Source organism: Alloacidobacterium dinghuense (assembly GCF_014274465.1).
GTDB classification, from domain to species: domain Bacteria; phylum Acidobacteriota; class Terriglobia; order Terriglobales; family Acidobacteriaceae; genus Alloacidobacterium; species Alloacidobacterium dinghuense.
This window is the reverse complement of sequence record NZ_CP060394.1, coordinates 4,205,011-4,320,353: the sequence shown is the minus strand read 5'-3', so window position 1 is coordinate 4,320,353 and position 115,343 is coordinate 4,205,011. Positions and strand designations below refer to the sequence as shown.

The 115,343-nt window shown below is 55.0% G+C and carries 97 protein-coding genes and 1 tRNA gene (2 of these 98 only partly in view); 67 read left to right on the top strand and 31 right to left on the bottom strand.

What is annotated here, in order from left to right:
* The 15 genes from rplF to rplQ all read left to right on the top strand — a co-directional run.
* On the top strand, positions 1-107 hold the end of the coding sequence (gene rplF, locus H7849_RS17810; RefSeq protein ID WP_186741206.1) for a 50S ribosomal protein L6. Its footprint begins 433 nt before the window's first position; only the last 107 of its 540 coding nucleotides appear in the window; its start codon lies off the left edge, out of view; its stop codon occupies positions 105-107.
* Positions 108-243: 136 nt separating this feature from the next.
* Complete coding sequence (gene rplR, locus H7849_RS17805) at positions 244-600, top strand: 50S ribosomal protein L18 (RefSeq protein ID WP_186741204.1); 357 nt, start codon at positions 244-246, stop codon at positions 598-600.
* Between the two features lie 49 nt (positions 601-649).
* Positions 650-1,159: a 30S ribosomal protein S5 gene (gene rpsE, locus H7849_RS17800; RefSeq protein ID WP_222439678.1), complete on the top strand. Its 510-nt coding sequence runs from the start codon at positions 650-652 to the stop codon at positions 1,157-1,159.
* Positions 1,160-1,162: 3 nt separating this feature from the next.
* A complete protein-coding gene (gene rpmD, locus H7849_RS17795; protein ID WP_186741202.1) occupies positions 1,163-1,354 on the top strand; it encodes a 50S ribosomal protein L30 in 192 nt (63 codons plus the stop codon).
* Between the two features lie 104 nt (positions 1,355-1,458).
* On the top strand, positions 1,459-1,899 hold the full coding sequence (gene rplO, locus H7849_RS17790) for a 50S ribosomal protein L15 (RefSeq protein WP_186741201.1): 441 nt from the start codon (positions 1,459-1,461) through the stop codon (positions 1,897-1,899).
* 45 nt (positions 1,900-1,944) lie between these two features.
* Complete coding sequence (gene secY / locus H7849_RS17785) at positions 1,945-3,342, top strand: preprotein translocase subunit SecY (RefSeq protein WP_186741199.1); 1,398 nt, start codon at positions 1,945-1,947, stop codon at positions 3,340-3,342.
* Positions 3,343-4,059 (top strand): adenylate kinase, encoded by a 717-nt coding sequence (locus tag H7849_RS17780; protein ID WP_349627430.1) that lies wholly within the window; start codon positions 3,343-3,345, stop codon positions 4,057-4,059.
* A 7-nt stretch (positions 4,060-4,066) separates the two neighbouring features.
* Positions 4,067-4,819, top strand: coding sequence for a type I methionyl aminopeptidase (map, locus tag H7849_RS17775; protein ID WP_186741197.1), 753 nt, complete (start codon positions 4,067-4,069; stop codon positions 4,817-4,819).
* Positions 4,820-4,890: 71 nt separating this feature from the next.
* Positions 4,891-5,109: a translation initiation factor IF-1 gene (gene infA / locus H7849_RS17770; protein WP_026442745.1), complete on the top strand. Its 219-nt coding sequence runs from the start codon at positions 4,891-4,893 to the stop codon at positions 5,107-5,109.
* Positions 5,110-5,120: 11 nt separating this feature from the next.
* Positions 5,121-5,234 carry a 50S ribosomal protein L36 gene (gene rpmJ, locus H7849_RS17765; protein WP_081823653.1) on the top strand — a complete coding sequence of 38 codons (114 nt, stop codon included), beginning with the start codon at positions 5,121-5,123 and terminating at the stop codon, positions 5,232-5,234.
* 175 nt (positions 5,235-5,409) lie between these two features.
* Positions 5,410-5,796, top strand: a complete 387-nt coding sequence (gene rpsM, locus H7849_RS17760) for a 30S ribosomal protein S13 (RefSeq protein WP_186741195.1) — start codon at positions 5,410-5,412, stop codon at positions 5,794-5,796.
* Positions 5,796-6,218 carry a 30S ribosomal protein S11 gene (gene rpsK, locus H7849_RS17755; RefSeq protein ID WP_186741193.1) on the top strand — a complete coding sequence of 141 codons (423 nt, stop codon included), beginning with the start codon at positions 5,796-5,798 and terminating at the stop codon, positions 6,216-6,218. Before rpsM ends, rpsK begins: the two co-directional genes overlap by 1 nt.
* A 125-nt stretch (positions 6,219-6,343) precedes the next feature.
* Positions 6,344-6,973 (top strand): 30S ribosomal protein S4, encoded by a 630-nt coding sequence (gene rpsD, locus H7849_RS17750; RefSeq protein WP_186741191.1) that lies wholly within the window; start codon positions 6,344-6,346, stop codon positions 6,971-6,973.
* 245 nt (positions 6,974-7,218) lie between these two features.
* Entirely contained in the window at positions 7,219-8,316 is a 1,098-nt protein-coding gene (locus H7849_RS17745) for a DNA-directed RNA polymerase subunit alpha (protein WP_186741189.1), read from the top strand.
* A 69-nt stretch (positions 8,317-8,385) separates the two neighbouring features.
* The gene (gene rplQ / locus H7849_RS17740) at positions 8,386-8,865 is read left to right on the top strand and encodes a 50S ribosomal protein L17 (protein WP_186741187.1); all 480 of its coding nucleotides are present in this window, start codon (positions 8,386-8,388) and stop codon (positions 8,863-8,865) included.
* Positions 8,866-8,928: 63 nt separating this feature from the next.
* Here the strand turns inward: rplQ and H7849_RS17735 are convergent, their stop codons facing one another.
* From H7849_RS17735 to guaB, 3 genes are all read right to left on the bottom strand, one after another.
* Complete coding sequence (locus H7849_RS17735; protein ID WP_186741185.1) at positions 8,929-10,593, bottom strand: carboxypeptidase-like regulatory domain-containing protein; 1,665 nt, start codon at positions 10,591-10,593, stop codon at positions 8,929-8,931.
* Positions 10,590-12,251 carry an MSCRAMM family protein gene (locus H7849_RS17730; protein WP_186741183.1) on the bottom strand — a complete coding sequence of 554 codons (1,662 nt, stop codon included), beginning with the start codon at positions 12,249-12,251 and terminating at the stop codon, positions 10,590-10,592. The genes H7849_RS17735 and H7849_RS17730 overlap by 4 nt, the downstream gene beginning before the upstream one ends.
* Before the next feature lie 446 nt (positions 12,252-12,697).
* Positions 12,698-14,218: an IMP dehydrogenase gene (gene guaB / locus H7849_RS17725; RefSeq protein ID WP_186741181.1), complete on the bottom strand. Its 1,521-nt coding sequence runs from the start codon at positions 14,216-14,218 to the stop codon at positions 12,698-12,700.
* A gap of 248 nt (positions 14,219-14,466) precedes the next feature.
* Between guaB and H7849_RS17720 the strand changes: the two genes are divergently transcribed.
* Positions 14,467-15,114 carry a hypothetical protein gene (locus tag H7849_RS17720; RefSeq protein ID WP_186741179.1) on the top strand — a complete coding sequence of 216 codons (648 nt, stop codon included), beginning with the start codon at positions 14,467-14,469 and terminating at the stop codon, positions 15,112-15,114.
* A 9-nt stretch (positions 15,115-15,123) separates the two neighbouring features.
* Complete coding sequence (locus H7849_RS17715; protein ID WP_186741177.1) at positions 15,124-15,774, top strand: hypothetical protein; 651 nt, start codon at positions 15,124-15,126, stop codon at positions 15,772-15,774.
* Positions 15,775-15,794: 20 nt separating this feature from the next.
* Here the strand turns inward: H7849_RS17715 and H7849_RS17710 are convergent, their stop codons facing one another.
* Both H7849_RS17710 and H7849_RS17705 read right to left on the bottom strand, forming a co-directional pair.
* Positions 15,795-16,286, bottom strand: a complete 492-nt coding sequence (locus H7849_RS17710) for a DinB family protein (RefSeq protein WP_186741175.1) — start codon at positions 16,284-16,286, stop codon at positions 15,795-15,797.
* A gap of 61 nt (positions 16,287-16,347) precedes the next feature.
* On the bottom strand, positions 16,348-17,082 hold the full coding sequence (locus tag H7849_RS17705) for a class II aldolase/adducin family protein (RefSeq protein ID WP_186741173.1): 735 nt from the start codon (positions 17,080-17,082) through the stop codon (positions 16,348-16,350).
* 765 nt (positions 17,083-17,847) lie between these two features.
* On the opposite strand from H7849_RS17705, the gene rimP reads away from it, so the two are divergent.
* From rimP to infB, 3 genes are all read left to right on the top strand, one after another.
* The gene (gene rimP, locus H7849_RS17700) at positions 17,848-18,435 is read left to right on the top strand and encodes a ribosome maturation factor RimP (RefSeq protein ID WP_186741171.1); all 588 of its coding nucleotides are present in this window, start codon (positions 17,848-17,850) and stop codon (positions 18,433-18,435) included.
* A gap of 64 nt (positions 18,436-18,499) precedes the next feature.
* The gene (nusA, locus tag H7849_RS17695; protein WP_186741169.1) at positions 18,500-20,155 is read left to right on the top strand and encodes a transcription termination factor NusA; all 1,656 of its coding nucleotides are present in this window, start codon (positions 18,500-18,502) and stop codon (positions 20,153-20,155) included.
* A gap of 146 nt (positions 20,156-20,301) precedes the next feature.
* Complete coding sequence (gene infB / locus H7849_RS17690) at positions 20,302-23,412, top strand: translation initiation factor IF-2 (protein ID WP_186741167.1); 3,111 nt, start codon at positions 20,302-20,304, stop codon at positions 23,410-23,412.
* A 74-nt stretch (positions 23,413-23,486) separates the two neighbouring features.
* Here infB and H7849_RS17685 read toward each other — a convergent pair whose 3' ends face one another.
* On the bottom strand, positions 23,487-24,434 hold the full coding sequence (locus H7849_RS17685) for a carbohydrate kinase family protein (protein WP_186741165.1): 948 nt from the start codon (positions 24,432-24,434) through the stop codon (positions 23,487-23,489).
* 275 nt (positions 24,435-24,709) lie between these two features.
* Between H7849_RS17685 and H7849_RS17680 the strand changes: the two genes are divergently transcribed.
* The 5 genes from H7849_RS17680 to H7849_RS17660 all read left to right on the top strand — a co-directional run bounded on the left by H7849_RS17680 (position 24,710) and on the right by H7849_RS17660 (position 31,604).
* Positions 24,710-27,673 carry a glycosyl hydrolase family 28-related protein gene (locus tag H7849_RS17680; RefSeq protein WP_186741163.1) on the top strand — a complete coding sequence of 988 codons (2,964 nt, stop codon included), beginning with the start codon at positions 24,710-24,712 and terminating at the stop codon, positions 27,671-27,673.
* Positions 27,674-27,819: 146 nt separating this feature from the next.
* A complete protein-coding gene (locus tag H7849_RS17675) occupies positions 27,820-28,896 on the top strand; it encodes a LacI family DNA-binding transcriptional regulator (protein ID WP_186741161.1) in 1,077 nt (358 codons plus the stop codon).
* A 438-nt stretch (positions 28,897-29,334) separates the two neighbouring features.
* Positions 29,335-30,243: an RNA polymerase sigma-70 factor gene (locus H7849_RS17670; protein ID WP_186741159.1), complete on the top strand. Its 909-nt coding sequence runs from the start codon at positions 29,335-29,337 to the stop codon at positions 30,241-30,243.
* Positions 30,244-30,419: 176 nt separating this feature from the next.
* Complete coding sequence (locus tag H7849_RS17665; protein ID WP_432756554.1) at positions 30,420-30,755, top strand: cupin domain-containing protein; 336 nt, start codon at positions 30,420-30,422, stop codon at positions 30,753-30,755.
* A 102-nt stretch (positions 30,756-30,857) separates the two neighbouring features.
* Entirely contained in the window at positions 30,858-31,604 is a 747-nt protein-coding gene (locus H7849_RS17660) for an SDR family oxidoreductase (RefSeq protein ID WP_186741157.1), read from the top strand.
* 208 nt (positions 31,605-31,812) lie between these two features.
* Here the strand turns inward: H7849_RS17660 and H7849_RS17655 are convergent, their stop codons facing one another.
* A complete protein-coding gene (locus tag H7849_RS17655) occupies positions 31,813-33,237 on the bottom strand; it encodes a glycoside hydrolase family 30 protein (RefSeq protein WP_186741155.1) in 1,425 nt (474 codons plus the stop codon).
* Positions 33,238-33,629: 392 nt separating this feature from the next.
* Between H7849_RS17655 and H7849_RS17650 the strand changes: the two genes are divergently transcribed.
* From H7849_RS17650 to H7849_RS17635, 4 genes are all read left to right on the top strand, one after another.
* Positions 33,630-36,929, top strand: coding sequence for a TonB-dependent receptor (locus H7849_RS17650; RefSeq protein ID WP_186741154.1), 3,300 nt, complete (start codon positions 33,630-33,632; stop codon positions 36,927-36,929).
* 96 nt (positions 36,930-37,025) lie between these two features.
* The gene (locus tag H7849_RS17645) at positions 37,026-38,222 is read left to right on the top strand and encodes a tetratricopeptide repeat protein (RefSeq protein ID WP_186741152.1); all 1,197 of its coding nucleotides are present in this window, start codon (positions 37,026-37,028) and stop codon (positions 38,220-38,222) included.
* Positions 38,200-40,002, top strand: coding sequence for a CRTAC1 family protein (locus H7849_RS17640; RefSeq protein WP_186741150.1), 1,803 nt, complete (start codon positions 38,200-38,202; stop codon positions 40,000-40,002). Before H7849_RS17645 ends, H7849_RS17640 begins: the two co-directional genes overlap by 23 nt.
* A gap of 149 nt (positions 40,003-40,151) precedes the next feature.
* The gene (locus tag H7849_RS17635; RefSeq protein WP_186741148.1) at positions 40,152-40,547 is read left to right on the top strand and encodes a hypothetical protein; all 396 of its coding nucleotides are present in this window, start codon (positions 40,152-40,154) and stop codon (positions 40,545-40,547) included.
* A gap of 26 nt (positions 40,548-40,573) precedes the next feature.
* Here H7849_RS17635 and H7849_RS17630 read toward each other — a convergent pair whose 3' ends face one another.
* From H7849_RS17630 to H7849_RS17610, 5 genes are all read right to left on the bottom strand, one after another.
* Entirely contained in the window at positions 40,574-41,473 is a 900-nt protein-coding gene (locus H7849_RS17630; RefSeq protein ID WP_186741146.1) for an Fpg/Nei family DNA glycosylase, read from the bottom strand.
* Between the two features lie 47 nt (positions 41,474-41,520).
* Positions 41,521-42,588 carry a DNA polymerase IV gene (gene dinB, locus H7849_RS17625; RefSeq protein WP_186741144.1) on the bottom strand — a complete coding sequence of 356 codons (1,068 nt, stop codon included), beginning with the start codon at positions 42,586-42,588 and terminating at the stop codon, positions 41,521-41,523.
* Positions 42,589-42,670: 82 nt separating this feature from the next.
* The gene (locus H7849_RS17620; RefSeq protein WP_186741142.1) at positions 42,671-42,952 is read right to left on the bottom strand and encodes a hypothetical protein; all 282 of its coding nucleotides are present in this window, start codon (positions 42,950-42,952) and stop codon (positions 42,671-42,673) included.
* 209 nt (positions 42,953-43,161) lie between these two features.
* Positions 43,162-45,561: a beta strand repeat-containing protein gene (locus H7849_RS17615; protein ID WP_186741140.1), complete on the bottom strand. Its 2,400-nt coding sequence runs from the start codon at positions 45,559-45,561 to the stop codon at positions 43,162-43,164.
* A gap of 745 nt (positions 45,562-46,306) precedes the next feature.
* Positions 46,307-46,840 carry a helix-turn-helix transcriptional regulator gene (locus H7849_RS17610; RefSeq protein WP_186741139.1) on the bottom strand — a complete coding sequence of 178 codons (534 nt, stop codon included), beginning with the start codon at positions 46,838-46,840 and terminating at the stop codon, positions 46,307-46,309.
* Between the two features lie 434 nt (positions 46,841-47,274).
* On the opposite strand from H7849_RS17610, the gene H7849_RS17605 reads away from it, so the two are divergent.
* The 6 genes from H7849_RS17605 (at position 47,275) to H7849_RS17580 (ending at position 55,364) form a co-directional block, all read left to right on the top strand.
* Positions 47,275-48,216, top strand: a complete 942-nt coding sequence (locus H7849_RS17605; RefSeq protein WP_186741137.1) for a hypothetical protein — start codon at positions 47,275-47,277, stop codon at positions 48,214-48,216.
* A 306-nt stretch (positions 48,217-48,522) separates the two neighbouring features.
* Complete coding sequence (locus H7849_RS17600; RefSeq protein ID WP_186741135.1) at positions 48,523-49,104, top strand: hypothetical protein; 582 nt, start codon at positions 48,523-48,525, stop codon at positions 49,102-49,104.
* A gap of 338 nt (positions 49,105-49,442) precedes the next feature.
* The gene (locus H7849_RS17595; protein ID WP_186741134.1) at positions 49,443-50,024 is read left to right on the top strand and encodes a hypothetical protein; all 582 of its coding nucleotides are present in this window, start codon (positions 49,443-49,445) and stop codon (positions 50,022-50,024) included.
* A 146-nt stretch (positions 50,025-50,170) separates the two neighbouring features.
* Positions 50,171-51,214 carry a thioredoxin domain-containing protein gene (locus H7849_RS17590; protein ID WP_186741132.1) on the top strand — a complete coding sequence of 348 codons (1,044 nt, stop codon included), beginning with the start codon at positions 50,171-50,173 and terminating at the stop codon, positions 51,212-51,214.
* 51 nt (positions 51,215-51,265) lie between these two features.
* Positions 51,266-54,625 carry a beta strand repeat-containing protein gene (locus tag H7849_RS17585; RefSeq protein ID WP_186741130.1) on the top strand — a complete coding sequence of 1,120 codons (3,360 nt, stop codon included), beginning with the start codon at positions 51,266-51,268 and terminating at the stop codon, positions 54,623-54,625.
* Positions 54,626-54,680: 55 nt separating this feature from the next.
* Positions 54,681-55,364 (top strand): tetratricopeptide repeat protein, encoded by a 684-nt coding sequence (locus H7849_RS17580; RefSeq protein ID WP_186741128.1) that lies wholly within the window; start codon positions 54,681-54,683, stop codon positions 55,362-55,364.
* A 45-nt stretch (positions 55,365-55,409) separates the two neighbouring features.
* Here H7849_RS17580 and H7849_RS17575 read toward each other — a convergent pair whose 3' ends face one another.
* Positions 55,410-57,671, bottom strand: a complete 2,262-nt coding sequence (locus tag H7849_RS17575; protein WP_186741126.1) for a Tex family protein — start codon at positions 57,669-57,671, stop codon at positions 55,410-55,412.
* 134 nt (positions 57,672-57,805) lie between these two features.
* Here H7849_RS17575 and H7849_RS17570 point away from each other — a divergent pair, with 134 nt between their 5' ends.
* The 7 genes from H7849_RS17570 (at position 57,806) to H7849_RS17540 (ending at position 63,671) form a co-directional block, all read left to right on the top strand.
* Positions 57,806-58,378, top strand: a complete 573-nt coding sequence (locus tag H7849_RS17570; protein WP_186741124.1) for an RNA polymerase sigma factor — start codon at positions 57,806-57,808, stop codon at positions 58,376-58,378.
* Positions 58,375-59,133 (top strand): hypothetical protein, encoded by a 759-nt coding sequence (locus H7849_RS17565; protein WP_186741122.1) that lies wholly within the window; start codon positions 58,375-58,377, stop codon positions 59,131-59,133. Before H7849_RS17570 ends, H7849_RS17565 begins: the two co-directional genes overlap by 4 nt.
* Positions 59,133-60,374, top strand: a complete 1,242-nt coding sequence (locus tag H7849_RS17560; protein WP_186741120.1) for a HEAT repeat domain-containing protein — start codon at positions 59,133-59,135, stop codon at positions 60,372-60,374. Before H7849_RS17565 ends, H7849_RS17560 begins: the two co-directional genes overlap by 1 nt.
* 11 nt (positions 60,375-60,385) lie before the next feature.
* The gene (locus H7849_RS17555; protein WP_186741118.1) at positions 60,386-61,447 is read left to right on the top strand and encodes a HEAT repeat domain-containing protein; all 1,062 of its coding nucleotides are present in this window, start codon (positions 60,386-60,388) and stop codon (positions 61,445-61,447) included.
* Positions 61,448-61,586: 139 nt separating this feature from the next.
* Positions 61,587-62,132, top strand: a complete 546-nt coding sequence (locus tag H7849_RS17550; protein ID WP_251106337.1) for a DUF4136 domain-containing protein — start codon at positions 61,587-61,589, stop codon at positions 62,130-62,132.
* Positions 62,133-62,171: 39 nt separating this feature from the next.
* Positions 62,172-62,906, top strand: coding sequence for a hypothetical protein (locus tag H7849_RS17545; protein WP_251106336.1), 735 nt, complete (start codon positions 62,172-62,174; stop codon positions 62,904-62,906).
* A 162-nt stretch (positions 62,907-63,068) separates the two neighbouring features.
* The gene (locus H7849_RS17540) at positions 63,069-63,671 is read left to right on the top strand and encodes a hypothetical protein (RefSeq protein ID WP_186741117.1); all 603 of its coding nucleotides are present in this window, start codon (positions 63,069-63,071) and stop codon (positions 63,669-63,671) included.
* Between the two features lie 454 nt (positions 63,672-64,125).
* Here the strand turns inward: H7849_RS17540 and H7849_RS17535 are convergent, their stop codons facing one another.
* Entirely contained in the window at positions 64,126-64,878 is a 753-nt protein-coding gene (locus tag H7849_RS17535) for a hypothetical protein (protein WP_186741115.1), read from the bottom strand.
* A gap of 123 nt (positions 64,879-65,001) precedes the next feature.
* On the opposite strand from H7849_RS17535, the gene H7849_RS17530 reads away from it, so the two are divergent.
* The 4 genes from H7849_RS17530 (at position 65,002) to H7849_RS17515 (ending at position 69,132) form a co-directional block, all read left to right on the top strand.
* On the top strand, positions 65,002-65,346 hold the full coding sequence (locus tag H7849_RS17530; RefSeq protein WP_186741113.1) for a hypothetical protein: 345 nt from the start codon (positions 65,002-65,004) through the stop codon (positions 65,344-65,346).
* 302 nt (positions 65,347-65,648) lie between these two features.
* On the top strand, positions 65,649-67,898 hold the full coding sequence (locus H7849_RS17525) for a sensor histidine kinase (RefSeq protein ID WP_186741111.1): 2,250 nt from the start codon (positions 65,649-65,651) through the stop codon (positions 67,896-67,898).
* On the top strand, positions 67,895-68,536 hold the full coding sequence (locus H7849_RS17520; protein ID WP_186741109.1) for a response regulator: 642 nt from the start codon (positions 67,895-67,897) through the stop codon (positions 68,534-68,536). The genes H7849_RS17525 and H7849_RS17520 overlap by 4 nt, the downstream gene beginning before the upstream one ends.
* 239 nt (positions 68,537-68,775) lie before the next feature.
* The gene (locus H7849_RS17515; protein WP_186741107.1) at positions 68,776-69,132 is read left to right on the top strand and encodes a hypothetical protein; all 357 of its coding nucleotides are present in this window, start codon (positions 68,776-68,778) and stop codon (positions 69,130-69,132) included.
* A 21-nt stretch (positions 69,133-69,153) separates the two neighbouring features.
* Here H7849_RS17515 and H7849_RS17510 read toward each other — a convergent pair whose 3' ends face one another.
* Positions 69,154-70,203 (bottom strand): glucose 1-dehydrogenase, encoded by a 1,050-nt coding sequence (locus H7849_RS17510; RefSeq protein WP_186741105.1) that lies wholly within the window; start codon positions 70,201-70,203, stop codon positions 69,154-69,156.
* A 274-nt stretch (positions 70,204-70,477) separates the two neighbouring features.
* On the opposite strand from H7849_RS17510, the gene H7849_RS17505 reads away from it, so the two are divergent.
* On the top strand, positions 70,478-71,047 hold the full coding sequence (locus H7849_RS17505) for a hypothetical protein (protein WP_186741103.1): 570 nt from the start codon (positions 70,478-70,480) through the stop codon (positions 71,045-71,047).
* Here the strand turns inward: H7849_RS17505 and H7849_RS17500 are convergent.
* From H7849_RS17500 to H7849_RS17490, 3 genes are all read right to left on the bottom strand, one after another.
* Positions 71,044-72,312 (bottom strand): BamA/TamA family outer membrane protein, encoded by a 1,269-nt coding sequence (locus H7849_RS17500; RefSeq protein ID WP_186741102.1) that lies wholly within the window; start codon positions 72,310-72,312, stop codon positions 71,044-71,046. The two genes, H7849_RS17505 and H7849_RS17500, sit on opposite strands and share 4 nt — an antisense overlap.
* Before the next feature lie 233 nt (positions 72,313-72,545).
* A complete protein-coding gene (locus tag H7849_RS17495; RefSeq protein WP_186741100.1) occupies positions 72,546-73,334 on the bottom strand; it encodes an LPXTG cell wall anchor domain-containing protein in 789 nt (262 codons plus the stop codon).
* A gap of 100 nt (positions 73,335-73,434) precedes the next feature.
* Complete coding sequence (locus tag H7849_RS17490) at positions 73,435-74,106, bottom strand: class D sortase (protein ID WP_186741098.1); 672 nt, start codon at positions 74,104-74,106, stop codon at positions 73,435-73,437.
* A gap of 470 nt (positions 74,107-74,576) precedes the next feature.
* On the opposite strand from H7849_RS17490, the gene H7849_RS17485 reads away from it, so the two are divergent.
* The 4 genes from H7849_RS17485 (at position 74,577) to H7849_RS17470 (ending at position 78,648) form a co-directional block, all read left to right on the top strand.
* Entirely contained in the window at positions 74,577-75,425 is an 849-nt protein-coding gene (locus H7849_RS17485) for a hypothetical protein (protein ID WP_186741096.1), read from the top strand.
* A gap of 167 nt (positions 75,426-75,592) precedes the next feature.
* Positions 75,593-75,988 carry a response regulator gene (locus H7849_RS17480; RefSeq protein ID WP_186741094.1) on the top strand — a complete coding sequence of 132 codons (396 nt, stop codon included), beginning with the start codon at positions 75,593-75,595 and terminating at the stop codon, positions 75,986-75,988.
* A 132-nt stretch (positions 75,989-76,120) separates the two neighbouring features.
* Positions 76,121-77,635, top strand: a complete 1,515-nt coding sequence (locus tag H7849_RS17475) for a DUF3300 domain-containing protein (RefSeq protein WP_251106335.1) — start codon at positions 76,121-76,123, stop codon at positions 77,633-77,635.
* 77 nt (positions 77,636-77,712) lie between these two features.
* A complete protein-coding gene (locus H7849_RS17470) occupies positions 77,713-78,648 on the top strand; it encodes a DUF2950 domain-containing protein (RefSeq protein WP_186741092.1) in 936 nt (311 codons plus the stop codon).
* 14 nt (positions 78,649-78,662) lie between these two features.
* Here the strand turns inward: H7849_RS17470 and H7849_RS17465 are convergent, their stop codons facing one another.
* The 6 genes from H7849_RS17465 to H7849_RS27125 form a co-directional block, all read right to left on the bottom strand.
* Positions 78,663-80,897: a GH92 family glycosyl hydrolase gene (locus tag H7849_RS17465; protein ID WP_186741090.1), complete on the bottom strand. Its 2,235-nt coding sequence runs from the start codon at positions 80,895-80,897 to the stop codon at positions 78,663-78,665.
* Positions 80,898-81,209: 312 nt separating this feature from the next.
* Positions 81,210-82,487: a glycoside hydrolase family 18 protein gene (locus H7849_RS17460; RefSeq protein ID WP_186741088.1), complete on the bottom strand. Its 1,278-nt coding sequence runs from the start codon at positions 82,485-82,487 to the stop codon at positions 81,210-81,212.
* Positions 82,488-82,616: 129 nt separating this feature from the next.
* Positions 82,617-84,785 carry a discoidin domain-containing protein gene (locus tag H7849_RS17455; RefSeq protein WP_251106334.1) on the bottom strand — a complete coding sequence of 723 codons (2,169 nt, stop codon included), beginning with the start codon at positions 84,783-84,785 and terminating at the stop codon, positions 82,617-82,619.
* 60 nt (positions 84,786-84,845) lie between these two features.
* The gene (locus H7849_RS17450; protein ID WP_251106333.1) at positions 84,846-87,023 is read right to left on the bottom strand and encodes a discoidin domain-containing protein; all 2,178 of its coding nucleotides are present in this window, start codon (positions 87,021-87,023) and stop codon (positions 84,846-84,848) included.
* A 54-nt stretch (positions 87,024-87,077) separates the two neighbouring features.
* Positions 87,078-90,401: a TonB-dependent receptor gene (locus tag H7849_RS17445; protein WP_186741084.1), complete on the bottom strand. Its 3,324-nt coding sequence runs from the start codon at positions 90,399-90,401 to the stop codon at positions 87,078-87,080.
* Positions 90,402-90,763: 362 nt separating this feature from the next.
* Positions 90,764-90,892 (bottom strand): hypothetical protein, encoded by a 129-nt coding sequence (locus H7849_RS27125; protein WP_285288897.1) that lies wholly within the window; start codon positions 90,890-90,892, stop codon positions 90,764-90,766.
* A 465-nt stretch (positions 90,893-91,357) separates the two neighbouring features.
* On the opposite strand from H7849_RS27125, the gene H7849_RS17440 reads away from it, so the two are divergent.
* The 4 genes from H7849_RS17440 (at position 91,358) to H7849_RS17425 (ending at position 97,025) form a co-directional block, all read left to right on the top strand.
* Positions 91,358-93,079 carry a cytochrome-c peroxidase gene (locus tag H7849_RS17440; RefSeq protein WP_186741083.1) on the top strand — a complete coding sequence of 574 codons (1,722 nt, stop codon included), beginning with the start codon at positions 91,358-91,360 and terminating at the stop codon, positions 93,077-93,079.
* A gap of 151 nt (positions 93,080-93,230) precedes the next feature.
* On the top strand, positions 93,231-93,650 hold the full coding sequence (locus H7849_RS17435; RefSeq protein WP_186741081.1) for a fibronectin type III domain-containing protein: 420 nt from the start codon (positions 93,231-93,233) through the stop codon (positions 93,648-93,650).
* Between the two features lie 495 nt (positions 93,651-94,145).
* Complete coding sequence (gene xth / locus H7849_RS17430; RefSeq protein WP_186741079.1) at positions 94,146-94,910, top strand: exodeoxyribonuclease III; 765 nt, start codon at positions 94,146-94,148, stop codon at positions 94,908-94,910.
* Between the two features lie 1,086 nt (positions 94,911-95,996).
* Entirely contained in the window at positions 95,997-97,025 is a 1,029-nt protein-coding gene (locus H7849_RS17425) for a chemotaxis protein CheB (protein ID WP_186741077.1), read from the top strand.
* An 80-nt stretch (positions 97,026-97,105) separates the two neighbouring features.
* Here H7849_RS17425 and H7849_RS17420 read toward each other — a convergent pair whose 3' ends face one another.
* Entirely contained in the window at positions 97,106-97,540 is a 435-nt protein-coding gene (locus H7849_RS17420) for a response regulator (protein WP_186741075.1), read from the bottom strand.
* A gap of 231 nt (positions 97,541-97,771) precedes the next feature.
* Here H7849_RS17420 and H7849_RS17415 point away from each other — a divergent pair, with 231 nt between their 5' ends.
* Entirely contained in the window at positions 97,772-100,495 is a 2,724-nt protein-coding gene (locus H7849_RS17415; RefSeq protein ID WP_186741073.1) for a chemotaxis protein CheB, read from the top strand.
* Between the two features lie 648 nt (positions 100,496-101,143).
* Here the strand turns inward: H7849_RS17415 and H7849_RS17410 are convergent.
* The 4 genes from H7849_RS17410 to H7849_RS17395 form a co-directional block, all read right to left on the bottom strand.
* Positions 101,144-102,454 (bottom strand): Nramp family divalent metal transporter, encoded by a 1,311-nt coding sequence (locus H7849_RS17410; protein WP_222439677.1) that lies wholly within the window; start codon positions 102,452-102,454, stop codon positions 101,144-101,146.
* A 281-nt stretch (positions 102,455-102,735) separates the two neighbouring features.
* On the bottom strand, positions 102,736-103,005 hold the full coding sequence (locus H7849_RS27580) for an alpha/beta fold hydrolase (RefSeq protein WP_432756501.1): 270 nt from the start codon (positions 103,003-103,005) through the stop codon (positions 102,736-102,738).
* Positions 103,006-103,225: 220 nt separating this feature from the next.
* The gene (locus H7849_RS17400) at positions 103,226-104,050 is read right to left on the bottom strand and encodes an alpha/beta fold hydrolase (protein WP_186741070.1); all 825 of its coding nucleotides are present in this window, start codon (positions 104,048-104,050) and stop codon (positions 103,226-103,228) included.
* Complete coding sequence (locus tag H7849_RS17395; protein ID WP_186741069.1) at positions 104,041-104,784, bottom strand: hypothetical protein; 744 nt, start codon at positions 104,782-104,784, stop codon at positions 104,041-104,043. The genes H7849_RS17400 and H7849_RS17395 overlap by 10 nt, the downstream gene beginning before the upstream one ends.
* A 79-nt stretch (positions 104,785-104,863) precedes the next feature.
* On the opposite strand from H7849_RS17395, the gene H7849_RS17390 reads away from it, so the two are divergent.
* Entirely contained in the window at positions 104,864-105,874 is a 1,011-nt protein-coding gene (locus H7849_RS17390; RefSeq protein WP_186741068.1) for a GlxA family transcriptional regulator, read from the top strand.
* Positions 105,875-106,097: 223 nt separating this feature from the next.
* Here H7849_RS17390 and H7849_RS17385 read toward each other — a convergent pair.
* Positions 106,098-106,173 (bottom strand) — tRNA-Asp (locus H7849_RS17385).
* A gap of 125 nt (positions 106,174-106,298) precedes the next feature.
* Between H7849_RS17385 and H7849_RS27575 the strand changes: the two genes are divergently transcribed.
* Positions 106,299-106,580, top strand: coding sequence for an FtsX-like permease family protein (locus tag H7849_RS27575; RefSeq protein ID WP_432756500.1), 282 nt, complete (start codon positions 106,299-106,301; stop codon positions 106,578-106,580).
* Between the two features lie 219 nt (positions 106,581-106,799).
* Here H7849_RS27575 and H7849_RS17380 read toward each other — a convergent pair whose 3' ends face one another.
* A complete protein-coding gene (locus H7849_RS17380) occupies positions 106,800-108,056 on the bottom strand; it encodes a hypothetical protein (RefSeq protein ID WP_186741067.1) in 1,257 nt (418 codons plus the stop codon).
* Positions 108,057-108,438: 382 nt separating this feature from the next.
* On the opposite strand from H7849_RS17380, the gene H7849_RS17375 reads away from it, so the two are divergent.
* The 9 genes from H7849_RS17375 to H7849_RS17335 all read left to right on the top strand — a co-directional run.
* On the top strand, positions 108,439-109,185 hold the full coding sequence (locus tag H7849_RS17375; protein WP_186741066.1) for a TetR/AcrR family transcriptional regulator: 747 nt from the start codon (positions 108,439-108,441) through the stop codon (positions 109,183-109,185).
* Positions 109,157-109,573, top strand: a complete 417-nt coding sequence (locus tag H7849_RS17370; protein ID WP_186741065.1) for a nuclear transport factor 2 family protein — start codon at positions 109,157-109,159, stop codon at positions 109,571-109,573. Before H7849_RS17375 ends, H7849_RS17370 begins: the two co-directional genes overlap by 29 nt.
* 203 nt (positions 109,574-109,776) lie before the next feature.
* Positions 109,777-110,397 carry a LytR/AlgR family response regulator transcription factor gene (locus tag H7849_RS17365; protein WP_186741064.1) on the top strand — a complete coding sequence of 207 codons (621 nt, stop codon included), beginning with the start codon at positions 109,777-109,779 and terminating at the stop codon, positions 110,395-110,397.
* A gap of 78 nt (positions 110,398-110,475) precedes the next feature.
* Positions 110,476-111,021: a hypothetical protein gene (locus H7849_RS17360; RefSeq protein ID WP_186741063.1), complete on the top strand. Its 546-nt coding sequence runs from the start codon at positions 110,476-110,478 to the stop codon at positions 111,019-111,021.
* Positions 111,022-111,059: 38 nt separating this feature from the next.
* A complete protein-coding gene (locus H7849_RS17355; RefSeq protein ID WP_186741061.1) occupies positions 111,060-111,431 on the top strand; it encodes a hypothetical protein in 372 nt (123 codons plus the stop codon).
* Between the two features lie 92 nt (positions 111,432-111,523).
* Positions 111,524-112,090 carry a hypothetical protein gene (locus H7849_RS17350; protein WP_186741059.1) on the top strand — a complete coding sequence of 189 codons (567 nt, stop codon included), beginning with the start codon at positions 111,524-111,526 and terminating at the stop codon, positions 112,088-112,090.
* Positions 112,087-113,400: a TolC family protein gene (locus H7849_RS17345; protein ID WP_251106332.1), complete on the top strand. Its 1,314-nt coding sequence runs from the start codon at positions 112,087-112,089 to the stop codon at positions 113,398-113,400. The genes H7849_RS17350 and H7849_RS17345 overlap by 4 nt, the downstream gene beginning before the upstream one ends.
* Positions 113,397-115,004 carry an efflux RND transporter periplasmic adaptor subunit gene (locus H7849_RS17340; RefSeq protein WP_186741057.1) on the top strand — a complete coding sequence of 536 codons (1,608 nt, stop codon included), beginning with the start codon at positions 113,397-113,399 and terminating at the stop codon, positions 115,002-115,004. Before H7849_RS17345 ends, H7849_RS17340 begins: the two co-directional genes overlap by 4 nt.
* Positions 115,004-115,343: the 5' end (the start) of an efflux RND transporter permease subunit gene (locus H7849_RS17335; RefSeq protein ID WP_186741055.1), read on the top strand. The gene runs 2,837 nt beyond the window's last position; 340 of the gene's 3,177 nt are visible here — the first part of the coding sequence; its start codon is at positions 115,004-115,006; its stop codon lies off the right edge, out of view. The genes H7849_RS17340 and H7849_RS17335 overlap by 1 nt, the downstream gene beginning before the upstream one ends.

Here is a 115,343-nt window from a genome sequence, read left to right as displayed (position 1 = left end):
CTGCTGATATGCGCTCGTTGCGCAAGCCCGATCCGTACAAGAACAAGGGAGTGCGTTACTCGGACGAGAAGCTGAAGAAGAAGGTTGGCAAGACTGGAGCGAAGTAATCGCGTTTGCGAGGCGTTTGAGCCTCGCGCGATTATCCTGAGGAGCGCAAAGCGCGACGAAGGATCTCGACGCTAGCTGAATCGATAACCGAACGGACCCGCAGGGCGGCTCCGCTGTTAGGAAGGAAGACGAGAAATGATTACGCAGATCAACAGAAACGAAATTCGCCAGCGCATTCACACGCGCATCCGCGAGAAGATGACTGGTACTCCAGAGCGTCCGCGCCTCAATGTCTACCGCTCGCTGAACCACATCTATGCCCAGGTCATCGACGACTCCAAGGGTGTCACCGTGGTTTCCGCGTCGACGAAGGCAGCCAAGCTGAAGACCGGCGGCAACATTGCAGCGGCGAAGGAAATTGGCAAGCTGGTGGCTGAGCGCGCGCAGGAAAAGGGCATCAAGAAGGTTGTCTTTGATCGCGGCGGTTATCTCTATCACGGACGCATCAAGGCCCTGGCCGATGCGGCGCGGGAAGCCGGTCTCGAGTTCTAAAAGTTTTAGGCGCGGCCTAAGGCCTCGCCAGAAGGAAATCAGGAAGCGAATGGCAACACTGAAAAAGAAACTGGATGCCGGACAGTACAACCTGAAGGATCAGGTTGTCGCGATCAACCGCGTGACCAAGGTCGTCAAGGGCGGCAAGAACATGTCCTTTGCCGCGCTGGTCGTCGTGGGCGATCCGGGTGCCGGTGTCGTAGGCTATGGCTCGGGCAAAGCGAAGGAAGTGCCGCAGGCAATCCGCAAGGGCATTGAAGCGGCCAAGAAGAACCTGGTCCGCATCAACCTGACGGAAACAACAATTCCGCACCAGGTACTGGGCCGCTACGGTTCGGGCCACGTGCTGTTGAAGCCGGCTCCGGAAGGTACGGGCGTGATCGCTGGCGGCGCAGTGCGCGCGGTGATGACCTCGGCTGGCGTGCAGAACGTTCTCACCAAGAGCCTCGGCACTGCCAACCCACACAACGTGATCAAGGCGACCTTCGACGCCCTCGTTCAGCTGCGCGATCGCGAGGAAGTGGCAGCGCTCCGCGGCAAGCAGGTACAGGAGTTATAAGTCATGGCCGAAACCAAGGCAAAGATCAAGATTCAGTACTACCGCTCGTTCATTCAGGCTCCCGTGAAGCACAAGAAGGTCGTCAAGGGCCTCGGTTTTACTCGCCTGAACCAGGTTGTCGAGCGTGAGGATACGCCGTCGATTCGTGGCATGGTCAATGCTGTGCCCCATCTTGTACGGATCGTCGAGAACTAGCCGTTCAGGCGAACGCGCCTCACGGCGCATTGAATCTGGCGTAAGCCAGCAATTTAAAAGCGAGTCGGTCAGGGCAAGCCTGCCCGGCGTATAGCGAGGACATCATGAATCTTTCCAATCTCAGAGCGCCGAAGAAGGCGAACAGCAACAAGAAGCGTGTCGGCCGTGGTATGGGCTCCGGCATGGGTAAGACCTCGACCCGTGGACACAAGGGACAGGGTTCCCGCTCGGGTTCGAGCCTGATGCGCGGTTTTGAAGGCGGCCAGATGCCGCTGCACCGCCGTTTGCCGAAGCGCGGCTTCACCAACATCTTCCGCACCGAATACACGGTTCTGAACCTCGACCGCCTGGTGGAACTGGGCGAGACCGAGCTGACCATCGAGTTCTTCGCGGCCAAGGGTCTGATCAAGAAGCACGAGGGCCTGCTCAAGGTTCTGGGCAACGGCGAGCTGACCAAAGCGATCACCGTCCACGCGCACAAGTTCTCGAAGTCCGCTCAGGAAAAAATCGAGAAGGCGGGCGGCAAGGCAATTCTGGTAGCGTAAGGCGAGGGGCCTCGCGAAGAGGCTCGAGTGGGAACCTGAATCTTCATGTTTGAGAAATTCGCCAACATCTTCCGCATCCCTGACCTGCGCAAGCGAGTCCTGTTCACGATGGCGATGCTTGCCGTTTACCGCCTTGGCGCATTCATTCCCACTCCAGGAGTGAATGCCACAGCGCTCGAACATTTCTTCGACTCGCAGGCCGGTAGCTCGCTTGGTCTCGTGAACTTATTCAGCGGCGGCAATTTGCGCCGACTCACCGTTTTCGCTCTGGGGATCATGCCGTACATCACGGCATCCATTATTTTCCAGCTGCTGACGGTGGTCTATGAGCCGCTGGCGCGCCTGCAGAAAGAAGGCGAGTTGGGGCGGCGGAAGATAACGCAGTGGACGCGTTACCTGACCGTTGTGCTGGGCATTGTACAGTCGCTTGCGATTGCTCTGACTCTGTTGCATGGCTCGGGCGACTTGCAACTGGTGCTAAATCCTGGCGCCGGCTTCGTCATTATGACGGTGCTCACGCTGACCACTGGTACGGCATTCATCATGTGGCTGGGCGAGCAGATTACCGATCGCGGCGTCGGCAACGGCATGAGCTTGCTCATCTTCGCCGGTATTGTCGTAGGCCTGCCGCGGGCAATCGGAGAATTAGTTGACACCGCCAAGGCGGAGAAGTTCGGCGCTTTTACGGTTCCGGCGCTGATTCTGCTGGTTGCCGCCATGATTGCCGTCGTGGCCTTCATCGTTTTCGTCGAGCGCAGCGAACGCCGTATCCCGGTGCAGTATGCCAAGCGTATCGTCGGTCGCAGGCTGATGGGCGGTCAATCGACACACCTGCCCCTGAAGGTGAATTCCGGGGGCGTTATGCCGGTCATCTTCGCAGCGTCGGTTTTGTCGGCTCCACTGCTTTTTGCGCAGGCGAATTTCGTTCGCAACAGCGCATTCCTCACACGTGTCTTTGACGCGTTGCATGCCGGCGAGCCATGGTATGAGCTTTTATATATGGTAGCTATCGTCTTCTTCGCATATTTCTACATCTCGATCGTCTTCCGTCCCGATGACATCGCTGACAATATGCGCAAGTACGGCGGTTTTATTCCCGGGATCCGTCCGGGCAAGCGGACATCGGATTTCATCAACGATATCCTGACCCGCATTACGCTGGTGGGCGCGTTGTACCTGATCGTCATTTCGATCATCCCGCAGATTCTCATCAGCGGTATCCACCTGAACCATCTCTGGTTGATTGGGCCGCTTTTTGAACGTCTACCGCTGTGGGTGACCAACGGTCTCGGCTTTAATTTCTACTTCGGTGGAACTTCGCTGCTGATCGTTGTCGGCGTAGCCATGGACACCGTCAACCAGGTGGAATCGCAGCTCATCATGCGCCATTATGAAGGCTTCTCCCCGCGGAGCGGACGCATCCGCGGAAGGCGGGCCTGGTAAGTGTCTGTTGCGGTGATTGAGAAGCGGACGGCGGACGGGAAAACCATGCGCGTCAACCCCGGTCCCATTCTTCTACTCGGAGCACCCGGAGTCGGCAAAGGAACCCAGGCCCAGGCCATCATGGGAGCCTGGGGTATTCCACAGATTTCAACCGGCGATATCCTCCGTTCCAATGTCTCCGGCGGCACGGAACTGGGCAAAAAAGCCAAGGCCATCATGGACCGGGGTGAGTTGGTCTCCGACGATCTGGTCAATGACATGGTCGCCGACCGCCTGCTGCGGCCCGATACCGCCAACGGCTACATTCTGGATGGTTTCCCGCGCACTCTGGGACAGGCAGAGTGGCTGGATTCGTACCTGGCGGCGCCACCGGGCAGCCTTCCGGTCATTGCTGTCAGCATTAAAGTAGGGTATACTCAGTTACTGCGCCGTATTACCGGCAGGCGCACCTGTCCAGTCTGCAAGAGCAGCTATAACATCTACTTGCAGCCGCCGAAGGTCGATGAGAAATGTGATCTCGACGGCACGCCTCTGGCGCGGCGATCAGACGACACGGAAGAAGTTTTTGAAGAGCGGATGCGGACCTATGAGTCGCTGACAGCTCCGGTCGTGGAGCATTACCGTGCTCTGGGACGGTTTGAGGAAGTGGACGGAGAACAGCCGGTGGACGCAGTTGCAGCTGCAGTGATGGCTGCTGTTCTGCGTTTGAGGGGATGACCGGCCGATGGCGATCATGATTAAAACACCGCAAGAAGTTGAGAAGATGCGGCGCAGCGGAACGGTAGTTCGCGAGATTCTGGACTACGTGAGCGGCTTTGTGAAGCCGGGCGCGACGACCATGGATCTGGAGAACGTAGCCGCCGCCAAGATGGAAGAGATGGGCGCGACGCCAGCGTTCAAAGGGTATCGTGGATATCCTGCTGTGCTGTGCACGTCGGTCAATAGCGAAGTGGTGCACGGCATTCCATCTGCGAACCGTGTGTTGCGCGAGGGCGATATCGTCTCGATTGACACCGGTGTGATCATCGATGGGTTTTACGGTGATTCGGCGATCACCGTGCCAGTAGGTGAAAAAATTGCGCCGAAGACGCAGCGCCTTCTGGAAGTCACGAAGGCATCGCTCGAAAACGGCATCCGCGCAGTGAAGCCGGGTGCATTCTTAGGCGATATCGGCGCTGCGGTGCAGGAAGTAGTGGAGGCCGACGGCTTCAGCGTAGTGCGGGAGTTTGTTGGACACGGGATTGGTACACGGCTGCATGAAGATCCGCAGGTGCCGAATTATGGCCGCCGTGGACAGGGTTTGAAGCTGCGCGAAGGCATGGTGCTCTGCATCGAGCCGATGGTGAACTCAGGCAAGCCTGGTGTGCAGGTGCTGAGCGACGGGTGGACTGCGGTGACGGAAGACGGAAGTTTGAGCGCACATTTTGAGCACACGGTAGCGGTTACGGCTGAAGGCGCTGTTGTTCTGACGCAGTGAGCTCTGTGGTTTTGACGCAGTAAGTTTTTGAGGCGAGGCCTGCGGAAGGCAGGCGGAATCGGGATATCTGATTGTCGAAGGAAGACGCGATTGAGGTAATGGCAACGGTCCTTGAGACGTTGCCAAACGCCATGTTTAAAGTCGAGCTTGAGAACAAGCACCAGGTTCTGGCGCACGTCTCAGGCCGCATGCGAAAGAACTTTATTCGCATTCTCCCGGGAGACCGGGTCGCGGTAGAACTCAGCCCATACGATTTGACGCGCGGGCGCATCGTCTATCGTTACAAGTAAGGGAGCAGTCAATGAAGGTTCGTGCATCGGTAAAGAAGATTTGTGACAAGTGCAAGATCATTCACCGCCGTGGTGTGGTGCGCGTGATCTGCGAGAACTCAAAGCATAAGCAGCGCCAGGGTTAAGGCCTAGGCGTCTGATCCAGACAGGCAAGAATCTGAAAGCGGTGGGGCTAGTTAGCCAGGAAAGGCTTGCGATGAACCCCAAGATTCAAACAAAAAGCCTGTCAGAAACGCCGGTCTGAAATCAGACCGGCTTAGCCGCCCCGGAGTTTCTGGGGCAACATAGAGAAGGACAAGCATGGCACGTATTGCTGGCGTCGATCTGCCCCGCAACAAGCAGGCTCGGATCGCGCTCACTTACATCTACGGGATCGGCAACCCGCGTGCGCTGCGCATCCTTGGAGCTGCGAACGTTGATCCGTTCAAGAAGATCCAGGATCTCGGCGAAGACGAGGTAAACCGCATCCGCCAGGTAATCGAGAATGAAGGCGATGTCGAAGGTGACCTTCGCAAAGACGTCTCGATGCACATTAAGCGGCTCATCGACATTCAGTCTTATCGTGGACTGCGTCACCGCCGTGGTCTCCCCACGCGCGGGCAGCGCACACACACCAATGCACGCACCCGTAAGGGGCCGCGTAAGGGCACGGTAGCGAACAAGAAGAAAGCGACGGCGAAGACCTAATGGCAAAAGCACAGCAGGGCGCTGGCGGAAAGGCCGCCACCAAGAACAAGAAGTTCAAGAAGCGCGAGCGCAAGAATGTGCCGTACGGTCTGGTCTACATTCAGGCTTCGTTCAACAACACCATCGTGACGATCACCGACGGTCAGGGCAACACCATCTCGTGGAAGAGTTCGGGCTCGCTCGGCTTCCGTGGCTCGCGTAAGGGCACCCCGTTCGCCGCGCAGCAGGCAGCCATCAACGCCGCCAACCAGGCGCGCGATCACGGTCTGCGCTCGGTTGATGTCCGCGTCGCCGGTCCCGGGTCGGGCCGCGAATCTGCGGTACGTGCGCTGGCAGCGGCTGGCATTGAAGTCCGCTCCATCCGCGACGTTACCCCGATTCCGCACAACGGCTGTCGTCCGCCGAAGCGTCGCAGAGTGTAAGTTGCGTTTCACCGCGTGGGCATTCGCTTATGCAGTGAAACTACGATAAAATAAAAAGGTTTGGACTGGGATGAAGCGCCTGCCTGCGCGTAAACCGGTCGGCCTCTGAAATTAGGAGAAGAGAATTGGCACGTTATACCGGAGCAGTCTGCCGCCTTTGCCGTCGCGAAGGCACCAAGCTTTTTCTGAAGGGCACCAAGTGCTTTTCTGACAAGTGCGCCATTGAGAAGCGTAATTTTGCCCCCGGCCAGCATGGTCGCGACCGCAAGGCGAAGATCGTAGGCTACGGCCTGCAGCTTCGCGAAAAGCAGAAGGCGAAACGCATCTATTTCACCCTCGAAGGTCAGTTCCGCGAGTACTATGAGAAGGCTTCGCGCGCGCAGGGCGTTACCGGCCAGCGCCTCATCCAGCAGCTTGAGTGCCGCCTGGACAACGTTGCCTACCGTCTTGGTTTCGCAACATCGCGCCGTCTGGCTCGCCAAATCGTTCGCCACGGGCATGTGGAAGTGAATGGCCGCAAAGTGAACATCCCTTCGTTCCAGGTGAGCGTGGGCGATGAAATCAAGATCCGTCCGAACAGCCAGAAGCTGACAGTGCTTGAGACCTCGCGTGAGTTCGCCAGCCACCAGCCGGCTCCGGCATGGCTCTCGGTCGATCATGCGAACCTGTCGGGCAAGGTGCTGTCGCTGCCGAAGCGCGAGGACGTGAACCTGCCGGTCAACGAACAGCTGATCGTCGAACTGTACAGCAAGTAATCGCTGAGAACGCAGACTCCCGGAAGCCGTCATTCTGACGACCAACGGGAGGAAGAATCTCAACGGATTTAGAGTTCTTGAGATTCTTCGCTTCGCTCAGAATGACGCGCGACTTTGTAAACGAGTTTTCGAGCAAGGCTCGAAAGATGTACATCGCAGCAATGCGGTGAAAATTCAATCAACGGAGAAAATAACGCAGACGCTGCAAAATGCTTCGCGGCCCTGTGTTGGAGAGCGATAAAGATATGCTTTGGAGAGGATTTCAAAAGCCGAAACGGTTGGCGGTCGATAGCGATTCGCTGACAGAGAAGTATGGGAAGTTTAGCGCTCAGCCCTTTGAGCGCGGCTTCGGAACCACCATTGGCAATGCGCTGCGCCGCACCCTGCTTTCGTCCATCGAAGGCGCTGCTGTCACCGCAGTCAAGATCGAGGGCGTGCTGCACGAGTTCCAGTCCATCACTGGAGTCGTCGAAGACGCAACCGACATCATCCTGAACTTGAAGCAGATTCCCTTCAAGTTAAACGGCGAAGGCCCGAAGGCGCTCTATCTGCGCGCTGAGACGCCGGGAGTCGTGACCTCGGGCATGATCGAAGCCGATGGCGACGTGGAAATTCTCGACAAGGACATCTACATCGCAACCGTCAGCGAAGGCGGCAAGCTGGACATGGAAATGCGCTTGAAGCGCGGCCGTGGCTACATCTCCGCTGACAAGAACTTTGACTCCGATCTCGGCATTGGTTTCATCCCGGTCGATTCGGTTCACTCACCGGTGCGCAAGGTGAACTACACGGTTGAGGCTGCTCGTCTCGGTCAGATTACTGATTACGACAAGCTCACGCTCGAAGTCTGGACCAACGGCACCGTGCTTCCAGCCGATTCGATTGGCCTCGCGGCGAAGCTGCTCAAGGACCACATGAGCATCTTCATCAACTTCGAGGAAGAGATCGAAGCTGAGGCGCAGGCTGAAGAAGGCCGCACGTTGCTGCGGAACGACAATCTGAACCGCTCGGTCGAAGAACTGGAGCTTAGCGTTCGCAGCTACAACTGCCTGAAGAACGCCAATATCCAGACCATCGGCGAGCTGGTGCAGAAGACCGAAGCCGAGATGCTGAAGACCAAGAACTTCGGCCGCAAGTCCCTGAACGAGATCAAGGAAATTCTTGCGCAGATGGGTCTTTCGCTCGGCATGAAGATCGACGAGCACGGTAACGCAGTGCCTGGACCGACGAGCATTCTGCCTTCGGCCACTCTGGCGGCTGCGAGCTTTGGCCGTTACGACGACGACGACGAAGGCCTGGACGAAGCGGACATTCCGCTGCCGACCGAAACTGAAAACTTTTAACAGGGCTCGTATCAGGGCACGGTTTTATAGACTGTGCCCGAGCCCTGAAATCAGATAGAGAGATTTGCCATGCGCCACCGCAATGCAGGATACAAACTCGGACGCAACCCCAGCCACCGCCGCGCTCTGCTGCGCAACCTGGTCACGTCCGTTATTCTTGAAGACCGCGTCGAGACGACCGTCGCCAAGGCGAAAGCCGTTCGTCCGCACGTGGAGAAGTTGATCACCCTGGGTAAGAAGGGCGACCTGCATGCGCGGCGTCAGGCGCTTTCCTTCCTTCAAACCCGTGATGCCGTAACGCGCCTGTTTGACACCGTAGCCCCGCGTTATGGTGACCGAAACGGCGGTTATCTGCGCATCGTGCGCCGTGGTTTCCAGCGCGGTGACGGTGCTGAGAAGGCCTTCATCGAGCTACTCGGAGCCGAGGCGATTCTCGACGAGAAGCGCCAGAAGCGCGCCGAAGCCCGTGCCAAGAAGCGCGAAGAACTGCAGAAGGCGATGGCCGAGGAGCAGGCTCAGGCTGGCGAAGGCGGCGAAGAAAAGGCTTAACCCTTTACGATATTTATGCCGGCTTCTTGCGGCACCGCGCACCTCCTTACGTGAGGTGCGTTTTTATTTTGGCTGAACCTCCACCGGCTCTTTAAGCGCAGTAGTCTTCGAATTTGTCTCCGTCACGGTTACATACTTTCCAAGTGCAAGATAATGCGCAATGACATCGGCTTCAGCCCAGTTGAGCGCCCAGCCATCTTCAATAGCAACGACCGTGTATTTGCCGGGAATCACATCGAGCAGAGCAAAGCTTCCGTCGGAATCGGATTGATCGCGGCGGAACAAGTCGCGATTATTAGCCGGGTCCTCGGGCACAAGAACGATCATCGCTCCGGGTGCTGGCTTTCCGGCTTTTTTAGCGAAGCCTGTTACCTCCAGGTTCGGATCGGGATAGACCGTAGCCGCGATCATCACAGGACCACTTCCAATGGTGATGCGACTTCCCTCAACTTGCGCTCCGTTTACCGCAAGTTTTGACACAAAAAGGTGTTTCCCGTTGCCCCAGGCGTCCGGTCTGTATTTTCCAGGTGGCATGTTGGCCATTTCAAACGTTCCTTCTTCACCTGCAACCGAGCCATTCCTGTTCTTTCCATCAGAAGAGGTCAGAGTCACGACAGTGCTCCGCGGCAATGCCTCTCCAGAGGCCATAGCAACCCTGCCGGAGATGTTCGCTAAAACCTGGCCCGTGCCAGCGTCTATGGATTCGTCTGAAGTGACGTTGACAGCGCTGAGCCGTTCCGAGGGAGAGTTCACGCCTCCACGTAAATGAATCTGATATTCGCCCGGAGCAACGCTGATCTCTGTCAAGCCCGGTGCAATGGCGCGCGTGTTTGTGTCTACGTAGTCCGATGTTCCGAATACCTCTTTTGACAGTGACGGCATCGGCGTGCCCAGATTGGGATCGTCAGACACAGGCGAATGCACCAGCAGATGGAGTGCCGGCAGCGGATGCAACTCAAAATTGATCTGCACCCTTTCGCCGCCCTTCAGCGGGATGGGAGTGGCATCGTCAGGATTTGTCGCCTCAGCATAAAACGAGGTTGCATAGACGAGGTCCAGCGGCGAGTGGGGAATATCCTTAGCGTCCACGGTGTTGGGGCGGCGTGGCATGCCTTCGCCATTCTCCGCGTACCACGGGCGCCCGCTCACCGTTATGAAATAGTCGCCCGGTGCGACGGTGCTGAATTCATAAGCGCCGCTGTCATCGGTCATCGTGTTATCCGCCATCCGTGCCTTTTCACTCCCAGTGTCATGCGTCTGACGAAAGAGGGACACTCGTGCATTCTCTACCGGATCGCCCGAATCCTCAGTAACAATGCCCGAGATGACGGCATCGGGTGCCAACCGCAATACGAGATTCTCCGAGCGCAGACCCTCACCGGTCACAATTGCCGTCGAGTACTGTTCATGCTCGTCATAAGCCGCTGGGATAAATCCGCGCCGCGCTCCCGTCAGCGAGTATTTGGCTGCTGGCAGGCCGTCGAATTCGAAATGACCGTCAGGGCCGGTCTGCACAGACTGCGTTATGGCGGGGGGCTTTACTGTAGCAATCGAGATGTCTGCCCGATTCAGCGGTGCACCGGTGGCCGCATTCACGACGGTTCCCGAAATGCGATAGGGTCCACCACCTTTCTCTTGTGCCCGCAGTTGCGAGCCCCAGATAACGAACAGAGCGCACAGGCTCAATCGGCAAAGCTGCAGCTTGGCTAATACGAGTGGACTTCTCATGGCGCTGCCTCTGCCGGTGTTACATCGATCTGGAGGTTCGTTGTACCGTTCGGCTCCATCGTAATGATCTGTCCCTTGCCGGTGTAGGCTTCCAATGCCTTCGGATTGCGATACTCAAGATCCATTTCGCGGTCGAGCGCAAACGCGTGATATGTGCCGGGCGGAATGTTGGGCAAATAGGATGCCTGGGCGGAGATCATGACACGCTGCATGACAAAGGAAGAGTCAAACTGAGGGAGAAGATAGAGGTACCCATGCGGTTGGTCCTCACCAGCCTCACTCGCTGATCCTGTGGTCTTCAATCGAACGGATAAGGTCGCGGTGTCGTTGCGCAGCACGATGTCTATCGGAGCAGATGCGCCGCCCGGCCCAATCACCAGAGGATCACGCGCGAGGTCGGTTCCGCCTGCAGTGATGGATGCGACATATCCCCCGTTCGCGTAGGGCTGCACCCAGTACTTGCCTGGAAAAACATTTTCAAGCTGCCATGACGAATCGTCGCCCCCCGGTTCATGGCGAAGATTGCCGCCCGTATTGCCCCCGTCGGTTGCGGAGATAAGAACCAAATTGACATCTGCTTGAGGCTCAACCACCTGCCTTCCGTTTTCGATCCGTATGATCTGAGCGTTGCTATTGTTGGTGGGCGCCGTGAATTCTTTGCGGATGGATACCGAAATGGGGCGAACGGGCAAAATGACCGAACCCTCTGCATGGACAGGCGCGTCACGCACCGTTAGTGGCTGGCTCGCATAGCCGGGAGGCGAGTTCGGCGAAAAAGATTGAATGATAGCGCTGTAATTTCCGGCTGGGAGCCAGGCGGAAAGCCCTTGCTGTTGCGGGCCCAAAAATGGCGATGCCGCGTAAGGTCGACCCATTCCGTCAAATATCTGCGCTGAGAGTCCCGGGGCTATCACTCTACCTGGAAGTGAAATGGTTACAGGATAGAAGGGTGTGCGAGTAAGTGCCATTTGCACATTCACCTGTTGCCCTGGATTGATCTTCAACGAGCCGTTGGCATTACTATCGCCCTCTTCGGGATACGAAACCGGGGAGAAGCCCCAGCGAATGGAGACTCGCTCAGACGGAACATCAGATTCGATGGCGCTATCGGTGGTCAGCTTGTACTCGCCGGGTTGCAAACCGCCAAACCGGAACGCTCCTTCGCTGTTTGTCGTTTTCATCGCCACAGGCTGCCAGAGGGCGAGTCCTTCCTGGATGTTGCGACGCATCAGCTGAACAGGAATATTGCCGCCCGGATCGGACGCCGGCAAGGTTATCTGACCCGTGATTGTACCCGCCGGCGTAAGTGCTAACGTATGCTCGTGAATGTCGGGCCCCACATCAACGGGCACGGAGAGATCGCGCGAGAAGTTTGAGCCAAAAAAACCGGGCCGTCGGGCCACTAACGTGGATCCTCCTGCCCGTACGTTTGGAAATTCGAAGCGGCCTTCGTTGTCAGTCAGCTGCGAACTGGACGACTCTTGTCCCGCAATGGTGACCAAAGCACGCGCAATCGGTTCGTGCGTCGTGCTGTTGATAACGGTGCCGCGAACATCGTAGGTTCGCTGTCCGCCGTTGTCCTGGGCCTGAGACCGCAAGCCGTCAGAGAAGAAAAGCAGCATACCGCACAACACAGAAAGAGTCCGCGAGTGAGCCATGGATGTCACTAGGTTTTTGTATCGTGGGTATTCTCTCCGAATCAGTTGAAAAAGCAACTGGTGTCTGAGGCTGGTTGTCAGACGGCACACAAACGAAAAGGATAGGACAGACTGTGCGTGTGTCCGCCATTCGGACAGCTTGCGTACGAACCGACAGAACTCAAGAAGGTGATTGAAGCTGAGCATCAGGGCAGAGGAAGGAGGTGAAAAAGGCTTGATCTTCCTCATTCCTATTGACACCACTGCTATCCTGAAAGTGAAGGCACAAAAGGCATGGCCAAATCGGTCGTGCCTTTTGGTTTGGCTCGTAAATTATTGAAATAGGCGAATTTAGAAAACCGCGGGGGGTAGCAAACAGGGTTTATCTTAAAAAAGCGACGGGCGTGTGAAGGATGACTTTACGCGCCCCAAGAAATCGAACCGAGTGCTACTCGACGTGTCCTAGACTACTCAACGTGATAGTTTGGGGCCTCGCGCGTGATGATGACGTCGTGGACGTGGCTTTCACGCAGGCCAGCATTTGAAATGCGCACGAAACGCGACTTCGTCTGCAGATCTTCAATCGTCTCGCAGCCCAGATACCCCATGCCCGAGCGGAGCCCGCCAACGAGCTGATAGACCATTGCCTCCAGCGGACCACGATGTGGCACGCGTCCTTCGATGCCTTCGGGAACGAACTTTGCCAACCGGTTCTGTCCATTCCGTTCGCGGGCGACTACACCCTCGGTGCTCGGAGCCTCTTCAAGATCTCGGCTGCTCTGGAAGTAGCGCTCGCCGGAGCCTTGAGCCATGGCGGAGAGCGAACCCATGCCACGATAGGCCTTGAACGACCGGCCCTGGTAGAGAATCGTCTCGCCCGGACTCTCATCCACGCCGGCAAAAAGCGAGCCAATCATGACGCTGCTAGCGCCTGCGGCGATTGCCTTGGCTACGTCGCCTGAATACTTGATGCCGCCGTCGGCGATGATCGGGATATTGTGCTCGCGGCCTGCCTTGTAGGCTTCGCTGATGGCAGTGATCTGCGGCATGCCCGCGCCGGTAACCATGCGCGTGGTGCAGATGGATCCGGGACCGATGCCGACCTTGACGCCGTCAGCACCAGCATCAATTAAGGCCTTCGCCCCCTCGTAGGTAGCGATGTTTCCGGCAAGAAGGTCGACGTCGGGAAAACGCTGCTTGACGTCCCTGACAGCTTCAAGAACGCGTGAAGAGTGGCCATGGGCGGAGTCTATGGAAAGAACATCGACTCGATTCTGCACGAGCGCCGCGGCACGCTCCAGATAATCACCCGTGGCCCCGATGGCTGCTCCAACACGCAGTCGCCCCTGATTGTCCTTCGAGGCATTCGGGTATTTTAGTTTCTTCTGGATGTCTTTTACCGTGATCAGGCCCTTCAGCTCGTACTGGTCGTTAACGACAAGCAGTTTCTCCACGCGGTGCTGATGCAGGATCAACTCGGCCTCTTCGAGCGTCGTGCCCACAGGTACCGTGATCAGGTGTTCCTTGGTCATCACGTCGGCGATCGGAATGTCGGTGCGCGTCTCGAATCGCAGGTCGCGGTTGGTGAGAATTCCGACAAGCTTGCCTTCTTTCGTGACAGGCACGCCGGAAATCTTATATTTCCGCATTACTTCGAGAGCATCAGCAATAAGCTGGTCCGGTGTCATCGTTACCGGATCGACGATCATGCCGCTCTCAGAGCGTTTTACCTTATCAACTTCGCCGGCCTGCTGCTCGATAGTGAGATTGCGATGAACGATGCCGATTCCGCCCTGCTGGGCCATAGCAATGGCCAGACGTGACTCCGTCACGGTGTCCATGGCGGCGCTTAAGAGCGGTGTATTCAATAGGATACGGTTGGTAAGCCGGGTCTGCGTGCTAACCAGAGCAGGAACAACTTCACTATATGCAGGTACCAGCAAAACGTCGTCAAACGTTAAGGCTTCGGGGACGGGATGTTCAATCATTATGTTCCGTAGTGCGAAAAGGTGTCTTCGCGGGCTAGAGGCAAGTCAATAACGGCGGCTTCTTTTTATTTCATTAGATTGTAGTGGGGTTCAAAAAGTACCGCAAACTTCTGCGGAACGGAAATCGGGGCACTTTCGTACCGACCTTTAACGCATGGGGGGGCGCCATGGCGCATTCGTATCGTTTCCAATTTAGCCGAAGATTGGCATATGTATCGGCAACGGTCCTTCTTGGAATGTGCACGACAATGCGAGCGGACGACAAGAAGTCCGATAATCTGAGTTGCGATGGCGATCCAGTCGCGGTTTCCGACCGTCAATATCAGCAGCAGGCAGGGGACGTGCTGGAGTCCCGTCATCTTGAGATCGTCCGATTGTTCGCAGGAACCGGCTCGTTAAATGTCAGTGTTTGCAATGCGCAATTGCGCGTGCGTACCAAGCCGGACGCGAAGGATCTGAAGCTTTCGGTTGAGCTTGGAGACAAGGTAGAAAAACCCGCAGCGGATTACATCCACATTCTGCGCGTGGATCCCGAGAGTGCCACGATTCACCTTAAATTTCCTAACAATTCTCACGCGATCGTGACATTGACTCTTCCCATGAACAAAGGTTTGGAAAGTGAATTCAACCTGGGCAGAGGCGATTTGAATTTTGACGCGATAGGCAGCGCCGGCGAGCGGGAAATCAATGTGGGTTATGGCCATGCAAAGCTGCTTGTCGACGGCGACAAGAGCTATGCGGACATGCAGGTGAATATTGGCATGGGTTCGCTCCACGATCACAGGCCGGGTGGCCATGATGGCCATTTCGTTGTGAGCAAAAGCTACAGCGGAAGCGGTGTTGGCTCCCTGGAAGTAAACGTGGGCATGGGAAGTCTCGACATCGCTCAGGAATAGAGAGCGCATATGAAGATATCGACAATATGTACAGCTATTGTTCTAGCCGGAGCGGGCATAGTGCAGGCGCAGGATACTGCCTCGCGGCAAAAGCTAGATTTGCCTAAGCCAAATTGCCTGGTTATGAGCAAGGGTCTTCCGGAAAACGGCACATTGGTAATGGAAGTAAATGTCGGAGAAGTGCGCGTTGTTCGCAGCGATGAGTTGAAGACAATCCGACTCACGATTGAGCCGCACGGATTTTATGACGATGCGACCGTACAGTCATGGATCAAGCGGTTCGGCGTAGCAGGTGACCGCGCTTCGATCGATCTCAAATTGCCAAAGAACGAGGATAACCACCAGGGCGCAAGCGTTACAGTCTCTGTCCCGGCGCAAACGGATCTGAAACTTGAACTGGGTGTTGGCGACCTTTCGGTGAAAGGAATTGAAGGCAACAAGGAACTACACGTAGGCATAGGTGATCTTACGGTGGGTGTAACAGATAGCGCGAAATACAACGACATTCGTACCGGGACAAAGATTGGAGACGCAGAAGATGCGGTTTCCCATCAGCGCTCGGATGGATTTTTTCCCAAGACGCACCACACTTCTGCGCAAGGGATGTACAAACTGCATGCGACCGTGGGTATTGGCGACGTGAACGTTGTGCAGGACTGAACTTTACCCTTTTTTGCCACCTAGATTGTTGACGTGTTCTTGCTGGCGATCCCTTCCAGTTGTTGCAAATGATTCAGGTCGTGCCCAGCCATCGTTTCCACAATCGTTCGGAAAGTCATCGTACCACGCTCAGGATGAGTCACCTGCTTTTCCTGATCCGCTTGAGACCTGCTTCTGATGAGAGCCAGGTTCCAGCGTCGAATAGAAGAAAAGACCGCTAGCGCTGAAGGAGCGTCATAGGCTTCATAGGTGGTCGCCCATTTCTCCTGATCGAAAGGCTGGATTACGTGATTCTCTTCCGCAAGTGCCTGCCTCAGGCGGAAGGCGAATGTTATTTCGCAATCCGCTAGATGACAGAAGATTTCACGAGCGCTCCACTTGCCCGGAGCCGGTGACCTCTCAACACCATCAGGACCGAAGTGGTTGAAGATAGCTCCGAGCTTTGTCGGAGTGCCGGAAATGATCTCCTGTGCATCGCGGCCGCCCAGAACTTTTTCGTAAGGATTAAGCATGAAGCTCCCCAGAACAGAGTTACAACCTTGTAGCACGTTTCCGGACGACGTTTGTGGTTGACTAAATCCGGCAGTTCGAGTGATAGCGCATCCTAGCCTGCTGTAGTTTCCGAATGGCATCCTCTTCAAGGAGTCGCGGACAGCCGAGTTCGTGCGCAGCCAGGCATACCTGGGCGAAGTGCTCCGTGGTTTCGAGCTTCATGAACGCATCCAGCAGGTCTTTTCCATAGGTAACGAGGCCGTGGTTTGCCATCAGAATCGCGTCGTGATCGCGCACATAAGGCGCCAGGCTGGCGCCTACTTCATCCGTCCCGGTGGTCGCGTATGCCGCCAGAGGGATCTTGCCCAGCGTCATGAGAAGCTCCGCGCAAAGCGGCATATCAAGAGCCATGCCACAGGAGGCAAAGGCAGTTGCAATCGGTGGATGCGCGTGCACAACCGCCTGCACGTCCTGACGGGAGTCGTATACGGCAAGATGCATGCCGATTTCGCTGGTAACATTGCGTGAGCCCGAAAGCAGCTTGCCATTGAGGTCGACAATGACCATGTCCGAGGCGCGTAAGAGGTACTTGCTGCAGCCCGTTGGGGTTGCAAGAATACGCTCGCTGTCAAGCCGTGCCGAAAGGTTCCCAGAGGTTCCGGGAGCAAAACCAAGCCGGTACATCCACTTGGAAAAACGCGTAAGCTGGCGGCGCAACTCGCGGTCTGGTCGCTCAATATTGACGACGTTCGCCGCGGGGGCCGGACGAATTGGTGCAGGGGATTCGGTCAGAGTGATTGCGGGCTGCGACGTCATGCGAATGCGACCTCCCTCTGAGGACTGCTGAATCTACCGATGCATTTTCCTAGACGTTCTGTTACGCAAAACGGTCTTTTAAAAGTTGAGCCAATGCCGGTTTGATGCAGGGCATCCACCGGCGCATTTGTTTCAAGCTGAACATAGATAACCCCGACTGCGAGTTCTGGCAAGTTATTTTCGATTCGCTTCACGGATTTCCCCGAAAATTTGCTGAAAGCATGTTCGTTTCGGTACTGAAATAGCCTCTCGAAGAGTGCTATTTATCCAATGAAAAAAGAAACCAGTGTTGCTTTAGCACTGCTGAACGCAGCTTGTCTCGTGGTGAGGCAGAAGCTTGGGAATGGAGTGGACGAGGGTATGCGATGCACGTCCAGCAAATCCCTGTAGTTCGCACGGCAAGTTGCCGGCCAGCCAGAAGGCACCGGCCGCCAAAGTAGACATCAGAAAGAGGATGATTTGAAGCGACTTGAGGGTTGTGTCCGGGGGATCAACCCAAGGGGCAATACACAGGGCGAGAATGCAAGTGAGGCAAAGCAGCGCCAGAACGACTTTTATGGCCCTCGCCATCCTGCCAGAATCGTAGTTGGATTTCCTGGGCTTGGCAACCGTATAACCTCGACAAATCGGTTTGAAATCGAGCTCCAAGAGGAGTATTCTGAAATAGCAGACGAGTTTGTCCGTGCCCTGTCGTGAGTCAGCCGAGGGCTCGGAGGAATGAGTGGGCGAAAGCCCACTTTTCTTTTGCTGCAAACTCATTCATCGATGGCCTTGAATCTGGATCAAATTCGCGCCACCGCGCAGCGGGTTGCCGCTTCGCACGGCCTCGACGTGGTTGAAATTGAGTACCAGAGTGGCAGCAAGCATCGCGTTTTGCGGGTATTTATCGAGAAGAATGCTGAAAAACGCGCGAACCTGGCCGAAGCTGCGAAAGCTGAAGAAACCATGTCCGGATTACCCTCCGGGGTGGAAATCGACCAGCTGGCGGGGATCACACACGAGGATTGCCAGCAGTTCAGCCAGGATTTCGGTACGGTGCTGGACGTCGAGGAATTGGTTCCCGGAGCAGATTACACGTTGGAGGTCTCATCGCCGGGACTCGACCGCAAGCTTTATGGCGAGCAGGATTACCGGCGATTTGCCGGCAGCCTGGTGAAGTTGCAAACCTTTGAGGCGGTTACGAGCAACCGCCACTGGCATGGGAGGCTCACACAAGTGAAAGGGCATTCCATTGTGCTGGATCTTTCAGCGGTGAAACAAAAAGGCAAGAGTAAGAAAAAGGACGCAGCGAACACAACTGTCGAGATCGAGTTCTCGAACATTGAAAGGGCGAATCTTGTTCCGGAATTTTGAGCGAGCTGCAGCAGGTTGCGATAGGGCTCGCGATGGCAATCGCTGAGGTATTGAGAGAGAAAACATGGCAAGTGTGCTGTATCAAAGCATTGAGGCGTTGAGCCGCGACAAGGGAATCGATCCGGGCGTGGTTGTGTCGGCAGTCGAAGACGCAATTGCGCTGGCGACACGCAAGTATTACAAGACACAGGAAAATATGCGCGCCGAACTCGACAAAGAAACAGGCGAAATTCGCGCGTATGTCTACAAGACGGTTGTCGAGGCACCAGAGCAGATCGAAGATCCGGTGAACCAAATCGCTCTCGATCAGGCCCGCGAACTTGCGCCTGAGGTTGAAATAGGCGGTGAGATCCGCTACTACAAGCCGACGGATGTGCTGGGACGCATTGCCGCGCAGATGGCCAAACAGGTCATCTTTCAGAAGGTTCGCGAGGCTGAACGCGATACCGTTTTCCAGGAGTACAACCACCGTGTCGGTGAAGTGATCAACGCGACCGTAAAGCGTTTAGAGCCGCAGGACGTCATCTTCGATCTGGGTAAAGCGGAAGCGCGCATGCCCAAGCGCGAACAGTCACGGCTGGAGCAGTTTTCCGTGGGTGAGCGTATAAGGGTCGTTTTGCAGCGCGTCGATCGCGCCGCCAAGGGGCCCCAGGTGATCGTTTCCCGCGCGGCCCCAGAGCTGGTGCAGAACCTCTTCCAGAGCGAAGTACCTGAAATCTACGACGGTACCGTCATGATCCGCGCGATTGCGCGTGAAGCAGGCGAGCGCACCAAGATCGCAGTCATGTCACGTGACAAAGACGTCGACCCTGTCGGCGCTTGCGTCGGCATGAAAGGTATGCGCGTGCAGTCGATTATTCGCGAGCTGCGCGGCGAGAAAATCGACATTATTGAGTTCAGTGAAGAGATCACCACTTTCGCCGAGAAGGCTTTGCAGCCGGCCAAGGTAAGCCGCGTCAGCATCACAGATCTTGGTGAAAAGCAGCTGGAAGTCATCGTCGACGACACGCAGCTGTCTCTGGCGATTGGCAAGAAAGGGCAGAACGTCCGGCTTGCCGCGAAATTGCTGAGCTGGAAGATCGACATCAAGAGCGAGGAAGAAAAGCGTCAGGAAGTCGAGCAGCAGATGCAGGCGATGTCTGGTGGTCCGGCGACGCCAATCGAGCAGGTTGGCGAACTGGGTGAAGCGATCATCCAGAAGCTGGTCGCCGCAGGCATCACGACTGTTGAGGGGCTGGCTGACATGACTCCTGAGCAATTGGAAGAGATTCCGGGTATCGGCGAGAAGACTTTGGAGAAAATTGGTACGGCGGTTCGCCACTACTTCGGACAGTATGAAGAGGGCGAAGAGCGCCCGTTGCCGACAACTCCCAATCTGGCGGAGGCTGCGCACCTCGCGGACGTGCAGGCTGAAGAAGAGATCGAAGCACTGGAGCAGGATCTCACGCAGGCTGGCGAAGATCGGCCCAGTGAGGACGGCTCTGGACTGATAAGCGACGAAATGGCGGAAGAGCGCCTGGCAGAAGTGACCGAAGAGGGCGCCGCTCTGGCAGATGAAGGGGCCGAAGCTGTTGTTCCGGGACGCGATGACACCAGCGAATTATTGGCCGAGCATCACCCGAATACGCGAGCGGTTCACAGTGATGCTGTTCTCGAGGGAAATATGGACGAGCCCAGAGACGAAATCGGCGAGCACAAGATTGACGAGGATGGCGTGTAAAATGCGCCATCTACAAATGCAAGAGCCTGAGATATGGACGCTAAACGCATCATTTTCAGGTGATAATACAAATATGATTGAATCCCATTGGCATGAGGTTGCTATGAACAGCTGAGCGCTTGGGATGTGAGAAGCAAAAGGGGCGGATGAGCAAAGTTCGAATCAACGATCTGGCACGCGAGCTGGAAGTAAAGAGCAAAGCAATTTTGGACGTACTTACAGATGTCGGCGTGATTGAGAAAAAGACGCACTCCAGTTCACTGGAAGCGGATGAAGCCGAGCGTGTGCGCGCACACTTCAACCGTGGCGGCAAGACGGGCGGTACCTCCGCGGCGGCTCGCGCCGAGGCCGAAGCCAAACCTAAAATCGACTGGTCACGCGTATCGAAGCCTGGTGATGTGCTGAAGGCCATCCAGCAGCGAAAAGAAGAAGAAGCGCTGGCTGCCAGTCGTCCAACACCGCAGCCACCCGTTGCAAAGCCCGCTGCTGCGCCTGTGGTCACCCCGGTTGCAACGAATGTTACGCCCAGGCCACCTGTCTCGCAGCCGGCTCCCGCCGCTCCACCTGAAGCTGCGAAGCCCGCTCCGCGCAGGATTGTCCCACAGCCACGACCTGCCCCGGCTGTAATTGCTCCTCCTCCGCCGCAGACTCCCGCAATCGCCGCCAAGCCACCGGCAGGCCCGGTTGTGGCCAAACCGCCCGTCGCTCCAGCGGTTGAGGCAAGGCCAGTAGTTGCTGCGGTGCCGCCTTCTGTGCCTGTCGCAGCTAAGCCCACAACGCCGCCGCATGTAGCTCTGCCGCAGAGTGCTCCGGTTCCACCTGTAGCACCAGTAGCAGCCGCGTCTTCTACACCTGCGCCCGTCGAGCCACAGGTTCAAGCACCAGTTCCAGCACCGTCCCAGGTTGAGCCAACTGCACCTTCGGCCGCCTCAGCCTCAGCTCCTGTTCGGCGCGTGATTATGCCGCAGACTGGCCCGCGTCCTGTCTACACCGCTCCACCGCCACCTCCACCACCGCCCGTGCAGGCGTCGTCGGCCCCAACGGCACAGACGCAAGGCGGGTTGCAGCGCGGTCGTCCTATATTTGATCGTCGTCCGGGTGGTGCTCCTGGTGGTCAGCGTCCACAGGGCGGTCCTCCGGGACAGTTCCCCGGTGGTCGCCGCCCCATGCATCCGACGCGCACTCAGCCTGGAGGCCCTCCTGGAGCTGCTCGCCCTGGCTTTGGCCAGCGTCCCGGTTTCGGTGCCCGTCCCGGGTTCGGTGGTCCGCGCCCCGGAATGGGTGGCGCTCCCGGCGGTCTTGTACCGCCTCCGGGCGAAGCGCCGCGTCCACAGCGTCCAGGTGGCCCGCAGCGTCGTGGCCGCCAGCAATATCCGAAAACAAAAGAAGGCCCAATGAAGGGCTTTGCTCCGCCGTCGCGTTTCGGTGGTGCGCAGGTTCCTTCGGAACCGTTACCCATTACTCGCACGATTACCGTGACCGAAGGCATCAGCGTTAAGGACTTGGCAGAAAAGCTTGGAGTCCGCGGCAAGGATCTTATCGCGACCCTGCTCATGCGTGGCGTTTTTGTAACTGTTAACCAGTCGCTTGACGCGGAACTAGTGAAGGATGTGGCGCACCAGTTCGGTGCGGACACGCAGTTCATCACGTTCGAGGACCAGATGGCGAACGAAGCCATCGAGAGCATGCTGCAGCAGGAGAACCCGGACGAACTGGAAGTGTCCCGGCCGCCGGTTGTCACCGTCATGGGTCACGTAGACCATGGTAAAACCTCGCTGCTCGATGCGATTCGAGAGACGGATGTCGCCGGTGGCGAAGCTGGCGGCATTACGCAGCATATCGGAGCCTATAAAGTTCGCATCGGTAAGCAAGATTCGCCCGCGTTTGGACGCGAGATCGTTTTCCTCGATACGCCGGGTCACGAAGCGTTCACCCGTATGCGTGCTCGCGGCGCCAAGGTGACAGACATCGTTGTCATCGTGGTGGCTGCCGATGATGGAGTCATGCCGCAGACGCTTGAGGCCATTGACCACGCCAAGGCCGCCAATGTTCCGATCATCGTTGCAGTGAACAAGATCGACAAGCCTGAAGCACAGCCAGATCGTGTGAAGAAACAGCTCGGTGATCGTGGACTCGTTCCAGAAGATTGGGGCGGCTCGACTGTCTTTGTGGATGTCTCTGCGAAGAAGCGGCAAAACCTCGATCTGCTGCTTGAAATGATCTGCCTGGTAGCCGACCTCGGAAACCTCAAGGCAACACCGGGTCGCTCTGCTGTGGGCACCGTCATTGAAGCGAAACTCGACCGCGGACGCGGTGCGGTAGCATCCGTTCTAGTGCAGAACGGTACATTGCGCAATCAGGACAGCTTCATTGTCGGCAATACCTTCGGCAAGATTCGCGCCATGTTCGACGATCGCGGACGCGCTATCGAAGAAGCCGGGCCATCAACGCCCGTCGAAATCCTCGGCCTCGAAGGCATGCCGGATGCCGGCGATACCTTCCTGGTGACCGCTGATCGCGACAAGGCCAAGAGCATTGCGCAGTACCGCAGGATGAAGGAGCGCGAGGCGCAGCTGGCTAAGTCCTCACGCGTGTCGCTTGAAGGGCTGGCTGAGCAGATCAAGCAGGCTGGCGTCAAGGAACTGCCGCTCATCCTTAAGGGTGATGTTACGGGTTCGGTCGAAGTGCTGGCTGATTCGCTGCAGAAAATGTCGACCGAGAAGGTGCGCATCAAGGTCATCCATTCCGGTGTTGGTGCTATCACCGAAAGCGATGTCTTGCTCGCCACCGCATCGAATGCCATCATCATCGGCTTCAATGTACGTCCTGAGCGCAAGGTCGCCGATCTTGCCGAACAGGAAGGCGTAGAAATTCGCCTGCACTCGATTATCTACGAGTTGCAGGATGAGATTCGCAAGGCGATGCTTGGACTGCTGGAGCCGGTTTTCAAGGAGAACTACCTTGGTCGTGCTGAAGTGCTCAACGTCTTCAAGATCCCGAAGGTCGGCACGATTGCTGGTTGCCGCGTGACCGATGGCGTGCTGCGGCGTGATGCGGAAGTGCGGCTAATGCGGGATGGCGAGCAGGTCTTCAAGGGCAAACTGACGTCGCTCAAGCGCTTCAAGGACGATGCTAAGGAAGTTACGAACGGCATGGAATGCGGTGTCGGATTGTCGAACTTTAACGATGTCAAAGTTGGCGATACGATTGAGGCCTTCGTAACCGAGAAGGTTGCCGCGGAGCTTACGGCAAGCTAAATCCATTACCAGCAATAAAAGGCGTGCGGATTATCCGTACGCCTTTTTTCATTCTTGCGACACCAGTTGATGCCTCAGTCTGAGGTCGACACGCAGTACGGAGCGTAATATCGCGAGCCAGTTACCATAAGACTTTCGATCTCCTCGACGCTCTGAATGCCACCTCGGGCACCGGATGCCATACAGTTCAGCGCAGCGGCAGCGCATGCGAAGTCGAGTTGCCGGTCGAGCGGCCAGCCCTGAAGCAGTCCATAGATAAAGCCTGCGTGAAAGATATCTCCTGCCCCTGTTGTGTCCACCACTGGAACACAGTAGGCGGGCGTGTGATGAAATTGTTTGCCATCCCACGCCAAAACACCATCTGGTCCTAATGTTGCGGCGGTGAGACGGCATCCATAGCGACGTTGCATGCGGTGCAACGCTTTCTCCAGATCTACCTCTCCGGTAAGCCTGCAGGGAAAATCTCGGCTCACAATGAGATAGTCAATGTTCTCAAGGAGCTCTTCCACGCCAGGATATAGCTCGTCCAGATCGCCAACGACCGGAATACCCGCAGCCCGTGCCCAACGGGCGGCTACTGTTGCTGCGGCAGTATCGTGCCCATCAACATGGAGAGCCCGTGCGTTCACGATCCATTCGCGATTCAGTTCGTTGGGCTGGAGAACGAGCCGATCATCGCGGCGGCACAACACGGTTCGTTCGCCTGCACCATCTACGAGTATCAGTGACTGTGGGCTTGCTCCTCCTGCAACCGTAATGAGCTGTGTTTCGACGCCCGCGCAGGCGAATGCTTCCCGGTGAAGCCGGGCTGCCTCGTCATCGCCGAGCTTACCCACGTAGCGGGAGTTCATGCCCCACTGCTGGCAGGCCACTACCGTCGTTGCTACCTGGCCGCCCGGAGCTACCGTCGCGGTGCGGTACTCCACCTTGGAACCGAGGGCAGGATAGATAGCGAGGGGGATCAGCGTGTCAGTAGCATTTAGTCCAACGCCGACAAGGTCGACCTTCGACACCTTCGTCATATTTTCACTGTAAATGATCTGTGAACGCATCGTTGATCGGGCCGAGGATAAGGTTCTGGTAAGTTGCCTCTATGGAGAATGATCCTCCTCTTTGCGAATGCTGCCTTCGTTTCATCGAGCGCGCCACTAAGACAATCGTTTGTTTCATGCAATATCACTTGACAGCTCTTTGGTTATTTTGGCCCAATGTGGGCATTCGATTCTCCCCATGGCCGTGCTGGTTCTGGTGAAGAATCCCGTTTAAGACCAGTCAGCACAATACAGGGAATGACACAGTGATAAAGAACATAATTCTCCTTGGGGCCACTCTTGCTGGGCTTGCGCTTCCACTTCAAGGGGCGTCTTATTATCCGCTTCGACTCGACGATTCGAAGGCCGTTTATCTGACAAAGGATCAATTCCGCGTAGCAGGGGACGGCCTGGCAGACGACAGTGAGGCGATTCAGTCCGCCATCGACAAGGCTGAAGATCAACATGGTGAGGGCATCGTCTTTGTCCCTGAGGGCCGGTATCGCATCACGCGCACGATTTACGTGTGGCCGGGCTTGCGACTGATTGGCTACGGCACGAACCGCCCCGTATTTATGCTTCCCGATAACAGCCCGGGTTATCAGCAGGGGATAGCGTACATGTTCTTCTTTACCGGAGGACGGCCCGGTGGAAGCCATTTCAGAGAGCGCCAGCAGAGCGGCCCGCGTCCCGTTATGGAGGGAACGGTTCCTCCAAGTAACAACGTCGTCGATGCGAATCCGGGAACCTTCTATTCAGCGATGAGCAATGTGGACTTCGAGATTGGGAGCGGGAATCCAGCAGCAGTGGGAATCCGGTTTCATGTGGCGCAGCATTGCTACCTGGCGCACATGGACTTTCACATTGGCTCTGGCTTGGCTGCGCTTAAAGATATCGGCAACGAGGCCGAGGATCTGCACTTCTATGGCGGGGACTATGGCATCATCACCCAGAAACCATCGCCGGGCTGGCAGTTTACGCTGCTCGATTCAACATTCGATGGGCAAAGGAAGGCAGCAATCCGCGAGCATGAGGCAGGATTGACGCTGATTCACGACGCCTTCCGCAACGTTCCGGAGGCAATTTCTATCGATCCGAATTACGCTGAGGAGCTGTGGGCGAAAGATGTGCGCTTCGAGAACATCAGCGGACCAGCCATTACCATCAGCAATGTCAACAACCCGCGCACGGAAATCAATCTCGAAAACATTGCATGCCATCATGTTCCCGTCTTTGCGCTGCTGCGGGAAACCGGAGAGCAGACGGCAGGCTCCGGTGAGAGCTACGTGGTGAAAACCTTCTCACATGGATTAACAATGCGCGCGCCCGGCGACGAAGGGGCAATTCGGACGAGTTTCGACGCAGAAGCAGTAAAAGATCTTCCGCAGTTTGGTGCAAATGTAATCGCCGCGCTGCCGCCTGCAAACACCTGGGCAAACCTGCAATCGCTTGGCGCAAAAGGCGATGGAGTAACCGATGATACCGCCGCCGTTCAGAAGGCGATCGCGGACCATCGTATGCTCTATATTCCGATGGGACGCTACGTCGTCAAAGACACATTAGAACTTCGCCCGGATACAGTACTCATCGGGCTGCATCCGAGCATGACGCAGTTTGATCTGCCGGATGGAACGGCTGCCTTTCAGGGGCCCGGATCGCCGAAGGCACTCCTCGAGTCGCCAAAGGGTGGGCAGACCATCGTAACCGGAATTGGCCTCTCAACGGGCGGTATTAACGGCCGCGCAGTGGGCGCAATGTGGATGGCGGGCGCTGATTCTCTCATGGATGATGTGCGTTTTCTCGGCGGCCACGGAACCAATGCTGCCGACGGCACTCGGATGAATCCGTACAACAACACGCACACAGCGGACCCTGATATTCATCGTCGCTGGGACGGTCAATATCCCAGTCTGTGGATCACGAATGGCGGAGGTGGCACCTTTGCAAATATCTGGACACCGAGCACATTCGCACAGGCTGGACTCTACATCTCGAATACGACCACGCCTGGTCGAGTGTACGAGCTATCCAGCGAACACCACGTTCGCAATGAGGTCAAACTGGATCAAGTTGAGAACTGGGAACTGGACGCTATCCAGACAGAAGAAGAGCGGGGCGAAAGCGGCTTTGCGGTTCCACTTGAAATATCGCAATCGCGAAACATCACCATTGCCAACTATCACGGCTATCGAGTAGTGAGCAGCTATCAGCCGTTTCCTTACGCGATCAAGTTGTCGGGCTCGCATGATATTCGGTTTCGAAATATACACGTTGACAGCGACAGCAAGGCTGCATTTGACAACTCTGTCTTTGATGCGACGACTCGTGCGGATGTGCGAGCGTACGAGTTTGCAACGCTAAACGTTCCAGCGAAGTATGAACCACAGAATCAGGATCAAACTGTGTCGACGCTGAAACAGGGTGCGCAACTGGAGAAACTGGCAACCGGGTTCTTCAATATCTCCGGCGCAGCCGTCGATCCGAAGGGGCAACTGTACTTTGTGGACGCGCACTGGCAAAGGATTTACAAGTGGTCGCCAGAAAGCAAAGAGGCGATCGTCGTACGCGACAATCCTCTGGATCCGGTGAACCTCGGCTTCGACAAAGCTGGAAATCTAATCGTGGTGTCTTATGGAGGCACAGGAACCGTGTATTCTTTCCGGCCCGAATCAACTATGGATCAGGTGACACTGTTGCAACCTCAGGCAGCCGCCGACCGTCCAGAGATGAGGCCTCTTTTGCCTGTGGACGTTTGGAGCGTTCGGAGTGTTCCCGGTGACCGGCCATTCCAGTATGTCTCACCCGATCAGACCATCTTCATACCCGCTGGCGAAGACTTTGTGCAGGGGAAACTCTATTACGGGACGAAGATGGCCGATGTGCTGCGGGCATTCAATTTGGCCCAGGCAGCGCCTGGTCACCCCTTTTACATCAGCGACGAATCGGACGAGAGAACATACAAAGGAAATGTAACTGAGAAAGGCACAATTACAGATTTGCAACTCTTTGCTGAACGAGGCGGTGAGAGTGTTACGCAGGACCAGGAGGGAAATGTCTATCTGGCCGCAGGGCAGGTGCTTGTCTACAGCCCGAAAGGTGAATTGCTCGGGCGCATCGATGTGCCTGAGCGTCCGATTGACCTTGTGTTTGGCGGAGCGGATCGAGCTACGCTTTACATCCTGACGCATGCCTCGCTGTATGCTGTGAAAACGAGAGTCCCGGGTTTATGAGCAAGAACCGCGAGACAGTAGGGCTTTCAATGCTGAATGAATGGATCGTTTTGTAGTAGAGGTTGCCGAAATATGAGCTCACTTTTCAGCTCATGGGTCGCGAACCAGAATTTTGACAAGAGGCTTTTTAGGATCGTCGCAATATCATGGGCAAAAAGAAGACCAGTTCTAACTCCTCTGCGGAACCTGTAACGCTCAAGGTCCTTGCAGCCCATCTGAAGCTCGATCCCGCTACTGTTTCGGTTGTGCTGAACAACGTTCCCGGGCGCTCGATTCCTGAGGCAACACGGGAACGCATCCGCTCTGCGGCGCAGAAATTTAACTACCGGCCCAGCTTCGTTGCGCGCTCTTTGCGCAATCGCCGCACGATGACGATCGGCATTCTCGTTCCAGTGCTTGCCGATGGTTATCACACGGAAGTGATGAGTGGCATCGGCGATCATTTGCTCGAGGAAAACTATTTCTATTTCATTGCACATCACCGGCACCGCACCGATCTGATCGAGCAATATCCGCATATGCTCGTAAGCCGCGGTGCGGAGGGCATCATTGCGATTGATACCCACCTTGATCACAAGCTTGCTGTACCGGCGGTTGCTGTGGCTGGGCATCGGAGGATCAAGAGCGTTACCAATGTCGTGCTGGACCACAATACGGCGGCGGAGATGACTCTTCGACACTTGTACGATCTAGGACATCGCGATATTGCATTCATGCGCGGGCAACCATACAGCTCCGACTCAGAGGTCCGATGGCAGGGGATCGTGAAGGTTGCCTCCGATCTAGGGTTGGCGATTCGGCCCGAGCTGACCATTCAGCTCACAAAAGACCTGACGACGCCAGAGCTGGGATACCCGGTTGTTCAGCAACTTCTGGCGCATCACCGCCGCTTTACAGCCATTGTCTGCTTCAACGACATGGCTGCCATCGGCGCGATCCGCGCGCTGCACGACGCACAGCTTCGGGTCCCGCAAGACATTTCCGTCATCGGATTCGATGACGTTCCCCAGGCAGCTTTCCAGACACCAAGCCTGACCACTATCCGCCAGCCCCTGCACGAGATGGGGAAACTCGCTGCACAGCTTCTGCTGGAACGTTTGCGTGAGCCAGCTGTGATTCCGCAGGAGGTTGCGGTCAAGCCGCGCCTCATTGTTCGTGAAACCACTTGCGCCCCGCGGCAGACCAACCCGGCTCGAACGCGAAGAGAAGCTGTCCGGCTCTAGGGCACCCATACTTTTTGTAAATTCTTCCAAATACAAGTACTTAGAAGGTTGCAGGTTCTCAGCAATCCTCGCTGTATTGACCGGCCCTGAGGGGCTTTCTATCTCGTGAATCACCCGGGGGCGATCGATGCTGAACCCTCCCCCGGTATTTTGTAAATTCGTCCAAACAAGGAATTTACGAACGTCTGCTCGCTTGATCCAGGCTCGATCGGGGCTTGCCTGATCCAGGCGATACATCTCCCTCGCATGGTCTCCATGCTGAAGAGTCGATTCGCAAAATAGAAAAGCCCGCTTCGTAGCGGGTGGCCTTTTCTTTGTCCTCTATTTCTATTTTACCGGAATCAATCCATCTTTCCGCCAATGCTCGTTGCAACGAGTATTAATTCTCTTATTGGGATTCCCGCTTTGGAACTGGACCCTGTCCCATAGAATGGGACGATGGATCCGCAGCGTTCGGACGATATCGACGAACTCAATCAGGCTACTGTCGCGTTCCTCGGCGTGCGTCCACGGCTGTTCGGCATCGCCTACCGGATGCTGGGAACTGCCGCCGAAGCGGAGGACATTGTGCAGGAGGTCTGGCTGCGCTGGCAATCCACTGACCGGAGTGTCGTCCGAGATGCGACGGCATTACTTGTAACAACGACGGTGCGGCTGGCGATCAATCTCGCGCAGTCCGCCCGCTCTCGTCACGAAACATACATCGGCCCCTGGCTCCCAGAGCCCGTAGACACCGCAGCCGATCCTACCCTTGGAGCAGAGCGCGGTGAAGCATTGGAATTGGCGGTTCTGATTCTGCTTGAAAAACTATTGCCGAATGAGCGTGCCGCCTACGTTCTTCGCGAGGCTTTTGATTACTCCTATAGCGATATCGCGGACATCCTTCAGCTCACCGAGTCGAATACACGTCAGCTGGTCACTCGCGCACGCAAACACATCACTGACGAGCGGAGAGCTCAGGTAAGCTCCTCCGAACATCGCCGCCTTCTTGAAGCCTTCCTCGCTGCGGCGCAAAAGGCAGATATATCTGCGCTCAAAGAGATCTTTACCGAGGACATTGTTTCCATTACCGATGGTGGCGGAATTTTAGGAGCGGCGCGTATTCCTGTTCTCGGGCGTGAGCGTGTAGCGAAATTCATCGCTACCTTCTCTTCCCGTTTCTGGGCGGACTGGACTGTTACACGAGTGCAGGTGAACGGGCAACCAGCCGCGCTTATAAGAAACAAGGGAATCGCCTATGCGCTTGTTGCGATAGATGTTTCACCGCAGGGCATCGGCCAAATCCTGTGGGTTATGAGTCCGGCAAAGCTTGCGGTGATCTCGCAGGCATCGAGCCAGTCTTTATAGTCGCATCGGAAAAAAATTAGGCTACATTCCGAGATGGCATGTCACAAAACACTCCTCTGCCAGGTCCTTGCTAGTACATAAGCCCGCTCTGCATCAGCAGTTGACTCGGGCAACGAGAAAGGAGCTATCCATTGAAAACAATCTTGATGCTGCTGTGCCTCATCTCCGGCCCGCTCATGGCGCAGGAGGCAAAGGTCACTCCGCTGATGTCGAAGGATTTGAAGGACTTCCCTGGCAAAGAAGGCCTGATGATCACAGTCGAATATCCGCCTGGCGCTTCGGATCCCATTCATCGGCACAATGCTCACGCGTTTGTCTACGTACTCGATGGAACCGTCGTGATGCAGGTAAAAGGCGGAGAACCTGTCACCCTGACACCTGGACAGACCTTTTACGAAGGACCCAACGACGTTCACATTGTTGGCCGCAATGCCAGCAATACCAAACCGGCCAAATTTATCGTCTTCCTGGTCAAAGACAAAAATGCGCCTGTTCTGATTCCGGTGAAGTAGCTTCGACGGCTTACCGGTAACCCACTTAGAACTTCAATCACTCTTTCCGAGGAATTGGATTTTGCAACGTGCTCATGGCGGGCACGGCGAAAGGATTTAGTCATGAAAATCGTAGTCATCGGCGGTAGTGGACTCATTGGATCAAAACTCGTCCCCAAGCTTCGTGAACAAGGGCACGAAGCGATAGCAGCGTCCCCGAATTCGGGCGTCAACACGCTCACCGGCGAAGGACTGGCAGAAGCGCTGAAGGGTGCATCGGTTGTCGTGGACGTATCCAATGCTCCGGCCTGGGAAGACGCGGCTGTGATGAATTTCTTTGAGACATCAACCCGTAACCTCCTCGCCGCTGAAGCAGCTGCAGATGTGAAACATCATGTTGCGTTGTCGGTCGTAGGAACGGAACGTCTGCTTGAAAGCGGCTACTTCCGGGCAAAGATGGCTCAGGAGAAGCTCATCCAAGCATCATCGATCCCTCATTCGATCGTCCGCGCGACGCAGTTCTTTGAATTCGTCAAGGGCATCGCCGATTTCTCCACCAAGGGCAACGAGGTGCACCTGCCGTCTGTACTTATCCAACCTATGGCCGCTGACGATGTCGCCAGTGCAGTAGGCCGCGTCGCGACAGGTTCACCAGTGAATGGCATCGTAGAAGTAGGGGGGCCGGAGCAGTTCCGCCTCGATGAACTTATCCGGCATGGTCTGACCGCATACAAGGATGCGCGAAAAGTTGTCGCTGATCCGCAGGCGACTTACTACGGCATCAAGGTGACCGAACGCGCACTCGTTCCCGAAGGCAATGCAAGCCTCGGGAAGACACGATTCGACGAATGGCTTGCCCAACCTGCTTAGATTTAGAGAAATAAATCACCGAATCCGTGGCCCCCGGGCCAGCTTTGCTGGCTGGGGGCAGGGGCTTCTCCACGCCGCTGGTAAACCTTCACATCAGTGGTTCGCCGAATGCCTGACGATGCTCAGTGGAAAGAGAGTCGATCGATTGACCAGTTTGCTTTCGGCCAATTGAGCTGATCGCGAAATTGGCGAAGGTTAAGCGCTCCAGCTACCAGACCAGTGTCGTGACGGAATCCGGTGGAAGGGAAACGGTCAGCGATTGGTCGCGATGCGCGCATTGCACAGTTTCCTCGCGGCCGGTGTTGGTAAGGATCAGGACGTGGCTGCCATCCGGATTCTGGAGTGCGACGTGATCGATCTTATCGAGATCTCCCGAGGACGCAATGACGGATGCGCCGCGCTGGATCACCTTGGAATAGTGGGCGAAGGCCCAGTATTGCCCGCTGCGCGTGAGTTCGCGTGTCCTCGAGTTGATCGTTAGCAAGCCGCCGCAGGAAAAGGGACCGATGTTGGGCTTGCCATTCTCGTCGAGCACCAGGTTCCAGCTCACGATGCACTTCGCCCAGTTGCGGAGGATTCCCGTGAATGTGCTGGACCAGTTGGCCCAGTCGGTGGCGTAGTCGGGCGCTTTGAAATCCGGCCCGCCTTCGGTCCAATAAGCATTCTTCTCGGGAAACGTATCGTGCACGCGCGTCATGGACGAGGGCGGCCCGTAGTATCCGTGCCAGGCCACGCCATCGACATATTTGTAGACGTCGGGATCGCTGAGCTCATCGACAACGCGACCCCACAGGTTGTAGTTGTGATCGAGGATCCAGATCTTCGTGTCGAGCGAGGCCTTTTGGAGTGCCGGGCCCAGGTAGCTCTTCACAAAATCCATCTCGTATTCCTGGCCCCAGAGCGCCTGGGGCATACGGCCGTCCTGATCGGTATCCACTTCGTTTTGAACGGTAACCGCGTTGATTTTGACGCCGTCAACAGAGTACCCCTGAAGGAACTTTACGAAGTACTGTGCATAAGCAGCAAAATAGTGCTTACGCATGGAACCACCGAGCAGGGAGTTACCTGCTTTCATCCAGGCGGGCGGACTCCAGGGAGAGGAGAAGTAAAACAGCTCGGGGTTTGTCTGGCGGGCCTCCTTCAGCAGCGGGAGGATGTACTTGCGGTCGTGGTCGATGCTGAAGTGGGTGAGTTCAGGGTCTGGCGACTCGGAGTCGTCATAGCTGTACGCATTGAGCGAATAGTCACTGGAGCCAATGGTCGTGCGTGCAACGGAGAAGCTCAGGCCTGAAGGGCCAAAGCACTCATCGAGCAATGCTTTCCGCTTTTCGGCGTCAAGTTGCTCAAGCAGGTAACAGGAGGCATCCGTGAGCGCCGCACCAAAACCGAGCACCTGTTGATAGCGCTGCTCAGGGTCGAGACGGATGCTCATGGGAGAAGTCGGAACGCCTGTTTGCCAGGCGGGCGCCTCGATCGGAACACACCGTTGCGCTCCCGACGTGCGCCAGGCTTTGACGTGAGTTCCGCCTGAGGGCGCATCGACCACGGTCCATGCAGTAAGCGGACGGGAGGCGCTCGAGGAGGCCGCGACAGCTGCGAGTTTCAGGAAGGTGCGGCGGGTTGTTTTATTCATGATGCTTCAATCGGCTGAGACGACCCATCCTCGCATATCTGAAGTACTAAGGCAAAGGTTTGTCTAGGAGTGACACGGAGAAGAATTCGCTTGACAACCGTATTTGCGAATTGTTTTCATCGACAACGCTTCGTACTTTAGGAGCTTTCTTGCGTCCTTAAACAAACGGTTGTCTTTGCTTTGTGAAAGGAAGCGTGGCAGTTGCTTTGAATGCGGCAAATCATCTCCGCCCGGAAAGAGGTAAGGACAACTGCACTCCTGCCTCACCGAACGGAAACAGTTGCGAATCGCAAGTCGCATAAGAATGGGGTTCAGTATTTACCCAGAAGCGCCTAGTCTTCAGCGAAGCTGAGACGAGGCAAAAGCAGATGGACTTTTTTCAGGAGGCAAGTATGTGCAAGTTGATTCGCAGCAGCCTCGTCATTGCCTTGACACTTTCGGGCATAGCGGGCTTTGCGCAAAACACAAATTCAGGCGATATTCGCGGTGTCGTGACAGACGCCACAGGCGCTGTTGTTCCGGGCGCTACAGTCAAGGTCGAAGACGTCGACAAAGGGATATCCCATGTTTATACAACCGATGGCGCTGGCCTGTACGATACGGGCTCCATCGTTCCGGACCACTATCTGATCACCGTTACAGCAGCGGGTTTTCAGACCTATGTTCGCGGCCCCATCACACTTGGCGTAGAGACGGTCGCCGTCAACGCGTCGCTGGCTGTAGGTGCGGCAACACAGGAAGTGGTCGTCAAGACCGATGTACCGCTCTTGAAGACTGAAACCGGCGCGCAAACAAACACGCTTGAGTCGACCCAGCTCCTTCAGTTGCCGCAAGTGGGCGCGGACTGGCAGAACTTCGTGCAATTGCTTCCCGGCGCTTCGAGCGTGAATTACCGGACAGGCCAGACAGCGTCGATCAACGGCAACCTGCCCTATAACACCGTGCTGGCGGATGGCGCGACGACCACCCTCCCGATGAGCCAGAACGCCGACGTGATGGTGCTGGAGACGGTCGCTGAAGTGAAGATCGACACGTCGGCATTCTCGGCGCAGTACGGTATCGGTGGCGCGACCTTCAACCAGATCAGTAAAGGCGGCACGAACCGGTTCCACGGTGCGGGCTATGAGTTTTTCCAGAACAATGCGTTGAATGCCGCCAATTATGCTTTCGGCGCGAAGACCACGGTTGGGCTCGTCCGTTACAACAATTTCGGCTTCTCGGTTGGCGGTCCAATCCTGAAGGACAAGATATTCTTCTACTTCAACTACGACAAGACGATTAATCCTGGAAGCGCGAACACCGGATTTGAGAATGTGCCAACGGCAGCACTGCTCAGTGGCGACTTCACGGGCTTTCCCACCATCTACGATCCGACGACGCAGACGGTCGACGCGAAAGGCGTTGCCCATCGCACATCCTTCGCAGACGAATACCACAACGGCAATAAGATTCCCGCGAACATGATTGATCCGGTCGCGGCTGCTATTTCGAAGTACTATCCGGCGCCAAATACAGGCTCGGGCATCACCAACAACTTCTTCTATAACGTACCCAGTTCAAACCCATTCACAAAGTATTTCGGACGGCTCGATTGGCAGATCAATCCGAACAACCACATTATTATTTCCGAGACGAACAGCGATAACCCGGCCCAGTATCACAATCAGGGAATCTGCCCCATTAACTGCCAAAGTGGTGACGTCAGCCGCGACAATGCGCAGGTCTCCTGGGTGTGGACGATCAGCCCAAACCTTATCAATGAAGCCCGCATGGGTTTCACAGACCAGCTGAACTTCTTCGAACCGTACTCCCTCAACCAGGGCTTTCCCGCCAAGCTGGGCTGGCAGTTCGCCAAGGCCGATATTTTCCCGGACATCCAGATTTCAGGAAACGGCAATTTCTATGAATTACAACCGAACACGAATTCTGTGTACAAGGAATTCGTGTTCGATCCTTCGGATGTGGTCACGATGATCCGTGGCCGGCACGTGCTGCACTTCGGAGGCGAGTTCCTGATCAATCGAGCGGACTCCACCGCATGGGGCAACACCAATGGAGGTCAGATGGGCTATACCGGCGTGTATACAAACTCCACCAACGGAGATACGACGACCGGCATGGGTTTTGCAGACTTCCTGCTGGGCCAAACCAACTACTGGAATGCAAAAGTGACGCCGGAATGGGGCGGCCGACTGAAGAGCCCGCAGATCTTTGTCCAGGACGATATCAAGCTGCGTCCGAACCTGACGATCAATGCAGGCCTGCGCTGGCAGGGCATGACCGGCTGGCACGAAGTGAAGGGCAACATGGCCTCCTTCGACCCAAGGGTTATCAATCCCGCGAACAACTCACTGGGTGCCATGTGGTATGGCACAACGAAGGCGAACGGACGTGACAGCCTGCAGGCGCCGAGTTGGGGCACCTTTCTGCCTCGTTTCGGATTCTCCTACTCCTATAGACCCAAGACTGTGCTTCGAGGCGGTATCGGACTGTATGGCTATACCTGGAGCGACGATACCTATGGCGCGGGCATGGGAGGAGCCTTTGGGTCCAACGGCAATCTTTCGGATAGTACAACCGGCACCTACCCAGTCGTGCTTCTCTCCTCGAATGGAAGCACAGCCTATCAACCGTCTGGGAAAAGCGTGAATTCGGCTTATCTTACTTCCCCGACGACTCCGGACGCCTACAATAACACGGCCCCTCCTGCGTATCAGCAATATCACACACCGGTCCCAAAGATCCTGGAGTGGAACGTTGAGATACAGCAAGAATTGACTTCCACGATGGTCGCGACGGTGGCCTATGTCGGCAGCCACGGTCATAATCTGCTCTTCCCGGTGGACATCAATCAGGTGCCTGAAGCCAGCCTGGGACCAAACGATCAGGGCTTACGGCCCTATCCATTGTTCCTGGGAATTAACAGTGGTTCTGGAGCGGGTGGAACGAACAACGCCCGCTCAAACTACAACTCGCTGCAGACCACAGTTCAGCAGCGTCTCACACGGGGTCTCGATTTCCAAGCAAGCTATGTGTGGTCGCACATGCTGGATACCATTGACTCCTCCGGTTGGGGCAGCAGCGCGGGGAATCTCTATTATCAGAGGTCCTACAATCCTGATGCGAACTATGGCGCATCGAACTTCGATGTCCGCAATTCCTTCAAGACGGCGATACTCTATGATCTGCCAATTGGTAGAGGGCGCCAATTCCTGAACCATAGCGCGCTCCTGGATGCGTTGGTTGGAGGATGGCAGGTTTCGCCAACCTTCGTCCTGACTTCCGGCAGTCCGTTTACCGTGAACATGTCTACGGACAATTCTTTCTCGCTGGCAGGTAACAGCCAGCAGTATCCAAACCAGGTTGGAAGTCCAATCTCTACTCACCAGGACCTCAATCATTGGTTCAATACTGCTTCGTACGTGCAGCCGGCTGCTGCCACATTCGGCAACACGCAAAGAAATAACATGTACGGCCCGAGCTTCTTCCTGTTCAATGCTGCACTTGGTAAGACCTTCCATATTCCCTGGGAGAGTATGGGCGTCGAGATTCGCGCGTCGGCAAACAACGTGATCAATCATCCCAGTTTTGCTACGCCCAATGCGACGATCAACAGCGGAAACGAAGGCACGATTACCGGCCTCACGGTCTACGGCCGCACCATGCAACTCTACGGACGTATCTTCTTCTAACCTTTACTCTTTACAACCGGAAAGGACGGCGCTTACCACGCCGTCCTTTTCGTATCTGCATGTACCGACGGCAATGGCTCGGTATGATGGAATGTCATGTCTTTAAAATCCATGTTGCTTGCACTGTTCTTCTTGCCATCGGCTTCTCTTGCCTTGCTCGGGCAAACAGCAGCGAGCAACCAAGCCGAAATCGAGCAGCATCAGCGGCTTGCACGGCAATATCTGCAGGAACAACGGCCCGACCTGGCGATTCCTGAGCTACAGACTCTTGTTGCGTTAGACCCTCAAAACACGGACACTCAGGCGAATCTCGGCGTGCTGCTCTTTTTTCGTGGAGACTACCAGGGGGCAGTTCCTCATCTGCGTACCGCGATCAGCACACGGCCCGAACTATGGAAGATTCAGGGACTGTTGGGACTGGCCGAAGGCCGATCAGGTGATAGCGAATCAAGCCGAAAAGACCTCGAAGCAGTGTTTCCCCATCTCACGGAAGATAAATTCAAAACCGAAGTCGGGCGTGCGCTGATCGACAATTACACATCGACGGGCGATCTTGAAAAGGCGGCTACGGTAGCATCCACACTGCTGGCCTCGCAGCCTACCGACACATCTCTGCTTTACATTTCGTATCGGCTTTATAACGATCTTGCAGACAAGGCAATGCTTACGCTTGCGCTTGCCGCTCCGAATAGCGCGCAGATGCATCAAGTCATGGCGCGTGAACTGGCAAGGCACGGGGACGAAGCTCCTGCTATCGCCAACTATCGCGAGGCCATCAAGATAGATCCGAAGCTTCCGGGGGTGCACTTCGAACTTGGGAATCTTCTCTACAATTCAACCGACGAAAAGCTGCAGGCAGAAGCGGAGACAGAATTCAAGGCGGCTCTCGCGGCAAACCCTAACGACGAGAAGTCACAATTGATGCTCGGAATGATCGCTGCCAAACACGGAGATTCCAAGGCGGCTTATGACGACTACTCACGAGCGTTACAGTTGCAACCAGACGATGCGGACGCAGCGCTTGAACTCGCCAAGGTTCTCGTGACGATGAACCAGAGTGAGAAGGCGCAAGAGTTATTAGAGCGCGCAATTCAAATCGATCCTTCGAATTCGGTCGCACACTATCGTCTCGCTACGCTTTATCGCCGCCAAGGAAAAACTGAAGAGGCCGACAAAGAGATAGCCGAATACAAAAAATACAAAGAGATGAAAGACAAACTGCAAAAAGTTTTTCACGACATGCGAGTCGAGTCAGGCCAGAAAAACTCCGATGACGCTGATCTGCCGAAGTAAGCACGGAAGCTTTTCTGCAGTGGTCATTTTCCTGGCTCTGTTGTTGGCGCCGCGTCTCTATATATTTCCGCAGCAGACTCAATCGGCTTCACATCAATCGGCTGCCACATCCGTCGCAACTCATGCAGAATTCCCTCAACTCATCGACATTACGGCTGCAACAGGTATTCACTTCAATCATCTCTCTACGCCCGAGGCGCGGTATGTCGTCGAGTCTATGAGTGGAGGCGTTGCGCTGATTGACTATGACGGTGATGGCTATCCCGATATCTACTTCACGAATGCGCAGAGCGTGGAGATGGCGCTCGCCGGCAAGAAGGCGAAGAGCGCGCTTTATCACAACAATCACGATGGTACCTTTACCGACGTGACAGACAAAAGCGGAGTTGGTTATCCGTGTTGGGCGATGGGTGTGGCAGTCGGCGACTACAACAATGATGGATTGCCTGACTTGCTGGTCACGTGCTTTGGTGGCGTAGTGCTGTACCGAAACAACGGTGACGGCACCTTCACCGATGTAACCAAGCAGGCCGGTTTAGGCAATGACACCGCCTGGGCCACAGGAGCTGCGTTTGGCGATTATGACGGCGACGGTTTTGCAGATCTATTTGTTGCGCACTATGTCGACTTTCATCTCGACGATCTGCCGACATTCGGCTCGCGACTAACCTGCAAGTATCACAATGTTCCCGTGCAATGCGGCCCCAGAGGCCTGAAAGGATTTCGTGACAATCTTTATCACAACAATGGTGATGGCACTTTCAGTGAAGTCTCAAAGCAAGCTGGAGTGGACGACCCACAAGGTTTCTTTGGGCTCACGGCAGTGTGGTCTGACCTAAATGGTGACGGTCGTCCCGATCTCTTTGTCGCCAACGACGGCGAGCCCAATTATCTGTATCGCAATGATGGGAACGGCCACTTCACCAACGTGGCCTATCAGGCTGGAGTGGCCGTCAATCAAGATGGCGCCGAGCAGGCGAATATGGGAGTAGCGCTTGGCGACTATCTTCACACCGGGCGCTTCTCGATCGGAATCACTCACTTTTCCGAGGAGTACGCGGCTCTCTATCGCAACGATGGCGATCTTAACTTTACGGATGTTTCTTACGCGTCGGGAATTGCGCAGAGCACGACTCCACACGTCGGATGGGGAGATGCATTTTTCGATTTGGACAACGACGGTTGGCCGGATTTCTTCATGGTGAATGGCCACGTCTATCCCCAAGTTGGCGCGGCTGGAATAGGCACAAAATATCGCGAGCCAAAATTGCTGTTTCTGAATCAGCGCAACGGCACTTTCAAGAACATAAGCCAGGAGGCAGGCGCAGCGATTCAGATTCCGCAAGTGAGTCGAGGGCTTGCGGTGGGCGATCTTTTCAATGATGGGCATATCGAACTCGTAGTTGAAAACCTTGAAGGTGAACCGATGATTCTTCGGCCTGACGGCGGTCCGCAGAATCACTGGGTCAGTCTTGCCCTGCAGGGGACAAAAAGCAACCGTCTTGCACTGAATGCGCGCGTGCGCGTCACGGCTGGCGAACTTGTCGAGGAAGATGAAGTGCGCAGCGGAGGCAGCTACTTGTCTCAGAATGATTTGCGTCTGCACTTTGGTCTGGGCAAGCACGAGAGCATCGATCGAGTCGAGATATTCTGGCCATCGGGAGCAAAAGACGTGCTCACGCAATTACCAGTCAACCGCTTTTATACGGTGCAAGAGGGGCATGGAGTCGTGAACTCCCAACCGGCGGCGAGGCCACTTTCTTTCGCACCTCACCCTTAATCCAATGTCTCCAGCATGGTTTTCTAGTTCACAATAGATTGGACTGTATCTCGGCTGTAATATTCGCGAAGAAATGCCACAATATCGAAAGCGCAGTAGTTGCGTTTTGCGGCAAGTAGGAGGGCCATGAGGTGCGAAGCAGAAATGCAATGATAAAGCGATTAGGCAGTGCAATCGCCGCATTGCTTCTGCTGGCTCCTTCGACAATCTTGCTAACATCACATGCGCAGCAAGAAGCGCAACAGAGTAGCCAGTCCGAACCTGCATCTTCGCAACAGGCAACGACTCCGGATGAGAAAGCCAACGACTCCTCTGACTCGAAGCCAGCCACAGACCATGCGACATCACCGGAAGATGCGCGCCAGGCTCAATTTGCCGCGGACTCGCAGAAGCTATATCAGCTTGCCCAGGAACTAAAGGCCGAGGTAGATAAGAGCAACAAGAATACTTTATCCATCGCTGTCACCAAAAAGGCCGAAGCGATTGAGAAGCTCGCAAAGAGTTTGAAAGAGCGAATGCGTACGCCTCCCGCCGTCACGAGGTAGCATGCAGCATCTAAGACCGAAAACGATCAGCGTCGCTTGAGCGCTTCCAACTCGTCCAGTGTACGCGGCCAATCCGATCCCAGCAGACGCGACAAGCTACGATCAGCGAGGACCTTTCCGCCGGTCTGGCAATTTGCGCAATAATTTGTTTCGTTATCGGCATAACGAATGCGCTGAATTTTTTGGCCGCATCGCGGGCATGGTTCTCCATAGCGTCCGTGCACTGCCATGTCCTTGCGAAATGCTGTGACCTTTTCCGGAAATCCAGACTTCGCCTCATTGCTGAGCCGGTCTATCCAGAGTTGCAAAGTATTGCGGGTAGCTGTGAACAGCAGCTCCCATTCCTGAGGTTGCAGCTTGTGCGTGAGAGTAATGGGTGACAACTGCGCCGCATACAGAATCTCGTCGGAATAGGCGTTGCCGATCCCGCTGAGGATACGCGGATCAGTAAGAGCGCGTTTGAGGGTGCGGTTCTCCGCGGTGAGCGCTATGCGGAACGAATCGAGATTGCTTGAGAAAATTTCAATACCTCCAGGATCGACCGAACGCAATTCCTCTTCATTCGCAAAGACGTGCAAGGATGCTCGTCGCTTTGTGCCCGCTTCAGTCAGCACCAGGGAACCATTGGGAAAATCAAACGCTGCCAGACTATTCCGCCCGGCCAGTTTCGCGCCTGCTGCTTTCCAGTGCAGTCGGCCGGCAATCATCAGGTGGAACACGAGCCACAAATCATTGTCGAATTTCATGGCAATGCGCTTGCCGATACGGCGTAACTCTGCCACGACATGGCCTTCAACATCGGAAATGGGCGGCCGTGCCGTACGCAGTAGAAAGGCGCTGTTGATTCGGACATGCTCAAGCGGCTGTCCGGCGATGCGAGATTCCAGTGCGCTGATGTAGGCGGCTATGTCGGGCAACTCCGGCATGGCTATCAGATTGCACGGAGGCTCGTGATTATGCAACCCGGTTGAAGTTATTCGAAGAGCACTGGCTGCGCAGGAGTTTCTCTGTGGTCGCAGAAATTACTCAGGCCCACGCCGACAAGGCGGAAACGTCGCTCCGGTCCCAGCTCCACTCGTCCTCTCAGCGACAACGCAATTTCTGTTAACTCTTCACAAGAAGACGGAGGAGAAGCCGGTGTATGGCTGCGGGTCAGAATGTTAAATTCCGTTGTTTTCAGCTTGAGAACCACTGTATGTGCGATGCGAGACTCTTTGCTGGTAGCCATCCAGACCTTCTCAGCGAGTCGGCGGATCATCGGCTCTGTATGCTCTAACAGTACGTCATGCTCGAAAGTATCCTCCGCGGAGATGGACTTCGTTGGCCTGTCAGGAACAACCGGGCTGTGGTCTATGCCGCGGCCAAGCTCGTGCAGCCGGATTCCATAGCGCCCAAAACGGCTCTCAAGAACTGCCAACTCCAGACTGCGCAGGTCTCCCACGGTCCTAATGCCGATTTCCTCCAACCTCCTTTCAGTGACCTTTCCCACGCCTGGAATGCGGCCGACAGGCAGCGGCGGCAGAAAGGTGTCGATATCTTCGGGCTGGATTACGAAAAGACCATCGGGCTTGCGCCAATCGGACGCAATCTTTGCCAGAAACTTGTTGGGGGCAACGCCCGCAGAAGCGGTCAGATGCAACTCTTCGCGAATCTGTTCCCGGATGGTTCGCGCTACGCGGGTAGCTGTCGACAGGTTGCTCTTGTTTTCGGTCACATCGAGATAGGCCTCGTCGAGCGACAGAGGCTCGATCAGATCGGTGTGGCGTGCAAAAATCTCGCGTACGCTGCGCGAGACGGCGCGATATCGAGGAAAATCAGGCGGGATGAAGACGGCGACGGGGCACAAACGCTCTGCACGAACACTCGGCATGGCTGAACGCACGCCGAAACTTCGTGCTTCATAAGAAGCTGCGCAGACTACAGACCGATTACCCTTCCATGCGACTACGACCGGTTTGCCGCGCAGGAGCGGATCGTCCCGTTGTTCCACCGAGGCATAAAACGCGTCCATGTCGATATGGACGATCTTGCGCACTGTCATCTGGCAACATCATATGCTCGGTGTTCAGAGAGACCAAGATGGGCACAAAAAGCTTTGTGCTCTGGGTCCGGAAAGCGCGGCATCACTTCGCCACCGGTCCGGGCACTCCTTTCGGCCTGCGCAAAAGTGTCATCGATATGTATGCGCCGATCCAGGAACCGGTAGCTGCAAAAACAACGTAAACCCAATTCTTGGTGTAACTGATGACGGCAAACGCCGAGAGCAGATACCATACGCTGCTCCATGTTGCAGCGGGCACGCGCCGATGCGATGATACTGCCGCATTGAACAAAACATATACCGCGTCCGTAGCGGCAGTGGATAGCAAGACGCCGAGTGCCAACCAGGGGTCTACGTGTGGCATGGTTTCATCTCCTCGATCGAGCTTCCTGTGACGATGAATCGATTCTCGTCAATTCCCTCATTTTTGTCGTTGAGATATTTCCCGGTCAGAAACAAGGATGGAATCGTCGGAGGAGATCGATGGAATACCGGACGCTTCTTTCTGAGATCCCCGACGCTGATGGGAGGATTTCACCAGCGCCGGGTTACGAGGTGCGGAGGTGAGGAACCCTAGTCACCTGTGCCGCAGCTACATATGCCTTGCCCGCTGCCAAGCGTTTGGACGAATGAGCATTGGGCCTGCAGCGAGGACGAGAGCGTTGCATTCAATGGCGAGGCCGAGAAGGTATCTTCTGTGCTTACAGTTTGACCTGTACTCGACTTAAGCAAGTGGGTAGACCATGCAATCTGCGCACCTGTAGGCGTCATCGCGCTGGCGTTGCATGAGAGATTCGAGGCATAGTCCGCAGAGACAACCATAACCGTTCCAGATTTCGATTGCACTCCGGTAAGCGGATTGTTCAGCAAGTTATTGTTGAGCGAGAGAGTTCTGAGTCCATTCTGTGAGACTAGGCAACCGCAACACTCGCTCAGCTGTTGATCGTTGTCGAAGACATAAATCATGGCGCACAAATCCTGCCCGGTTATGGCTGGATTGGTGATGCGCAGGGTCGTGTCGACGCCGCTGGTAGCGTCGAAATAGCCAACAATTGCGAGAGGTTGCACGGTGATCGTCGCCGATGCTTGGACACCGTTCAGCGATGCAGTTACTACTGCGGATCCCACCTGCAGGCCGGTTATCATGCCGCCGGGCGTGATAACCGCGATATCGGGTCTGTCGACACTCCATGTGATCTGCGAGGTCACATCCTGAGAACTACCATCCGTGAAGGACCCAAGAGAGGAAAGCTGTAAATTGCTTCCAAGTGGCACTGTCGGCGCAGCCGGCGAAATACCGATCGACGTGAGTTCTGCTGCGGCTACGTTCAGTCCCGTTGCGCCGGTCACCGCGCCAGAGGACGCGAGCACATTCGTTGCCCCCTGCGCTTTAGCAGTCGCCAGGCCCGCATTGCTCACTCCAACAACATCAGGCGATGCACTTACCCATTGAACGGCGCCTGTTAGATTCTGGGTACTGCTATCCGTGTAGACACCGGTGGCGTTGAGTTGCTGTGTACTCCCAAGCGGCAACGAAGACCGAGAGCTGCTTACCTGAATGGACACAAGCGCCGCAGATGACACGGCGACTTTGCCAGAACCTGACTTGCCAGCGGACGTAGCGGTGACCGCCGCGTTTCCGACCGCCTTCGTTGAGACGGCGCCAGCGGAACTCACAGCGACGATTCCAGCGGGCGAGCTGGTCCAAGTAGCAGTGCTCGTCAGATCGGCTGTACTTCCGTCTGTATAGGTCCCAGTGGCGCCGAGTTGCCCGTTTGTTCCTAACGGAAGCGCTGCGCTCGGACTATGAACGGCGATAGAAACAAGAGTTGCTGATGTGACCGTAAGCTTATTGGACCCGCTGATTCCCGACGCAGTAGCGGTGATCGTGGCAGTTCCTGCGGCCTTGGACGCGGCCAGGCCGTTTGGTGCAACATTTACGATTCCCGCAGGCAGGCCCGTCCAACTCGCTGTGCTCGTGATGTCACTCGTACTCCCATCTGTATAGGTGCCCGTTGCAGTAAACTGCGCGTTCACCCCAAGAGGCACAGTAGCGCTTGTACCCTGAACGGCGATCGAAACAAGTGCCGCGGGCGATACCGTAAATGAGCCTGTGCCAGTCACTCCGGCCGATACAGCGGTAACCGTAACGTTCCCCACGGCGTGGGTAGCAGCAAGTCCGTTGGTTCCGATGGCGACAATTCCGGACGGCGTACTTGTCCAAGTCACCTGATTTGTAATGTCAACTTTGCTTCCATCGGTGTAAACACCCTGTGCGGTGAACTGCTCCTTGGTGCCTAGCGGAGTAGCAGCGGCCGCACTCCCTACAACAATTGCGCTGAGTGCTGCCGGCGAGACAGCTAGTTGATTCGAAGCAGTAATGCTGCCGACCGACGCAGTCACGGTGGTATTCCCAACAGCCTTTGACGTGGCAAGCCCAGCAGTGTTCACTGTGGCCACCGCCGGCTGAGCGCTACTCCAGTCTGCGACTGATGTTAAGTCCTGTGTTGTCTTATCACTAAAGGTTCCTATAGCGGTAAGCTGGGCGGCCTGACCTAAGACGACCGAAGCAGACGGCGGGGTAATCGTCAGCGTTTCGAGCGCGGCCTTGGCTACAACGAGGGAGGCGGTCGATGAGTGACCGTTCCAACTTGCAGTCATGTTGATGGTTCCAGGAGTCACCGAGGTCGCGAGTCCGCTCGGACTGACGGTTGCAATGCCGGTATTCGAGCTTTGCCATGAAACCGAACTGGTCAGGTCCTGAGTTTGGCCGTTATTCATATAGCCGGTAGCCCGGAATTGAACTGTCTGGCCTAGGGAGACGGACGCAGTGTGAGGAATAATTGCGATGATTTCTGATTGCTGCGTGTCGCTCCCGCCTCCGCATGCCGAGATCAACAGTCCGGTTAGAAAGAACATTGTGCAGGCAGAAAGTCGTGACAGAAAAGCAGTTGCATGGCTCTGAACAGACATAGGCACCAAACCTATCCCCCTTACTGATTGACTAGCTATCTATAGCTAGCCGTGAAGACTACGCGTAGTTAGTCCTATTGGTCTAGTCGCATACGGTACGCAGTGAATGTAACTCGCGATTTGTACTTTGCAATCCCCATTGAGGTCTACATAGTACGTAGCACTACTTGCGTGTTAACCTTGCTGGCTTAATCCAAATGGCCTATACGCATCAGCTAGCAAGAGGGAATAGGTTTAAGGGGGTAATTACTGGGGAGAACGAATGAGAATAGCACTAAGGCTTTAGTTGAGAAAAGAAATTACTGCGGAATTTTGAGAAACAATTTATTGCAGAAAATTATAGTAGGAATGAGAGTTCAGATAAGTAGCCGTCTGACTGGAGCTTCTGCTTTCTAGTCCAGCGTACGTGCATAAGCGTGGGGATCTTCATCGCGGAATCGCCAATAGGAATCTCGCAGCGCACGACGGACGACTTTTGCAGTGGACGCTGTGTGACTACGCAAACGCTGTCCTCGTTGATTGTGCGTATGCGTACTGGCAGAGTGGAGGGTTTTGCCGTTGCCTCAGTTCCGAGCTGCGGGAGCGGCCGAACCAGCATCTCCATGTAGCCAAGAGGCTGGGGTTGATGGCGTCGATCTTGTGCCGTTGTCACTTTCACGTTGACAAATGATCGCGCTGAAAGACGCCTTCAGTAAATTCTTCATATGGATTAGTTCGCGGTGGTTACCATAGATAAATTTATGGTTTAGGGCATCGGACCTACGAATTTGCCAACGATTCCCGACCGTGTCGATACATCCATCTTGACCATCACCAGGCGAAGAAATGCTTTGACCGTATTGGGGCTAATGTTCATCCGAGCAGCGATCTCCTTACTCGTCAGGCCTTCGAGGAGAAGCGCTACGGTTTCGCATTCGCGAGCGGTCAGGTCAAACTGACGCGACAGATCGCCCAGAGCCGCAACACCGGACAGGTGCCGCTCCAGCAGCAAAGCAACATCGAAAGGCATCTTGCGTTCGCCTACGCCCCCACTATCAACATGAAAGGCGCGACAGGTATAAAGGCGTTGACCGGACTTGTATTCCCGAACGAACTCAGGTTCGCCGGAAACGTGCCGATTGAGAAGGCTTGAACGGATCTTGTCGGAGAGAAAGAGCGGAACCTGCTTAACACGGTCCGGCTTCATCGGAAAACAGAGAATCTGAACTGCCTCAGAATTATAAGCGACGGGGTGGAGCTTCGCATCAAGCAGAATAAACCCCGGAGTCGAAACCGTCATGCCACGCACGACCCCTCCTTAAATCAGTTATTTGCGCACGCCCACTGGAGATGTCCAGCGGATAAACAACTTGTTGAGCGAAGTGGGGGGTGTGCAAGATGGCAGAACAATCACTTTTGCTCTTTGTAAGACTTCAAGCGTCTTGACTACGACATGAGCATTACACCGTCACAAAGTCTGTCCTGAGAGCAGACAATTGTCAAGAGTTAAGTATTGCGTCCTTTGGGCATACCCATTAGCATTAGCTTCCCCCATATTTCGCCTAGTTCACCGGACTAAGCCAAATGAATGATTGCCGCCTGATTCCTACCTATGATGAAATCTAGGCCGCAGTAGAGGAGGGCCCTGTGCAACACGCTAACTCAACTTTAATAAACAACCATGATTGCACGCCACTTATAACTAGTGCTTTCGGATTAAGCCACAAAAGTGTCATGGCAGCCGTTACGTTCTTAGCGCTTGGTACGTTCGCTTCAGCTCCTCAATATAGCCACGCAAGTGGCTTCGCGCCGCAACAGCAGTCTACTGCAGCCTCGGCCGAGGCATCCGCGAATGGCGCGATCTGCAATGGTGAGCCGAGTACAGCGAAGCGGAGTGTTCAATCGTCCTCTGAAGAAGCTGGCGAGCCCTCCATCAAAGACCACCTGAAACTCTCGACGAAAACTTCTTCTGACGAGAATGTCGATGCACAGGGACAATTCTGCAAGCGTGAACACAAGGAAGATTCTTCGCGAGAAGCTTCAACCGAGAATGCGACGCCCAAAGCGGCTGGCGAAGTAGTGCGGAAACCCGCACCGCAGCCAATCGCAATACTTTCCGGTGGAAAGCTAACGATAAAGGCTCAGGGTGAGGACCTTTCCACGGTCATGAATGCCGTGAAAGCAGCGACGGGGATCACGATCGAAGCGCCGAACCAGCCCGAGAATGAGCGAATGTATCTCGACATCGGGCCGGCGCCAGTGCGGGACGCGTTGGTGGCACTCCTTGAAGGTTCCAATTACAACTACTTGATTCAGAGCTCGTCAGAAAATCCGCAGATGGCAAAGCGACTGGTCCTCACCCTGAGAACATCTCAGGCCACGACTACAGTTGCGTCAGCTCAGCTTCATAGCGAAACTGAGGAGCCATCACTCTATGGTGGGCAGGGTGTTCAGCAAGACGAGCAGCAAGCGGCGACTGCTCCTGAGCCGCAAGCGCCACTGCCGGTTCAACCAACCGCGATTCCTTCCTCGGTTCCAACAGGGATCAACGTGCAGCAAATGGCCGCAGAGTCTCACCGTTCAGTGGGAGAGGTGTTGAACGACCTCCAAAAGCAGCAGGAGCAGTTGCTGGATAGTCAGGCTGCAGCCCAGCAGCAGTCGCAACCACAGCAGTAACTGTCACGCAAGGTAAACTAGCTTCCTGGCGAAGAGCGACCTACGCGCAAACCCGTATCAGCGATCGGCCAGGAACAGGCTCTTCTACTTATAAGCCCCCAAAGATTGCTACAAGCTGACAGCTAACGCAGGGCGTTTGAGGTTGTCGCTTGAACAGGCTTAGTCCAGCAGGCTAGTTTGCGAGGAATAAGAGATTGGGCTAGACCCCCTAGGTAGTTGTAAACGCCACAGAGATAGATAAAGTCTTGCATCAGCGCTGGCAGCTGTCGTTCCCCGCAGCCGATCGGCGCCCAGGAGGAATTACGAATGAAACTTACGTTCTGTAAAACTCTGTTCCTGGCCCTGGTAGTCGTTGGCCTGGTTTCGATCGGCGCTGGCGTTGCCTCGGCTCAGGACGTTTACAAAGTCAACTACTTCTCAAACAATGCGGCTCCGGCTCCCGATGCCACCGTTCGCATTGACAACCCCGGACTGACATACGGAAACCTCTGCGCCATGATTTACGTGTTTGACGCTGACCAGCAGCTCACAGAGTGCTGCGGATGCGTTGAAACACACAATGGCCTGCGGACGCTTTCCGTTCGTTCCAACCTGACTTCCAACCCGCTGACCGGTAAGGTGTCAACAAATGGTGTCATCAAGGTTGTGTCTGCGGCAGTGAACAACTCGCCGTGCGATCCGACTGCAAACGTATCCCCCAAGGCAAACCTGCGCGCCTGGGTGACTCATATCCAGAATCCTGTGGGCGCAGCCTTTCCGATTACTGAAACCGAGTCCTCCGACTCTACCCTGGGTGCAACCGAACTTGCCAACCTGCAAGCTCAGTGCGCATTCGTGAACATCCTGGGCAGCGGACAAGGTATCTGCAGCTGCGGTACTGGGGACTAAGTTGTCGTAGTAACGAGCAAAGGCACGTTTCCCGGTCTGGGGACGTGTCTAAGGACGAAGAATACTTCGCTGGATCTGCGTGCGTGCCAGCAAAAGGGCGCACGCAATGCAATGCCCCCAAGTAGACCAACACTCCCCCACATATTGTTTCAGGATGACAGGAAAAATATGTTTATAACCTTCAGAGTATTAGTCCAGAGGGTTAGTTTGCCGGGAATAGAACATTGGGCTAAGTCCACTAGGTAATTGTAATTAGTCGAAAGATGGTTAGAGTTTTGGCCAAGCGCTGGGGAGCTGATTTTTCCCCGCAGCCGATCGGCGCCCAGGAGGAATTACGAATGAAACTTACGTTCTGTAAGACTCTGTTCTTGGCCCTGGTGGTCGTTGGCCTGGTTTCGATCGGCGCTGGCGTTGCCTCGGCTCAGGACGTCTACAAAGTCAACTACTTCTCGAACAATGCGGCTCCGGCTCCCGATGCCACTGTCCGTATTGACAACCCCGGACTGACGTACGGAAACCTCTGCGCCATGATTTACGTGTTTGATGCTGACCAGCAGCTCACAGAGTGCTGCGGATGCGTTGAGACACACAATGGTCTGCGGACGCTTTCCGTTCGCCGCGACCTGACTTCCAACCCGCTGACCGGTAAGGTGTCAACAAATGGTGTCATCAAGGTTGTGTCTGCGGCAGTGAACAACTCGCCGTGCGATCCGACTGCAAACGTATCCCCCAAGGCAAACCTGCGCGCCTGGGTGACTCATATCCAGAATCCTGTGGGCGCAGCCTTTCCGATTACTGAAACCGAGTCCTCCGACTCTACCCTGGGTGCAACCGAACTTGCCAACCTGCAGGCTCAGTGCGCATTCGTGAACATCCTGGGCAGCGGACAAGGTATCTGCAGCTGCGGTACTGGGGACTAATGTCGCAATGGAAACAGAGGTACGTATCGCGATTCGATCACGTGCCCAAATGACAGAATATTCTGCTTGTGCGCCAGGGATGTCGAGAAACAAACCTGGCGCACTTTATAAACCTTGCTCTCGTGAGACAGAAAAGGAAATCCGCGATGAATAGTAGATTACGTTGCGCCTGCTTGCTGGTTGTGGGCTTGAGTCTGAGCGCTGTAGCGAACCTGTGGGGACAGAGTGACCCGGATCCAAAAGGAGTGGTCGCCAAAGTGAGCGGTGACAACCTGACGTATGCAGATTTGCAACGCAGTGAAGGCGGCAAGCTTCTGCAGGCGAAGTACCAGTATTACCTGAATGAGCGGAAGGCACTGGAGGAACTGATTGATAACCAGTTGCTGGCGGATGAGGCAAAGAGGAGAAACATTTCGCTTGATCAGCTGTTGAACGCCGAAGTTTACAAGGACGTGAAGGATCCAACCGAGGATCAGCTCGAGGTGTACTACGAAGGCCTTGATACACAGGAACCATACGCTTCAGTTCGGGATGAAGTATTGCAGCATATCCGCGAATTGCGCCGCGCCAAGGCGCGCGCTGCGTTTGTCGACAATTTACGCAAGCAGGCGAATATCAACATCCTGCTCACGCCTCCCGTCGCCGATGTGGACATCGCGAAGGCCTATGCTAAAGGCTCGCCGGATGCACAGGTGACTCTGGTTGAGTTTGCGGACTACGAATGCCCCTACTGCCAGAAGGTCAATCCCCAAATCCAGCAGATGAAAAAGGAATATGGCGACAAGCTGACCATCGTGTACAAGGACTTCCCTCTGCCCATGCACCATACGTCAGAAAAGGCCGCGGAAGCAGCCCGTTGCGCCGGCGAGCAGGGGAAATTCTGGGAGTACCACGACGTTCTGTTTTACAGCAAGCAGACAGACGTAGCGGCTCTCAAAGAGCATGCACAAGTTCTTAGACTGGATACGGATCGCTTCGATGCGTGCTTGGACAACGGAACAGAAGCAGCCGCAGTAAAGAAGGATCTGGAAGAAGCGAAGGGCCTGGGATTAACGGGCACTCCCAGCTTCTTTGTGAATGGCCATTTCTTTAGCGGAGTGGTTGACTTGGGCACTCTCAAAGACATGGTGAACCAGCAACTGAATCTTGCTGCGACCACGCACGCAAAGCAGCAGGTTTCACAGAAATAATCGCGTAACCATCTGTCGGTATCCGCCAGAAAGGGACCATTGGGGGAATTTATGAAGCGGGTTTATAGGCCAATTGGGATCATACTCTTCGTACTCTCCCTCCTCAGTCTGGCGGGTCAGGCTAAAGCGGCAGTGGTTGTCTCGCCGAGTTCAGTCCAGGTGAAGCCTGGCGCCCAGGTACAGTTCAGCGCGACTGGAGCCACGATCGTAGTATGGGGTCTTTCGGGTGCTGGCTGCAGTGGCATCAGCTGCGGGCAAATCGACTCAAGTGGTCTCTACACGGCTCCTGCCGCCGCACCAAACCCGCCAACGGTTACGGTGACGGCGACCTCCATTCTTGACGGCACTATGGGGACCGCGACTGTTACGATCGGGTCCGCGACTACGGTTGCCGTTTCGATCTCTCCCACTAGCGCCACGCTTTCTGTTAAGGGACAGCAGCAATTCAAGGCAACCGTTACAGGAAGTTCTAACACTGCGGTGAATTGGACGGTGTCGGGCATCGGCTGCGTATCCGGATCGTGCGGGACGATCACCTCTGCCGGCCTTTACACGGCGCCTGCAATAATTCCGAATCCAGCTCTGGCTTCGGTGACGGCAACGTCCGTTGCTGATACTACGAAGTCCGCTTCGGCCACCGTGGTAATCGAAGCCGCTTCTTCCATTTCAGTTGCCGTCTCTCCCACTACTGCACAAGTGCCGGCCGGAGGTCAGCAGCAGTTCACGGCAACAGTGAGCGGTACCACCAACACAGCGGTCACCTGGAGTTTAACAGGGTGCAGCGGTGCCGCATGCGGCTCGATATCGAACTTCGGCTTATACACCGCACCCGCAACCGTACCCGCGTCACCAACTGTCACCGTCGTCGCGACCTCGGCCGCAGCACCTAGCCAGTCAGGTTCGGCACACGTAACCATAGTCGCCGCTTCAGTACTTACGATCTCGCCAAGCAATCCTCAGGTAAAGCCTGGCGCTCAGATACAGTTCAGCGCGACCGGTCCGCAAAGTGGGGTTGTTCTCTGGAGTGTGACAGGAAATGGATGCTTCGGCATCACCTGCGGGCAAATCAGCTCAACCGGCCTTTACACGGCTCCCACGACCGCACCGAGTCCCAATACTGTAGTCGTCACCGCGACATCGCTCTCGAATGCCACCATAAAGGGCTCGACGACTGTAACCATTTCAGCACCTTCCTCGGTGAGCGTAAGCCTCACGCCCACTACGGCACAAGTGAACGTAAGTGCCCAACAGCAATTTAAGGCCACGGTTACAGGATCGACCAACACAGCAGTCACATGGAGTGTCACCGGGCTTGGTTGCACCGGCTCGACATGCGGAACTATCAGTACAGCCGGTCTCTATACCGCTCCTTCAACTGTTCCGAATCCTTCGTTTGTGACGGTTACCGCGACATCATCCGCTGACTCTACAAAATCCGCCAGCGCCACCGTCATCATCATGCAGCAAATTTCGGTAGCGGTGACTCCGAATCCGGTGCAGGTTGCGGAAAATGCGAGCCAGCAATTCACCGCGAAAGTGACGGGTGCGGCGAATACAGCGGTGACGTGGACCCTTCACGGCTCCGGTTGCTCTGGATCAGCCTGCGGCACCATCACTGCCAGCGGCTTATACACAGCACCCGCCAGCGTTCCCAATCCGGCCCAAGTTACGGTAACGGCTACATCGGTTGCCGATGGAATAACAACGGGGACAGCAACGGTAACTGTTATTGTGCCTGTAATAGTTACAGTTTCTCCCACAAATGCAATTGTTGCGGTTAGCACGACGCAGCAATTCCGCTCCAGTGTCGCCGGCTCATCCAACACCGCGGTTACGTGGAGTGTGAGCGGAACAGGCTGCTCCGGCAGCACTTGCGGCACGATCAGCACGGCGGGTCTTTACACAGCCCCTGCGAGTTTGCCAAGCCCGGCGACGGTCACGGTAAAAGCCACGTCGCAAGCAAATACATCCGCTTCCGCATCCGCTACGGTGACGCTGGTTTCCACCAACAACTCGAAGCTTGATGGCCAGTACGCCTTCTTCTTCACCGGCTTCGATAGCAACGGCGTCTACCAGGCTGCCGGTTCATTCACCGCAAATGGTCAGGGCCGGATTACAACCGGCACCGAAGACGTGAACAACGTTGCTGCGCCAGCAACGGACCTTGCGATCACAGGTACATACACGGTAAGCAGCGACAACCGGGGCACGATGACGATCAACAGTCCGCTCGGAGCGTTCACCTATAAATTTGCGCTCAACCTGTTAGGTAATAAGGGGCGTTTTGTCAGCTTCGATCAGTCAGGTGTCCGGGGTTCAGGTGTCATCCTGAAGCAGGATCCGACCGCCTTCGATCCTTCTGTTCTGGCGAACGGATATGTGATGGGTCTGTCCGGTTCCGACATGGGCGGCGCTCGCGTCGGAGCTCTCGGCCTCATGTTCCCGGATGGCATCGGCTTCATCGCAGGCAGCACGCTCGATGTGAATGATGGCGGCTCCGTCTCTCCAACCTTCGCCTCCTTCAATGGTATCTACACTGTGGATTCCACGGGTCGCGGCACAGCCACTCTGCTGATTCCAGGTTTCGGCGGCGGAACTGTCGACTTCGCGCTCTACGTTGTCTCTGCGAACGAATTTCTGATGGTCTCTGTCGATCCGATATTCCAGAACGGAGTGATCATCGGCGGACCAGCGGTGCTGCAGAACGGCGCTCCCTTCACTTCATCCTCGTTCAAAGGTGGTTCCATCTTTAATCTCAGTGGCACAAATGGAAGCGCGCCAGAAGACATGGTTGGACGGCTCCAATTCGATGGCACTGTCAATGTGGGTGTCACCTTCGATCAGAACAATGGCGGCAACATCACCGTGGGGGGTTCAATGACCGGGGCATATGACCTTGAGTTGAATGGCCGTGGCACATTGAACCTGAATAGTCCGAGTACCGGACCCATCATCTGGTACGTGTACGCCACAGGTCCGAATCAGGGCTTTGTCATGGATGCATCAACGGCAGCTGCAAGTGTCGGCCAGATGGATCCGGTGACGATTGTGCCACCATTCTCCAACTCCGACGCTCTTGGAACATACCTGCTCGGTTCCGGAGAGCCAATTGTGCAGGCAGTGCCGCTGTACTCGGGCGAGAGCAGCTTTGATGGAAGCAGCAACGTCCGGGGGCAGGGCACGCTAGCTGGTGCAGAGGATATAAGCAAGAGTTCGGCGTTGAGCCCCAATCAAACTCTTGCCGGAACTTACTCCGTCTCAGCGGTCTCCAACAACGGAAGAGGAAGTATCTTGTTGACGTCTCCCAGCGCGGCAACAATCGCGCTCTGGGTGATCAGTCCATCTGAAATGGTTGGACTGGACGTCGATGCAACAGTGACGCAGCCTACAATCCTGCACTTTGAGCAGTAAACAAGCGGCCTGCGTCAATTGTGCAACGAGGCTATCAACAAGAGGGGATCGCGTTATGAAGCAATGGATTTCAGTGGTATTGCTAGCTGTAAGTGCGCCGCTGGCGTTTGGCGTAGCAGGTCAGGACAACATCGAGGCAACCAAGCAGAAGGCGCTTGCCGGAGATCCGGCTGCTCAAGTGCAGGTTGGCATGTCGTACGCGTTTGCTACGCCGCGAAATATCAAGGAAGCGGTCAAGTGGATGCAGATGGCGGCAAACCAAGGCTACGCCGATGGCGAATATCGTCTCGGCGGATTGCTCGACGTAGCCGTAAACCCGCAGAATCCAACCGAAGCAGTGAAGTGGTACACGCTAGCTGCCAAGCAAGGCCATAAGGACGCCGAGTTCAGGCTTGCCCAGATGTATGATCGCGGACGCGGAACGACGAAGGATTCTGCAGAGGCCGCGAAGTGGTATGCCAAGGCCGGAGAGCAGGGGCGCGCCGACGCACAATTCAGGCTCGGTGAAATGTACGAGCAGGGGGATGGCGTTAAACAGGACTATGCTGCAGCAATGAACTGGTACATGGAAGCGGCTAAGCAGAACCGTCCCGAGGCAGAATACAAAGTCGGCTATTTATTTGAGAAAGGCCAGGGTGTTACGAAAAACACTCAGCAGGCGATTGCCTGGTACGAGAAGGCCGACAAACTTGGGTATCCCGATGCGCATGATGCACTGAAGGCCCTTGAAGACCAATAGCCGGAACGTAGGTTCCGGCTATTCCTGACATCCCACACCCAGTTCCTAATGCACTCTCCACTTCGTGGAGAGCGCTGCGAGTTTGTCATTCAGAGTGGGTTGTGATTTTGCTGGTTGCTTTGCTTTTGGTGCGGGCTGCCTGCCAGGTTCCATCAACGCCTTCATCGAAAGCGAAATGCGTCTCGTCTTCTCCTCCACGCTCAGTACCTTTACTTTCACGATCTGTCCGGCCTTAACGGCTTCCGATGGTTCTTTAATGAACCGATTCGACAGTTCGCTGATATGCACGAGGCCATCCTGATGCACGCCAATATCAACGAAGGCGCCGAATTTCGTCACATTGGTCACTATGCCTTCGAGCACCATTCCGACTTGCAGGTCTGAGATTTCCCTCACGCCCTCATGAAAATTGGGGGCGACGAACTTGTCGCGTGGATCGCGGCCGGGCTTGCGCAGTTCATCGAGAATGTCGTTCAGCGTAAAAGCACCTGCTTTGAGCTGCGTGCGGTCAACCTTCTCAAGCAGTTCAGGACTGCGGATTATTTCGCCAATCGGCGTTTGCAATGATTGTGCGATCTGCTCGACGACGGGATAGGACTCAGGATGCACAGCTGTCATATCGAGCGGATTGTCTCCATTGCGAATGCGAAGAAATCCAGCCGCTTGCTCAAAGGTCTTTGGACCGACGCCTGAAACTTCAAGTATTTCTGCGCGGGAGCGAAACCGTCCATTCTCATTGCGATGATTGACGATATTGATCGCCGTGCGCTCGGTCACTCCAGCAACATAGCGCAGCAGTGTCCACGATGAAGTATTGAGATCCACGCCAACGCGATTCACGCAGCTTTCGATTACGTTTTCAAGAGACTCTTGCAAGCGCCGCTGGTCGACATCATGCTGATACTGACCGACACCGATCGATTTCGGATCGACTTTAACCAACTCCGAAAGTGGATCCTGAAGACGCCGAGCAATGGAGATGGCTCCGCGCACGGTGAGATCGAGATCAGGAAATTCCTGCCGGGCAATGTCAGAAGCAGAATAGACGCTTGCGCCTGACTCGCTGACCGTGACTGAAAAGATTTCGTGAAGCTGCTTTTCCCGCAGAAAATCCCTTACGAATGAATCCGTTTCCCGTGAAGCTGTTCCATTACCAATAGCGATTGCGCGCACGTTGTGTTGACGCAGAAGGTTCTCCAGCTTTTGATTCGATTCCGCAATGCCGTGCTTCGAGGTATGTGGATAGATCACGTCATGCGCCAGCATCTTTCCCGTCTCATCGACAACGGCAATTTTGCAACCCGTGCGCAAGCCAGGATCAATACCGAGAACGGAGATCGGTCCTGCAGGTGGCGCCAGCAGTAAGTGATAAAGGTTGTCGCGAAAAACCTGGATCGCCTCAACATCAGAGCGTTGTTTCAGCTCAAGGCGAATCTCCGCCTGAATCGAGGAGTTGAGCAATCGCTGCCATGCGTCCTCGCAGGCCAGTTCCAGTTGCCTGGTCCAATCGCCCGCCTGACGAAGGACATGCGACTGTATGACGGCAAGAGGTCGCTGCGTCTCAAGCTCAATAAGAAAGTAAAGTACGTTCTCGCTTTCGCCGCGACGAATAGCCAGCATCCGATGAGAGGGAATCGTTTTCACTGGTTCTTTGTATTCGTAATACATCTTGAACTTTTCATGCTCGTCGCTGGCGTCGAGAGACTTGCGGCTGATCACTACGCCCTCATCGAACATCAGCTGCCGGAGAGCTTTGCGCAGATCTGCAACTTCGCTGATCCACTCGGCAACGATATGCCGCGCCCCTTCAAGTGCATCCTCAACCGTTGTCACTCCGAATTCTGCGTTCACAAACATTGGAGCCATGCTGTCAAGTGTCTGCGCGCCGGGTTGCTGCGCCCACAGATATTGCGCCAATCGCTCCAGCCCTTTTTCTCGCGCTATCGTCGCCTTTGTCCGTCGTTTAGGTTTGTAGGGAAGGTAAAGATCTTCGAGCTCACTCTTGTCGAGGATGGCTTCGATGCGCGCCTTTAACTCATCGGTCAACTTGCCCTGTTCTGAGATGGAAGACAAAATCGTTGTGCGTCGATCCTCCAGCTCGCGAAAGTAGGCGAGCTTTTCTTCGATGTTGCGAATCTGCACCTCGTCAAGGTTCCCAGTAGCCTCTTTGCGATAGCGGGCAATAAAGGGAACCGTTCCGCCCTCATCGAGCAGCTCAATCACGGAAGCAAGACCGCGAACGGGAAGGTTAAGAGTTTGAGCAATATGAAGAAGAATTTCAGGCGAAAGAGATTTTGCGTTGCTCATGGGACTGTCTAAGTTCATGCTAAATGGCCGAGGTGAGGAAATTCGGACATCCACAGAATGGCCTGCGCTTCTTCCACGAGCTGTCCCGAAAAAATTTCCTAACCGCATGCCCACAATCCTGTCTAATGCGCTGAATGGGGAATGACGACTACGCGCTCATCCGGACCGTTCTAGCCGGAGACAAGGACGCATATGGCCAGCTCGTGGCACGCCACAGTCAAAGTGTATTTCGTGTCGCCTTCCGCATTACGGAAAACGAGGCCGACGCCGAAGAGGTTGTGCAGGAAGCATTCCTCCGAGGCTATCGCGGCCTCGAAGGTTTCGATGCCCGATCCAACTTTCGTACTTGGCTCTACAGGATTGCTATGAACTGCGCACTCGATGTCTTGAACAAACATAGGAACCAGGCGGTGATGCCCATTACCGAGGAATACGACGGTGAGCAGGCAGCCATTCAACTCCAGGACCGCACCGCCGGACCCGACCGGCTTCTGCTCAGCCAGGAGATCGAGGCGCGTAGACAAGCCGCCATGGAAAAACTGACGCCGACCGAGCGCGTCGCCTTCGTTCTTCGCCACATGGAAGACCGCTCAACAGAAGAGATTGCAATCGCACTCGGAATCGCGCCGAACGCAGCAAAGCAGGCCGTGTTTCGCGCAGTACAAAAAATGCGGCAGTCGCTCGCGCCGCTTTGGGTGAAGTCATGAAGCACTTGACAGAAGAAGAGATGATCGAGCACTACTACTCGGAGGATTCCCATAAGGTTGATGCCGAGATACATCTTCAGGCCTGCAAGCAATGTGCCCAGGCTTATGAAGAGCTGGGAAAACTGCTCGGAAGTATTCGCGTGCCGGAGCCGCCGCCGAGAAGTTCAGAATACGGAGCCCAAGTCTGGCAATCCATCCAAGGAGCACTGCGGCCTTATCAGCCTAAACGGAAGCGCAGATTCTTACTCTGGCCTCAACTTGCATATGCAGCAGCCTGCCTGGTGTTTCTGGCTGGAGCATTTTGGGCGGGACGAATGTGGGAGCATGCTCACACCAAAACACTGCAAGCAGGCAATCCGCAACAGGCAAAAGAGCGTGTTGTACTCTTTGTTCTCGACAATCACCTCGACCGGTCAGAGCGTCTCCTTGTTCAGCTGAACCATGCTGGCGCCGAAGGGGAGAATGTTGATTTACCGTTGCAGGCTGAGGCCCGGCAGCTGCTCACCGACAATCGGTTATATCGGCAGAGCGTCGCTCAAACCGATGATCCTCTTCTCGCTGCCGCGCTTGATCATCTTGAGCGCGTGCTTCTTGAGGTCGCCAATTCACCTGACGATTTGAGCAACACAGACATCGCGCGGATTCAACAGGAAATGAACACGCAAGGCCTGCTCTTCCAGATCCGTGTTCTACGCACAAAGGTTTCCGAACAAAAAACAAATGCTCAAGCTTCCCAGAAAGGAGCAAATATTTAATGAGAACAACCCATTGGTTTTGGTCTGTCGCACTTTGCGGCGCCTTGTTACTGCCGGTTCCAGGTGCCTCGGCGCTCATCTTTCAGCCCTCTGAAGGCGATGCAGCGCAGGCGAACGCGCGTGAGGATCAGCTTTACGCCGACGCGACCCGCGCCATCAATGAGAGCCGCTGGTCGGATGCGGAGTCGCTGCTCAACCAAGTAGTTGATCAACATGGCCGTCGCGCCGATGGTGCTCTCTACTGGAAGGCCTACGCGGAGAACAAGGAGGGCAATTCTTCTGATGCCCTGAAGACGTGCTCTGATCTTCGCCTGTCGTTTCCAAAGAGTAATTGGCTCAAGGAATGCAATGCGCTCGAAATCGAAATCCGCGGCAAGAGTGGCAGCCCTGTCCAGCCGCAAGCGGAGCAGGATGAAGATCTTAAGTTGCTCGCCCTGAACTCGCTGATGCAAAGTGGAGATGCGAATGCTCTGCCAATCCTTCAGCACATCCTGGAAGGGCAACAGTCTGAGCGCCTGAAAGAGCGCGCCCTCTTTGTGCTTGCACAGGATCAGTCGAAGCAGGCACAGGATTTGCTTGGGCAGATCATTCGCGGCGAAAAGGATCCTAACCTGCAGGTCAAGGCCATTAATCTGCTCGCGGTCACCAAGGGAAATAAAGCTGCTGACACGCTTGCAGATATTTACGCTCGGTCAACCAACGAGTCTGTCAAGAGAGCTGTTCTGAATTCCTACCTCGTGATGAATGCGCCCGACAAGTTAGTACAGGTGGCGCAGCACGAATCCGATCCCGAACTGGCGCGGCATGCTATTTCAGAACTCGGCGCTCTCGGCGCTGTCTCCCAGCTATCGACCCTGTATCAGGCGACCAGTAGCAAAGACGTCAAGGCGGCGGTGATCAACGCATTTGTTCCCGCCGGCGCCAAAGGAGCCGAGGCACTGAGCGCAATCGCTTCGTCTGAACAGGATCCTGAGCTTCGCCGCAAGGCGATCCGGAATCTGGGAGTCGTCGGCGGCTCTTCCTCGGTTCCAACATTAATGTCGATCTATTCCAAAAGCACAGATGAAGAATCGAAGAAGGCTGTGCTCGACGCGTTGTTCGTTGCCGGGGACGCACACGATCTTGTCGCGCTCGCACGCTCTGAGAAAGATCCTTCCGCAAAGCGAGATATCGTCGGAAAGCTCGCGGTGATGCACAACAAGGAAGCGACCGACTACATGATTGAAGTTCTCAACAAATAAGGAGCCAGGTTATGAAGAGGCATCTACTTGCAATCGTCATCTGCGCATCCACGCTTGCACTTCTGGCGCAGCAACCGAAGGTCACCAACACTCAGTTCACGGTCGAACCGCTAGGAGGGAAACTCACCGTTGCGGTGGACCGATTTCGCCAATCAAGTGAGCAACTCTGGCTGGGATATGAAGTGGCGGCTCTTCCACAATCGCATCTATCTACGTGTTCAAACTGGTCAGATACATCACAGATGGACGATGGATGTTGCGGTGAATATCGACTGGAAGAGAATGACCACAGCATGAGCAGTGGCGACCGCGCGCCGGTTCCACAGAACATCTATATTCTTTTTCGCTTGGATCACGGTCAAATTATCAGGGTCAGGCCAGTTATGGCCGGATGCCATCTCGATGCGGGCGGTGTTCCATTCACGTGGTTAACCGGAGTCAATCCGGATGAGAGCGTCGCATTTCTTGCTCAACTCGCGACGCAGTCATCGCAATCGGATCACTCCAAAATTATCGATGGCGCACTCCTGTCGATCAGCTATCACGAGACGCCGGAAGCCACGCATGCTCTCTCTCAAATCGCATTATCGACTGCGTCTATGCATGTGCGTGAGCAGGCAGCGTTCTGGCTGGGAGTGCAACGCGGGCACGAAGGCTTCGTAGCCTTGCAAGCTCTGGAAAAGCAAACTACCGAAACAGCATTTCGAGAGAAGCTGCCATTTGACTTCTCGCAAAACTCCGATCCCGAAGCGCAAGATGAATTGTTGCGGATGGCGAAATCCGACGCCAACCCTAAGGTGCGAGAACAGGCTCTCTTCTGGTTGGCTCAGAAGGCCGGCAAGAAAGCAAGCGCCGCAATCACCGATGCGATTCAGAATGACCCTGAGACGGATGTAAAGAAGAAGGCTGTCTTTGCCCTCAGCCAATTGCCAAAGGATGAAGGCGTACCACAGCTCATTCATGTAGCAGATACAAACCCGAATCCCGTGATCCGCAAAGAGGCCTTCTTCTGGCTGGGACAATCCCAGGATGCCCGCGCCCTGGCATATTTGGAGCAGGTGCTGAAGCGATAAACACTCTTCCTGGACGCCCCGCCCTCCAATTTCTTTTGCCTAGGCCACCGTTGGCGGAAGCGACAGGCTCCACCTGTCATCTATGCCAGTTCCCTCTTTCCCAAAATGCTCGTATTTTTACCTCGGATAGGAGGTAGAAATGCGGCTAAGACAAGGTATGACGGTTTTTTCAACGGCGCTCGCCGTTGCTCTCCTGATGCTCACTGCAGGGAGCGTTGCCGCGCAGGATGTCAAATACAACGCCATGCCGGGAACGGACTTTTCGAAATTTCACACCTATAAGTGGGTGGTAGTCCCAAACGCGAAGTATCCGAACCAGATTGTGGATGCACAAATCAAGGATGCCATCAACTCTCAGCTGTCGGCCAAAGGCCTAACCTCGACGGATAGTGACAAGGCTGACCTCTATGTCGCCTATCAGGTGTCAGTAGCTCAGCAACAGCAGTGGAACGCGTACGGCATGGGCGGCGGATTGCGGTGGGGAGGCGGGATGGCAACTGCGACAAGCTCAACCATTGATGTTGGGACTCTCGTTTTGGATATGTATGATCCGACCACGAAACAGCTTGTTTGGACCGGAAGTGCGACCAAGACACTCAATCCCAGCTCAAACCAAGAGAAGAACCAGAAGAATCTAAACAATGCCATGGCGAAATTATTGAAGAATTATCCCCCTAAACAGTAGCAGGACGAAGCCCGAGATAAATCGTGGAAGGAACGTGATATGAGCAAAAAAAGATCCCAGGGGATCAGCTTCTCACTGATCCTGTGTTGTCTAGCCATTGGCTCAGTACTGACTCGTTCGATGGGCGCTCAGAATCCTGAGATGCAGCAGCGGGTTGCCGATCTAAAAGAGGCCATGGCAAAGAATAAGCAGGCGCTTGCGCAATACAGCTGGAATGAGACTGTCACTATCAGCCTGAAAGGCGAGCAGAAGAAGCAGGAACACTTCCAGGTGCGCCTGGGTCCCGACGGTAAACCGCAAAAGACCTCGCTTGATCCCCCAGCCCAGCCCGCCGCGCAAAGTGGAGGAAGAGGAGGGCGGCTCAAAGAACACGTAGTCGCAAAAAAGAAGGAAGAATACGAAGACTACGCCAACCAAATCAAGGCGTTGATCCAGCAATATGTCCCACCGGATAAGGATGCGATTGAACAAGCCCGGCAGAAGGGCAACATTGCTTTGAGCCCAGAGGCAGGCACGCCGGGACAATACAAGCTGGTGATCTCTAATTACCTCAAGCAGGGCGACAACATGACTCTGGTTGTGGACAAGGCACAGAAGAGTATTGTGAGCTTATCCATTGCGAGCTACTTAAGTGACCCCAAGGATGCGGTCAACGTGACGGTTCAATTCAGCGCTATCCCCGACGGACCGAATCATGTGTCGGCGGAGACCATCGATGGCGTCAGCAAACAGTTGACGATCGCGATCCAGAACAGCAACTACCAGAAGGTTTAATCGACTCCAGTGTCGACTTATCCGGACAGTAGATACTCGAGTTGCGCTCATTCCCCCTTTGCTAACTGACACTTGTGCCAGTTGATGTGCGTCTGGTGACGATATACGGTTTGGCTCCTCGGGACCCAAGGCCACGAATTGGATATCTAAGGAGCGAAAAGTATGTATATACGAAGAATATCTACAAAATTCGTCGCGATAAGCGCAGTGGTGCTGACCGTCATGCTGGCTGGGAGCAGGCCGGCATTTTCAAGAGACAAGTATGAAACGATCGACGCCACGGCGTTCGGCACGGGCACGCAACTGGGCCAGAATATCGGCGTAACATTGAATATCTACGAATTCTCAACACCTGCAGACAGAACAAATCTGGTGCAGGCTTTCGAGAAGGGCCAAAACCAGGGACTGGTTACTGCGCTCCAGAAGATGCGAGCCGTAGGGCACATCGAGATCACTGGCACGTTGGGCTTTGATTGCGCCTACATTGCGATGACTCCGACACCGAACGGCCGACGGATCGTCTTTGCCACCAATCGACAGATCAGGTTTGGTGAGGCCTGGACGGATAGCCAAACGATGTCGTACGACCTCACTGCCGGCGTACTAGAGCTTAACGATCAGGATAAGAGCAAGAGCACAGGGCTTCTCTACCCATTGGCGCAACTGATTCTTGACAAAGAAGGCAAGCTGCAATTGGACCTCAATCAGAATCCCTGGAAACTGCAGGACATTATCGATTGGAAAGGCACGGCTGGGGTCAACTAACCCGCGCCTGCCTGCGGCTACCCTTTCATCCGGACTTAGGAAACAAGGGTTCAACAGCTTTCAATAGCCGGGGTAGTTTTGACTATCCAAGCGAGGTACGTTATGAGGTTCCTTCGACATTTTGCTATCCGATGCACTTTGCTCGCGATAGCGCTTGTCCTGTTCGCCGAGGCAACCAAGGCGCAGGATAAAAAAAGTGAGTATGCCTGCTCGGAGCCGAATCCCGCATCGGTTTGCACTGCCAGCAATACATGCGGATCGGCTTCAGAGCCCTGCTCTGTTGATGTCAAGCGCACTGCGGACTCCGCTTCGGCGACTCCCAGCATCCAGGACGCAAAGGGAAACTCAACCTTCTGCGTGAAGGCGGGTACGGCGGTGGTCTGGAAGAGCGACACGAGGCATCAGGGCTTTATCGTTGACATGGGGCCGAAGACACCGTTCTCGACTGACGACATTATCGGTGGCTCGGACAAGTCCGTGACTCTGGTGGCCAAGACTCCGGGCTGCTACAAGTACTCCGTTGGAGCTTGTCTTTCTGGTGCGATTTACGGGATGTGCGGAAACAGCACGGCGGAGCTTGTTGTGGTCGAGTAGCGATTTGATGACTCGGATCTGCGACGGCAAGGACTTTTGGGAGCAGGAAGGTCTTTGTTTGCTCGGCTGACTCGGGGGCATCTACTGTTTCTGCATTCAGCCTGGCCTCTTCTGCTTTTCGGGCGCTCAGTTCTTCGGCTTGACGGAGAAGGATTTCGCCGAGGCTGGGTGGGCGTTTTCTGGCGGCGGCTTCTTCCGGTTCGGGGCTCTGTTTTTCCGGTCCGATGAGGGTGCCGTCTGCGTGTTCGTGGGCTTCGCGAACCGTCTGCTCGATCGGTGCTGCTTCTTTCGCGGCCATGGCGGCGCGGTGGCGGTTGTTTTGCGAGGCCACCTGCAGGCCATAGATGAGGATGCGGGCGCGGCGGGAGTCGATGCGGTTGGCGGCTAATGCCAGGACGACGTCGGAGATGGCGAGCTGGATGGCGTCGGCGTCTTCGAGTGGCGAGAGGTTGAGGGTGGTCTCTTTGGGTTCGGTGTAGGGCTCGTAGGGCTGGTTCGCGGGCGATGGGCGGCGGCGGGTCTTGTGGTGGAAGTAGCAGAAGTCCTCGGCCTTGAGGGCGGGTGACTGGCATTTGCGTCCGCTGGTGAAGATGTGTCGGCACTCGTTGTACATTGGGTTTGGTCCCCCCTATATTTTTCGTAAATTCTTCTTTTTGCTGCTGGTTAGGGTGCGTTCTGCGCGGTCTTTTTTACCCGATTCCTGAGAGCGTGTTTATTGGGGCGATGGTGTCATCCCATGTCTTTTCAAGACATGGGGCACCCGGATTTCTGGATTGAGGCCGGTGAATCCAGCAATGTGCGTCTCGCACACGTCGTTCAGATTCTTTCTCCCGTTGGTCGTCAGAATGACGGCTTAATTAGAGTTGCTGTTTTCACAGCGGGAAGACGTGAGATTGAGGTTCCCCAAAAACACGAAAGCCCGCCGGGTCTCGGCGGGCTTTTTTCTCTCTATATCCAGTTTAGCAATTTTGACGGTAATAGTACGCCAGTTTGGCTTCGCTTTTTTCGCTTTGGAATGTGCCGGTTAGAAGATTTCTGTGCCGGAGGGGGCTTGACAAGAATTTCAGGGGATCAGGATTGAACGCAAATTGATCAGAAAACAAGGGCTTTGTTATCGAAGTCTGGCAATCCTAAGGTGTTTTGTCACTCGTTACGCGCACCCTTTTAGCGACAAAATGTAACAAGGGCGACAGGAAACTACTACCAGCCCGCACCCGCGAAGCGCTACAATCCTGTTGCATTCCATTCGGCAGTTCTTTAGCTATGGCAGTTCTGTAGAGTATTCAGGCTAATCCAGACTGGCCCGGGCCCCGAACGAATAAAAAACAAGAGCTGGTCTGGCGCAGCGATTGCGGCAACCCCACTTGATCTGAGCAAGAGGCTATGGGGACCATTCGAGGCAAAACGCTGTTCGATACCTTTCGGGAGTTTGGCGTTCGAGCACCCTGCACGTGTGCCTGGGTTGCTGCCCTTGGCATTCTGTTCTGGGTGGTCATGGGTGCTTGTGCGCCGGCGCAGACAAACGCCAAAAATGTGCTGGTCGTCTTCAGCACCTTTGAGCGCGACCCTTTACCGCTGCAATTGATTGAATCCTCGGCGCGGGCTCGTGTTCAGGGCCCGGTTAACTTTTCTGTCGCATATTTGGATTACCGGCGCTTGGACGATAACTTCTATCGCGAAAGCCTGGCGGAGACCTTTCGCCGTGAGTTCAGGGACGTGAAACCGGACGTTCTGATTGCGGCTTCAATTGAGGCGATTCACTTCGTTATGCAATACCGTAACAAGATGTTCCCCGGAGTGCCCATTGTCTTCTTCGGAGTCAGTGCGAGCGAACTGGAAGGGCAGACGATGTTGCCCGATGAGACTGGGGTGACCGCTTCTCCTGCTATTCGACAGACAATCGATCTTGCGCTTCGCCTTGATCCAGATACAAAAGCGGTGGTCATCATATCGGACATACCGAGCAAGAATGAAAAGTACTGGGTGGGCGTCACGCATTCCGAGCTTCTTCGTCATCAGGACAAGGTGAAGGAGATCGATATTATCGGCCCTCCAAGCCGGGAGATGCTTGAGAAGATTGCCGCCCTTCCTCCCCATACAGTAGCCCTCTTCCAACTCGCGCCGGCAAATTCCACTGAGCCAACGATCGGAGCTTATGACGTGCTGTCTGCGACGGCACGACGCATGCCCACCTATTCTGCCTGGGACACTCTTTGTTTGAACTATGGGTGCATTGGCGGCGCCTACCGCGATTGGAAGAAGGACGATCTGTTGACGGGAGACATCGCAGGGAGATTGCTGGCAGGCGAGCGGGCAGAAAACATTCCGCCCGTAGACACGACTAATTCTCAAATCCAGGTGGACTGGCGTGCGCTTCAGCGCTGGCATATCCCGGAGTCGGCGCTGCCGGCGGGTAGTGTGGTCCTGTATCGGGAACCTACGTTTTGGGAACAACATCGACAGGTTCTGATTGTCGTTATCGTATTGATCGCCGTTCTGGCGCTTCTGATTGTTGGGCTGCTGTGGCAGCGAGCGCGCAAGCGGAAGGCGGAAGCGGTGCTGCGGGAGAGCGAGGAACGCTTCCGCGTGATGGCCGATAGTACGCCATCGCTGGTCTGGATGTGCGACCCGCGTGGCAAGATCACATATCTGAATGAACGGCGTATGGCGTTTACCGGCCCGGATCTCAAGGCGGGCTATGGCGACTCGTGGGCTGCGTATGTTCATCCGGATGATGTGAAGGGCATTCTCGACAGGCTCGCGCAGGCGCTCAAAGACCGGCAACCGTTTTCGATGGAATACCGGCTGCGGCGCAGCGATGGAGTCCATCGGCGGATGTTTGACGTTGTCTCGCCAAGAATGAATGGGGATGGATCGTTTGCCGGGTTTATCGGTTCGGCCATCGATGTAACGGACCAGAAGCTGGCTCAGCAGGCACTGGAAAAGGTGAGCGGTCAACTGATTGAGGCGCAGGAGAACGAGCGCAGCCGCATTGCCAGAGATCTGCATGACGATATTTGCCAGAGGCTGGCGCTGCTCTCGATGGAGATTGAGCAGGCGAATCGCAGTCCGAACGGGCCGGCGAAGAGCCTGGAGGAGATTCGGAAACACTGTTCTGAAATTGCAGGCGATGTTCAATCGCTATCCCATGAACTGCACTCATCGAAACTCGATTATCTCGGCGTGGTAGCTGCGATCAGGGGCTTCTGCAGCGAGTTTTCCAAACAGCACAAGGTGAGCATTGCGTTTACGGACAGCAATGTGCCCGGGCATCTGTCCAAAGATGTTTCCTTATGCCTCTTCCGCGTTACTCAAGAAGCGTTGCACAATGCGGTGAAATATAGCGGGACGAAGCAGTTCACAGTAAGGATCAGCGGGACTGCCGACGAGGTGCAGCTTGAGGTTCGCGATGCGGGCACCGGCTTCGACGTGGCAGAAGCGAAGAAGAGCCGAGGATTGGGACTTGTGAGCATGCAGGAACGGGTGCATCTGGTGCACGGCAGGCTCTCTGTCGAGTCGCAGATTGGGATGGGTACAAAAGTTCTTGTTGTAGTGCCCTTTGGCGTTGAGAATGGATCGGCCGCAGAAGGCGACCTATCGGAAGAGATTGCAGGAGTGACAGGGCTGCTATGAGGCGAACAACCATTTTGCTGGCGGATGACCACATGATGTTTTGTGCCGGGATGCAGAAACTGCTTGAGCCTGTATTTGAGGTGATTGGTTGTGTTCAGGATGGCCGCGCTTTGATCAAAACAGCCGTGGAGAAGAACCCCGATCTCGTGCTGGTGGACGTGGGAATGCCTTTGCTGAATGGGCTCGATGCCGGGCGAGAGCTGAAGAAGCTGATGCCTCGGGTAAAACTCATCTTCCTTACGATGAATCCCGATGCGGAAATTGCGAGCGAGGCATTTCGGATCGGAGCCTCCGGTTACCTGCTGAAGAATTCACCGGGTGAGGAACTTCTGCAGGCCGTCCATAACGTAATCCGCGGAACTTCCTATGTCACGCCGCAAATAAGGCATGCGATGGAGGAGATGTTCGTTCGCGATCCGATGTCGCTCAATCGCCCCAAGGCGCTGACCGACCGACAGCGGGAAGTGCTGCAGATGCTTGCGGAGGGCCAATCGATGAAGGAGATCGCCTACATTCTCCAGATATCGCGCAGGACCGTGCGTTTTCATAAGTACAAGATCATGGAGGAATTGGGAATCAAAACAAATTCGGAGCTGGTGCAATACGCCATCAAGCACTCGGTCATTTCTCCGCCATAAATGAGTAAGTCTCCAGCAAAGAAGTTAGATCGTGATCTAGCAGCAAGCCGCTTGATCCTTTCATACCTCTTACCATCTTCAGATTTAGAGCATTCCAAAAAAAATCAGCTGCGACTTCCCCTTCCTTGCCCTGGCGCCATGAGGTGTGCGTCGGCACTTTTCAACTCGCCTCATTTGTGATGAACTAGCAAACAATGAAAACAGTTCCCGTAAGGGGCAGTACGAAAAGGAGAATGCCGATGAAGTTACGATTGAGCTATCACACAGCACTGCTGGTTGCCATCGCTGTTGTTCTCACTCTTGGCTGGGCGCAGACACAGACAATGTCCGCACAGGATGACGTCTTTCATATTGTGAAGGGCGTGGTCAAGCATGTCGACAAGGATACAAAGACGATGGTGGTTAAGGCCGGCGACGGCACAGAACATACGATCAAGTGGACCGACAAGACTACCGTGGAAGGCGGCAAGGATATCGGCGATGGCATTAAGGAAGGCAGCAAAGTTTCGGTGAAGTACACCGAAAAGGCCGGCGAGAAGACCGCCGTCGGAGTGAAGGACGCCGGCAAGGCTACTGCAAAGGCAGTCAATAATTAGATTAAGCTTCCTGCGATTTGTTCAGGCCTCCGCGAACTGAACGATGACTTTAATGTCTTCTGAAGTTCGCGTCAAGGCCTTGGCAAAGTCTGCCGGACGTTCGCATCGTGTTACGAGTTGCGCGAGCCATGAGCGGTCGGCGCGCGCCAGCGCCTCGCCAGCCTTGTACCAATGCCGCTTATTGGCGTTCACGCTTCCCACGACGACATTGTTGCGCAGTACCACATGAGCTGCCACATCGGCGATGTGCATCTGGCCAATGACGCCGCCACCACCAACACCAGTAAGGCAGATGACTCCACCCGACGCAACCGCTCCGATCGTGTCTTTTATGACTTTCCCGACGCCGGTGCACTCGATGATGACATCCGGCTCGAAGCCGAGGTCCGCAATTGTGCCGGTGTGATAGGTTGCTCCGAGTGCGCGAACCAGTTGGGGCTTCGGACCTGAATCCGCAATGTCGATCACGTGGACGTCGAGTCCGCGCTGTTTGCCGAGCAGCGCCGCCAAGAGACCGATTGGCCCTGCACCTGTTATCAACACCGTCCTTGGTTCCCAGAAGGACCGCTGCCCGACGGCGACGACCTGTTCCCACGCCTTCGCCACCACCGTCGTAGGTTCGAGTAACACACCGAGCAGCCCGAGAGAGCGGTCAACCTTCATTGCAAAATGGGGCTCGATCCGCCAGCGCTCCGACATGAAGCCGTTGATCTCTTTAATGCCACGTTCCGTGTATTGGCCGTTGCGACACATGTCCCACTCACCCACCGCGCAGTTCGGACAGGGCACGGGATCAGGGCGGCGTACGATGCCGACTACATGATCGCCCTTCTTCAGCGCGGTGGACGTGCCTGGATCGACGACTCGACCAAGCGACTCATGACCGAGCACCAGTCTTTCTTTGCCGGGAGGAGCCCAGCCATATTTTCCTTCGACGATCTCGACATCGGTTCCGCACACTCCAACAGCTAAGGCTTCTACGAGGACGGCGCCCTCGCGCTCATCTGGTTCGGGAATATCCTCAAGCTGGGCGCTTCCGGGAGTCATCGGTCTAACGGTAATCGCCTTCATTTTGCCATCCTTTTATTCGTCCCGGTTTTCGCAGGACAGCCGAATCCGCGCAAAACGTTGAATGCCAGTGAGCTGCTGCCTTTATGGGCGAGAGTTCATGCAGAGATGCTGGACTCAGTACTCGCAACGAGCAACTGTCAAACGTGACAGCATGACGGCAGAGGAGTATAGGTGGCGGTGTGATGGATCGATCGCTTTACAACGCGAGAGGTCGCTTTTTATTGACTTGCAATCTTCCTTGGATACACTCTGAACTTAGTCGAGGAATTCTGACATGGTGGATGTAAGCCTTCAAATTCCGCGTCAGCGCGACTTGAAAGAGAGAGCCTCTGAAGAATTCAAGCGCTTCATCGTAATCTTCCTTTACCTGTGGGTCGTGTTTGGGCTGCTTTCGATCCACAAGAGTCTTGTCCTGTCACAGCGACATTTGGATTACGAAGAGCACACTTTTGCAATTATCAACGCGTTCGTTTTCGCCAAGGTCCTCTTGACCGGTGAACATCTTCACTTCGGTACTCGGTTTAGTGGCAAGCCGCTCATCTACCCGATCCTCCATAAGTGCTTCGTCTTCACGGTTTTACTCATCTCCTTTCACATCGTAGAAAGTGTGGTGGTGGGAGTCTGGCATGGAGATACCATTCGAAACAGCATTCCACCGATGCTTGGGTGGAACCCCAGGGGGCTGCTTGGAGTGGGTATCATGTGCTTCGTGTTGCTGTTGCCGTTCTTTGGATTCAGAGAGATTGCACGAGTGATGGGCCACAGGGAGATGCGGGCTCTCCTATTTGGTCGAGGGGATCACGGCAGCGAATCAGACGGGCCAACGGTCGCAAGACCGAGCTAGAAAGCTTCGCCCACGCCCACGCCCCATGTGAAATTGTCTTTACCCCAGGCGAAATCTGTTCGCAGATTGACGTGATACTTCTTGCTCAACATGTAGCGAATACCTGTTCCGCCTGCGGGGAGCAGATGGTTCGCTCGAAAGAACTGATCTGAGCCCGGAGCGACTGCGCCAACACCGCCAAAGCCAACCAGGCCGAACTTCCATGGCAGAACCAGCCGATATTCGAGCTGGGTGGCAAACATATAGTGATCCAGATACCGACCGGCGGTGTAGCCGCGAAGCTCATTGCTCGCACCATAGATGCAGTTGCCATAGAACGGCGGCGTGCCGCCTGTGCCGCACCAATAGAGGTTGTAGGCGAGGACCTGCTTGTCGGGGAGGCTCAGATATTTGTTGAAGGTGAACTTGTAGGACTGAAAGGAATATTTGCTGCCGAGATCCTGCGCGAAGAAGTCGCCAGTGAAGTCGATCACACTGCCCTTTAAGGGATAAAAGCGATTTGGACGCGAATCACGCCACACTTCCATGCCCAACGCGCGGAGATCTGTATGCAAGCCGATGTCTGGCGGGATCGGTGGAATTTTTTCGGAGGTTGGCTTGAGCGTGATAAACGAGCTTCCGGTGGTGAAGCGCCCACCGACATAAAAATCCCAAGGGATTCTGCGGAGGAGCTTGATGAAGAATATCTGGCCAGATTGCTCCAAGGGCAATTTGAGACCCGCATTTCCATTCACGAATCCCTCGCCGTATAGGTTGTACTCGAGGTTTCCGTGCGCGTAGACGGACTCAAGCTCATAGCGCGCTTTGTCGAGATAGAGATCCGCACCTATGCCGAAGCCACGGCTGCCATCGTTGGTGATCAAGCCACCTGCGCCAATAACCGATGGTTCTATTCCCCGGTCCTTTGCCGGAATGGGGGTAATGTAGCCGAGAATGGGTATGATTCCAGCTCCCAGCGCAGGGCTCACAAGCGGCAGCGGAGCGATGACGAATGATCCGGCATGATCGGACTTTTTTTCCTTTTTCTTTTTCTCCTTTTTCGTTTCTTCGTTCGTTTCAGATTTCTCTTCTGCTTTTGTTTCAGTTGAGGGGGTGGATGAGGATTGTCGGGTGGAATCTTGCGGAGCCTGCGATTCCTTGCTGGAGGGTTGATTGGTCGGCAGATTGGCCCCGGCGGAGGCCAAGTTCACAAAGCAAAGGCATGTTCCCATGCAGAGAAGGAGAATGACGGCCCGAAGTGTCCGAAAATCTCCTGAGGCTTTCATTTCGCTCCCCGCAATCGCAAAGCTCAGAGGTGTAATTCTTCTGAAGCGTCATGGTCTTCGATAGAGGTCCCTGTTAACGGGCCCGGCTGAGTGATCAACGACTGGCAAAGGGGTGGGTCACGGGCTGATATGCTCGGTCGCTTTGCCACAGATAACGCCGGTGGGAAAAAAGGGCCTGCCTTACTTTGCCTCTGTTCAAAGACGTGAAAGCAGGCCCGGTCGCCATGCAAAAACTAAACGTCTTTACGAAACAGTCTCAGTCCAAGCCCCGACAATAGGGTCAAGACTCCGAGGAGACCGAAGAGAGGCAATTCAGTTCCCGTCTTGGGCAACGTTGCCGGCGCAGCCTCCGCGACGGCAGGAGCCGGCGCGGCTGGCGTGACCGGCTCAGCTACAACTATGAGGATGGGAACATCTGCCGGTGGTGGCGGAGGAGGCGGTGGCATTGTGCCCGTCAGCTTCGCTTGTTGCGTCACTACGGTCTGCGGCTCTTCGACAACCTGAGTTGCGGAGACGGTCATTCCCTTCTTCAACCCCCATGCATCCGTCTGTTGCCCGTTTACATCGAATTTCTGACCTTTGGGAATTTTGAATTGTTGGTTCTTTCCGTCTGCCATGGTCAGGATCACTGAGTTCGGGGGCTGCACGTAGAACACCGTGCCCGTCACGCTCTTCGTCGTGGTAACAACCTTGGGTGTTGTGGTTGTAGTGATCGTTTTATGGAGGGTCATGCCCACTTTCAGGTCGTGGATGCCAAGCTCCTTCCCATCCACCTCGACACGGGCGCTCTCCGGCACGTTGTTGAAATGCCGGAGCGTGCCGTCCGCCATCTTTACCACCAGGTCGTTCCCGCTGACGTAGACGACCTGCGCACTTTCAACCTTCACTGCCTTGGAGGCTGTTCCAGCTGTGGTATTGGTTTCGGTTTGCACTTGTGCGTTTGCGCTTGCGGCAAAGGTCAGGCAAACGGCCCCCACCGTGAGCACAAAGCACCGCGACGTCCATGTATTTTTTCGGTTCATTGTGTACTCTCCTTTTTTGGCTTTCGGAACTATGGAGCCGGAGCCCGTAGCGCCGCATGTTTAAACATCTGTTTGTGTTGCATCCGTATTTGTTTGTCCTTCAAAACTCTGCATCTTCACTCCTGGGCTGTGCCTCTGCATCTGGCCCTAGAAGCGATGCCTGAACGATGTATCGTTGAGGAGCGCTGCCGATGAAGTAAAAGGGATAGCAAGTAACGAGGGTCACAGAAGAACGCGAGCGCGGAGCCAGCACTGAGACATCGGTGGGATTGACGATGGTGATCTGATCAATCACATAGGTGGTGGTCTCCTTCTGTGTCAGGATCTCGATCTTGTCTCCGGTTACGACATCCTTTAGTTCTCGAAAGAAACCATCTCGATGCCCAGCGATCCCGATATTGCCGTTCTCTCCTGGCGCCGTCGTGCCCGCGATGTGTCCCACTGCCCGGTTCAGGGTGAGATCATCGGTTCCCTCCAGAACCGGGACCTCCAGATGAATCCTGGGAATACGGAGAAGCGCGACGGCAGGTTGAAAATGAGAAGCCAAACTTTCCTGATACGCACGAATGCGTTTTTCTGACCAAAGACTGAAATCGGGCGATTTATTTGCGGAAGCTCCACCATTCAATTCCTGCGCCAGCAATTGCTGACTCTTGAATTTCTCGATCTCCATTCGCGAAAGAACGAATCCGTGAATACGGGCTAAGGCATAGATGAAGAGGATCAGTGCACCGAACGTAATCAACAGGCGTTCAAGCGTCTTCTTCTTCATCGTCGTTTTACCTACATCCGCGGGATCAGCGTGGACCCCGAAGTGCTGTGGGCATGAAGCCTGAAGCTCTTCGGATGTGAAAACTGTATGTTCGCGAAGGCACTGGCGAAACTGTCACTACTGACAGTCCTTCCCAAATCTATGGTTCCAGCTATGGCGTGGCAGATGAGACAGGACTTAAATGAGAATTTCTCGATCGCACCTGTCTGAAGTGACAGTTATCGCCGGCCCAATTCCGTAGTGAAGTAGCTAACTGTTCGCCGATCGATGCGACGTGCACCCGCACGGAACGCGCGGTTGATCTGCTACCGGAGCTAATGACCTCCCTCAAGTGCCGGACCGGAAAAGCAGACCACCGCAGAACGATTGGCCGAACGCGCAGAAGAGGAGCGTACCAAATTTGCGCGCTCCTCCTTCTGTGCGGACAAGGAGTCTCTTGTGCTGAGATCCAACTCCCTGCGAGGCGCGAAATGACACGAGCCAGTCGGGAAGGACGAGTGAAATCAGGCTTGAGGGTGTTGACTCTTCTGCTGCTCGTTACAACAGGTTCAGCTTTCTTACATGCTCAAAGCGACGAAGAGTTCGATTCCTATAAAGCTCGCATCAGCGCCTTCTTGTTCTACTCAAACCCTTCGGGGAATATTCAGGGAAGCAGTGATGCTAATGCCGTCGACCTTAACAAGGATTTGGGGTTCAACAGCTACTCAACCTTTAGCGGAAAAGTGGACTGGAAGTTTACCCACAAGAATCATTTCTACCTTGTAGGAGCCAACTACAATCACTCGAAGGAGAAGGTTCTCGCGAGAACCATCGAATTTCAGGGCCAGACCTTCAACGCGGGTGCAACCGTAGACGCGGAGCTCAATGCTCCTGAGATTGCGCCGGGCTATCAATACGACATCATTCGGCGCAAGCGCGGACATCTCGGAATTGGCGTTCAGATTGATCTATTCAATGTCTCGTCGAGCATCAGCGCGGCAGCCCATGTAACAGGTGAGGGTGTACAACAGGCCGCGGTTACGGCCAAGGCGTCGCTGTTGGCTCCGATTCCGGTCGCAGGTCCTGACTTTCGCTTCTATCTGACGGATTCACCTCGTCTCTTCGTGGAGGGACAGGTGAATGGCATGTATTTCTTCGGCTACGGAAACTTCGTATCTACTGCTGATGGTATTGGCTTCACGATCTCAAAGCACTTAAGCCTCGACGCGGGATATCAGCTGGGATCGCGACTGGTGGTGAAAAACAGTCCCAGTAGTAACCGGGTCGGTCTCCGTTTAACTCAGAGTGGCGCAATTGTCGGAATTGAAGCTTCGTTTTAGTGACCGGATGCTTCGCACTGATCTTCGTCGTTGGTTGAGTGGCTCCGTTCGCAGCTCCGGTTCGGGATGGCTTTGCGCCACATTGACGCCTGAAGGCTCTTACTACTGTCCACACTGACAGTAGCGGGGCCCGCTGCTCACGACAAGAATGCTCATTGTGTGGTGTTATGGGTAAGATTCGAGTGTTGCTTGCGGATGATCATGAGGCGATTCTGGATCGGGTTCGCGCGGTGCTCGGCGAGGAATTTGACATCGTAGGCACAGTGAACAACGGCCGAGACGCTCTGGGGGAAGTGCGACGTCTCGATCCCGATGTACTCGTTCTGGACATATCCATGCCCGGTCTCAACGGACTACAAACCGCCAACGAACTGAAATTGGCCCAGAACCGAACTAAAGTCGTGTTTCTAACTGTTCATGAAGACCCGGATTTCGTTGCCGCCGCATTCTCCGCCGGCGCTTCCGCTTACGTTGTTAAATCAGACGTTACCACTGATCTAGTTCCGGCCATTCGTGACGTCCTGGACGGACACAAATATATTTCGCAGTCGATATCTTCATAGTTTCCAACCTATCCCACGAAAGCTGTTCGGTACTGTCACATCTGCCAGTAGAAACGCATACCTCAGTTCGATAGCTTAAATGACGCCTCGCAAAGCTGCGATTGCTTTGCTGCTGAATCGAGAAGTCGAGCGATGGGTACTTCCTTGTTGCAACAGAGGATGCGAAGGAGCGATGCCGATGCTCCATCCTTCAGTGCGTACATCGAGGGCAAGATGAAGATGATCCTGGTTAAGTTGAAAAAGACTTTGGTCTATCTGCTGGCTTGCCTTCTGGTCTTCGCGACTATTCCGAAGGACGATGCGTGGTCGCAGGAACCCCCACCGCCGCCAGCGCAAAACGGGGGTTCTTCATCGTACTCGGGGCAAGGCGCGCCTCTATCGGCGAATGACCTGCAGCAATTAGTTGCGCCGATTGCGCTGTATCCGGACGCTCTGGTTGCGCAGATTCTTGGCGCCGCGACTTTTCCGGATCAGGTTGCATACGCTGACGACTGGCTTCAGCAAAATAAGAATCTCACCGGCTCGGCTCTCATGCAGGCCGTGGATGGCCAGCCGTGGGATCCCAGTGTGAAGGCACTTACGCAGTTTCCCTCGGTGATGGACAACCTGGCGAAGAACCTCAGCTGGACTTCCTCACTGGGTGAGGCATATCACAATCAGGCGGCGGATGTGATGACGGCGGTTCAGACTCTGCGTGCCCAGGCAAAGGCTGCGGGCAATCTGAATTCGGGCTCACAGATTACGGTTGTGCAGCAGTCGCCGCAAACGATCGTGATTCAGCCGACCAATCCGCAGGTGGTATACGTTCCGCAATATAATCCCACGGTCGTCTACGGCACTCCCTATGCGACACCGGGTTACAGCACGGCGGCCGTGGTGACGACCGGACTGCTTGCCTTTGGGGCGGGCATCGCGCTGGGTGCGGCGATGAATAACAGTTGCTGCGGGTGGGGCTATAGCTCCTGGAACTGTAACTGGCACGGTGGCGCCGTGGTTTACGGGGGCGGCGCGTACTACGGCAACAATGCATGGCACGGCGGCTATTACGGCTCAAGCGCGACTGCTTATGGCCCGAACGGCGTCGCGCGAGCAGGCAATGCCTACAATCCATCCACCGGAACGTATGCGCGAGGCGGATCCGTTTCAACGCCCTACGGAAAGACGGCAGCCGGCCAGGCGTACAACCCAAACACCGGCGCCTACGCCGCAACCCACCAAACTTCCAACGCCTACGGGAACTATGGGAGCTCGGTTTACTCAAAGAACGGCAATACCGCGTACACCCAGCATCAGACCACTGCTCAAGGCTCGGTGGGAACAGTACAAACTTCCAACGGTGGCAAGGGAATAGCAGGGTCGAACGCGAACGGCAACTATGCTGCGGGCCAAACTGCAAACGGCAACAAGTATGCGACTGCGAACGGCAACGCTTACAGGAACACGGGAAGCGGCTGGCAGAAAGACTCGAACGGAAGCTGGAACAACGTCGAGAAGCCTAGTTCGAGTTCAGCGAATGGCTGGGGACAGCGAGAAGGCGGCGGATCGTCGGCCTGGGGTGGAGGCGGAGGTGGATGGCAAGCCCGGTCTGAGAGTGCTCGCGGCGCGGAAAGCCGTGGCGGCGGTGGGGGATGGGGCGGTCGCAGGTAGTTCACTGCGGGATGAATGGGTAACTTCTGTAAGCGGCGTTGATGAGGAGCCTTGCCGCTGTACTTCCGGAGGATGCGATGTCGCTTAAACACTGCAGGGTCTCGCTCAAGGCATGGTTACTGCTCCTGACGCTTGTCCTTCCGCTGACCGCTTGCAAATCGAACAAACCATCGATCAGCACCTTTGCCACGCCCGACGACGCGGGCAATGCGCTCGTGGCAGCGGCAAAGTCGGGCGACCAAAGCGCGCTGCCGGCGATTTTAGGTCCGGACTCGAAAGAGGTCGTCTCCTCTGGCGATGCAGTGCAGGACAAGAACACCGCCGCAGCTTTTGTGAGGGAATATGATGTGATGCACCGCTGGCGCAAGATGCCGGATGGCTCGCAGATTCTTCTAGTCGGCTACGATAATTTCCCGTTCCCAATCCCGCTGAAGAAAAACGCCAGCGGCCAGTGGTTCTTCGATACAGCGGCTGGAAAAGAAGAGATTCTCAATCGCCGTGTTGGCCGGAATGAGTTGGCGGTCATCGACGTTTGTGAAGCGGCGGCGAATGCTCAGGCTGAGTACTTCTCACAACTTCATGATGGCGCGACAAGGAAACAATACGCTGAGAAGTTCATCAGCGATCCTGGCAAGCATAACGGCTTGTACTGGGAATCTCCGGAAGGTCAGCCCAAGAGCCCGCTCGGACCGCTGGCAGCGTTTGCAAGCGCCGAAGGATATAGTGTCAAGTCCAATGCGCACACACCTTTCCATGGTTACTACTTCCGCATGCTGAAGGGGCAAACCGGCGATACTCCGGGGGGTGCGAAAGAGTATGTGATCAACGGGCAAATGACTAATGGATTTGCATTCGTTGCCTATCCGGCAGAATACGGTAACTCGGGCGTGATGACCTTCATGATCAACCAGGATGGCGTGCTGTTGCAAAAGGATCTGGGGAACACAACGACGGCAACCGCAACCGCAATGACGGAGTTCAGCCCCGATAAAAGCTGGGTAATTGTGGATTGAGTTGCAAGCGCGCACTAATTAACAGAAATGAGGGAAGGCCTCCACTTACTCCCCCATTCCGACGGCTTCGGCCCCATGACGAAGTGCAGGGTACTTCCAGCCTGGATCTGCTCCCACGTGATGACCGGAATGTCGAGTGGGTTTCCGTTCAGGCTCGCTGATTGAATATAGACATTCTCCGCTGAGTTGTTGCTTGCCTCCACGCGGAAGGTATTTCCATTCGCCAGTGTGAGTGAGAGCTGCGCGTACATCGGGCTTCCGATCATGTATTCTCCGCTCGCGGGATTCACCGGATAAAAGCCCATCGCGGTAAAGAGAAGCCACGCCGACATCTGGCCGCAATCGTCATCTCCATCGAGACCGCCTGGGCTTGCGTCATATTCTTTTGCGGCAATCTTGCGCACCATCGCCTGCGTCTTCCACGGCTGCCCGCCAAAGTCGTACAGATAGCCGTAGTGGTGGCTCGGCTCGTTGTTGTGCACGTTATGACCACCACTGAAGTGCTGATCCAGCTTTGCGTCATAGTTTTCCGCTCCGCCCATTAACTGGATCAATCCTGCCTGGTCGTGCAGTGGCGACCACGTATAGACCCAGGCGTCGCCTTCGGTCCATCCGGAAACAGACCGATTCTCGTTGTCGTCCCTGCCGCCACCGATGGGCGCCCACTTGCCGTCCGACGTCTTGCCGTTCATAAGTCCAAGTGCGGGGTTGTAGAGGTTGCGGTCGTTCAAAGATCGCTTGAGGAAGAAACGGTAATCCTTCGTTCGTCCGAGGGCTTTCGCAATCTGCGCGACGCACCAATCGTCGTAGCTGTCCTCCAGTGTTCGCGAGGAGGCTTCGTCAGTCTTGTCCGTTGGAATATAGCCAAGCTGCGTGTAGTAGGTGAGTCCGGCACGAGCTTCGTAGGGAGTATGCTCTTCGCGGTCCAGCCATCGGCGCGTGGTGTCTCCGTCCGGCGGTGTCATCGCGTCCTTATAGACTGCCTGCCATGCGACCTGCTGATCGAAACCGTGGAAGCCTTTTCTGAAGGCTTCGGCAACGAGCGAGTCAGCATGCGTTGCAATCATGATGTTGGTGTAGCTCGGATTGGGCCACTTCGGCATCCAGCCGCCTTCCTTGAAATTCTGGAGAAGGGCGGTGATCATGCCGTCGATGCGCTCTGGAGCCAGGAGTGTCAGCATGCTGTTCTCGGCGCGGAAGGTGTCCCAGATGGAGTACGCGGTATAGCTCTCTCCGGCGTGGATGGTGTCGTCAAAGGCGCTGTAGTAGTGGCCGTATTCAGAGAAGGCGCGCGGATACAACAGCGCGTGATATATGGCCGTGTAAAGCAACGTCCTGTTCTCATCAGTCGCTCCGCTGAGCTGAAGCCGCGATAACTTGTCGTTCCACGCAGCGCGAAGATTTTGCTGCACGGATTGAAAATTCCATTCAGGTATTTCGCGCTGTAGATTTGCGCGTGCCTGCTCGATGCTGATGAATGACGTACCTACGCGCACCTGAATGGTCTGCCCGGGTTTGAACTCCGCGTACGCCCCGCGGCTTGATTCAGCTTTGGCATCGTCCATGCCATACGTCTTCATGTCTACTGGAGCCTGCTGGAACTGGACCACGAAGTAGCCCTTGAAGTTCGGCAGCGCGAAGGGTCCCAGGTGCGCATCCATGCGATGCGGGTTATAGCCTGTAATCTCGCGCGCTTCAGGATTTGCCGATGCCATTCCCGCAATTCCGGGTCGCGACGCTTCGATGATGACGCGGGCTTCTGCGCTCGTAGGAAACGTGAAGCGGAAAATTGAGCAGCGCTCGGTAGCGGTCATCTCCGCATCGATCTTGCCGTCTGCGCCAGCATCGAGCGAGACACGATAGTAGTCCGGCCGCGCCGTCTCAGATGCGTGGTTGTAAGGAAGCTTGTGCGATTCCGGCGTGGTGCGTAGTTCGCCGACTTGCGGAATCACCGTTACATAGCCGTAATCGCCCATCCAGATTGCGGGCTGGTGGGTGCCGATGAATCCCGAGATCGTCGTGTCATCGTAGTTGTATGACACGACGCTGATCTTGTTCTGTCGCGTCTGCGGCGTCCAATCCGTCATGCCGAACGGCGTCGTCACAAAAGGCATGGTGCCGCCGTATCCGATGGCGCTGCGCTGCGTGCCGATTAACGGATTCACGTACGACACCGCATCCTTTGAGGCGGCCAGGCTTGAGAGCGATCCGAATGTGAGCATGGCAAGGGCGATTGCAAAGCGGGTCATTACCGGGAATTGTATCTTGCGCGCCGTGCTCTACCGCATTGCCTGATTTCATTGTCAGCCTTCCAGGAGTCCGAAACCCTTTGTTTTCGAGATCGTCCAATGAGCAGCCTCTCACGGCAAACACCTGATCTCGATGAGCCAATCTTTCTGCATCCTCGTACGTTGCCACGGTCGTATAGATGAGTGAAGGCAGGAGATCACCTGGACACTCAAGAACATTCCTTCCGCGCGCTCATGCTGGAGCACCCGGATCAAGTCATCCGACGATCTGCCTCAAAGCGCTGTACAGCGATTTGAGGCAGTGGCGCGGGATTAATTGAGGCCGGCGGCCATAGTTTTCACGATGGTGCCGTTGGCGTCGTCGTCCTTGAGAGCCCAGACAAATGCGCCGCCGAGGCCCCCACGAACGCGCGTGCGGACGTACGCAGTTTTGAGCCACACGGTGACAGGGTCATCGTAGGACCAGAAGGTTTGCGTGCCGGGATCATAGAGCCACACGGCGATTCGGCGGTAATCGTAGTGGCGCGTGTAGCCGGTCAGGCCGGTGAGCGTGAGATAGGTGATCACGCCGGGCGTTTGCAGGTAATCGGACGAAGGAAACGGAGCTGGACCGGTGGAGGTTTGATACAGGCCATGGCCGGTGCTCGGAACTCCAGTCCAACCGCGCGCATAGGTGGGAATGCCGAGGACGAGCTTTTCTCCGGGGACGCCAGCCTGAAGATAGGAGCGAATCGTGTAGTCGATGTAAAAATTCTCGGAGGAGTCGGGATCCTGCTTGTCGTCGAAGAGGGGAGACGCGTGATTGGTCGAAGTCTCCCATGTGCCGTGGAAGTCATAGCCCTGCACATTGAAAAAGTCCAGCTGGCGGGCGACTTCGGCCAGTTGGATGTTAGAGAAATTCTGCTGGCCGGCGGGTCCGAACATGGTCAGCAGATAATGCTTGTGGTTGGCCTTTCCCAAGGCGTCGAGCTGCTTGCGAAATTCCTGGAGCAGCAGCGTTGCGTTTACCGTGTCAGCGGCACTGGGAAATTCCCAATCAATATCGATGCCGTCGAAAACTCCTGCTGCAGAAATTCCGGTCGCGAGATTGCCCTTGACGAAGAGGTCGATGCAGTTGGAGACCATGGCCTGACGGCCTGCCGCGGTACTCGCAGCGGCCGAAAAACCGTCGGCTCCGGCGAGCGAGATCAGCACTTTCAGATTCGGATGCAGTTGCTTGAGCTGCTGCAGCGCGGCGAAATTCCCGTACAGCGGCCCGGTGTAGGTCGCGCCGCTGACGCTTGGAAGAGACGGGTCCTGATAATCAGCCCAGCTATCCGCAATGGCGCAGCCGGTGGGCGTGGCGTCGCCGAAAGCGTACGTCAAATGCGTGAGCCTATCTGCAACGCCATTGGCCTGTAAATTGGCAATGTTGTAACCGGCGAAATAAATGCTCCACTCTTCGAAGTAGCCGCCGACCACTTTGGATTGATTATCGTGGCGCGGCTCATTGGCGAGACTGGGGCGCGCAAGAAAGAAGGGAACAAGCAGACTGGCGAGGACGAAGGTGAAGGCGCGGTTCGGAAGACACACAGAAACACGGGTCGACATAGGAATCACCTGGACGTAGAGGATGTGAGACTGGCGCAGGAATATTAACCTATAGAGCGGCTTTGGCAACAGACAATTCTTTGCGATTCCAGCAGAAACTGATGCGACACGCTCAGGATCCTGGTTGATTCACTTTGCGGAACTGCTTATCCGGCCGCGTAGAACGGTCATGGATGCTGGCGGAAGTACAAAGCTACGGGCGCCGTCCGGCAGAGTAGACTTATCCGCCGGTCCGTCAGGATCTGCGTAACCATCTCTCATCGCTGAATGCCAGCGGTACTGTTCCTTGCCAAATGTGATTCTGGTAACTGGTCCCACATAGGAATTGTCTGTGCTGGTGTCTGCATCGTGAAAGGCGATTTTTACCGAGTGGGGGTTGTCGTAGTCTTTGTTGATTACCATAAGCGACCATTGCCCGTCGGGACGCTGCACTGCATACGCCGTGACCAGAGTCCGTCCCATGGAATCCTTGATATCGCTTGCGGCGTGAAAGAGACGATGCTCGCCATCTCCCGGTTCAGCCCATTCCTGTGTCAGCATCTGCGTCGCAAAAAACTGCGAGGTGCGTTGCTTGATCAGGTAGTTATGGTCGGTTGTAAACATGTGATACGTGCCCCAGCTATTCCAGCATGCCGGATGAGGCGTAGAGTAAGGCAGCGCGTGATGGTAGTACGATGCTTTTCCACCTGCAGTGAGAAAGGCAGGGAAGGTTTCGCCAAGCCACAGCGCTCCAAACACGTCGACTGCCGCATCGCCGCCTGGAGCATTTGTCTCGGTATTAAACATGGGAACGTTTGCGGGTAATCCGTCATCCCGCCAGACCTGAACGATATGTGTGAGGACTTCGGGCTCCTTAAAGAGATTGCTCCATGGACCCTGGCAAGTTCCATCGTAGTAAGGGTAATGCTCATACGACATGAACGACAGATCAGAAAGGCGGTTGTGAGCCTTCAGATAATCGAGGAAACGCGTGAACCACGAGGTTTTGCCTTGCGCATCAGGCCAGAATTTGATGTCTTCGCTGACGCCTTCAAAAACCGGGCCTCCTAACTTGAGATCCGGATCGATCTTGTGCAAAGCCGTGGCCCATTGCAGATACAAGGTTGCGTAGTCCTCAGGCGCCATATACTGACCGTCCGGCTCTTCTCCCATTTCTATGTATGAGATGGGATAGCCGCGTTTCTCAAGGTAAGTAATTTGTGCCGCAGCGTCCTCGGGAGTGCCATAGAGCAAGGCCACCGGAACCATCGCAGGCTGCCCGCGCGTAATACCGCTTGTGAAGAAGAGATCGAAGCCCACCTGATCGCCGGATTCCATGCGGTCGGGAATTACATACAGGTCAGAAGGCTGGTGCCAGGGATCAATCGATGAACTAAAGGTAAAGGTCTGGTCCTGACCCGGAGTGTGATGCAGGATGTCGTGAAATTCACCGTTCGTCTGCGTTCCGAGATAGATCTCTTTGATTGCGTATCCAACACAGTTTCGTGGATCAGACTTTCCGTGAGTATCACAGGTGTTGGAAGATTCCGTCATCAGCACGCGCACATATCTAGTTGCTAACGGAGTTGGAGAAACCTGAAGTGTAACCGTCCCACCCTTTCCATCCGAGACGACTCCGGACGGAAAGTCTTTCCACTCGCCGTCTTCCGGATCGTCCATAGCATCGCCTTTTCCGAGCCAGTATTGCACCCGATAGTTGCGTGCGTACGGTTCTGCCCAGGCGATGCGTATATTCGTAACGATCTCTTCCGCCTGTAGCCGGACGACCACCCACTGCGGATGAAGGCTGTCATCCTCTCCGGTGAATGCCTTTGTAAGATATGGATTGCTCTTCCAGTAGGTGTTGAGATCGCCATCATCCAGCCGCGAATAGCCGTCGAACTCCGATCCGTTGTTGCGCGTCACCCCGCGATGCGGAAGATTGTAACCGTAAGAGTGACGAATTGATTCATTTGTCGGCTTCGCATCTCCAACAAAATAACCTTGACCCGACGAGTCGCTCCAGGTCCCTTTCGGATTCCAATGCCAAGCCTGAACAAATAGTTCGGTGTTCTGACGATAGGTGACTGGTCCCCAGCCCGCTTCAAGAATTTGTTTTATCTGGTCGGGCCGGAAAAAGATGTCTGTCGTATTGCTGGGGATACGATCTACGGTTGTACCCAGCGCGCGGAGCGGACTGAATGTGTTTGCCACGTGACTGGGAGTAGCGTCGACGGTGATAGTTTGTCCCTCGGCTCCAGCCCCTGACATTGCAGACAGCAAAATAAGAAAGGATGTGATCAGTAGCTTTTGCGACATCGTTGAATATTTCCTGGCCAATAATTTCTTTGAAAGGCAGGTTTTTGGGGCAACGTGCATCTATTTCACACCGGCACTGATGTTGCCGCGGAGAATTGTGAGTGAGGACTTAGGCAGCTGGTAAAGTGTATCCGCGCCACCATTCAAAGCAGACTTCAGGGGAGGACCATCAGGATCTTCATGCCCCATCGGGCCACCTGGGCGCCACTGATATTGGGACTCTCCGAGAGTGGTCTGGTTGACTGCGCCAGAAAAGAAGCTATCTTGCCCGGCTTCTGCATTTGCAAATTTCAACTTCACGGCGTGATCGTGATCGCGATCTCTGTTCACAAGCATGACGGACCAGCTTCCATCCGGTCGCTTGATTGGGTAGGCAGTGACAAGTGTGTTTCCGGAGTCATCTGTTATATCACTCGATGCCTTGAACAGTTGGTGCACTGTATCTACGGGTTGTGCCCACTCCTGCGTAATCATTTGTGTCGCGAAATATTGCGCCGGATATCCCACAACTTGATAGCTATCGTTCACTGTGAGAATAGGGCCGGGATGGCCGGGCGTTGGGATGTAGTGAAAATAGTAAGTGCCGCTGGCTCCCGCCGTCATCATTGAGCCGACGTAGTCTGCAAGCCAGAGAGCCTGCTTGATGTCCGCACCTTTTTCGTAGTTCTCCATATTGCCTTCGGTCATGAAGAACGGGATGTCAGGCGGCAAACCATCGTTTTTCCAGACCTGAACAATGTGACTCACAAATCCCGGCTCTCGATACAGGTCGTCCCACGAATGGTTTGGCGGATAGTGCTCGAAGGAAAAGAATGTGAAGTCGCTCAAACGGTCGTGAGCCTTCAGGTAGTCCAGGAAACGGCCAAGAAAAGAAGCGTTGCCATTCGCGTCCGGCCATACCTCTACATCGCCAAGTGTTCCTTCGAATGATGGTCCTCCCAGCTTAGCGGTCGGGACCAGGCGGTGAATCGCAGTCGCGAATTGTATATAGAGCGCCCCGTAATCTTCGGGGAGCATGCGCTGTCCATCCGGCTCTTCTCCCATCTCGATTCGCGATATCGGATAGTGCCGTTTGTCGAGATAGGCGATTTCATTCGCAGCATCCTCGGGAGTTCCATACAGCATTGCGATCGGAACAATCGTTGGCAGGCCACGAGTGATTCCACTCTTGAAGAAGAAATCGAATCCGACCTGATCACCCTTCGTCACGTCGAGATCGGAGGTGGAATGCCAAGGATCAACCGAGGAAACCCAGGTGATTGTTTGTTTCCGGCTGGGTAGATGATTGATTGCATCGGTAAACTTTCCATCCGGTGAGAGAGTGCCGGCATAGAGCTCATTGATTGCGTACCCGACGCAGTTTCGCTTGTCATTGGAATCATGCGCGTTGCATGTATTGGATGATCTGGTCATCCAGATGCGGAGATATTGAACAGGAATCTTCCAATCAACAAGCTTCAACGTTGTCGTTCCGCCCGTTGCGTTGGTAACAGATCCCTTGGGAAAGGTTTGCCATGTGCCCTTGGTGGTTCCGTGATAGAACGGCTCCAGCTCCCCCGTCCAGAACTGGACCTTGTAATCCAGCGCAAAGGGGGCAGCCCAGGCAATCTGAATGGCGTCGATGTCTGTCTTCTTGCCCAGATCGATCAGCACCCATTGCGGGTGCAGTGCATCGTCTTCCCCGGTGAAAGAGCTCGTCAGATATGGATTACTTTTCCAGAAACTTTTCGGATCGCCATCTGTAAGCCGAGACCATCCATCGCCATCGCCCACTGTGTCACCTCGACGAGGAAGCGGATAAGACCATGAATGATGAATCGTTTCGGTTGGCTCAGCACTGCCGGTGAAGTAGCCATCTTGCTGAGAGGGGTTACTCCAGGCACCATCAGGATTCCAGTGCCAGGCTTCCATCTGCAGTTCAGTGTTCTGCCGATAGGTGACGGGTTGCCATCCTGCTGAGAGAATCGCAGCGAGCACCGGGCCAGACAGTAACTGGTCGGTGTTTCTCTCCACTTCTTCTTTCGTGATGTCGCGGCGATTCATCTCTGGAGCACCTTCGCCTGCTCGTAGTCTGTCCACCCCCGCACCCAGTGCGCGTACAGGGCTGAATGAATTGGCGACATGCGATGGCGAGGCGTCAACTACGATTTCCTGCGCCTCCGCCATACAAGCGGAGGCGCATAGGACAAACATCGCAGCATACATTCCAGTGAGGTGAAAGTTTGTCCTATGGTCCACGCCATCTCCTCAACGATGCAGTGCTCGGCTTTATTGACAGCTGCGGATCATGCATTAGAAAGATATGCGCGCATTGAGTTGCATCGTTCGTCCGTTCACAGTAAGCGACGTGATGTTGGTGGGCGAGCCAAAGAATGGGTTCGCGTTAGTAGAACCATCTCCTCCTGAAACGAGGCCTAAATTCGGTTGGCCAAAGCTCGGATGGTTGAAGGCATTGACGGTATCGGCGCGGATTGAGAGCTCAACTCCTTCGTGAAGGATGAACTTCTTGCCGGCTGAGAGATTGACCACATTGATTCCAGGACCATAGAGGCTGTTCCTTCTCATGTTGCCGAAGGTGCCAGGCGCCGGGAGAGTGAATGCGGATGGATCGAACCACTGATCGATGGTTTGATGACGGGGAATGGGATTTCCAATTTGATTCGGATACCAGTCTCCCGCCTGGGAGAACGAATTGTTGCTGCCGCTTATTGTCGGCGTGAATGGTAAGCCGGATTGAAAAACCATTGTGCCCGAAGTCTGCCAGCCACCGATCACCGCATCAAGCAGGCGGCTCTTATTCAGGAACATCTTTCCCCTGCCGAAGGGAAGTTCATACACGATTCTTCCCTTGAAAGCATTGCGAGCATCGAAATTGGAAGAGCCGTAGCTGGCCGACGGATTGTAGGATCGCTGTACAGTCTGCGTTCCCGCAGCACCGCCATATCCCGAAGAGTCCTGATCGTCGAGGAAATGAGACCACACGTAGTTGAACTCGAAGCTTAGTCCTGAAGTGAAGCGCTTCTCGATAGAGAGCTGCAACGAGTTGTAGTTGGAAATGGCGTTGTACGTGTCGCCGGTGATGCTTTGATAGATCGGGTACGGTAATGCGGAGGGGCTGTCATTTGGTCCCAGCTGGCTCTCAGGCACCTGGTTGATATCGACCGGGAAGCTGAGGTTGTGGGCGTGGCTGGCAACGTATGCCGCCTCGGCCACCATATTCGTGCCCAACTCATGCTGAATCGCCAGGTTCCACTGGTAAATGGTGGGAACGGGCGTGTGGTACTTGTTATAAACCACGCTCTGCCCATTGAGGGCTGCGGGATCGGTCGTAGGTCCGATGTAAGGAAGGCCCGATCCATCTGAAGAAAGAGTTACGACCGGTGAAATTCCATTGGTCTGATCGGTGGCGTTCCCCTGGAACTGGATGGCCGTTCCCATGCCTGTGCCATAGACATCCAGACCCCAGCGATAAGCGAACATACCGAATCCACCTCGAATCGTCGTGTCCGGTTTGGGTAGCCAGGAAAACCCCAGGCGAGGCAAGACAGTTCCATATGAGCTGGCTTGCAGGCGGTCGCGGCCATTTGCATGGGTCGAAGCGTACCATATCGCACCGTTGGTGTCGGTTTCAGGGTTGGTGACCGTGGGGTCAAACGCGCTTATGTTGTTCTTGACTTCCTTCCATCCCGTTTGAATCTGATAACGCAAGCCAAGGTTCAGAGTTAAATTGGGGCGTATCTTGAAGTCGTCCTGAATGAAGAACTGCGGGTTCTTCGATCGTGGTCCATATTCCGGCGCTACGAACGCACTCCAACTCTGCGCCTGGCCTAAAAGAAAATCAGCATATCCAATGCCGGTGGTGTTATCCCCTACAGTGGATTGCGTGTAAGAGCCGTTATAGGTAAAGGTTCCCGCATTGATGTTGCCCCAAGTCGTTGTGTCGGTTCTGTAAACCAGTACCTCACCTCCAAAGTGAAGGATGTGGCGGCCACGGATCATGGTGACGACATCGGAGAAATCGAAGACCATCTCCTTTTGTACGGCATTGACAGCGGGAGCAAGGGTAAAGCAGCAGTTTCCCGTTATGCTGCTACTTGGGAACTGATCAGCTTTGGCAAATTGCCATCCCAGCTTTGCGGGGAAGCCCTGGTTCAAGGTGGAATCGACATAGTAGTTGAGCTGATCCGTGAAGCCTACTCTGGCCTCGTTCACCGTCTTCGGGCTGATGTTCCACACATCGGTGATTTGCGAGTTATTGCTGTCCGTGTCGACGTTGTCGCAGCCAATAGGGCAGGTGTCTTGGTTATTCTGAACGGCTGGACTGTCTCGCTGAGTATCGGAGATGGTGAGTCTGTTGGTGGGCGTAATATCCCAATCCAGCCGGCCAAAGTATTTCGTAAACGGGGTTGAATTCTTTGCGTTGTAGTAATAGTTGTTTATGACTGCGCCTTGAGCGACGTTGCCGGGAACATTGGCCTTCGGGTAGTAGCCTTGTATTGCCTTGGCAACCGGATCGATCAAGTTCGCTGGTATCTTGTTCCCGTTACCATACTCATCGGCGAAGGATTGCCGCGTTACCACAGGGCCATTCGGGGTCTGCGTTACAACCTGCGTGGTCGGGTCATAGATTGTCGGCTGTCCGGTAAAATCGCCGGCCAGTTCGGCGTCTGTTGGGACCGTAAGAAATCCATTGCTTGAACCCGAGGTGTGCAACTTCTCAAAGTTGAAGTAGAAGAACATCTTTTTCTTGATAATCGGTCCGCCGATCGATCCGCCAAAGTTGTTATAGCGAAGAAACGGAACGGTTACCGGATTGCCAAAGCCATAACTCTTGGCATTCAAAGCGTCGTTTTGGAAATACTCGTACACTGCGCCGTGAAAGCGATCTGTGCCGCCCTTGCTGATCTGGTTGAAGACATAGCCGCCAATACCGTATTGCGCGGAAAAGCTGGACGTGCTGACCTGAACTTCGGCTACCGTCTCAAAGGTGGATACATCCGAGTTGCTGCTCGATGGCAGCGTGGTGACTGATCCGTCAGCGAGCATGGCGTTATATGGGAGGTTGCCATTTACCGCCACAAATTGGCCTGGGTTAGCGGAACCGAACACACCGGAAGGAGAGCCCGAAGTGCCGGGAAGCAAAATGGTGAAGTTCTCCCAATCTGTTCCTACATTCGGCAACTGTGCCATGGACTTCGCTTCCAACGTGGTCTGCTGTGTCCCGGATTCGGTGTTGAGGAGGGGAACGTTGGTGGTGACCACAATTTGCTGTGTTGTAGAACCAATCCTCAGCTGGGCATTCACCCCAGTAAACCCAACCTCGACCGTGACGGGGCCACGAACAAGCTGCTCGAATCCCTGTTTCGTAAAGGTGATTTGGTAGCGTCCGGTCACAACCGAAGAGGTGTCATAGAGGCCGTCGCGGTTCGTGACATAGTCTTTCGATACTCCGGTATCAACGTTCAGTACGTTCACCGTGACGCCGGGAACCAATGCGCCGGTCTGGTCGGTTACAGACCCACGAATGTCACCGGAGTTGGTGCTCTGTGCATAGCTAATACCTGCCGCTATGCACACGACGAAACAAGATAGCCTGAAGAGACTCGCTTTGCTCATTGATGACCTCCCAAATAGGTAGTACGCCGGAGGCGGTAGTTTTCGGTAGACGCCTCTCGTTGCTCCCGGACTAAAAAAAATCCAGCAATTGTGACACCCGCTCAACGGTCGAACGTGGAAGTTGCGGTAAGGAACTGGTACGCCGTTATCTGCTCCGTTATCTGCGCCCGTTATCTGCTCAAGGAGTGAATTTCACTCACATTGAATCGATTCAATACGGATGGTTGTTGATAGCACAGTCGCCAATAGCAGTGGAAGAAAAAAATTATCTTAAAATTCATCCGGCTGCAAAAACAGCCACACCAACCGCAAAGATCAGGTCCAGGCAGAGTCAGGAAAGCGCTTTCGTTTCAATTCCTCTCTCACTGATCAGGTGGCAACGAAAGCGTGCGGTTGGGGTTGCGTGGAGACGTGTGAAGACGGCTGCCGTTTTCAACGCGCAGGGTGTCTGCGGCAATCTTGTCTACGTAGCTGACCGCGTCTTGATTCATAGGTCCTAAGGAGCGGCCATCTCGGGGCGCCGTCAGGCGTTTGTTCCGCCGTCAAGTTGGCACCGGTGATATATGCTGCCTCCGGACTGGCCACGAATGCGACCAGGGCTGCCACTTCGTCCACATGGCCCGTAGCGATTCAGCGCCGTATTGGCAAACTGTGGTGCTGCCCAATCGCCTGAGGCAGGATTGAGGTCCGTGTCAATCGGGCCAGGAACTTTTGTGAAATGAAAAAGATTTGACGAGCAGCACGTTGACAGTTCTTCTCGGGCAGGGCCATCATAATCGGCGTTCGACTTTGCAAGGCTCACATTTCCCCGGAAAGCGGCCCCGTTTTGCTCTAACCTGTTCGGGTAAATAAGAAGCTACAGAACGTCCAACATTACGATCTCGCCCCCGGGTGATTCATCGCCCTGCCCGAACCTCATCCCACGGAGGTTATTCATGAGGCAATTAAGAAGATTGATGGCACTGGCCGCGGCCTGTGTAACGATCGCGGTCGCCATGTTCATCTCCAGTCACATTGTCCACGGACAAAGTGCCCCAACGGTCTACAACCCGTACCCGCCTGGGATCCTCCCGGCCGATTTGAATTCCGAGATAGCTCGAGTTCAACGGGAGATTAAAGGCATTGAAAGTCACTATCTCGCAGCGTGGCATGCATTACCGCCTCCGAATCTTCAAGGAAACCCGCCGACACTTCAGGACAGCGGTTATGCGGCAGTGCGCATACTCGGCGGCCTGCTGAATTACGACTTGAATATCTCTCCATTCAAGAATATTGCCTGCTCGTCCTGCCACATGCCGTACGCCGGTTTCAGCGGCCCGATACCGTCGGTCAATCTGACGATGATCGCGTATCCGGGAACAGTTCATTTCCGGGCCGGCAAGCGGACGGCGCAGCGATATACATATTCATCCAGGTTCCCAGTGCTCGAGTACAACTCCACCCAGGCTGCCTTTTTCGGCGGAAACTTCTGGGATGCACGCTCGACTGGATACAAGCTGCAGAGTGCTGACGCCGAGCAGGCACAGCATCCTCCGGTCGATACGCAGGAAATGGGCTTCCCTGATACAGCATGCATAGCGTTCCGGCTCTCCACGGCGGAATACCTGCCGCTGTTTGAGACGGTATGGGGAGACTCTTTTGATATCGCCTGGCCGTCCGACACTGCGACGATCTGCGCGACCCCTGGGGGAGCGGCGACGTTCGGAGGAAGCGCCACGCCAATCCAGTTGTCTGCAGGCGACCGCACCAAGGCCAACAATATCTACGATCACTGGGGGCAATCCATCTCCTTCCTCGAAAGCTCAGACGATGTCAGTCCTTTCACATCGAAATTCGATGCCTATCTGGCCGGCAAGTACACGCTCACTGCTGACGAAAAGGCAGGTTACAACCTGTTCCGGGGTAAAGCGAATTGCAACTCATGCCATCTGGACGGCAGGTCAACTGCTCCCAGTCCGACGGCCCCAAGCGCCAGGGACACCGGCACGGCGGCGAGTACCGCGCCCGTGTTCACATGCTTTGGCTACGCCAATCTCGGCCTCCCTAAGAATCCGAGGGATGCCTTCTATTACCAGACAACACCGGATAGTTTTGGCTTCACCGCGAATCCGGCAGGCTTCACCTACACAGATTTTGGATTGGGAACTTTTTTGAGAAGCGGTTTCGGAGCCGCTCCTAACCCGAACTCGGCCTGGCGACAATTTGCTGCAAGTTCCGACGGCCAGATGCAGACGTCAACGGCACGCGACGTAGCCTTGGCGCCACCCCAGTGCCCCACCACCGAAGCTCCAGGGCCCTACTTCCAAAAGGAGTTTTTCCACAACGGCTATATCAAGAGCCTGAAGCAACTCGTCCATTTCTACAACACCCGGGATAAGTATCGGATGGCGGTTGAAAGCGGCGAGTGCCCGGCAGGAACGGTCGAAAGGGTGACTTGCTGGCCGGCGGCCGAGGTTCCGCAAAACCAGGATATGACCATCGGTGATCTAGGTTTGACGGATACGGAGGAAAACCAGATCGTCGCCTTCCTCCAAACACTCAGCGATGGCTTCACAAAACCCTATCCCTTCGTTGGGACTTACACGGGTGCTTGCATGACTGGTGGTACTGCCGCCACTCAGGGTAACTCGACGCTGATTCCAGCGTCTGTGCTACGACAGTTGGCTAAACAGCAATAGGTAAGGCAGAGCGCAACACGGCAGAGTGCAACACGTAAGACGAGGGCGCATAGGCAACCGACAGGTTGTCTATGCGCCCCGAATACGCTTCGACAAAAATCCAGGGAGCAGTTCCTGTGTCTGACCTATGAAACGTCTCTTCGGAAATAGAGTGCTTCTCATACTCGCAGCTGGCCTGCCCTTATCGTGGCCGGCTGCCGCCCAGACGTCGTCTTACACACCCAAAGACATTCTGCCACCGGCAAAAAGAGCAGTGAAGGTGCAGATTAAGGAAGGACCAGCCCTCGAATCGTTCAGGAATGATGAGGCCATCATCCGGTGGACCAGCACCAATCCTGGCGGCACTGACGAGCACTTCGGTGTCGTGCACTACGGTACCGATCCTGAGCACCTGACCGAGATGGCAAAATCTCACATCCGGCTGAACCAGAACCATCCCGATACAGTGTTCCGCGTTCGAGTGGAAGGCTTGAAACCTGGAACAAAGTATTACTACACGGTTGACTCGATGCAAGCCACCGGCGAGAGCGATGGGGTGAAGAGCTCGGTGAAGCACTTCATGACCCCCTAGGGAAACCTCACGGGACGCAAGCGCCGGATATGCCGAGTGATCTGCGAGGCAGCCCCAGCAATGACGCGCGACTATTCTTCATAACGCGATTCAGTCGCTTCTTCGCCCATAGAGCATTATCCGTTGTTCTCATCTTCTACTTGACGGGCATCGGGCTCAGCGAATCACGGATAGGAGCGCTCCTCACCCTGACTCTTCTTGTGGACATCGTCATCTCCCTGATTCTTACTACGCAGGCAGACCGAATTGGCCGACGCCGAATGCTCGTCATCGGGTCAATTCTTATGGTCGGCGCCCGGCGTTGCCTTCATACGTAGCTTCTTATTTCTAGTAGCTTCTTATTGCTGTGACAGGCTGATCAACTGACGCAAGGTGATAAGCCAAAGCGCAAAACAAGTCCGGTGACAGCGGGCAGGTTGGGATGTTTGGATAATCAAAGCGGGAAATCAAAACAGGGTTAACGGAGTGCGCATATATGCGCGCCAACGGAGTTTCATGATTATTGCCAGTTGGAATGTCAATTCCATTCGTGCTCGCGTCGAACAGGTCACCGCATGGCTTCAGACTAACAATCCCGATGTCTTATTGCTGCAGGAACTCAAGGGTACGGAATTCCCGGCAGACCAATTTAGAGCGCTCGGGTATGAAAGCGCTACGGTGACTCAAAAGACCTACAACGGCGTTGCCGTCCTGTCGCGACACCCCCTTCAGATCATCAGCACGACGCTGATGGGCGATGAAGCGGATAGCCATGCGCGTTTTCTTGCAGTGATCGTGAAGGACATTCGTATCGCGAACATCTACCTGCCGAATGGCAATCCAGTAGGAAGTGAAAAGTTCGCTTACAAGCTGGCGTGGATGGACCGTCTGGGCAGGCAATTGGCGCTCTGGCTACAAAGCGATACTCCCACTCTGGTGGGTGGTGATTTCAACGTCATCCCGGAAGACATTGACTGCCACAAACCCGCTTCGTGGATTCACGATGCGCTATTTCAACCAGAGCCTCGGGAGTGGTATCGCGCTTACCTCGGTCTTGGCTACATCGATGCTTTCCGCACCTTGCATCCTGGGCAAGGTGGCCAGTTCACATTCTGGGACTATTTCCGGCAAGCCTTCGAGCACAATCGCGGAATCCGCATTGATCATTTCCTGTTATCGCCGCAACTTTCCTCAAAGTTGCGGAGCTGCGAAATAGATAAAGGTCCGCGCGCACAAGCGAAGCCGTCTGATCACACGCCAATCATTCTCCAATTGGGCTAAGAGAGAGCTGTCGTTACAGCTTTCCAGCACGTCTAAAAACCTTCTGAAGCCACATTTGGCTCACTTGCCGCATCTCACAGACCTACAAATCCGAAGTCCCACCCGCGATGCTATCGACTTCCGCCCGCACGAAGCTGGGTATCTGGAACTGATATCTCGTCTCACATCATCTCCTGGTCTCCGCTTATGCATCGACCGAGTATTCGAGACACAATGGCCTGCTCGTGAAGAACGTCCTTGCTGTCTGGCATGAGGCCGATGCGGCGATAAGCAGGCTAGCGTTCATTGAGGCGGACGTCGGTATGACCTTCGCCGGGGCAGCGATTCAAGCGCAAAGCACGGGAGAGTGCCTCCATTATCGGCGATTGTCACGCCAAGCATATGACAGCGCCAGCCGGTTGATAGAGAGGATACGATTGACCGAACCAGAAGCAAAAGTCTTCTCCGCTAGGATTGGGCGGTTGAAACTAGCCCTCATAAACTTGGGGGATCCTCTGATGCATAAACAGCTATCAGCCGATCAAGACAAACTTAGAGATTACTCCGTCTTCGATTCGGTTGCATGACACTGTCTCGCAAGAATGAGTTCGTTGCAGCTCTCCACAAGAGTCTCCAAAGCGATTGTGGTTTCTTCCAGCAGTAAGGAATGAGTAGAGCGGAGACGCTGGGATGCTGCTATGAGCTGATTCAAGGGAGGACGTGATGGAACAAGGTCTGGTTCAGGAGTTTTTCCTGTGCCATTTCTTTTCGACCAGCGAGATTCCAGCCACGCATCCAGGTCGCGGCGATGAGCAATGACCGCACTTTTGTGATCGACACCAGTGGGCCTACGGACGGGTAGACCCAAGTCCTGCTCCCAACGCTGTACGGTACGCACCCCCTTGCCCAGGTATTGGGCAATTTCTTTCCAACAGGTGAGGGGTGACAAATCCTCCGGATTTAGCTCGCTTTTCACTGGGCGAACTCTTTTCACTGGGCGAACTGTTGACCTCGCCGTACTCGCTGATTTGTATTTCATTATATTTCAACTCCCGGCGCCACATAAAATCTTTTCCGCTCATCTGACTCACTGGGCAGGAGAAAGTCATGGCGAACCGCGACTTGGTAGTGATCGGCGCGTCGGCAGGCGGAATTGAGGCTTTGCAGCAACTTCTCGGCACCCTCCCGGCTGATTTAGATGCAGCTGTTTTAATTGTGTTGCACACCTCAAACCACGCCGGCAGCCTGCTTCCACAAATCATGCAGCACGCCAGCAAACTGCCGGTCATTCATCCGGAAGACCGGACTCGCATTGAAAAAGGGATGATTTATATTGCTCCTCCAGACCGCCACATGATTGTTGAAGGCAGTCTGCTGAGGGTCATTCAGGGGCCGCGTGAGAACCTTCATCGGCCGGCTATCGATCCTCTATTCCGCTCCGCCGCATCGTCCTTTGGACGGAGGGTTATCGGCGTCGTCCTGACTGGTTCCCTGGACGATGGAACTGCGGGATTGATGGTCATCCGCGCTCGTGGCGGCGAAGCCATTGTGCAGGATCCGGAGAGTGCCATGTTTTCATCGATGCCGCGATGTGCGTTGGAGCAGGTTCCCGACGCTCAGGTATTGTCACTTCCCGAAATTCCGGTTGAGCTGCTGCGCCTTACGCGCGAAATCATACCGGAAGAGACAGCCGCTGATCGTGTGCAGGATATTCAACCAATCCAGGAGACTAAAATTGCGGAGTTCGATATGTCTGAAATCGAGAATGACGGTCGTCCCGGCCATCCCTCCGCCTTTGCGTGCCCCGATTGCGGGGGCGTGCTTTGGGAAATCGAAAACAGCGGCTTTTTGCGCTTTCGTTGCCGGGTCGGTCATGCCTTCACGGCCCGCCATCTGGGAGCGGAACAGCGTCACGCCGTAGAGACAGCCCTTTGGTCCGCTCTTCGAGCATTGGAGGAGAGTGCTTCGCTGTATCGCCGCATGGCGGATCGCGCCACGGGTGATAACCATGACGAAACAGCCGAACAGTTCGAGGAACGCGCCTCCGATATCACGGAAAATGCAAGAGTCTTGAGAGACTTCCTGATTCGCGTCAATGAGGCCAACGAAGAGAGGTTTGCCATGGAGGAGTCCTGACTCTCCGTGGAAATCCCGTCAAAACCGAGTCGCAATCCTTCGACAGTTATTGAAGGAAGAGGGTAGGGTGGGATCCGAGGTTAGAATTCCGGGTTCGCTGTGGGAAATAGTTCTCGAACCAATGTTTGACGAGGCTGTCTGATAGCACAGTCCGGCAGAAGCTCTTGCATCGTTCTCAGCAAATCCTCAGGGTTGGTTGAGCCCTTTATCAGCACCGCGTCGACGCTTTTTTTCGCGCTTTCTGGAATTTGCGGGTCACCTGTGAGCATCACAAGCACGAGGCCTGGCACACATACTCGAAGATCCCGCGCCACATCTTCACCTGTAACTGTTTCACCAAGATGACAGTCGATCAGGGCGAGATCGAATGGTTCATGCGTTGCGGCAGCAAGGCAGGATTGCGCGTCGAGCACTGTGACGACCTCGCAGCCGAACTGCTCCAGCAGCATCTTGCGAACGAGAAGATTTGCCGGTTGGTCGTCGAGGCAAAGTATCCGAGGCTGCCTTCCGGCCATGCGGTTCCTCTCCACTGTTATGAGATGCGGAACGATGGGCTCGAAATAGGCCGCCGCTGTTCTCCAGGCGACCTGACCCTTCAATTTGCCGTGATGTTCAATCGTTCCGTTCTTCTTTCGAATGAGGTCTATAATCTCATTTCTTGCATCTAGTCAGAGAGCGGGACGCAAATATTTCCTGGCCGAAAACGCTAAGAGTTTTTAAAACAACTGCATGATGCCCCGATTCTTATGACTCCATCGAAGAGAAACAACACGGCGAGTAAGCGCGGTGCGCCCTTGCGCCCGAAGCGAGCCCGGGAAGCTGAGGCGCCGGAAGAACCGTATCGCAAGAGCACCTTTCCCATTGTAGGCATAGGCGCATCCGCCGGCGGCCTTGAGGCTTTTACCAGCCTGCTGAAGGCGCTCTCGCCCGACCTGGGGATGGCCTTTATTTTTGTGCCGCATCTCGACCCCTCCCGCGAGAGCGCCTTTACCCAGATCCTGGCCCGCGCCACGTCAATGCCGGTCCTTACTGCAAGCGATGGTCTGGCAGTGGAGGCGAATCATATCTATGTGATTCCTCCTAATCGTGATCTCAGAATCTCCGACGCAACATTGCACGTTGATAGCCGCGGAGAACCACGATCCTTTAACACGACGATCGATATATTTTTTCGCTCTCTTGCAGCCGATCAGGGCAGCAACGCGATTGGGGTAATTCTGTCGGGAACGGCCTCAGATGGAACATTGGGCTTGACTGCCATCAAGGGAGAAGGCGGCATTACCTTCGCCCAGGACGCCGGCACAGCAAAGTACGACGGGATGCCGGCAAGCGCCATTGCTGCGGAATGTGTGGATTTTGTGTTGCCGCCTGAAGGTATCGCCATGGAGTTAGCCCGCATACGTCAACATCCGTATGTCGCAGGCGCGCACATGGAGCACGTGGATGCCGGCGACAAAGGGCTGGATACCTATTTGTCACAAGTATTTCGGCTGTTGCGTAGAGCCACTAAGGTCGATTTCTCCGAATACAAGCCGCCGACGATCGGCCGCCGCATTCAGCGTCGGATGGCCTTGCACAAGATCGAAAAGATAAGCGAATATCTGACTTTATTGCATCGTGATCGCATTGAGTTAACTGCCCTCTATCAGGATCTTCTGATTAACGTCACCAGCTTCTTCCGTAACCCTGAAGCATTTGACATTCTCAAGCAAGTTGTCTATCCGGCAGTGCTCCAGGCCCGAAACTCTACTCCTGCCCCTATTCGGATCTGGGTGCCTGGATGCTCGACTGGTGAAGAAACATATTCTCACGCCATGTCGCTTGTCGAATTTCTGGGCGAAGAGCGGACAGAAGTTCCAATACAAATATTTGGTACGGATCTCAGTGAGAGCGCGATTCAACGCGCACGGGCAGGAGTTTATAAAGAAAGCATTGAAGCCGACGTAAATCCCATGCGGCTTCGGCGCTTCTTCCATAAATCTGACGGCGGATACCAGATTAGTAAGACAATCCGCGATCTTTGCATATTCTCCACGCAGAATGTATTCAGCGATCCTCCGTTCTCAAGAATGGATCTGGTAAGTTGTCGCAATGTGATGATCTATCTGAGTCAGACACTACAAAAAAGGGTGATTCCGATCTTCCATTACGCTCTAAATCCGACTGGATTTCTTATGATCGGCAGTACAGAAGGTCTTTTGGGCGCAGGTTCCGAGCTGTTCGAAATGGCTGACAAAAAGCAGAAAATCTATCGTAAGAAAATGGTATCTACCCCAGTCACGTTTGGTTTCTCGATTGGCCAATCAGAAAGTAAGATTGGAGGAGCCGAGAACCAACCGCCGCCTGCAAAAGTGCCTGACACTTCCAAAGCTCCGATTGAATTGCAGCGGGAAGCGGATCGTTTACTGCTGGCCAGATATACCCCTCCCGCTGTTGTGATCAACGATCAGCTTGAAATTTTGCAGAGCCGCGGACGGACCGGATCTTTCCTGGAATTGCCTACCGGAAAAGCGAGTCTAAACCTGCTGAAGATGGCCCGACCGGGACTTCTATTTGAACTGCAAAACGCTGTTGAAGAAGCACGAAAAAGTGGAGTCGAGGCAAAACGTCAGAATGTAACTACCGAGTCCAATGGAAGTGCGAAGCAGATCACGGTGCGGGTTATACCCTTCAAGGCTCCGATTCAGGACCGCCAAAGCTTCCTGGTGGTTTTCGAACATGCATCTCCCGAAACGCAACAATTGACAGCTACGGAAACGAGAACGCTAACGGAAACTGAGCAGTCAGAAAGAGACAAGCAAACCGCGCAGCTGAAACAGGAGCTGGCCGCGACCAAGGAATATTTGCAATCCATAATCGAGACGCAGGAAGCAACGAACGAGGAACTGCAGTCGGCAAACGAAGAGGTTCAATCAGGAAATGAAGAGCTGCAAAGCACCAATGAAGAATTGCAGACCTCGAAGGAGGAATTGGAGTCTGCTAACGAAGAATTGCACACGGTCAACGAGGAGATGCAGCACCGGAATGAACTGCTCGCCCAACTCAATAACGATCTGACTAACCTCCTAAATAGTGTCAACTTACCGATGGTCATGGTGGGAGCCGACCTAAGCGTTCGCCGGTTTACACCTCAGGCGACAGCAACCCTCGGATTGATGACGAGCGACGTGGGCAGACCCATACCTCGCCTTAAGCTGAAAATTGACGTTGCCAACCTGGAGCAGATGATGCTCGATGTTATTCAGGAAGTTCAACCTCGGCAATATGAGGTGCAAGATCAAGAGGGCCGTTGGTGCAGTCTGCGCATTACGCCATACAGAACCCTGGACAACCGCGTCGATGGTGTCGTTTTGAGCGTCGTCGACAAAACCGCTTTCAATGATCTCCCTCATGCTGATCCATCAAAAACCGTGAGGCAGTCGCCAACAAACAAAACCTCCCGTGTACGCAAACCAAAGAAAAGTACTTAAGATTCTTAGCGAAATAAACGCTGCTTTTGGAGTCAGATGAAGGCCGTTCGACAACCATTCGCCATTTGTATGCGTTCTCGCTCTCTTAGGAGTAGGCGTTACGTTTCGGTTTGGTCTCAGCGAGGCTGCTCCGAAGCGCATCCATGATGTTGACAACTTCTTGGCGGGGAGCCTCCCGGCTCTTCTTTAGGCAGAGGCTTGCCCTTGCGTTTCTCGTCGACCAGCTGTTGTTCTCTCAGTCGTCGGCTTGCTTCTCAATCGCAAAACATCTTCGGGGCTGCACCTGTGCATCCGCTCCTCATCTGCGAGATCGTCTTTAGACCTCGCTGAACAAATGGTGCGATAGCAGAGCGGGCAGATTGAATCGATCGTGCCATCCTCGTTCAGGCGGTAGGCAAATTGGGTCTGTGCGAAACGTTCGTCCCCGCTCATGAATCTAAAGATCATGCTTGGATTCTTCGCAGATTCACGGCGCTGAACAAGCGCCATTTGACGCCAAACTGCGAGTTCGCTTTGCTCGCGACCCATCAGTTGACAGCATAGCAAGTGAATCCGTTCTCACCGCCGTTTACAGCCAGTTCCAGAAAAAGTTGTGATTGCCAATACCGGGGCGCATCATGGAACCCATTGGAGAAGTCGAAGATGAGTTCAGCCAAGGGATATCAACAGGGCGAGGGCCGCAACGCTCATAATCAGCGCGCACATCCACCCCAATGCTCGCGTGCCAAAGGAATTGACACGATTTCCCATCACCCTTCGATCGCTGGTCAGCAACACGACCATGATCACTAGAGGTGGAGCGAGCAAGCCATTTAATACGGCGGACCAGAACAGCATTTTCACGGCATTGAGTTTGGCAAAATTAAATGTGAGCCCAAGAAATATAGCGATCGCAATCACGGCATAGAATTTGCGAGCCAACGGAGGCTTTAAATTGAGGGAGGCTGATCTCCACTTTGATCCTTCCGCGATCGCATACGCCGAGGAGCCCGCCAGAACTGGCACGGCTAGCATGCCGGTGCCAATGATGCCCAAGGTGAACAGCCAATAGGCTCCTTTGCCCGCGAGTGGACGGAGCGCCTCGGCCGCTTGCTTTGCCGTCTCGATATTCTTTGTGCCATTTGCGTGCAGGGTTGCGGCGGTCGTCAGGATTAAAAAATACATGATCAGGTTGGAAAGCGACATTCCCGTGATCACGTCTCTTCTTGCAATCCGAAGTTCTTTATTCGTCGAACCGCGCCTCTGGGCAACGGTCATTTTGCCATGGTCGCGATCCTCCTCAACCTCCTGCGCTGCCTGCCAGAAAAATAGGTATGGCGAAATCGTTGTTCCCAGGATGCCCACTAAAATAGCGATGTAATTCTTGTTCCACTCCATATGTGGAATAAAAGTCGCTCGGGCCACAGCGGCCCAATCAGGGCGAGCCAGGAATGCAGTAATCACATAAGCAAACAGCACAAGAGTGAGCCACTTGAAGATCTGGGCCATTCGCCGGTAAGAAGTCCAAAATAAAAGACCAGTAATGACTACTGCTAAAAACGGAGTCCAGAAATATGAACGGATGCCGGTAACCATCTGCATTGCATCGGCCATACCGCCGAGGTCGGCACCGATGTTGAAGACATTCGCGACAACAACGAGGGTGCAGGCAAACCACAAAATCCAGCGCGGATAATGAGTGCGTATCACGCTCGCGAGTCCGCATCCTGTCACCATGCCCAGTCGAGCACACATCAGCTGGACGGCAGCCATCAGGGGAAAAGACAAGAGAGCTGTCCACAGTGTTGCATATCCGTAGGACGCGCCCGCGACAGAGTAGGTCGAGATGCCGGACGGGTCATCATCCGCAGCGCCGGTGATTAACCCCGGACCGAGTTCTCCCAAAAATCGTTGCAGGCCATGAGGTAGCTTAACTGGCAATTTGGATTGCAACGGCGTATCAGGCGGTGGTTGGTGCACAGGCCATCGTACCTTAGACAAAGCCTGGGGCAATTGCATGGAACGAGGACGACCGAACGCCGCGAGCCTCACGAATCAGAGCTCAATGAGTGCTAAGGCCTGTGGCTGTTGAAAGCTCGTTTTCTAAGACAACAACCGCAAATTCGCAGGATGTCACCGAGCGTAACCGGAGCTTCGATATAAAGCAGTCCGGCGACTTCATTGGGGTGGTCTGCCGTTCCTATCAGAGCCGGCAAGGCGCCCATATCGTGCGCTGCATTACTACGAGGTGGTTATTGAGTTTACGGACGGTACGACATTCTCGTGCGCGATGGAACAGCGATCAACGATGAAATCCGTCCTTTTCCGTGGCGGCGTCGGCACGCCGGAGATATTCCTCCCGCTGAGTGTCCGACGAGAGTTGCATTTTTCAGGTCCAACGTTTCGAAGAGTGCCGCGAGATCGTCGGCATATGTATCCATCTCATGGCCGTCCCACGGCTGGCTTGAACATCCATGACCGCGGCGGTCGTGAGCAATCACACGATATCCGCGTTGTCTGAAGAACAACAATTGCGCGTCACAATCGTCGGCGCTGAGTGGCCAGCCATGACAAAATGCGATTGTCTGCCCAGGACCACCCAGTCCTAATAAATCTGGGTCCCATCCTTGGTCGTGATTGTCGGCATGAGGAAACTCATTTAAGTATTGCCACGGTCAAACCATTTTGCACAACCGATATGCGGAAGAAAGGCTGTGGAGGGCTTCGAGGAGCATCTCCACAGCTTGTCCCCTACTTCTTGATGAAAGCCAGCAGGTCTGCATTGATCTGCTCTGCATTTGTTGTTGGCATACCATGTGGGAAGCCAGGATAGAACTTCGTCTCGGCATTCTTCAGCAACTTCGCTGACAGTGGACCGGCGTCGGCGAATGGCACAATTTGATCGTCTTCGCCGTGCATCACCAGCACGGGCACGGTGATCCTCTTGAGATCATCAGTGAAATCGGTCTGAGAGAAGGCGACGATGCCGTCATAATGCGCCTTCGCGCCGCCCATCATTCCTTGGCGCCACCAATTCTCGATGACCGCCTCGGAGGGTTTAGCGCCCGGCCGATTGTAGCCATAGAAGGGGCCCGACGCGACGTCGCGATAGAATTGCGAGCGGTTTGCTGCGAGCTGCGCCTGGAATCCGTCGAAAACCTCCTTGGGAAGGCCCCCCGGATTGGCCGCGGTCTTCACCATCAACGGCGGCACCGCACTGATCAGCACAGCCTTCGCCACGCGGCTCTCTCCATGCCGTCCAAGATAGTGCGCGACCTCGCCGCCACCGGTTGAATGACCAACATGAATGGCATCCTTCAGGTCGAGATGTGCCGTCAATGCCGCAAGATCGTCCGCATAATGATCCATGTCATGCCCCTCGGCCACCTGCGTCGACCGTCCATGGCCCCGGCGATCATGGGCAATGACGCGATAGCCGTGGTTGAGGAAGAACATCATCTGCGCGTCCCAGTCATCGCCCGAGAGTGGCCAGCCGTGGCTGAACACGATCGGCTGCCCCCTGCCCCAGTCTTTGAAAAAAATTTGTGTACCATCTTTCACAGTAATCATGTCCATGGGATTCTCCTTTGAGTGTTGGTCCGTGAATACGGGATTGAGGATTGAGGTGTGAGGATATCGAGAACATCATCCCCATTCGTCTCCGGAGCTAAGCCTTCAGGAAGATATCCGAAGCCCTTTTGCCCATTCCAGACGCAGACTTCTGGATTCGACCCTATCCATAGAGAGCCCGAGTCGCTTAGCGCCAGAGACTCCCCGTAAGTACAGTCAATTCCTTCGGTCTTACCAAAGCATTTGAATGTGTCTCCACTTAACCGGCAGAGAGGTCCGGCGTTATCCCTCTGTCGGGTGCGCGTGACCCAGATATTGCCGCTCTTGTCTTCCAGCATGGCGTTAATGCGTCCAACACGCTCGCGGATCACGTTGAACCGATTGTTCTTCAGTCGAGTGAAACTATTTCCCCCGATCAGTAGGCTCCCGTCTTTTGTGCCCAGCAGCGAAACGACGCCAAGACCGGCAATGAATTTACCCCGAGGATCATGCAGGCTAGTAAATCTCACACCGTCGAAGCGGACCAATCCTGAACTGGCGCCGATCCACAAATAACCGTCAGCCGTTTGCGCAATCGGACCTGGTGTACCGTCGAATGCGGCATCCTGGATGCGCCAGGCGGTGTGCCCGTATTGCGTCAACTTTGGCGTGAAATCTTGCGCGCTCGCGCGGGAGACCGTGCTCAACAGGAGAACATTGAGCAAAAACACGCCCCGCAAGTCGCAGTAAGCATTCAGCATCCATCGCACCCAAAACGCTGTAGCATGCTTATATCAATCCCCATGGGACAAAGGCCAGAGGTTGGATTTGACATTATCAGTGGCAAAACCGACACCAAACCCAGGCCCGCGCGGCGGCGAGATTGGAATATTGGTCTATCCGAACTCACAGGCCGCCGCAGTTCACGGATTGACAGACCTGTTCTGCGTGGCGAACTCCGTCCACCATGCACAAGGAGGAACGTCTGTAGGAGAAATTGTCGTGAGCCACTGGAAACTGAGTGAAGTTTCGGGCCGCATTGTGCGTACCTACACGACGTGTTCGGGACGCAGCCAGAAGCTTGCTGCCATCATTCTTCCGCCGAGCATTGGGGTTCCCGAAACCAGCAACCCGTCTCGAGAACGCCTTTGCCGCTGGCTGAAAGCAAGACATGCACAAGGAACAGCACTCTGCTCGGTTTGCGCGGGCGCTTTTCTTCTGGCGGAAACCGGTTTGCTAAATGAGAGAACTGCCACGACTCACTGGTCTCACGCACAGGAATTGGAACGCCGGTTCCCAAAAATCAAGATAGAGATAGAGAAACTGCTCATTGACCATGGGGGCGTTTTCACTGCGGGTGGCGTGATGGCCTGGATCGATCTCGGCTTACGATGGATCCAGAAACTGATGAGCCCAACTGTGATGTTGGCGGCGGCGCGATTCTTCGTGGTCGACCCGCCACGAACTGATCAGCGTCTATATACCGCCTTCTCTCCCAACCTCTTGCACGGTGACGCTCAAATTTTGCAACTCCAGCATTGGATCCACAGCAAGTACTCCGAGGAACTAACTGTTGCGGCTTTGGCGAGGTTGGCCGCAATCGGTGAGCGTACGTTCTTGCGCAGGTTTTATCGGGCGACGGGCCTGAAGCCAAGCGAGTACTTTCAACAGGTTCGCGTTACCAAGGCCCAGGAGGCACTCGAATTTTCACTTCACACCGTTGAAGAAATCACCTCCATGGTCGGATACCACGACATCAGCGCATTCCGGCAGGTGTTCAAGAAAGTGGTAGGACTCACTCCGGCAGAATATCGAGTTCGCTTTGGGCTTGGAGGTAAGCATCGCGGATAGATATAAGGATCTCGCTCGCTTCACTCCTCGCGAAGGAGTACCGGAGGATCAATAGATAGTGGCGGCGATGAGTCATCGTCGGGGTGGGACGCGTGTCATTCGCCGCACCGCGTCCTAGTTCAAACCGGTGCAATCAACCGACAATTTGCATCGTTGGGATGAGTGCATAACCGCGCCGAGTCACTCATGGAAGCTGGGTCGAAATCGAAAGTTGGACTTCTGACGGGAGCGACGGGACTCGAATCCGCGGCCGCCTGCGTGACAGGCAGGCGCGCTCTAACCAGCTGAACTACGCCCCCGCATGAATCGATTACCTCGTTACCGTTAATTCCTTTCCCTGCCTATCGATTCCCATGACTTCCCGAGAATTCCGTGACAGCCAAAGGTCGTAATTTACAGAAACAAGTGTCAGGTTTTCGGCGTTATGAGCTACTCAGTAGGACAGAGGAGGCAGGAAATGGCGGTACGTGTCGCTTTAGGAGTCCAACGGAGTCGCGTAATAGGGCTGGTCGTCAGACAGGATATGTCAGTTGCTGCTTTGGGATTGGCTGCTGGACTCTTAGGCGCATTCGGCCTGACTAGGTTCGTTTCAAGCTTTCTCTATGATGTGAAGCCCACTGACATCCAAACCGGTAGTTACGCGGGACGAGGAAGCCAGCTGGAGTCGATTTATGAGATAGGTTCTAATCTGACGATCAAGGCATGAAGGCAGCACGCCAATTCGGGATAGTCATTCTGCTTCCTCCACGATCCAGACAAACTGAAGAGATACGAATACACTGGCATCGGCGGTGCGATCATTGAAGACCCGTGAGGCGTGTCGTTTATCACGCCTCACGGGTTCGTGTTCCTAACCGTGCAATTGTCGCATCTGAAGTATCAAATCGAACAGGCATCGCGCACATACTCAGGGGAACGAATCCTGTTATCGGTCGAATTGGCCGGGTCTGAATCTCGGCAAAAGCTGTTTGCCAACATTTGCGGGCAGCTTCGGTTGCGTGGTCACGACATCCGCAACCGACTTGTCTATGCTTTCATCTACGGGGGTTGCCAGAAAGGCGTGGGTCTCGCCCGTATGAGGCCCGCTGAGCACCGTTGCCATGCCTGAGATTTGTCCGCGCTCGTTGATCTGGTTAGCCATGGTTGGGGAGAGGTTGGAACTTGCAGGAAATAGCGTGCCAAGGTCGGTCATCACGCCGTCCTGCCAGATGAAGGCATGGGACCAGTTAAAATTGGCATCCTGGGTGCTTCCCACCACTTGACCCTTGTTGTTGATGCCGCTGGCTATGGCGGTAAAATCTCCCGGCAGAGTCCGGAGGTTTGTGAGTACGCCGTTCTGCCAAAGCGCGGCATAGTAGGTTGAGTTGTCGGGGCTGCCGACCAGCCCAACAATTAGGCCCCGGTCGTTAATGCCGAAGGCGGTGGCGCCTGTTCCGAGGTCGGGAAGCGGGGAGGCCTTGCCGTTTTCCCATAGCACGGCGTGCAGCGCTGCGGTGCAGGTTCCCGAGTAACCCACGACTTGGCCTCGATCGTTGATGGCGTCCGCGGCCCCGTCTGGATCGCTACCCACTGTAGGAAGAGGTCGGGGTTGGCCTTTTTCCCATAACACCGGGAGCGCAATCCGATTATTAGTTGTGTTAGCGGGGCATGTGGAGTCCAGGATACCGTTTTCCGCAAATCCTATGATTTGTCCGCGGTTATTCATGGCGCTGGCCTGCGCGTTATTTCCGCCGAGCGTCGGGAGAGCACTCATGTGGAAATATTGCCAAAGAAACGGACGACACGTAAGGTGTGTGCCGAAGCCGCAAACGTCTTCCCCGTCCGGATCTGGAACAGATGTTTCGGAGTAACCGACTGCCTCCCCTCGATCGTTGATCTCGCCGCCAAAGGGGTTGTCCCAACTGTTCGGTCCTCCGAGAGTGCCGAGGTCGAGCTTGAATTCGTCGATGGTTATCGCCACCCGCCCCTTTACAAGCTTCCCAGACGCGTCCAAGACCCCGTACTGGGTCTCCGTCCACCCCTGATTATTGACGCCCATGGCACAACCAAAATACCCATTGTGGAGAGTGCCCAAATCGGTAACTCTATAACTCGCTTGAGCGACTGCATTGCCGGCGCAAGCCAGCACAATTGTCGTAACACACGGTATCCGGAAATTGCACAACTGTCTTAGTGTGTTCATGTCTCCTCTTTTCTCCATATGAAAGTCGCCGTGGCGAGATGACTGGCGATTTACGTCACGTATCACCCGACGCTCCAGCAGTGCAGAGCGGAATCGGCGCACAACTCCACAAATTCCTGCCGAGTGACAGCTAACGGAGCATGTGGCGTTCCACGTTCATAACGATTACGTGACACAACAGGCCCAACATTTCAGATATCGAAGCAGAGTGGCAGACTAACAACTTCTTGGGACGGGCCCAAAGCGCCTAGAACGACTGTTTCTCCAACTTTTCATACACACACTGGCGAGAGATTACAAAATTCGAGAACACTGAGCCGCCAGGAGTCAGTCGGATCATTTTTATTGACTATAAAAATGATTAACATACATACTAGTTCGTATGTTAGCTGATCGCGAGAAGAAGCGAAGGACCCGTGATCCGGAGCGAACACGGGAACGCCTGCTGCAGGCTGCTTTTCGTGAGGTCCACAGATCAGGCTTCCAGAGTGCCAGCATCGATGCAATTCTCGCCGCCGCCAAGGTCACCAAGGGAGCGCTCTATTACCACTTCGACAGCAAGGAAACCCTGGGATATGCCGTCATCGAAGAGAAGGTCGCAAAACTTACGCACGACAGGTGGTTGCGTCCTATGCGTAGCGAGGGAGAATCCATCGACATTTTGATCGGCGTTGTCCGGCGGATACCAGATCGGACCCAAGATGTTCGCGCCGGTTGTCCGCTGCTCCTTTTGGCACAGGAGATGTCTCCGTTGGACGAGCAATTCCGCAAGCGACTGGAGAGGATATTCCTTGACTGGCAGCAAGGTGTTGCAACGCTTTTGCGGAAAGGGCAGTCCCAAGGAACAGTTCGCCGTGACCTGAATCCAGGCGAGGCTGCCAGCTTTCTGGTGGCGATGGTCGAGGGCTACGCCACATTAGCGAAGAATGCTCAAGATGCGAAGGTGTGGAAAGCGGGGATCAGAAATATCGTGGGCTGGCTGCGGTCCCTGCGCGCCGGGCAACCGCAAACGAGGTTGAAAAGGAGAACGAACTATGAAAAGGGTCGCAGTGTCGCGCAGGAATCTGCTCACAACGGGAGCCTGCGCGCTGGTGGGCGCCGTGAGCCTGTCGGGACCGGCAAAAGTTAGCGCATTGGGAGACCAGAACTTAACGAACGAGGAGGTAGTTCGGAATTGGTACGCAGCCTGGAAGAAAAAAGACTGGGGCCCAGTAGATAGCTTGCTCGCCGACAACTTCACCTTTACAAGCGCGGCCGGCGACGACCACATCAACAAGAGCACTTTCAAAGCGCGATGCTGGGAAACACAGATCGATTTCATTGGACATTTTGACCTGGAGCGAATCACCACTGGCGCGGACGATGCTTTTGTGAAGTATCTTTGCCACACCAAGGACGGTAAGTCGTTTCGGAACGTGGAGTATCTCCGAATCAAGAACGGAGAGTTGCAATCCATTGAGTGTTATTTCGGCGCGCAATCGAGCTTTCCGTCAGCAGTGAGCGCTGGGCAGAAGTAACTATGGGCTGGAAGGTAAGGCCTAGGGTGCCGATCTGCCGAAATCACCAACCAATCGACGCGTTTATTGTTCCCGTGGGTAGATGGTCAGACGGATTCAGTGCCCCGGTTATGTAGGACCATTTTCACGTAGAAGCAGCGCACTCGTCAGTCTCGCTTCTGGTAGCACGAAGTGGAAACGAGTCGGCAGAGGGAGGTTCCATCGTGAACGCCCGCAAGAGTCAGAACAAGAAGACCATTGCACGTGAGATGTTTGTCCAACTAACTCACGCTAATGCAGAGGCTTCGGCTAGCTCACCGCAGGGCAATACGACTTGCTCCACCAAGAGCAAACGGGAATACACTCTCGAATCGACAGCAGGGGATGGGTTCTACGAAACTATAAATACTCCATCGCTTCCGGTAGCCCGAGTTGATGATGCCAACCTTATCCGAGCCTTGCAGCAATTGGAGGTTCTAGCAAAACGACAGGCGCCACGAATCGCGTGCAAGGCAAAGGGAAGAATCTTATTCCTGGATTTAGCTGAGATCGTGGCAGTACAAGCCGAAGGCAATTACGTTTCGTTGCAACACCGGCCCAATCCCTATTTGCTGCGGGAATCTCTCTCGTCTATCGCGGAAAAGCTCAAGCCCTACGGCTTTATTCGTATTCACCGCTCGGTCGTCGTAAATATTTCCGCCGTGGAGGAGATCCAACCTTTACCGACCGGAGAGTACAGGCTGCGGGTAAAAAATGGGAAGAACTACTTGGTAACGCGCCTATACAAGGACAACCTCAGAGATCTGGCTCAACTGTGGGTAGGCTCAGAGCGCTTTCCCGGCTAAGCTCTGAGTGTGCGCCACTTCGTTAACTTCATCTCTGAGCGGCCAGATCAATTCGCACAACTTACTATGGATACATCTATGCGTCTGCCCATGCTCGCTGGAATGTATCTGTTACTGTTTGGGTATCTGTCTGCTTTCGGCCAGTCTTCCAGTCAAGCGCCCAGCCAGTGGCAAGACGCCGGGGAAGATAAAGATCCGAAGGTCATCCTTGAACTTGGGGCAGCTACAAACTGGAACTTCGGCGGCGGCGCAGCTACGTTCGCGCCGAATCTTGCCGCAGAGATTACGCCTATCGAGAATTGGCTAGAGATTGAGGCCGGTATCTCACCTTTCTACACCCGGAAATCCACAGAGTGGGACACGGATCTGCTCTTCAAGAAGCCATGGACCTTATCGCGCAAGGCGGAGTTTATGTTTGGCGCCGGTCCTCAATGGGTTCACCTCTCACAAAATGGAAAAACGACCGATTCGATCGCTGGTGAGGTGGCAGGAGACTTTATGTTTTGGCCAACTGGCAAGCACCGCTTCGGTTGGTTCCTCGAACCGGCTTACGACTACAGCTTTGCGGGTGGCCACCAGCAGTCCATCGGCATGAGCGCCGGTTTGTTGATTGGTTTTTTTTGAATCGAATGTCCCATTTAGCCTATCCTAGTGAAAAGGGCATGAAGGCAGCGCGCCAATTCGGGATCATCATTCTGCTTCTGGTATCGTATCTGACGCCAGCGATGGCCTGCATGGTGTCCGATGTGCAGATGAATGCCGAGGAACGTGCCTGCTGCCTGGCGAAGAAGAACCACTGCGAGCAGATGGGGATGCCCGCCTCGCATGGCTGCTGCCAGAAAACGCCCAAGAGTGCTCAAGACAATGCGCTCGATACAAAGGCTGTCACTTATCATCTGGTTGCGCTTGCCGTAGATTGGCTTTCCGCAACCGACTCGCTAATCGCGAATCCTGTTGCCACAGGATTGGTGGAGCACGCCGACGCCTCGCCTCCACAACCGCCGCTCAGTTTTATCTCCGTTCTAAGAATCTAGTTTTCACCTTTCTCGCTCTGCTTTCGCCGAGCGCAGACGTACGTGTCTGCGCGCTGGCGATGTTTTGAACAGCAATCGAGATTGGAGTCCGTATGCACGTGGTCTCATTTGTGACCGCCACGCTCGTGCTCGCCGGTGCGCCTTCCGCTTCTGGGCAGCTTACAGCCGCGAACACACTAACACCTTTGTCTCAAACCTCAATTGAAGGTACCCCTCTTCCTCCCGCAACCACCATGAACGCGCCCGCTGTCCTGCGAGTTGCGACCACTGCCTACGAAGTGGATCCCGACACCATCGCAGGTGTTGCTGTTCAGACGATTTCAGTTCAGCCTTCATCGTCCGAGCTTTCTCAGATGAGCAAGAGAGAAGTGAAAACGCTGATCAGAAGTGCAAAAACATCTGACGATCACAGGGAAATCGCAAGCTATTTTGCGCGACAAGCTCAGATCTTCGCGAAGGAAAGCAACGAATACCAGGTCCAGAGTGACCTCATCGCTGCAAATCCGGCGAAGTACAAGACAAATTATCCTTCCGCCTATGACCAGAGCCGATTTTGGGAACAATATTTTGCGACGAAATCAAGAGAAGCTGCGACCGCAGCAAACTTGCATGAGCAACTCGCGCGGTCTCTAGCGGAAAAGGAGACGGAAGTCAGATGAATCGGCACCGTGCAATTGCGCGCTACTTTGAACGTTGGGGCCATCCGATGAAGTCTCTCTCTACGCTGACGATCACGCTCGTGCTGGCAGTTGCCTCGCCTGTTTTGGCACAGGAGGCGGCAGTAAGTTCGCCAACACCTCTTACTCAGCTCTTGGCCGAAGCTGAGGCAAGCAATCCGCAGATTTCAGCTTCCGATCATGAGGCGCGAGCCGCGCGGCAGATGGCGCCGCAGGTGACCACGTTGCCTGATCCGAAACTCACCTACCAGCAGTTCAGTGTCGGCAGCCCGAAACCTTTTGCCGGATATACCAACAGCGACTTTGCGTACATCGGCATCGGCGCTTCGCAGGAACTACCCTATCCGGGAAAACTCAGGCTGCGTGGACAGGTCGCTGATCGCGACGCTAACACAAAAGAGGCTGAAATCGATGTGATCGAAGTCGGCATCGCCGATGCGGTGAAGGCCGACTACCTTCAGCTTGCTTATCTGCAACAGACCCTTGGCATCCTGCACCAGAACGAGGCCGTTCTCGACCAACTTATTCAGGATGCGACTGCCCATTATCAAGTTGGCCAGGGAATGCAGCAGGACATACTCGAAGCGCAGGTGAACCGCACGAAGATTGTGCGCGAGATCACCATGCACCATCAGCAGATGGGGCAGCTACAGGCGCATCTCAAGGGGCTGTTGAACCGCGATCAGACATCACCTGACATCGTTACTGAAGATCTGAACGAAACTCCGCTGAAACTCCGCTCTGATGAACTGCTGGCACTGATCAAGAACAACAATCCTCAGATTCAAGTGGATGCGAGTGCTATTCAGAAGCAAGATGCGCAAGTCGCATCCGCGAAGCGTGAGGGCAAGCCCGACTTTGAGGTCGGCTACATGTACCAGAACACCGACCGCAAGTATCGGGACTATTACGAATTCACCTTTAATGTTCGCTTTCCGCGCAAGAAGCGCGTCAACGCGGAGATCGCGGAAGCGCAGGAAGAACTTATCGCGTCGCGGCAGACGCTCGATGCGCATTTGGCGCAGCAGCTCTCCCAGGTTCAGCAGGACTATGTGCAGGCGACGCGGGATGAAGACCTTTTGAAAGAGTATCGCGAAGGCCTGGTTCCCCAGTCCGATGCGGCGTATCAAGCCACTCTCAGCGCCTACGCATCGAGTAAAGAACAGTTCACGCATGTGCTCTTGTACTTCACTGATCTCCTCAACCTGAAGCTCGAATATGCGCAGACGCTTCTCGATCATGAGACTGCGCTGGCCCACCTCGAATCTCTGACAGGAGCGACACTGCGATGAACAAGTATATTTTGAGAACCTCTCTCGTCTGGATGACCGTCCTGGCAGTTCTCGCAGGGATATGGACTTATCGATCTCACTGGAAGAAACAGCCTCAAATGATGAAGACGAATATGCCGATGTCAGGCGATGTGCAGCCTGTAGCTGCAGGGCCAGCTTCCGACATGGAGAAGTCTGCGTCATCGATGCCGGTCATGTCCATGCCGGAGTCGAAGGATGCCGCCCTGGTTCCCGTGCAGCTTACACCGGAGAGAATGCAGAGCATCGGTGTGAAAACGGGCACAGTCGAATACAAGCAACTAAGCGACGATATTCGCGCGACAGGCACCGTAGATATAGACGAACGGCTTCTCTCGTATGTGCAGGTACGTTTTCCCGGCTATATCCGGAAGGTCTTTGCCAATGCAACGTATCAGTATGTGCGCAAGGGCGAACCGTTGTTCACCGTGTACAGCCCCGATCTGGTAGCGACACAGCAGGAATATCTCCTCGCGCAGCAGAACCAGAAGATATTGCAGTCGAGCACGGTTGATGGCGTAGCCGCAGGGGCGGCAACGTTGTCCACTGCAGCCGAGCAGAGACTGGAGCAGTGGGAAGTGCCGGCAAGCGAGCTTGCTAAGCTGAAAGAGACAGGCAAGCCGGTCACCGATCTCACCATCTACTCACCAGTATCGGGATACATAACCGAACGCAATGCTCTTCCGAATCTTTACGCAGAGCCATCAACCCGGTTGTACACCGTTGCCGATCTCTCCCGTGTCTGGGTCAACGCGCAGATTTTCCAGGATGACATTGGACGGCTGAAGCCGGGCGATACGGTTGCGATAACAGTGGACTCGTATCCCGGACGTACATTTGCCGGCCGGATCGAAGAAATTTTGCCGCAGGTTGATATGGCGACACGTACGGTGCGCGTGCGTCTCGCGATTGCCAATCCCGGCCTCAAGTTAAAACCAGGCATGTTCGTCAACGTTGATGTGAAGAGCAATCTGGGACGCCAGCTTGTAGTGCCTGCGCCTGCTGTCTTTCAATCAGGAACGCGGCAGTTGGTTTTCGTCGATCACGGCAACGGTAGCCTTGAGCCGAGAGAAATTGCAGTCGGACCTCGTGTTGGGGATGACTTTGTTGTGCTCAAAGGATTGACCGCGCATCAGTCCATCGTTACCTCGGCAAATTTCCTCATTGATTCCGAGAGCCAGTTGCAAGCCGCCGCAGGTTCTTTTGTGCTTCCTCCTCCAGGCTCCGGAGGAATGGGCACACCGGGAAACCAGTCTCAATCAGCGCAGGGAAATATCGAGTTCACAACAGATCCAAATCCTCCCCAGAAAGGCAATAACCTCTTCCGAGTAAAGCTCACTGATAGCAAGGGAGCCGTTGTCTCGGGAGCAGACGTGAGTGTGACGTTCTTTATGGCAGCAATGCCGGCAATGGGCATGGCGGCGATGAATGCGACAGCAAAGCTGAGCGATAAAGGCAACGGCCTCTACGAGGGTGCCGGATCGCTTGGCTCCGGAGGGACGTGGCGAGTCTCGATCACCGCCCAGAAAAATGGTCAGATCATCGCCACCAAGCAACTGAGTGTCGACGCGACAGGAGGCATGTAATGCTCTCGAAAGTCATCGAAGTCTGCGCTCGCAATCGGTTTCTTGTCTTTACCGGAGTGCTGCTGCTTACGCTCGCGGGTATCTGGTCTCTACAGCACGTGCCGTTGGATGCATTACCGGACATCTCTGATGTGCAAGTGATCGTGCATACAGCCTGGGCGGGAGAACCGCCAGATGTCATCGAAGACCAGGTGACCTATCCCATTGTCACCAGCTTGCTTGCCGCGCCGCATGTAAAGGCAGTGCGTGCGCAGACCATGTTCGGCGATTCCTATGTTTACGTGGTTTTTCAAGATGGCACCGACCTCTACTGGGCACGCTCTCGGGTCATCGAGTATC

Coding starts and splice junctions, on each gene's coding strand:
- H7849_RS17460 (WP_186741088.1), bottom strand. CDS start 82,487: ATGTCGACCCGTGTTTCTGTGTGTCTTCCGAACCGCGCCTTCACCTTC.
- H7849_RS17500 (WP_186741102.1), bottom strand. CDS start 72,312: ATGAAAGCCTCAGGAGATTTTCGGACACTTCGGGCCGTCATTCTCCTT.
- infB (WP_186741167.1), top strand. CDS start 20,302: ATGAGCAAAGTTCGAATCAACGATCTGGCACGCGAGCTGGAAGTAAAG.
- rplR (WP_186741204.1), top strand. CDS start 244: ATGATTACGCAGATCAACAGAAACGAAATTCGCCAGCGCATTCACACG.
- H7849_RS17610 (WP_186741139.1), bottom strand. CDS start 46,840: ATGACGGTTTCGACTCCGGGGTTTATTCTGCTTGATGCGAAGCTCCAC.
- H7849_RS17495 (WP_186741100.1), bottom strand. CDS start 73,334: ATGAACCGAAAAAATACATGGACGTCGCGGTGCTTTGTGCTCACGGTG.
- H7849_RS17380 (WP_186741067.1), bottom strand. CDS start 108,056: ATGAACACACTAAGACAGTTGTGCAATTTCCGGATACCGTGTGTTACG.
- rimP (WP_186741171.1), top strand. CDS start 17,848: ATGGCCTTGAATCTGGATCAAATTCGCGCCACCGCGCAGCGGGTTGCC.
- H7849_RS17570 (WP_186741124.1), top strand. CDS start 57,806: ATGGGGAATGACGACTACGCGCTCATCCGGACCGTTCTAGCCGGAGAC.
- H7849_RS17555 (WP_186741118.1), top strand. CDS start 60,386: ATGAAGAGGCATCTACTTGCAATCGTCATCTGCGCATCCACGCTTGCA.
- H7849_RS17705 (WP_186741173.1), bottom strand. CDS start 17,082: ATGACGTCGCAGCCCGCAATCACTCTGACCGAATCCCCTGCACCAATT.
- H7849_RS17455 (WP_251106334.1), bottom strand. CDS start 84,785: ATGTCGCAAAAGCTACTGATCACATCCTTTCTTATTTTGCTGTCTGCA.
- H7849_RS17415 (WP_186741073.1), top strand. CDS start 97,772: ATGACTCCATCGAAGAGAAACAACACGGCGAGTAAGCGCGGTGCGCCC.
- rplQ (WP_186741187.1), top strand. CDS start 8,386: ATGCGCCACCGCAATGCAGGATACAAACTCGGACGCAACCCCAGCCAC.
- H7849_RS17565 (WP_186741122.1), top strand. CDS start 58,375: ATGAAGCACTTGACAGAAGAAGAGATGATCGAGCACTACTACTCGGAG.
- rpsE (WP_222439678.1), top strand. CDS start 650: ATGGCAACACTGAAAAAGAAACTGGATGCCGGACAGTACAACCTGAAG.
- H7849_RS17710 (WP_186741175.1), bottom strand. CDS start 16,286: ATGCTTAATCCTTACGAAAAAGTTCTGGGCGGCCGCGATGCACAGGAG.
- H7849_RS27575 (WP_432756500.1), top strand. CDS start 106,299: ATGAGCTACTCAGTAGGACAGAGGAGGCAGGAAATGGCGGTACGTGTC.
- rpmJ (WP_081823653.1), top strand. CDS start 5,121: ATGAAGGTTCGTGCATCGGTAAAGAAGATTTGTGACAAGTGCAAGATC.
- H7849_RS17345 (WP_251106332.1), top strand. CDS start 112,087: ATGAATCGGCACCGTGCAATTGCGCGCTACTTTGAACGTTGGGGCCAT.
- secY (WP_186741199.1), top strand. CDS start 1,945: ATGTTTGAGAAATTCGCCAACATCTTCCGCATCCCTGACCTGCGCAAG.
- H7849_RS17660 (WP_186741157.1), top strand. CDS start 30,858: ATGAAAATCGTAGTCATCGGCGGTAGTGGACTCATTGGATCAAAACTC.
- H7849_RS17525 (WP_186741111.1), top strand. CDS start 65,649: ATGGGGACCATTCGAGGCAAAACGCTGTTCGATACCTTTCGGGAGTTT.
- H7849_RS17685 (WP_186741165.1), bottom strand. CDS start 24,434: ATGACGAAGGTGTCGAAGGTCGACCTTGTCGGCGTTGGACTAAATGCT.
- H7849_RS17665 (WP_432756554.1), top strand. CDS start 30,420: ATGGCGCAGGAGGCAAAGGTCACTCCGCTGATGTCGAAGGATTTGAAG.
- nusA (WP_186741169.1), top strand. CDS start 18,500: ATGGCAAGTGTGCTGTATCAAAGCATTGAGGCGTTGAGCCGCGACAAG.
- H7849_RS17425 (WP_186741077.1), top strand. CDS start 95,997: ATGGCGAACCGCGACTTGGTAGTGATCGGCGCGTCGGCAGGCGGAATT.
- H7849_RS17720 (WP_186741179.1), top strand. CDS start 14,467: ATGCGAGCGGACGACAAGAAGTCCGATAATCTGAGTTGCGATGGCGAT.
- xth (WP_186741079.1), top strand. CDS start 94,146: ATGATTATTGCCAGTTGGAATGTCAATTCCATTCGTGCTCGCGTCGAA.
- H7849_RS17530 (WP_186741113.1), top strand. CDS start 65,002: ATGTCTTTTCAAGACATGGGGCACCCGGATTTCTGGATTGAGGCCGGT.
- H7849_RS27125 (WP_285288897.1), bottom strand. CDS start 90,892: ATGAATCAAGACGCGGTCAGCTACGTAGACAAGATTGCCGCAGACACC.
- H7849_RS17420 (WP_186741075.1), bottom strand. CDS start 97,540: ATGGCCGGAAGGCAGCCTCGGATACTTTGCCTCGACGACCAACCGGCA.
- H7849_RS17715 (WP_186741177.1), top strand. CDS start 15,124: ATGAAGATATCGACAATATGTACAGCTATTGTTCTAGCCGGAGCGGGC.
- H7849_RS17520 (WP_186741109.1), top strand. CDS start 67,895: ATGAGGCGAACAACCATTTTGCTGGCGGATGACCACATGATGTTTTGT.
- H7849_RS17675 (WP_186741161.1), top strand. CDS start 27,820: ATGGGCAAAAAGAAGACCAGTTCTAACTCCTCTGCGGAACCTGTAACG.
- H7849_RS17350 (WP_186741059.1), top strand. CDS start 111,524: ATGCACGTGGTCTCATTTGTGACCGCCACGCTCGTGCTCGCCGGTGCG.
- H7849_RS17655 (WP_186741155.1), bottom strand. CDS start 33,237: ATGAATAAAACAACCCGCCGCACCTTCCTGAAACTCGCAGCTGTCGCG.
- H7849_RS17490 (WP_186741098.1), bottom strand. CDS start 74,106: ATGAAGAAGAAGACGCTTGAACGCCTGTTGATTACGTTCGGTGCACTG.
- H7849_RS17650 (WP_186741154.1), top strand. CDS start 33,630: ATGTGCAAGTTGATTCGCAGCAGCCTCGTCATTGCCTTGACACTTTCG.
- H7849_RS17470 (WP_186741092.1), top strand. CDS start 77,713: ATGTCGCTTAAACACTGCAGGGTCTCGCTCAAGGCATGGTTACTGCTC.
- H7849_RS17355 (WP_186741061.1), top strand. CDS start 111,060: ATGAAGGCAGCGCGCCAATTCGGGATCATCATTCTGCTTCTGGTATCG.
- rpsK (WP_186741193.1), top strand. CDS start 5,796: ATGGCAAAAGCACAGCAGGGCGCTGGCGGAAAGGCCGCCACCAAGAAC.
- H7849_RS17645 (WP_186741152.1), top strand. CDS start 37,026: ATGTCTTTAAAATCCATGTTGCTTGCACTGTTCTTCTTGCCATCGGCT.
- H7849_RS17445 (WP_186741084.1), bottom strand. CDS start 90,401: ATGAGCAAAGCGAGTCTCTTCAGGCTATCTTGTTTCGTCGTGTGCATA.
- H7849_RS17550 (WP_251106337.1), top strand. CDS start 61,587: ATGCGGCTAAGACAAGGTATGACGGTTTTTTCAACGGCGCTCGCCGTT.
- H7849_RS17600 (WP_186741135.1), top strand. CDS start 48,523: ATGAAACTTACGTTCTGTAAAACTCTGTTCCTGGCCCTGGTAGTCGTT.
- H7849_RS17485 (WP_186741096.1), top strand. CDS start 74,577: ATGACACGAGCCAGTCGGGAAGGACGAGTGAAATCAGGCTTGAGGGTG.
- H7849_RS17540 (WP_186741117.1), top strand. CDS start 63,069: ATGTATATACGAAGAATATCTACAAAATTCGTCGCGATAAGCGCAGTG.
- H7849_RS17400 (WP_186741070.1), bottom strand. CDS start 104,050: ATGGACATGATTACTGTGAAAGATGGTACACAAATTTTTTTCAAAGAC.
- H7849_RS17605 (WP_186741137.1), top strand. CDS start 47,275: ATGGCAGCCGTTACGTTCTTAGCGCTTGGTACGTTCGCTTCAGCTCCT.
- H7849_RS17670 (WP_186741159.1), top strand. CDS start 29,335: ATGGATCCGCAGCGTTCGGACGATATCGACGAACTCAATCAGGCTACT.
- H7849_RS17545 (WP_251106336.1), top strand. CDS start 62,172: ATGAGCAAAAAAAGATCCCAGGGGATCAGCTTCTCACTGATCCTGTGT.
- H7849_RS17475 (WP_251106335.1), top strand. CDS start 76,121: ATGGGTACTTCCTTGTTGCAACAGAGGATGCGAAGGAGCGATGCCGAT.
- H7849_RS17340 (WP_186741057.1), top strand. CDS start 113,397: ATGAACAAGTATATTTTGAGAACCTCTCTCGTCTGGATGACCGTCCTG.
- H7849_RS17735 (WP_186741185.1), bottom strand. CDS start 10,593: ATGAGAAGTCCACTCGTATTAGCCAAGCTGCAGCTTTGCCGATTGAGC.
- guaB (WP_186741181.1), bottom strand. CDS start 14,218: ATGATTGAACATCCCGTCCCCGAAGCCTTAACGTTTGACGACGTTTTG.
- H7849_RS17585 (WP_186741130.1), top strand. CDS start 51,266: ATGAAGCGGGTTTATAGGCCAATTGGGATCATACTCTTCGTACTCTCC.
- rpsM (WP_186741195.1), top strand. CDS start 5,410: ATGGCACGTATTGCTGGCGTCGATCTGCCCCGCAACAAGCAGGCTCGG.
- H7849_RS17535 (WP_186741115.1), bottom strand. CDS start 64,878: ATGTACAACGAGTGCCGACACATCTTCACCAGCGGACGCAAATGCCAG.
- H7849_RS17505 (WP_186741103.1), top strand. CDS start 70,478: ATGGTGGATGTAAGCCTTCAAATTCCGCGTCAGCGCGACTTGAAAGAG.
- H7849_RS17595 (WP_186741134.1), top strand. CDS start 49,443: ATGAAACTTACGTTCTGTAAGACTCTGTTCTTGGCCCTGGTGGTCGTT.
- H7849_RS17580 (WP_186741128.1), top strand. CDS start 54,681: ATGAAGCAATGGATTTCAGTGGTATTGCTAGCTGTAAGTGCGCCGCTG.
- rplO (WP_186741201.1), top strand. CDS start 1,459: ATGAATCTTTCCAATCTCAGAGCGCCGAAGAAGGCGAACAGCAACAAG.
- H7849_RS17730 (WP_186741183.1), bottom strand. CDS start 12,251: ATGGCTCACTCGCGGACTCTTTCTGTGTTGTGCGGTATGCTGCTTTTC.
- H7849_RS17480 (WP_186741094.1), top strand. CDS start 75,593: ATGGGTAAGATTCGAGTGTTGCTTGCGGATGATCATGAGGCGATTCTG.
- H7849_RS17360 (WP_186741063.1), top strand. CDS start 110,476: ATGCGTCTGCCCATGCTCGCTGGAATGTATCTGTTACTGTTTGGGTAT.
- H7849_RS17375 (WP_186741066.1), top strand. CDS start 108,439: ATGTTAGCTGATCGCGAGAAGAAGCGAAGGACCCGTGATCCGGAGCGA.
- H7849_RS17590 (WP_186741132.1), top strand. CDS start 50,171: ATGAATAGTAGATTACGTTGCGCCTGCTTGCTGGTTGTGGGCTTGAGT.
- H7849_RS17395 (WP_186741069.1), bottom strand. CDS start 104,784: ATGCTGAATGCTTACTGCGACTTGCGGGGCGTGTTTTTGCTCAATGTT.
- H7849_RS17510 (WP_186741105.1), bottom strand. CDS start 70,203: ATGAAGGCGATTACCGTTAGACCGATGACTCCCGGAAGCGCCCAGCTT.
- H7849_RS17635 (WP_186741148.1), top strand. CDS start 40,152: ATGATAAAGCGATTAGGCAGTGCAATCGCCGCATTGCTTCTGCTGGCT.
- H7849_RS17620 (WP_186741142.1), bottom strand. CDS start 42,952: ATGCCACACGTAGACCCCTGGTTGGCACTCGGCGTCTTGCTATCCACT.
- H7849_RS17640 (WP_186741150.1), top strand. CDS start 38,200: ATGACGCTGATCTGCCGAAGTAAGCACGGAAGCTTTTCTGCAGTGGTC.
- H7849_RS17630 (WP_186741146.1), bottom strand. CDS start 41,473: ATGCCGGAGTTGCCCGACATAGCCGCCTACATCAGCGCACTGGAATCT.
- H7849_RS17745 (WP_186741189.1), top strand. CDS start 7,219: ATGCTTTGGAGAGGATTTCAAAAGCCGAAACGGTTGGCGGTCGATAGC.
- H7849_RS17560 (WP_186741120.1), top strand. CDS start 59,133: ATGAGAACAACCCATTGGTTTTGGTCTGTCGCACTTTGCGGCGCCTTG.
- H7849_RS17575 (WP_186741126.1), bottom strand. CDS start 57,671: ATGAGCAACGCAAAATCTCTTTCGCCTGAAATTCTTCTTCATATTGCT.
- H7849_RS17615 (WP_186741140.1), bottom strand. CDS start 45,561: ATGTCTGTTCAGAGCCATGCAACTGCTTTTCTGTCACGACTTTCTGCC.
- H7849_RS17440 (WP_186741083.1), top strand. CDS start 91,358: ATGGCACTGGCCGCGGCCTGTGTAACGATCGCGGTCGCCATGTTCATC.
- rpmD (WP_186741202.1), top strand. CDS start 1,163: ATGGCCGAAACCAAGGCAAAGATCAAGATTCAGTACTACCGCTCGTTC.
- H7849_RS17465 (WP_186741090.1), bottom strand. CDS start 80,897: ATGACCCGCTTTGCAATCGCCCTTGCCATGCTCACATTCGGATCGCTC.
- map (WP_186741197.1), top strand. CDS start 4,067: ATGGCGATCATGATTAAAACACCGCAAGAAGTTGAGAAGATGCGGCGC.
- H7849_RS17515 (WP_186741107.1), top strand. CDS start 68,776: ATGAAGTTACGATTGAGCTATCACACAGCACTGCTGGTTGCCATCGCT.
- dinB (WP_186741144.1), bottom strand. CDS start 42,588: ATGACAGTGCGCAAGATCGTCCATATCGACATGGACGCGTTTTATGCC.